The following is a 115,343-nucleotide window of genomic DNA, read 5'->3' on the forward strand; positions in this document are numbered from 1 at the left end:
ACAGGTTGTTGAAACCCTGATAGAGATAGCCGCCATCGCCCTTCGATGCGCCATAGCCGAAGTGCTGATACGCCAGCGCGTTGCTGTACAGGGACACGACGGCCGTGCTGCGTACGGTGTTGAAGAACGGCGTGCCCGCGAGCGCGGCGACGTCCTGCGCCTTGTCGTTCGCGCCGCGCCTCGTCCAGTCGGAGCCGGCTTTGGCGTCGAGCTGCGCGACGCCGTCGGCGAGTTGCTGGCGCACGGCGGGATCGGCTTTCGCCTTGGCGTCGAGATCCTTGACGACGAGCGCGTAGACGGCGTCATCGAGTGTTGCGTGCGGATAGATCTGTCGCGTGACTTGCAGCAGCACTTCGCCCTGATGCGTGTCGAGCCCCTGCATTTCGAGCGCCCAGACGCGGCTCGGCGCGAGGCTCGCGAAGATCGAGGTCGCCGCGATGGTGCCGACCAGCACGCCGGTGCCGCGCAGAAATTCGCGTCGCGTCAGTGCGATGTTCGGTGGCGCGGCGATGTCGTCGTGGTCGTGATGCTCTTCACCGTCGTGCGCGCGCCGCTGCGCGACGATCGGGATGATCGTGTCTCGCATGTCTCTCTCCTTGTGGGGCACTGCAACAGCTTATTTATGTGTGTGGTCCCGCGTGATGCCGCTGACTATCTGACTATTCGTAATGTCCATGCCGTTCGAGAACTTCGATCTTGTAGCCGTCCGGATCCTGAATGAAGAAGTAACGCGCGATGAGCGAGCCGTCGTCGTTCTTGAATTCGCGCACGTCGTTGGGTGAGAGACCGAGGCCGATCAGACGCTCGCGCTCCGCCTTCGCATCCGGCACGCTCACCGCGACGTGGCCGTAGCCGTCGCCATGTGTGTATGGCTCGGCGCGTCCCTTGTTCCAGGTGAGTTCGAGCTCGGCGTTGGTTTCGTCGTTGCGCAGATAGGCGAGCGTGAAGTCCGGAAAGTCCAGCCGGTGCGCGACGCCGAGATCGAAAGCCTTCTCGTAGAAATCGAGCGAGCGTTGCAGGTCCTGCACGCGAATCATCGTGTGAATGAGCTTTGACATGAGCGCCTCCCCTTTTTAGTGAAGTTTAGGAAGCCGCGCGCGCAAAGGGTAATGGCCGGTTAAATCGGGCGTAGGCGTTTGCCCGGGGCTTGCGCATTGGCTCGACGCCACATGATCGCAAACGAACATTCGATCGATGAAACGAAACTATTTGTCGCAATTGAGATAAATTTCGGTCGCCGACAGTACGATTGAACGGGCTTTTCGATGTCGAACGTTCGAATTCGATCATCGCGATAGCCGAACAGAAAGGGCACGGCGCGCCGCCGCTCATCGCCCGTCGAGAACAACGGAGACTCAATCTTGAAAACAGTCATCGGCTTGCGCTGGTGGATCATCGCGCTCGTCTGCGCGGGCACGATCGTCAACTATCTTTCGCGCAACGCGCTCGGCGTCATGGCCGCCGAGCTGAAAACGCTCATGAACATGAGCACGCAGCAGTATTCCTATGTCGTCGCCGCGTTTCAGGTCGGCTATACGATCATGCAGCCGGTGTGCGGACTCATCATCGATGTAATCGGGCTGCGGCTCGGCTTCGCGCTGTTCGCGTGCCTCTGGTCCGCGACCGGCATGGCGCACGCGCTCGCCGGCGGCTGGGTGTCGCTCGCGGCGCTGCGCGGACTCATGGGCCTCTCGGAAGCCGTCGCGATTCCGGCGGGGATGAAGGTCGTCGCAGAATGGTTTCCGAATCGCGAGAAGTCGGTCGCGGTCGGCTACTTCAACGCCGGCACGTCGCTCGGCTCGCTGTTCGCGCCGCCGCTCGTCGTCTTTCTTTCGCTGCGCTACGGATGGCAAAGCGCGTTCGTCGTGACCGGCGCGATGGGCTTCGTTTGGGCCGCGTTCTGGTACTGGCTGTATCGCGGGCCGCGCGAGCATCCGAAGATCGGCGAGCAGGAGAAGAACGCGATCATCGAAGGGCAAACGCCCGTGACGAACCGCCCGGGCGAGCAACGCCGCATCCGCGAAGTGCTCGGCACGCGCCGCTTCTGGGCAATCGCGCAGGCGCGCTTTTTCGCCGAACCCGCATGGCAAACCTTCAGCTTCTGGATTCCGCTCTATCTCGCGACCGAGCGTCACATGGACCTCAAGCAGATCGCCATGTTCGCGTGGCTGCCGTTTCTCGCCGCCGATCTCGGCGGGCTGTTCGGCGGCTATCTTTCGCCGTTTCTGATGAAGCGTTTCCGCGTGCCGCTCATCGCGTCGCGCATCGCGGGCGTCGTGCTCGGCGCGTTCATGATGATCGGGCCCGCGTGCATCGGGCTCGTCGCGTCGCCGTATGAAGCCATCGCGCTGTTCTGCGTCGGCGGCTTCGCGCATCAGATGATCTCGGCGCTCGTCAACACGCTCGCCGCCGATGTCTTCGAGCCCGGCGAAGTCGGCACCGCCGCGGGCTTCGCGGGCATGGCGGCGTGGATCGGCGGACTGGGCTTTTCGCTCGTCGTCGGCGCGCTCGCGGATTCGGTGGGCTTCACGCCGCTCTTCGCCGCGCTCGGCGCGTTCGACCTGATCGGCGCGGCGCTGCTCGTCGTGCTGATGCGCGGCGTGACGAGCGACGCGAATCCGCCCGGCGCGGCGCATCGGGCCGCCTGAGATCGAATGAACGGGAGACACATCATGGCCAACTTGAAGAATCGTCCGCGTTTCGCGATTTCGGAGCGAACGGACAACCGCGTCGCGCTGAGTTCCGCCGATGGCGCGGGCATCGAACTGTTCGTCCTCGCCGATGACATCATCCGCGTGCTGGTCTTGCCGCACGGCGAGCTGCGCGGGCCGCGCACCTGGGCAATCGCGCCCGGACAGGACGACGTGCCGCTCGAAGGACGCGACCGCTACGATACGAGCGGCTTCGCGAGCGCACCGTTCACGATGTCGGACGATGAGCAACACGTCGTCATCGAGACAGCGATGATCCGCTTGACGATTGCGCTCGACGGCGGCTTCTGCTCGTGGCAAATCGTGCGCGACCGCCAGTGGCATCACGTCATGAACGATCGCAAGACGCAGGCGTACAACTTCGGCTGGTGGGACGAGCGCGTGTATCACTACATCGCGCGCAAGCCGGGCGAAATGTACGTGGGACTCGGCGAACGCGCGGGTTCGCTCGACCGCGCGAATCAAAGCTACGAGATGCGCAACGTCGATGCGATGGGCTACAACGCCCGCACGACCGATCCGCTCTACAAGCACATTCCGTTCTACGTGACGTGGCAGCCGGAGACATCGACGGGCTTCGGTCTCTTCTACGACACGCTCGCCGATTGCCGCTTCGACATGGGCCGCGAGCTCGACAACTATCACGGGCACTATCGGCACTTCATCGCGGAGCACGGCGATCTCGACTATTACTTCATCGCGTCGCCCGACACGCCGCTTCACGCCGTGCGCCGCTTTACATGGCTGACGGGTCGTCCCGCGTGGATGCCGAAGTGGGGCCTCGGCTACTCCGGCTCGACGATGAGCTACACCGACGCCCCCGACGCGCAAAAGCGCATGGCCGAATTCATCGACCGATGCCGCGAGCACGACATCCTGTGCGATTCGTTCCATCTTTCGTCGGGCTATACGTCGATTGGCGGCAAGCGCTACGTGTTCAACTGGAATCGCGACAAGTTTCCCGATATCGACGGTTTCGTGACGAGCTATCTGCGCGAAGGCGTGCGGCTGTGTCCGAACATCAAGCCGTGTCTGCTGCGGGATCACCCGCTGTTCGATTCCGTCGCCGATGCCGGTCTCCTGATCGAAACGCGCTACGGCGAACCGGCGTGGGTGCAGTTCTGGGACGAAGTCGGCGCGTATCTCGACTTCACGAATCCGCGGACCATCGACTGGTGGAAAGCGCGCGTGAAGGAAAGCCTGCTCGCGCACGGCATCGCCGCGACGTGGAACGACAACAACGAGTTCGAAATCTGGAGCGCGGATGCAATCGCGCGCGGCTTCGGCGAGCCGTTTCCGGCGCGCGAGGCCAAGGTCCTGCAGACGCAACTGATGATGCGCGCCTCGCGCGACGCGCAGCGCGAACATGCGCCCGGCGTGCGGCCGTTTCTCGTATCGCGCTCGGGCGGCGTCGGCATGCATCGATATGTGCAGACGTGGTCGGGCGACAACTACACGTCGTGGGACACGCTGCGCTTCAATCTCAAGATGGGCCTCGGTCTCGCGATGTCGGGCGTGTCGAACAGCGGACATGACATCGGCGGCTTCGCGGGGCCCGCGCCGGATCCTGAACTGCTGTCGCGCTGGGTCGCGTTCGGCATCTTTCTGCCGCGCTTTTCCATCCACTCATGGAACGACGACGGCACCGTCAACGAGCCTTGGATGTATCCGCAAACTACCAATCTCATCGCCGGTCTCATCAAGCTGCGTTACCGGCTGATTCCGTACCTGTACCAACTGCTGTGGCGATCGCATCGCGCGTACGAACCGGTGCTCCGTCCGATGTTCGCCGAATTCCCCGACGATCCGCTCTGCCTCGAAGACGGCGACGACATGATGCTCGGCTCGTCGCTGCTCGTCGCGCCGGTCGTCGAGGCGGCGCAAAGCGAGCGACGCATCCATCTGCCGAAGGGCGCGCGCTGGTCGTCCTACTGGAGCGGCGAAGTCTTCGACGGCGGCCAAACGGTCACGCTGCCCGCGCCGCACGATCGCCCCGTCATGCTGATCCGCGAAGGCCATGTGATTCCGCTGAACATCGCGGAGCAGCACTTCGCGCGTCCCGCCGATGAACGCGCGTTCATCGCGTTGCCTTGCGCGGGCGCCGGCGTCGCGCGCGGCGATTGCATCGAAGACGACGGCGAATCCGAAGCGTGGCGCGACGGCGTGCACGGGCGCTGGCGCGTCGTCATCGAAAGCGATGCGCGAAGCCTGCGCATCGCGATAGAACGCCACGGCGCGATGCCGCGCGTGCAGAACGAAGTCCGCGTGAGCGTGCCCGCATCGGATACGCGCGTCGCGACCTGCGCGACGGGCGAGCTGGCCGGCGAGCGCATCGCGGACGGCTGGCGTCATATCACGCTGCGTCTTGCAGACTGAGCCTCAACACTTCACGGGAAAGTAATCAGCAATGAAGTCCTTGAATCGCGCACGGACGCGCGCAGGCGTCCTCACGTCCATTTCTCTCGCCGTCGCCCTGTTCAGCGGCACGGCGACGGCCCAAAGCAGCGTCACGCTCTACGGCGTCGTCGATAACGCGTTCGCGTATGTCAGCAACCAGCGCGGGCAGTCCAACGTCTACATGAGCCAGGGCAATCTGCAGGCGAGCAAGTTCGGGCTTCTCGGCGCGGAAGACCTCGGCGGCGGCACGAAGGCGATCTTCCGGCTCGAAAGCGGCTTCAATTCGCTGACGGGCGCGCAAGCCAGCGCAAACGCGATGTTCAATCGTCAAGCCTATGCGGGCTTGAGCCACGAGCGTTACGGCACGCTGACGCTCGGCCGCCAGTACACGCCTTACTTCAGCATGGTCGGCGCGCTCGGACCGACGGGCGTGCTGACCGGCGCGACCGGCGCGCATCCCGGCGACGTCGATGCCCTCGACACCACGCTGCGCTTCAACAACGCGGTCACGTATGCGTCGCCGGTGATCGCGGGTCTCGCGTTCAGCGTTCAATACGCGCTCGGCGGCGCGCCGGGCAGCATCGCGAGCGGCAGCAACTTCAGTGCCGCGCTTCGCTACGACTACAAGCCTTTCGCGATCGCGGCGGGCTACGTGAAGCTGAAAGACATCGCGACCAGCCCGGCGCTCGGGAGCTTCGCGATCAACTCGCCGGTGAACAACGGCTACGCGAGCGCACAAAGCGCGCAACTGATCGCGGCGGCGGCGCGCTACACGTACAACGATCTGATGCTCGGCCTCAACTATTCCAACGTGCACTATGCGCCGGGCTCGCGCTCGCTTTTCGCCGATGAAGCCGTGTTCAACAGCTACGGCGCCATCGCCACTTACCGGTTCACGCCCGCGGTGAATGTCGCGGCGGGCTACAGCTACACGCGCGCGAGCAGGGCCAACGGCATCGGCGATGCGGCGCAGTATCACCAGATTTCGTTCGAGGAAACGTACAGCCTGTCGGCGCGCACTACGTTCTATGCGCTGCAGGCGTATCAGCACGCGCGGGGTCAGTCGCTCATCGCGTCGGGCGGAACGGGCGGCGTGGCGATTGCGAATGCCGTGGCGGTCGTCGGCGATTCGCAGAACGCGTCGCCTTCGTCGGGACCGTCGCAGTTCGTCGCGATGGTCGGCATCCGGCACGCGTTCTGATCGACGCGCCGCTACGACAGCATCCAGGTTCGCGCGAACGCATCGAAACGCGCGATTTCTTCCGCTTGCCATTGCGCGCCGTGCCCGAGTTCTTCGGCCATGATTCTGGCGACTTCGGGCGCGGCATCGCGGGCGGCGGCGGCATCGAGAAACAACGCGCGATTGCGCCGCGCGAGCACATCCTCGACACAGCGCGCGAGTTCGGCCCGCGCCGCGAAGCGCGTCTGCGCCTCGGTCAGGCCGCTCGCCTTCACCAGAACGTTTTGCGCGCCCGGCAGACGATCGATGATTGCCCCATCGGAACCGTAGTAGCCGTGTTGCTCCGCCGTCGATCCATGCAGCGGCAACGACGCCGTTCGGCACGGCGCAGCGCTCAGCAGGTGCTTCGAGACGGCGAGATCGATCACCTGCTGCGCCATCAGACGGTACGTGGTCCACTTGCCGCCCGTCACGGTGATCATGCCGGTCGCGTTCATTTCGATGGTATGTTCGCGCGACAACGACGCGGTCGATGCCGCGCCGTCACTCTTCACGAGCGGACGCAGCCCCGCCCATACGCTCAGGACATCGTCGCGCGTCGGCTTGACGGACAGATAATCGGCAGCCGTCGCGAGAATGAAATCGATGTCCTCGTCGCTCGCGCGCGGATCGAGCGGCAAGTCGTGACGCGGCGTGTCGGTCGTACCGACTATCGCGTGACCGTGCCACGGCACGATGAACAGCACGCGCCCGTCCTGCGTCTTGGGCACGAGGATCGCGCTATCGCTGCGCAGGAAGCGGCCGGGCAAGGTCAGATGCACGCCCTGGCTCGGCGCGACGATCGGGCGCGCGCCGGGCTCGGCCATCGCGCGGATCGAATCGACCCAGACGCCCGTCGCATTGACGACGCAGCGCGCGCTCACCGCGAACCGGTCGCCGCTTTCGACGTCCTCCACCTCCAGCCGATGACGCCCCGCCGCGCGATCGAACTGCACGCCGCGCACCGCCGCATTGTTCAGCGCGACGCCACCGAGATCGAAGAGCGTGCGCGTCAGCGTGATGGCGAGACGCGCGTCGTCGAACTGGCCGTCGAAATAAAGCGTGCCGCCGCGCAGCGCGTGACCGTGCAGCGATTCGGCGAGCATCGGCGATTTCGCGCGGGTTTCGGCGAGATCGAGGCTGCGGCTCGCGCGCAGGTTGAGCGAGCCCGCGAGCCAGTCGTAGATCTTGAGGCCCGCGCCGTACGTCAGCTTGTCGCCGAGCCGGTACGCGGGAACGATGAAACCGAGCGCGTGCACGAGATGCGACGCATTGCGCGCGAGCAGTCCGCGCTCTCGCAACGCTTCGCGAACGAGCGGGATGTTGCCCTGCGCGAGATAGCGCACGCCGCCGTGCACGAGCTTGGTGGCCTTGCTCGATGTGCCCTTCGCGAAGTCGCGCGCTTCGAGCAGCAAGGTCCGATAACCGCGCGACGCCGCATCGACGGCCGTGCCGAGACCGCTCGCGCCGCCGCCGATCACGACGACATCGAAGAACGGCGTCTGATCTGTTTCGCGCAAGAGCGCCGCGCGTCCGGATGGCATGTTCGTTTTCATGTCAGACCGTGGAAAGCGGTTCTTCGGCGGGATGTTCCCAGGCGCGGGCGCGATCGATCGCGCGATGCCAGCGCTCGATGTGCATCGCGCGTTCCGCCGACGCCATCGCGGGTTCGAACCGGCGCGCGGGCGGCCACGCGCTCGCGATTTCGTCGCGGCTCGACCAGAAGCCCGATCCGAGTCCGGCGAGGCAGGCCGCGCCGAGCGCGGTCGATTCCGTGACGCTCGGGCGCACGACGGGACGGCCGAGCAGATCGGCCTGAATCTGCATCAGCAGGTCGCTCTGCGACGCGCCGCCGTCCGCGCGCAGCTCGCTCACGGCGATGCCGGCATCGGCTTCAATCGCGTCGAGGACATCGACCGTCTGGAACGCGATGGCTTCGAGCGCGGCCCGCGCGATATGCGCGCGATTCGTCCCGCGCGTCATGCCGAGCAGCGTGCCGCGCGCGTAGGGATCCCAATACGGCGCGCCCAGACCCGCGAATGCGGGCGCGAGCACGACGCCTTCGCTCGACGAACATTGCGCGGCGAGCGCGCTGATTTCCGCCGCGCTTTCGATGAACCCGAGACCGTCGCGCAGCCACTGGACGATCGCGCCGCCCATGAAAACCGCGCCTTCCAGCGCGTAGGTGCGCTGCCCGCCGAATTCCCAGCCGATCGTGGTCAACAGCCGATGCCGCGATGCGACCGGCTGCGCGCCTGTGTTCATCAGCATGAAAAGGCCGGTGCCGTAGGTATTCTTGACGAGGCCCGGCTCGACGCAGCCCTGCCCGAAGGTCGCGGCCTGCTGGTCGCCGGCGACGCCTGTGATCGGAATCGGCGCGCCGAACAACGCGGCGTCGGTATGGGCGATCGCTCCGCTCGATGCCACGACTTCGGGAAGCACGGCGCGCGGGATATCGAAGAGCGCCAGCAGCTCGTCGTCCCATGCGCCTGCGCGGATGTCGAAGAGCGCGGTGCGCGCGGCATTCGATACATCGGTTACGTGGCGGCGGCCTGCGCTCAGTTGCCAGAGGAGCCAGCTATCGACGGTGCCGAACGCCAATTCGCCGCGGCACGCGCGCGCGCGCAGGCCGGGCGCGCTGTCGAGCAGCCACGCGAGCTTGGTCGCGGAAAAGTATGGATCGATGCGCAAGCCCGTCTTTTCTTCGATGAGCGATTCCGCGCCGGATTCGATCAGACGGGCGCAATGCGCGGCGGTGCGGCGGTCCTGCCAGACGATCGCGGGTCCGACGGGCGCGCCCGTTTGCCGGTCCCAGAGCAGCGTGGTTTCGCGCTGATTGGCGATGCCGATGGCGGCGATATCCGAAGCCCGCGCGCCGGCCTTCTGCATCGCTTCGTGCGCGACGGCGAGTTGCGACTGCCAGATGTCGGCGGGATCGTGCTCGACCCGCCCCGGCTGCGGATAATGCTGCGCGAACTCCCGCTGCGCGCTCGCTATCACGCTGCCCGAATGGGCGAACAGCATCGCGCGGGAACTGGTCGTGCCCTGGTCGAGGGCAAGGATAAAACGTCGCTGGCTCATGCGGCCACTCCAGACAGCCGGTTCGGAGAATGTTCGAATACGAATCTGAATATTCGTTTTCAACCATCGTAGCATCGCGTGGCGTCGACGGAAAGATGGCGGACGCACTGTTCGAGCGCATGTGAACCGGCAATTTCAGAGCCGGCGTTGGTCGGCGGCGGCTTTCGTCGTACACTGCGCGCATCCGATAATTTTCATTTTTTTGCGATTCCGAGCAGCTTTCGATGACATCCGACCAAGCACTGAACGGCAGGCAGCGCGCGCTGCTGGATCGCGTCGCCCGAGACGGCTTCGCGACCATCGAAGACCTCGCGGCGCAATTCGACGTCACACCGCAGACGATCCGGCGCGACGTCAACTGGCTGTCCGATCGGAACCTGCTGCGCCGATATCACGGCGGCGCGAGCGCGCTGACGAGCTCCGAGAACGCCGCGTACACGGCGCGTCAGGAGATGTTTCTCGACGAGAAGCGTCGCATCGCGAGGCGGGTCGCGGCGGAGATTCCGAATCACGCGACGCTCTTCATCAATCTCGGCACGACGACCGAGGAAGTGGCGCGCGCGCTGCGCCAGCATACGGGCCTGCGCGTCATCACGAATAACCTGAACGTGGCGAACATTCTCGCGGACGAGTCCGACGCGGACCTGATGGTCGCGGGCGGCAAAGTGCGCGCGCGCGACAAGGGCGTCGTGGGCGAGCAGGCCGTCGACTTCATCCGGATGTTCAAGGTGGACTTCGGGATCATCGGCATTTCGAGCATCGAGGAAGACGGCACGCTTCGGGACTTCGACATCGCGGAAGTGCGCGTGGCGCAGGCGATCATCGAGCAGTCGCGCACGGTGTTTCTCGTTGCGGATCATTCGAAGTTCGGCCGCGCCGCGCTCGTGAAACTCGGGCATCTCAGCCAGATCGACGCGCTCTTCACCGACGCCCCGCCGCCCGAATGGATCGCGGAAAGTCTCGCCGATGTCGCCGTGCATGTCGCGGATTAAGGCGACGCGATCGGCGAACCGTCCTTGTCGTCCGCAGCGTCGCGGACACTACAATCGGGTACTTTGACAGCATCCGCTTACAAGCACGGGGACGCGAACATGGCGCAAGCGCCGCACATCGGCCGGAAGGAAGACCGCAGCACGCACAACGAACGCCGCTGGCTCACGACCGGCGGTCCGATTCTCTTTTTGCTGCTCTGGTCCGCCGGCTTTCCGATTGCGAAAACCGGCCTGCATTACGCGTCGCCGCTGACGTTTCTCGCAATACGTTTCGCATTGAGCGTCGGCGTGCTGCTCGCGGTATGCGCCGTGAAGCGTCCGCAATGGCCGCGCAACGCGCGCGCGTGGCTGCATCTCGGCGTCGTCGGCTTTCTCGTGCAGGTGATGTACTTCGGACTGAGTTATCTGTCGATGACCGCGGGCATCGCGACGTCCGTGCTCGCGCTGATCGTGTCGTTGCAGCCGATTCTCGTCGGCGTGCTCGCGCCGAAGTTCGTCGGCGAACGCATCGGCGTGCGCAGATGGATCGGCTTGCTGCTCGGGCTCGCGGGCGCGGCCGGCGTGATCGTCGCGCGCGGGCCGCTGCATGCGGAATCGCTCGGTCCGGTGCTGATGGCGATCGGCGCGCTCGTCGGAATCACGGCCGCGATGCTCTATGAAAAGCGCCTGGGGACCGCGCAAGATCCGGTGACATCGAATCTCGTGCAATACAGCGTCGGCTTCGTGTTTTGCGCGCCGATGGCCTTGCTCTTCGAGCACACGCAAGTGCAATGGATGCCGACATTCATCGCGACGCTCGCGTATCTCGTCGTCGGCAATTCGCTGATCGCGATCACGCTGCTGCTTGCGATGACGCGTGCGGGCAAGGTCTCGCAAGTCGCGTCGCTGTTCTTCTTCGTGCCGCCGGCAGCCGCCGTGCTGTCGTACTTCTTTCTCGGCGAAGTGCTGCCGAGGACCGCATGGTATGCGATGGGCGTCGCCGTGCTCGGCGTCGCCATCGCCACATGGAAGCCGCGCAGATAGCGGCTAGTGCGAATGCTTCGGCACTTCCGCGCCACGGCATCCGACGAGAAAGTCGAAGTCGCAACCTTCATCGGCCTGAAGAACGTGCTCGACGTACAGCTTGCGATAACCCGTTTTATCCTCGGGAATCTCGCTCTTCGCCGCGTTCCACGCATCGAGGCGCGCGCGGATTTCATCGTCGCCGATGTCGATGCGTAGCACGCCGTTGTCGCAATCGAGCTCGATCCAGTCACCATCGCGCACGATCGCAAGCGGCCCGCCCGCGCGTGCCTCGGGCGCGACGTGCAGCACGACGGTGCCATACGCGGTGCCGCTCATGCGCGCATCCGACACGCGCACCATGTCCGTCACGCCTTGCGCGAGCAGCTTCGGCGGCAAGCCCATGTTGCCGACTTCCGCCATGCCCGGATAACCCTTCGGCCCGCAATTCTTCATGACGAGCACGGAGTCCGCCGTGACATCGAGATCGGGATCGGCGATACGGTGCTTGTAGTCGTCGAAGTTCTCGAACACGACCGCGCGCCCGCGATGCTTCAGCAACGCAGCCGTCGCCGCCGACGGCTTCAGCACCGCGCCATTCGGCGCGAGATTGCCGCGCAGCACGCACAATCCGCCATCGGCGACGAGCGGCTTGTCGAGCGGGCGAATCACTTCGTCGTTGTAGAGCGGCGCTTCCTTCACGTTCTCCCACAGCGTGTGGCCGTTCGCGGTGAGCGCATCCGGATGCGGAATCAGGTTCGCTTCGCCGAGACGCCGCAAGACGGCGGGCAAGCCCCCGGCGTAGTAGAACTCTTCCATCAGGAAGCGGCCCGAAGGCTGCAAATCGACGAGCGTGGGCGTGCCGCGACCGATGCGCGTCCAGTCGTCGAGTTCGAGCTTCACGCCGATGCGCCCCGCGATCGCCTTCAAATGAATCGCCGCATTCGTCGATCCGCCGATCGCCGCGTTCGCACGAATTGCGTTTTCGAAGGCCTCGCGCGTGAGCAGCTTGGACAGACGCAAATCCTCGAGCGCCATTTCGACGATACGCATGCCCGACAGATGCGCGAGCACATAGCGACGCGAATCGACCGCCGGAATCGCGGCGTTGTGCGGCAGCGTGACGCCGAGCGCTTCGGCCATGCACGCCATCGTCGATGCAGTGCCCATCGTGTTGCAGGTGCCCGTCGAGCGCGACATGCCCGCTTCCGCCGACATGAACTCGTGAATCGAAATCTTGCCCGCCTTCACCTGCTCGCTGAGTTGCCATACGACCGTGCCCGAGCCGATGTCGCGTCCTTCGTGCTTGCCGTTCAACATCGGTCCGCCCGAGACGACGATCGCGGGCACGTCGCAGCTCGCCGCGCCCATCAGCAACGCGGGCGTCGTCTTGTCACAGCCGACGAGCAGCACGACCGCATCGACGGGATTGCCGCGTATCGCTTCCTCGACGTCCATGCTCGCGAGATTGCGCGTGAACATCGCGGTGGGACGCAAATTCGATTCGCCGTTGGAGAACACCGGAAACTCGACGGGGAACCCGCCCGCTTCGAACACGCCGCGCTTCACGTGCTCGGCGAGCTTGCGGAAGTGCGAATTGCACGGCGTTAGTTCGGACCACGTATTACATATGCCGATGATCGGCTTGCCCGCGAACTCGTGGTCCGGAATGCCCTGGTTTTTCATCCAGCTCCGGTACATGAACCCGTTCTTGTCGGCGGTGCCGAACCACGCGGCCGAACGGAGCTTGGCTTTTGGGGCGCTCATGGCTTTGATCACTTGATGGGAAAGACCTATAAATAGCATGACTATATCGATGGGGCGTACCGGGAAAACGCTAATCGCCACGTCAAAACACTCTGCATATAGTTTGTCTATTGAAGTCAGCGCGCGGGCTTCGTCGTCCCAATTACTAGTTCAAAACGCCGCGCTCTCGAATCGCCCTCTCGCACTGTTCGCATGGTCATCCGCAACGCTTCGTTCTTTCATCCATGAAAGCCGCGTGTGTATGACGTGCCGTGAGACCCAGTATCTGACAGCGATCGACGATGAGTCGACCCATCGACCAACGAAGAAGAGACCGGAGGAACACATGGCGCAGAATCGGGATGACGACGCAAACGACAGCAAGCTCATCAGCGCGGGCCGGCGCGGCATCATGCAGGGCGCGGGACTCGGCGCGGCGCTGTCGCTCCTGGGCGGCGTGACCGGTGGCGGCGGTTTGATCTCGTCCGCGCAGGCGGCCGAAGCGGCGTTTCCGCAGCACAAGAAATGGAAGATCGTGTTCGTCAATCATGTGACGACGAACCCGTTCTTCGTGCCGACGCAATACGGCATTCAGGATGCGTGCTCCATGTTCGGCATGGACTATCAGTGGACCGGCTCGGCCACGTCCGACGCGGGCGAAATGGTGCGCGCGGTGAATTCTGCGATCGCTGCGAAAGCCGATGCGATCGCCGTGCCGATCGTCGATCCGAACGCATTCGACAAGCCCATTCAGGCCGCGCTCGACGCCGGCATTCCCGTATTCGCTTACAACGCCGATGCACCGCGCGGCAAGACGAATCCGCGGCTCGCATACATCGGACAGGATCTGTATCTGTCGGGTTATCAGATGGGCGAGCGAATCGCCAGCATGATCGACAGCGGCATGGTCGCGCTTTTCATCGCGACGCCGGGACAGTTGAACATTCAGCCGCGTCTCGACGGCGCGAGCGATGCGATCAAGAAATCCGGCAAGAAGATCGACATTCAGACCGTTGCGACGGGCGCGACCGTCAACGAAGAACTGTCGAAGATCAAGTCGTTCTATCTCGGCCATCAGGACCTGAAAGGCATGTTCGCAGTCGATGCCGGCAGCACGCAAGGCGTCGCGCAAGTGATGAAGGAATCGAACCTGCCTTCGAAGGGCGTGCATGGCGGCGGCTTCGATCTGTTGCCGCAGACGATCCAGCTCATCCACGAAGGCTTCCTCGATTTCACCATCGACCAGCAGCCGTATGTGCAGGGCTTCTACACGGTGATGGAAGCGTTCGTGTTCCTCGCGTCGGGCGGGCTCGTCGGGCCGGCGAACATCAATACCGGTCTCAAGTTCGTGACGAAGGATACGGTGGAGCCGTATCTCAACACGTCGACGCGTTATGAAGGCAAGACCACCAAGCCGCAAATCGTGCCGATGAAAGGGGCCATCAAGTCCTGATGAACACAGTGAACGAACCCCGTAAAGCAACGACGCCCGCGCGGATCGCCAGTCCGCGCGGTGCGTGGGCGTCGCATTGGGCGCCGGAGTTGCGCATCCTCCTCGTGGCCGTGCTGCTCGCGGCTTACTTCCAGTTCATCAACCACGACTTCCTGTTCAGCAACGCGAGCCTCGTCAACCTTTCGCAGTATGTCGCGCCGGTCGCGATCATCGCGTTCGGCGAGATCATGCTGATGATCGGCGGCGACATCGATCTGTCGGCGGGCATGGTCTTCGCATTCGCGCCGTTCATGATGGTGTTCGCGAACGAAGCGGGCGCGCCGATGTGGCTCGCGGTGATCGCGGGGCTCATCGCCGCGGCGATCATCGGCTTCGTGAACGGCGCGGTGACGGTCTTTCTGCGCCTGCCTTCGTTCGTGACGACGCTCGGCACGCTCTTTCTCATCAACGGCATCACGCTGACCGTCTCGCGGGGCACGCCCGCCGCGACGCCGGGCTCGCCGGAATTCGCCGCCGTGATGGGCGCGTGGGGCTATAGCGAGATCATCTGGACCGTTGCGATCGCGTTCGTCATGCATGTGCTGTTGCGGCATACGCGCTGGGGTCTGCACACGCAGGCGGCGGGCGCGAATCCGCTCGGCGCGAGCGAAGCGGGCATTCATGTGAACCGGCTGCGGCTCGGCAATTTCGTGCTCGCGGCGGTGCTCGCCGGATTCACGGGCATTCTCGAAAGCTTTCGCATCACGTCGATCGATCCGCAAGCGGGCGGCAATCAGATCATGTTCCTCGCCGTGGCCGCTGCCGTGATCGGCGGGACGCCCTTGACGGGCGGCTCGGGCACGATTGTCGGCGGACTGCTCGGCGCGGCGGTGCTCGGCATTCTGAGCGATGGCTTCACGCTCATCGGCATCAACGCGTTCACGTTCAACATCATTCTCGGCGCCGCGATTCTCGCCGCGATGATCTTCAATATCCACATCGGCCGCATTCGCCGCAAGGGAGCACGGTGATGGCAGACCCGCAAGCAGCAGCCGCCACCGATCTCGCGCTGCGCGGCGACAAGCTCGTCAAACGCTTCGGCGCGGTGACGGCGCTCGACGGCGTGTCGCTTACGCTCGGCCGTGGCGAGATTCTCGGCATTCTCGGCGACAACGGCGCGGGCAAGTCGACGCTCGTGAAGATTCTCACGGGCTTTCATCAGCAGACGAGCGGCACGCTGCATGTGCACGGCGAGGAAACGCTGCTGAAGTCCGTCGATCATGCGCGCGCGCTCGGCATCGAATGCGTGTATCAGGACCTTGCGCTCGCGAATTCGCTGTCGATTTATCACAACATGTTCCTCAATCGCGAGATCGTGCGGCGCGGTCCGTTCAGGCTCGTCGACCACAAGCAGATGCGCGAGCGCGCGGCGCAATGTCTCGAGGATATCGGCGTACATGTGCCTTCGGTCGATCTGCCGGTCGAGCGTCTGTCGGGCGGTCAGCGTCAGGCGATCGCGGTCGCGCGCGCGGTGCATTCGAACGCGAAAATCCTGTTGCTCGACGAGCCGCTCGCCGCGATGGGCGCGCGCGAGGCCGCGCTCATCATCGATCTCGTGATGCGTTTGAAGGAAAAGGGCGGCCTCTCGATCATCATGATCATGCACAACTATGCGCAGACGCTGGACATCGCGGATCGCATCATGTTGATGCAGCGCGGCCGCGTGACTTACGAGCAGCGCAGCGCGAACACATCGGTCGCGGAACTGATGGACATCGTGAGACGGGAATATCGGGCGATGCGCGCGACGACCGCTCAATAGCCGTTTCGAGCTGCGCGTCATGGATTACCGCAACCCCAAGCAACGCAAGAGCATGCACGGACGCATCGTGCAGGAGCTCGGCATGCAGATCGTCAGCGGGCGCATTGCGCCGGGCGAGCGTCTGCCCGCCGAGCCCACGCTCTGCGAAAGCTACGGCGTGAGCCGTCCCGTGCTGCGCGAAGCGACGCGCGTGCTCGTCGCGAAGGGGCTCGTAGTATCGAAGCCGCGCGTGGGCAGCGTCGTGCGCGCGCGCGACGAATGGCACATGCTCGACCCGGACGTGCTCGTCTGGACCATCAGCCATCTTCCCGAAGGCGAGTTCTTCCGCTCGCTGATGACAGTCCGCCAGATCATCGAACCGGCCGCCGCCGCGCTCGCGGCCATCTCCGCGACGGATGACGACATCGCGCGCATCGGCGCTGCGTATGAGCGCATGGAAGGTGCGCAGACCGCCGCCGATCTGCTCGTTCCGGACCTCGAGTTTCATCGCTCGATCATGGCGGCGACACACAACGACATGCTCGCGTATATCGGCAACATGCTGTCGCTCGCGCTCAGCGAGTCGATCAAGCTCACGAGCCGCCACCCGAATACGCACGCGCTGTCACTACCGCGTCACAAGGCGATCTTCACCGCGATCGCGAACCGCGATGCGCTCGCGGCGCGTCAGGCGAGCGTCGTGCAGCTCGACAACGCACGCGCCGACGCCACGTCCATCCTCGGCGGCGCGGCGCTCGAACCGGACCGTCCCCTCTCCGGGTAAGTTTTCCCGATCTTTCGCGTCGTAACGTTTGCATCGGACGAAATTCATTCAAGTCCCGTTCATCCCTGCCGTAAACCCTATTGAGACCGGCTTCGACGCGGTCTCCTCTTCGCCCCACGTGTCCGGCAGCGCCCTCTTCCGGACGGCTCACCGGGGTTAATCGACAAGCATTCCACCGTTCCTGCGTCCGACGCGGGACGAAGGTCCGTTACCGGTCCGTCCGCGTTCGTCCGGACGACTCGCGCAACGTACGCCTACTTCGTGGAGATGGATGTCAGCCACTTAGTAATCCGTATTGAAATGACGAACTTCGCTCCGGCCTTCCGCTTCATCCGATTCAAGTCTATTGCGCTCGTTGCAGCGGTGAGCGTGTTGGTCACCGCATGCGGCGGCGGCGGTGGCGGCGGCAGCGACAACGCGTCATCGAGTAGCGCCGCGCAGAGCGGCAGCGCGTCGGCTTCTTCCGCGAGCGTGACGGGATCGGATACATCGCCATCGGGCACGGGGACGACCAAGCTCACGACGAGCCCGCCCGCCACCGCGAGCGACACCTCCGACGACACCGCGTCGAGCGGCACATCTTCGCCCACGGTCAGCGCGCCCGCTCCGGCGTCGAGCACGGATAGCACGAGCACCGATAACGCGAGCACCGGCAACACAGGCACCACGACGCCGACGCCGACGCCGTCCGCGCGACTCTTCTACGGCGTGAACGGTCACAACAATGAAGGCGGCGCCTACGATATCTCCAGCCCCGCGCTGCAGCTTTCGCAATTGCAGGATCTCGGCGCGAAGCTGTATCGCAACGAGGTCTATAGCCAGGGCACCGCGAACAAGCTCGCGGGCATCGCCGACATCATGGCGGCAGGCGGCGTCACCGTGTATCCGGTGATCCTGATGGATATCGCCACGTTCATCAACGAAACCGACGGCTACAACGCCGGTTTCGCGCTCGGCCAACAGACGGCGAGTTCGCGCCGCTATGCGTACTACGAGGTCACGAACGAGATGGAATCGGCGCTGCTGCTCGGCAATGTCGATGGCGTGCTTCCGTCGCAATACGATGCCGTCAAGTTCAGGATCCTGCGCGGCGTCATTCGCGGGATGATCGCGGGCATCAAGTCGGTCGATACGTCGGGGAAGATCATTCTGGGCGGCGGCACCTGGCTGCACTACGGCTTCGCGCAAATGCTCGCGGCCGGCACGGAGCCGGATGGCAGCACGGGGCATGAGGTCGTGAATTGGGACATCACCGCGTGGCACTGGTACTCGGACATGAACGACATCACCAACGCGTGCGGCGGCACGGGCTGTCACAACGTGCTCGCGGCGCTTCAGGCGCTCGGCAAGCCGATCTGGATCAACGAGGCCGGCGTGCGCCCGAACTTCGGCACCGATCAGCAGATCGCGGCATATCTCGTCGGCAACAAGATGTTGGCGCAGTTCGTCGCGCTCGCATCGACCTACGGCATCGAATCGGTTCAGACGTACCAACTCTATGACGATCCGGCGGGTCTTCCGGGCGGCGGCGCATACGGCTTGCTCGAGAACGACGGCCACACGCAGAAGGACGCCTATGCCGCGTACAAGAACTTCGTCGCGGCGCATCCTATGTGATGCTTTCGCCTTCGATCAGCACGCGGCCATTGTCGATGCAGATGGGTATGTGCCTGAGACTCGCGCCAAGGCATGGACCATCGACGCACAAGCCGTCTTCGAAGCGAAACATCGCGCTGTGATGCGCGCACATCAGCAGCGCGCCTTCATAGGTCCAGAACGCGTCGGGCTCGTAGTTGAGCGGTATCGAGAAATGCGGGCAAACGTTGCGATACGCCCACGCATCGCCGCCGCGTCGCAGAACGAGAACCGATGGCGCGGCTTCGAAGCCGCCGCCATCGGGAATGTCGTCGAGCGCGCAAAGAACGTTCACGCGGGCTCCTTCACGAGCAGCGTGAAATCGCGCGCCACCTCGTAACCGCCCTCCTTCGCCACATACTCGATGACGAGCGAGCGCTTCACGCCGAACACTGCATCGGAGTTCACATACGGATCGTCGGACGAGTAGAGCGCGGTTGTCAGCGGCTCGTAGCCGGGTGCGTCGATACGAAAATGGATGTGCGCGGGACGCATCGGATGACGTCCCGTAGCGACGAGCATCTGGCCGACGGGACCATCGGTCGGAATCGGATAGCTCGTCGGCTTGATCGAATGGAACGCGTACGCGCCGTCGGCATTCGTGCGAAAGCGCCCGCGCAGATTGCCTTCCGGCTGATCCGGGTCTTGGCCTTCGTACATGCCGTTCGGCGCGGTTTGCCAGACTTCGATCAGCGCATCGGCGACGGGCTTGCCGTTCACGTCGCCGACCGTGCCATGAAAGAACACCGGCTCGCCATCGCTTTGCGCGATGTTCGCGCCGAACGCCGATTCCTTCACGCCATCGCGATAGAACGGGCCGAGCAGACTGCTTTCGGTCGCGGCTTCATCGAGATGCTGATTGATGTCGTCGAGCACGATGGAAAGCCCCAGCGTATCCGACAGCAGAATGAACTCCTGCCGGATGCCGTCGCACTTCTTGCCCGTCGCCGTGAGGAACTCGATGCCGCGTCGCCATTCGTCGTGCGTGAGGTTCACTTCGCGCGCGAACGCATGCAGATGACGCACCAGCGCGACGACGATCTCCTTCGTGCGCGCATCGGCGCATTGGCCGAAGGCGTCGGCGACGGATTGCGTGAGGTGTTCGTTCATGGTCGTCGTCCTTCGTAGGCCGCTTCGATCAGCGCACGCAGCGGCGCGCGTTCGACCGGACGCGGATTCCAGTACGGGCTTTTCAACGCGATATCGACGGCGATGTCGATATCGCTCTCCTTCATGCCGATGTCCTTGAGCGCGGTCGGCGCGCCGTTCGCCCGTGCGAGTTCGAATGTGCCTTGCGCGGCATCGTCGGCGTCCAATGCGCGAGCGATGCGCTTCATCGCGCCGGGCGCGGCATCGCGGTTATAGGCGAGCGCGTGCGGCAGCACGATGGTATGCGTTTCCGCGTGCGGCAGATTGAACGTACCGCCGAGCGTATGACACAGCTTGTGATGCAACGACATGCCTACGCTTCCGAGCACCGCGCCGCACAGCCAAGCGCCGTAGAGACAATCGCTGCGCGCATTCATATCCTCAGGATTCCGGACGACCTTGCCGATGCCTTGCGCGAGCGCGCGAATGCCTTCTTCGGCCATCAGGCTCACGATGGGATTCGCGTCCTGCGCGTACAGTCCTTCGGCAGCGTGCGCGATCGCGTTGATGCCGCTCGTCACCGAAAGCGACGCGGGCAGCGAGACCGTGAGTTGCGGATCGTAGATCACGGTCTTCGGCAGCACGCGCATGTCGCGGCCGGTCCTCTTCGAGCCGGCTTCGGTGAGGCCGTAGATCGGCGTCATTTCCGAGCCTGCGTAAGTGGTCGGCACGGCGAGTATCGGCAATGACGATGTCAACGCGATCGCCTTGCCGAGACCGGTCGTCGAGCCGCCGCCGATGGCGATCGCGCAATCCGCGCCGATGCGCTCCGCATACTCCCGCGCCGCGCGCGCCGTTTCGACGGGAACGTGCATCACCGCTTCGGCGAACACGCCCGCCGCGCGATGTCCGATGCGTTCGGCGAGCGCTTCGGCCTGATCGCGTTGCGGCGGCGTCGAGAGAATGAGCGCGCGCCTTGCGCCCAGAAGTTCGATTTCGCGTTCGACGTGTTCGATGCTTCCCGCACCGAACACGACGCGCGACGGCATGCCCTGATAAACGAACGATTGCATGATTTCGGGTGCGCTCAACGTGGATAGTAAGGCGGAATATTGGCGTCGACATTCACCCACACCGACTTTGCCTGAGTATATTCGCGCATCACTTCGAAGCCCATCTCGCGTCCGTATCCGCTCGCGCCGACGCCACCGAAAGGCGATCCCGGACTCACGCGCTTGTAGCAGTTGATCCACACCATGCCGCTCTTCAGTTGCCGCGCGAAGAGATGCGCGCGTTGCAGATCGCGCGTCCAGAGTCCCGCGCCCAGGCCGTATTCGGTGCCGTTGGCAATCGCCAGTCCTTCTTCATCCGATCTGAACGTGCTGACGGTGACGAACGGGCCGAACACTTCCTCCTGCGCGACGCGATCGGTCGGCTTCGCCTGCACGATGGTCGGTTCGACATAGCAGCCTTTCGCGAGCCCCGCGGCGTCCGGCGACTTGCCGCCCGCGAGCACGCGACCGCCCTGCTCCCGCGCGACATCGACATACGAAAGCACGCGATCGCGATGCATCTGCGATGTGAGCGGACCCATTTCCGTAGACGGATCGAGCGGATCGCCGATGCGGATCGAGCGCGCGAGCGACGTGAAGCGTTCGAGCAAGTCATCGGCGATGGATTCGTGCACGATCAGCCGCGACGCCGCAATGCACGCCTGCCCTTGATTATGAAAGATGCCGAACGCGGAACCTTGCACGACAGCATCGAGATTCGCGTCGCCGAACACGACGTTCGCCCCTTTGCCGCCGAGTTCGAGCTGCACTTTCTTCAGATTGCCGCTCGATGCCTGCACGATCTTGCGGCCCACCGCCGTCGATCCGGTGAACGCCACCTTGCCGATCTCGGGATGCTCCGCGATGTATTGACCCGCGACGTGACCGAGACCCGGCAGCACGTTCACGACGCCCGCCGGAAAGCCGACCTCGGCCATCAACTGCGCGATCGCGAGGCTCGACAAGGGCGTGAGTTCGGCGGGCTTCATCACGACGCAATTGCCCGCCGCGAGCGCGGGCGCCATCTTCCAGCTCGTGAACATCAGCGGAAAATTCCACGGCACCACTTGTCCGACGATGCCGACCGGTTCGCGCGTCAGATAGTTGAGAAAGCCGGCTTCGACAGGAATCACCGAGCCTTCGAACTTGTCGGCCATGCCGCCGAAATAGCGGAACGTCGCGGCCGTGCGCGGCACATCGAGATTGCGCGTATCGCGAATCGGATGGCCGGTGTCAATCGATTCGAGGCGCGCGAGTTCATCGGCGTTCGCTTCGATAGCGTCGGCGAGTTTCAGGAGCAGGCGTCCGCGATCCGCCGCCGCCATCGCGCTCCACGCCGGGAATGCCTTTTTTGCGGCTTGAACCGCGCGATCGACATCCTCGCGGCCGGCCATCGAGACTTGCGCGATCTCGCTGTTGTCGTGCGGATTCAGTGTCGCGAGCGTTTCGCCGGACAGGGCGGCCACGAAGCGGCCGTCGATGAAGAGTTGCGTTTGCATGTCTTGCTCGTGTCGAAGATTGAAGACGAAGCGTTCCCCGCGACGCCTTTTTCAAGGCATCGTTCTTGTCGAAGGGAAACCGTAGGCGGCTTAGAACGCGACCGGATACGGCGGCAGTTCGCCGCTTTCGTAGCGCCTCGGCAGATCGGGCGTCGCGTTCTCCCAGACGAGAAGCATCGAGCGTTTCTGCGAATAACCCTTGTGGCGGATGTCGGCGGGCATCGCGGCGATATCGCCGGCGTTCATCGTGATGCGCGCGCGCGGCTCGCCGGTGTCCTTGTCGGCCACATCCCAGATGATCTGATCCGACAGTTGCAGGAACCACTCGACGCGATCGTTGCCGTGAAAAACCGGCAGCACGAATTCCTCGGTCGTCGGGCAAAAGAGGCTTTGCTTGCACACGGACGTGACCGATGGATTCCACGTCACGTCCGAACGCGACAGATACTTGAAGAGGCTGAACGCGTGCAATTGCCCTTCGAATTCAGGCTCCGCATGAATCTCCGGCTCGTCTTGCGATACATCCGCGAACTGGCGATTCACCGGGAAGTCGTCGCGCAACGGCGAATCGCCTTCGAGGCCCGGCATGCGCTTCGTCGCGATGCGCGTGCGGTCGATCGCCGCGATGTTGTCGCCGTGCTTGGCGCCGAATGCCGAGCCGGTTTCCTCGGGTGCCGCGAACGGATCGAAGCCTTCGTTCACCCAGTCCTTCAGGATTGCCTTGAACGTCGCCATGATGATCGGCGTTTCGAATTGCTGCGTGTAATCGACGCCCGCTTCGCGGAAGCTCGCGTTGTACGCGCCGGCATACATGTCGACCTTGCCGTAGTGATTGCGCGTGCCGATCACTTCATCGAAATTGACCCAGCCGTAGAAGAAACCCCACGCGACGTCGCGCATCATCGCGCGCAGGAAGTCGTCGGCGTGCATCTGATGCGAGCGCGTCTGTCCTTCTGCCGGCCACTTCACGGTGACGAAATACGCGTCGCGGCTGAACTCGAACTCGCCGAGCTTGAACGTGCGATAGCCGGTGGACGCATCGGGGTCGGTGGCGACGACGCTTTGCAGAAAAATGGCTTGATCCATGATGTTTTTGCTCCGAAAGATGAGAGTTCGCGGCGGCGTTACTGGATGCAGATGTCGGCCCATTTCTCGACCGATTCCGCGCCGGCAATCGTCTGCACGAGCAGCACGCCGGTCTTTCTCGCTTCGAAGCGATACGCCGCGCCCGCAGGCAGCAGCGCCTGATGTCCGCGACGCAAGCGCACGAAGCCCATCTTCTGGCCTGAGGGCTCGCCTTCGAGTTTCACCGAGCCTTCGATATCGGCGCTTACGAGCGCGCCATCTGAAGGCTTGATGAAGTGCACGTCGATCTCGCCATCGAGCGCGACGACGAATTCATCGTGCGATGCCGTGAACCACGCCGACACGCCTTCCGCGCGCAGCGTTTCGATCACGTACTTGAGGTTCTTGCCGACGACCACTTTTTCGTACGGCGCGGACTGGCTCGCCACGTCGAACACGTTGGACATCACGTAATGCGATGCCTGTCCCTTGATGATTTCGATATTGCCTTTGCGATAGTTATCGAGGCTGCCGAGTCGGGTCTGTTGCATGTGTGTCTCCATGTCCGCGGTCACGTTCGCGGTGTCGCGCTGGAATCAAGATTAGGGCGGCGAGCGCTGCGAGGCAATGAATCGAGGTTCGCGTTTGCCGAACGATGCGTGCTCGATCGCAGCCCTAGGGAAAGTACTTACTTTTGCGCGTTTTTATCCGCGAGCCACGGATAGCGCTGCGTGTCCGCGCTTTCGTAATCCGGGTCGAGATAGATGAAGCAGCGCTGGATCTTGAAGTCGCGGATCTCGAAGACATCGATCCAGCGGCCCGCGTGCGTGACGCCCGCGCGCCAGTCGACGCCGCTTTGCGTCGTGCCGTAACTCGTGCCTTCGATGACCACCGTATCGCCCTGCTGGATCCCGTTCAGATACGCGAGGTCGTGCTTGAACTTCGCGACGATCGAGCCGAGGTCCGCGAAGAGTTGTTCAAAGGCCGCGCGGCCTGTCGCGATGCCCCATTTGGGGAAATAGACTTCGGCGTGATCGTCGAAGAGATCGAAGAATGCTGCGCCGCGATCGAGCCTGCGCAGATATTCGAGCGCGATGGTCTTGCGCTGTTCGTCGCTCATGGTGATGGGGTTCATGCTTTAGTCTCCTGATGTCGGATTCAATGCAGCGTGCGCAGATACGCGATGATTTTTTGCCGCCGTGCTTCGTCGCCTTCGAAATAGGTCATCGCGTTGCCGGGCGCGACGGCTTGCGTGTCGGTGAGCCACGCGTCGAGCAGCTTGTCGTCCCAGACCTTGCCCGACGCGGCCGCCTTCATGCCCGCCGAATACTTGAATCCGGGCTCCGATGCCATCGGCTTGCCGACGATGCTGAAGAGATTCGGCCCTTGTCCGTTGGGTTCGCCCTTGCCGAAGGTGTGGCACACGGCGCAGTTGTTCGTCGTGAGTTTCTTGCCGATCGCGACGCTGTCCTGCTGCGCATGTGCCGCAGAACTGGCGAGCGCGAATATCGCAATTACGTTAGCCATCCGAATCATGATTGACCTCCATTGGCTGATTGCGCCGCGCGATACGCGAACGCGATGATCGGTCCGAGCGTGCCGCCGCCCGCCCAGTAAGCACGCGCGGACGCCGACGCCACGCAATTGCCCACGCCGTACAAACCCTTGATCGGCTCGCCGCGCGTATCGAGCACTTGCCCATGCGAATTGGTCTTCGGACCGCCTTTGGTATCGAGATTGCCTGCGACGATGAGCGCCGCGTAATACGGTCCTTTGGCCGAGAGCGGATACATCGTCTCGTTCTTCTGATCGGCTTTCTTCGATACGGGTCCGTTGAAAAGCTTCTCGACGATGCGCTCGCCGCGATGGAAGTCCTGATCCACGCCCGTCTTCGCGAAGCCGTTGAAACGCTTGATCGTCGCGTCGAGACTGCGCACGAAGTCGTCGCTCAACGTGGCGCTACCGAGCGCGCTCTGGTACTTCGCCATGCGTTCGCGAATCGCGCCCGCCAGTTCCGCAAGCGTGTTGCCGCGCAGTACGTGCCGGTCGTTCGATCCCTTGGGAACGATGAGGCTGCCGTAGTCATCGCTTGCGCAATGCTCCTGCGCCTGCTGATCCCAGATGGAAACGAGCGTGAGATTCGGATACTCGCCCTTCGCGCCGTCCCATTCGGAGAACGCCGCACACACCTCGTTGTATGCGAGCTTCTCGTTCACGACGCGCTTGCCGTACTTGTTCACGTAGAGCATCGAATCGCCCGTGGGCGTGAAGATGCCGGACAGCGAGCCATCCTTCGCGATGGCCTTGTCGAGCGAGATCGGCGCCATCCACGAGTAGTTCATGTTGCGCAACTGCACGTCGAGCGCGCTGGAAATCCGCACGAAATCGCCTTCGTTGGTTGGCGCTGCACAACCGCCATACACCGCGCCGTGCAGGAAGTTCTTGCGCAACTCGGGATCGTGCGTGAAGCCGCCGGTCGCGAAGATCACCGCCTTCTTTGCGCGCACGCGAAAGAGCGTGCCCTCTTCCGTCAGCGATTCGACGCCGATCACCGCGCCCGTTTCATCGACGAGCACTTTCTGCACGCGATAACCCGTCTTGATGTCGATGCCGTCTCGGCGTGCTGCCGCGCTCATCGTGCGGATCGCGACGCGGCCGCCGTCCGACATGCTCGGCAAACCGTCTTTAGGAAACAGCACGCGGCCGCGCGGCGCCTTGTCTTCGGGCAACTCGGCCCAGTAATCCGGCACCGCGCCTTCATGCCGATACGGCAGCGCGCCCTTGCTCGCGAGCAACTCCGCCGCCGGCGATGCGCTGTCGTAGATCGCCTCGCACATCTCGTACTCCCAGTCGGACAGACCGAGCTTCGGCAATGACGGATCGTATTGCTCGGGCCGAGACAGACGCGCGACATAGCGCATGTAATCAGGCTTCGGATCGGCGATGCCCGCGCGGCGCATCGGCTCGTTGTTCGGCACCCAGTACCAGAACGCGGCCTTCGCGGCCGTGCCGCCGACGCTGCCTGCCTTCTCGAGAATCACGACGCGGTTTCCCAGCCAGCGCGAGAACAGCGCGCACGGCAATCCGCCGCCACCGCCGCCGCACACGACCACGTCATACTCCGCGTCGAACTTGACATCGCTCGCCGCGCGCGCCGTGAGCGACACCGCGCCGAACGCCGCCGCCGCCGTTCCTGCGCCAGCGGCCTTGATGAAGCTGCGCCGCGATGCGGCAGAAAGCTTGTTCGTCTCACTCATGTTTGTCTCCATCGTTTGAATGTGCTCACCAGTAGTGCCACGCCTGCACGAGAATTCCGTTGGTGAGCGTGGTGTTGCGGCCCGAAACCGAGTGTTGGTATTGGATCGAAAGCTGGTCGTACATCTTCTGGTGCAGGAACGGCAGGCTATTCGGCTTGAACTGGAACAGCACGCCGAGTCCCACGGTCGTTTCGCGGCTCGCGCTATTGGAAAGCGGCATCCCCGCCGTCTGATTGAAGGTGCCCCCGCTCGTCTGATAGTCGAGGCCGACGAAAGGAATCGCGAAGGGGTTGTCGGGCGGCGAGATGCTGTAGCCGACACGCAAATTCAGATGGAACGTGTTGCCCGGGCTCAGATCGTCCTGACCCGAGCGCAGCGTGCGTCCGCGCAGAATGCCGCCGAGCAGGAGGTCTACGTTCAGGTGTCCGTACCAGTCGTCATAGAAGACTGACGGCCAGAACGACCACGTATTCGTCGATACCGCGTTCTGCCCGACGGGCACTTGTACATAGGTCTGAAAGCCGAGCGTCGTCGCGGGCGCGGGGTTGTACCAGACGAGCCCGCCGACGAGCGGATCGCCAATGCCGCTTGCCGAGAATTGCGAGCCCTGCGTGCGGATCGCGGGCACCGTGATGCTCGCGTTGAAGCCGACATGCGGCAGCGACGGCACTTTCCAGTAGTGGATGAACGTCGATAGCCCGACGAAGGTGTTCGTGCCCGGACCCGCGAGCTGATTGCCGTGTGAATCGAATGCGCGGCTGTCGTGATTCCATTCGAGGTTCTGGCCGAAGGAATCATAAGTGCCTTCGAAGTCGCTGCTGAACTGCCACGTTTGCGGACGGTCCGTCGCGAAGGGAATGCCCGACGCGTGGGCCATCGTGCAGGTTGCGCCAAGCATGGCGAGCGCGCATGCGTGACGTCGTCGTATCTTTGATTTCGGGTGCCGCATTTGCATCGTCGTCTCCGGTCGTTGGTGTCGTATGAGCGAACGTTACGAAGGCGCGGCGTATCGGTCTTTCAGGTTTCGGAAATTACAGATTCCGGCGGATGCGGGTTTACACCACGCACAAAGCACGCACGCGGCGTTCGCAAACGGCGACCCATCGCGCGTGCAAGAGCTTTGCGCTCGCATCTATACTCGCGTGGACAGCGGCATCGAAAGCCGCGAGAAAAGGAGACGTAACGATGAGCGCCATTGCAGCGCCCGCTCGTATCGACCGCTTCAGCAAGCTCGCGGGCGTTCCGGGACTCGAATACTGCATCTCGGGCCCGCGACCTTATTCGCTGGAATTGAGCAATTCGTCAGACATGATCTGCCTGCTGCTCGGCACGATCGTCTCCGATACGCGCTACGACGACGGCCCCGCCGCGCCCTTCACGTTTCGCGCGGAAACGGCCGCGTATCATCCGCGCGGCGGCAGCATGCGTATCGACGCGCACGATGTGCGGCATGGCTTCATCGCGTTTCGATATGCCGATGCGTTCGTGGACCGCATCGCCGATCGCAACGCGGAACCGTTGCGTCGCGCGGGCAGCCGCAGCAATCTCGACGCCGATCCGATCCGTCATCTCGTGCGCTATGCGCGTCAGAAAGCGCATGACGGATCGGGCAAGATCGATCCGTGGGAACTGCAGTGCGTCGCTACGCTCGCGTGGATCGAGACGACGCGTCATCTCGAACGCGCCGCGCGCGAACGTAAATCGGCGCTGACGGACGCTACATTCGCAACGCTCGCAGCTTATGTCGCCGACAACATCGATCAGAACCTGTCCTGCGCGGATATCGCCGCCGAGCTCGATCTGCCCGTGCGCGCGGTCTTCGATGGCGTGAAGGCGCGTACCGGTTATTCGCTCTATCGCTATGTGCTGGAGAAGCGCATCGGCGCCGCTGCGCGCATGTTGCGCGCGGACGATGCGCCGCTTGTCGATATCGCCGCCGCGTGCGGATTTTCGTCGCAGCAACACATGACGGCGCTCTTTTCGAAACGGCTCGGAACCACGCCACTGCGCTATAGAAAAGCCGCGGGATAAGCCAGGAGGAAGCATGGACCTCTTCATGTCGATGGAGGCCTTCGTTCGCGCAGCCGAAGCGCAGAGTTTCGCGAGCGCGGCGCGGCAGCTCGGCGTGGCGAAATCGGTTGTCACGTCGCGTGTGAAGCAACTCGAGGAGCACTTCGGCGTCGCGCTGTTTCATCGCTCGACGCGTGCCGTGCGGCTTTCGGAAGTCGGCGAATCCTACTATCAGGATTGCCTGCTGCTCGTGTCGAAAGTGAACGAGCTGTCGGGACGCGCGATTCCCGAAACGCAATCGCTCTGTGGCACGCTCAACGTTCATGTCTTGCCCGGCTTCGCGCTCGGACACTTTTCGCAGGCGCTGATCGCGTTTCGCGAGGCGCATCCGCGCATCGAGTTCGTCGTGACGGTGAACGATCGCGTGATCGATCCCGTGCAGGAAGGCTTCGATCTCGCTCTGCAGATTTATCCGCCCGCGTCGAATCTGCTCGTCGAGCGCAAGCTCTTTCCGGTGCGCGGCGTATTGTGCGCGACGCCCGCGTATCTCAAGGAAGAGCCTGCGATCGAGACGCCGCTCGATTTGCTGCGTCACGATTTCGCGCGTTACGCGCACTATCCGTGGGGCGACAACTGGCCGCTCATGAAGGGCAACGAGTGCTATGAGATCGCGCTCAACGCGGTGCTTAAAACCAATAGCGTGCATCTGCTGCTCGAGTTCGCGCGCGCGGGCGCGGGCGTCGTCTATCTGCCGACGATGGTCGCCGCGAGCGATCTGCTCGAACGCCGTCTCGTGCGCGTGCTGCCCGATTACGCGGCGCCGCCGTTGTGGCTGTCCGCGGTGTATCCGACTTCGCATCGTTCGACGACCAAGGTGAAAGCGTTCGTCGACTTCCTGCGCGAGCGCTATCTGAGCGAGCCGCAATGGGACAAGGCACTCGGCATTTCGCCGCCCGATGACGAAGAGCGCAACGTCGACGAAGAACTCGGCGACGTGTGATCGCAACTAGAGCACGTAGAGCCACGCGAGCAAGGTGACGATCGAAAAGAGCGTGGTCATCGAGATGACCGCGCCGACCACGCCCTTCTCGACGTCGTATTCCGAAGCAAGCACGTATGCGCTTTTCGCGGTCGGCACGGCGGCGCACACGACCGCGGCGATGGTCGCGTCGTGACCGAGTCTTGTCGCGAGGCACAGCGCGTACACGACGAGCGGCACGATCGCGAGCTTGAGCGCGGTCAACAGCGCGTAGAGATTGACGCGTCCGCGCAACTCGTCGAGCGTGAGATCGAGACCGATCGCGAAGAGCGCGCATGGCGTCAGTGCTTCGCCGAGTATCGTGAGAAACGATGCGACAGGAACCGGCAGCGTCAGTCCGACGACGGACCACAGCAGTCCGCAAATCGTCGCGAGAATGACGGGATTGGTCGCGATCTGCCGAACGAGCGCGGTGACATCGATCTTGCGCGATGCATCCATCCGGCCGATCTCGACCAGCACGACAAGCACAGGAAACATGATCGCGCCGACGAACACCGTCGCGACCGCCGCCGCGAGCACGCCGGGCTTGCCGTAGAGCGTCTTCAGGATCGGCAGCGCGACGAAGCCGGTGTTGGTCATCGCGACGGCAGCGGCGAGCATCGCAGCGGATGCGAGACTCGCGCCGCGCACGATGCGCGCGACGAGCAACACGGCGGCGAAGCAGATCATCGAGCCGCCGCCGAACGCCGCGAGAAAGCGCCATTCGAGCAGCGAGCGAAGCGACTCGTCGGCGATGGTCAGAAAGACCAGCGCGGGCATCGCGACGTAATAAGCGAAGCGCATCAGGGAAGGCGCGAGCGCATGCGGCATGTAGCCCGACACGCGCGCCACCCATCCGGTGAGAATGATGGCAAAGATCGGAAGGATCATGCCGGCAAGATGCATGGCGGACTCCGATATCGATGCAGCGCCCGGCGCGAGCGCTCGCTGCTGAAATGGGCATCATTATCGGAGAAAAACGACGCGCGACGTGCGATCTTGCGCAGCCGCGCGACGCTCGTCCGCTAGCGTGCGGCCAGCAACGCTCTCGCTTCCTCGCTCGACAGCACACCTCGCTCCTCGCGATTCGCGGCGCTCGCCGCGTAGACATCCTTGCGTGCGTGCGTGATGCCGAGCGGCGCGAAGCCGTTGGCCGGATTGAACGCGAGCCGTTCGATACGCGCTTCGTCGTCGACGGATGGCGGTGCATCGATTTCGAGTTCGCCGATGGTCACTACATCCGACTTCCACGCGATGGATGCATCGTTGACGGGCGTCGTTTCTTCATCGACGAAGAATTGCACGCCGAGTTGCCACTTGACCGGACCTTGCTCCAGACGATTGCAGATATCGGCGCGCAGATAGTTGTCGCCATGACGCTCGGCGTTCGTCCCCGAGGACGTCGACGGATGCGGATGCAGCGAATACTTGATCGCCGCCTGCCCCAGTTGCACGACCGATCCCCAGTAATGCTCCGTCGCCAGGCTGTCGACGTGATGCACTCTGGTTTCCTTGAAAAGGATCGCCAGAATGCGCGCGCCCTCGACGGGCCCGAGTCTTGCCATCATCATCTCGCGCAAGCCCTGCGCGATCCCGCTCACCGTGCCTTCCGCAAGCAACGCGACGATGATATCGGCGACCGCCATGAACTGAGCGGCGTCGCGCGCATGTGAGCGACCGCCTTCGTTGGTCATCAGCAGATCGGTTTCGGCGCCCTCTTCCGTGAAGAACTTGAGCGCGATGCCGCGAACGTCCGGCGACGTGTCCGGCTGCGGACACGGCTGTCCGTTGGAGATGCGGCATGCGGCGCGATACGTCGCCGGGTGCTTCGCGAAGGGGCCGAATCGCGCGGCATCCGGAATATCATCAGCTATCCGAAGCAATCCGAAAGCGCCGAGCAATGACTTCTGATGTTGCGCTCGATCGACCTGTCCGTTCAGCCCCGTGTGTTTGCTCGCGGCCAGCTTCGTCTGCTGCGCGCCGATCGCCGTGACGAGCATCGCGAGCGTGGCGGCGTCATCGAGCTTGTCGGTCCAGCCGGCGCCGTCGCCGGCGGATTGAGGGGAGTTCACGATCAACCTCCGTTCGCGCCTGGAGTGATAGCGCGCTGTTTAAGTGTAGGTGCGTCAGCTGACTCGTCTGACTCACGCGCCGGCACCGCGCCTGCCGCAATGCTGCCGTCGGCGCGCGCCGCGAAGTAGCGATAGATCGCGTCGATGTGATTCTCGATCAGCGCGTTGCCGCGATAGGCCGGCATACCCAACGGCGGATTGCCGTCGAGAATCGCGGCGATGAAGCGCTCGCGGCTCTGCGTGCGCGCAAAGCCGACGATCGACGGCGCGGCGAGTCCTTCATGATCCTTGCCATGGCAGCGCGCGCAGTCGGCGACGCGCACGGCCCGCCATGCATCGATCAGCGAGTTGTCGGCTGCGGCCGCTGCGTGAGCATGGGCGACCAGCCAAACGCCGACGATGCCGGCAAGCGCTGCGCGAATCAATGATTGCGTCCTGAGATTCGGCCGACGTACTTCCATCCCTGATCGCGTATCCATACGTAAGTGAAGCCCGTTGGACCGTCGATGAACACGGTCATCGGCCGCTCGCCCGCCGACGCTTCCTTTTGCGGTTCCGTCGACGCCTGCGTGATGCGCGCTTCCGTCGGCTTCAGGTTCGCATCGCGATCGTCGAGGCGCCAGCCGTCGTCATCGGCGTAAATGAGGCGTGACGTTCCGCCCGTTGGCGTCTGAACCGTGAACGCGAGCGGATCGGCGTCGGTCGCGGCAGTCGCGGCGAAGGTGCTGGCGCACGTGAGCATCGTGATCGCGAGGAACGTCGCACGCTTTGTCTGTTGGGATCTCATTTCGGGTACCTCCTTACGGGCCGCGCGGTCGCGGCTGTCCAGATGGGCTTATGCATAGAGAACGAACGTGGCCTCGACGAATGTGAAGCCCGGAGATCCGCGTGGCTGACTATTTGATTTCGCTGCGGACAAGAGTCTGTCGTGTGGAAGCATCGCCACGCGGGGCCGATGAGCGGCCGTCTTTTGATGGGCTCAACTATCGACCGAACGATCGTCTGGAAAAACCATGCATCGGGAGGGATTCAGCCCCGCCATTGGGGGACTGCGAAATGGAACGAGGATCGAATTCGTCGAAGGCGTCCCCGCCGCCTTCGCACATTGCTACTGGCCGCTATAGATGTTGCAGCTCAGGCCCGGCGTGCAGAGTTGCATCGTGCTGCCCGTCCAGGCATCGTGCGATGCGCTGCCGGACTTGCTCGTCGACATCGCTCCGCCATAGCTGGAATCGTTCGTTGCCGTGCTGCCGTCTTGCGCATTCGGCTGCGCGGTGCTGCCTTGGGCCGGCGCCATCTGCATGTTCTGCGTTTGCGCGACGGCGCTCATCGCGAAGACGCTTGCGGCCGATGCGGCCAATAGAAGAGTTGCTCTCATCGCCATCACCTTCTTGAGTCAAGAAACCGATTGAGGACTGCAAGCCTGCGACGAACTCGCGGGCACGCATGCTGGGACCCGGTTTCGAGCGCGAAACGCCGCGCCTTCCGGGCTTCTGATCGAACTTGAGGATGGGGCTTGTAAGCCCCGAAAGCGCGTGGCGGGTAGCACGCACTCCTACCCTATACCGCGGATCGGAAAAGTAAATTCCCGATCCGCAGTTTCCTTGGCCGGCGCGCATGGCAGCATCTGCGCGAACGCGCTTGCTTAAGCAGATTGCGATATCGCGGCACGCATCGAGCTTTCAATCGCGTGGTGTTTCGAAGACGATGCACGGTTTTGCTATATTGGATTTCCCGCCCGGGATTTTCGACGATGCGTGTCGGCCGACCTGTCAAACCTCTGCCTCATCCGAATTGCGATTACTGCGGCGCGCCCGCGACCCTGACGCGCGCGGGCGACGAGGCCTATCCGTATCGCGAAGACCACGGCCCGCTCTGGTTGTGCGCCGATTGTCAGGCGTGGATCGGCATCTTTCCACGCAGCACGCGTAACGTCCCGCTCGGCCGTCTCGCCGATGCCCGCCTGCGCGATCTCAAAGTGAAACTGCACGCCGTTCTCGAACCGCTCGTGCAGGCGAAGGTCCGGCGCGACGGCTGCAATGTTTTCGAGGCGCGCTCCAAGGGCATGAAGTGGCTCGCGCAGGCGATCGGCGTCGAGCCGGAGAAATGCAGCATCCACACGCTGGACGCCGATCAATGCGAGCGCGCGATCGCCGTCGTCGAACATTTTGAACAGGAACGCGCCCGGCACCCTTCAGATTCGACGATCGATGAACGTTAACCTGAAAAGGTCAACGTTCATCGGTCCTCGCATGTCACGCACTATTCCTTTTCAGCGCTCGCCGCAAGCGACGCGCGCGCGGCTCAGCAAAGCGCAGCTGCTTCCCATCCCGCGCGCAGTGGCGGACGAGCTCGCACTCGTGGCGCATATGTCGCTGACGGCGTTGCGCTCGGGTTCGTCGGACGTCGCGCCGGCGCAGCATGTCACCGAGGCGATTTATCTCGCCAAGTTCCTCGCCGAAGCGGGACACGGCGATTTCTCGCACGAAGAACTGCTGCTCGCGGATCAGTCGATGGCCGCCGTCTTCGACATTGGACGCACGTCCGGTTCGTGGATCCTCGCGCCCGAGGACTTCGAGCGGATCGCGGCGATCGTGTCGCTCTACGATCATCAGTTGCGGCGCGCGTCGCTCGCGGCCTTGTCGGTTGCGAGCGAACGGCTCGAACGCTTCAAGGCCGGCGAGCCGTATCAGTCGACGCAAGCCCGCAAGTCGGCGCGCGTTTGACGCTCGCGTTCGCCGTCAAAAGGCGGTACGCAAGCCGATCATCACGCTGCGGCCGCCTTCCGGCGCGATGTCCCGCACGACCGAGCTCGCGTAGCGCACTTCCTGATTAGTCAGGTTCTGGCCGCGCAGAAAGGCGAGCCAGTTCGTCGCGCCGACGCGAAATTTGTACGTCAGGATGACGCCGAGCGTGGTGTAGCTCGCGGTCGGCAGTTCGTTTTCCGGCACGCGATGCTGCGCCCACGCGTGAACCAGTTCGGTTCTCGCGCCGTACGGCCCGTACGCGTAGTCGAGCGCGAGCGTCGCGCGCAGCGGCGAGATGCGTGGCAATGCCTCGCCGGTATCGATGTTGCGCGCGTGCGTGTAGTCCGCGACGATTTCGACATCGAGACGTTGCGCGCCCTTGTCGAAGACGCGCCAGGTTCCGTCCAGTTCGACGCCGTAGAACTCCGCGCGCACGCCGCGATAGACGGCTTCGTTGAGCGCATCGTCGGTGCCGGGCGCGACGGGTTCATCGTCGTCGTTGACGAGCCGGCCGGTGTTGAATTCCGTCAGATAGTTGCGAAAGCGGCTGTAGAAGACGCCCGCGCTCGCCTTGTTCGCGCCGCTCGCGAAGCGCATCGACAAATCGGTCGAGATCGCTTTTTCTTTTTGCGCGTCAGGGTTGCCGATCAGATATTGGCCGGTCGCATCGTGCGGACCGTTCGAGTAAAGCTCGTAGTACGTGGGCGCGCGTTCCGTGTACGCGACATTGCCGGCGAGGCTCCACGCCGAGTTCAGCTTGAACAGCGCGCCGGCCGAGACGCTGCCCGCGTTGAAATCGCGCTTCGGGGAATCGGCGAATTTTTCGTTTCCACCCGACGTCGGATCGATGTTCACGTGTTCGTAGCGTGCGCCGATGCTCAACTTCAGCGCATCCGTGACCGTCCACTCTTCCAGACCGAAAAGCGCCGCGTTCGTCGTCTGCGATGTCGGCACGAGCGCTTCATCGCCGAGCGCGGAGAACGTGTTCTGGCCGAGTTGCACGCCGATCGCGCCATCGAGCGGACCGATCTTCCGGTGCCGGGCCTCGATGCGCGCCTCGTATCCGTGATTGCGGAAAATCGTGCCGGTCTCGCCGTCGTCGATCTCCTTGTGCTCGTAGTCGGTGTAGGCGAAGTCGAGCTTCAACCGGCTGAAGGGGCCTTGCAGATTGCGTATCTCCGACGACGCCGCGATGTGATCCTGATGCATGCGAAGACGCACATCGTCCTCGGCGACCGAGCCATAGTTCGCCTCGTATCCGTTGTAGCTGATGCCCGCGTAACCGTCCGTCCACGTGTAGGACGAGCCGACGGCGCCGCCGTGCCAGCGGCCGTCACTGTTCGGGATGCTGCCGTAGGGTTGCGCGAAATCGGGGCCGTCGAGCGCGCGTTGACCATCCGAGTGCGCGAATCCGGGGATGCGCTCGTTACTCGTCTCGCGATCGAAGGCATCGACGTGGAAAGCGAATCGGCCATTTCCGCCTTCGACTTGCGCGGCGCCGGCGCGGGCATCGTTGGCGCCGCCGTAGCTGGCATCGACTTGTCCCGACACGCCTTTGATCGGGTCGCGCGGGATGCGGTTGTCGATCGTATTCACTACTCCGCCGATCGCGTTCCCGCCGTAGAGCAACGCCGCCGGCCCACGCACGATTTCCACCCGTTCCACTGAGAGCGATTCTTGGGGCACGGCGTGGTCGTAGGACAGCGACGAAGCGTCGTAAGCCGCGACGCCGTTCTGCAGCAAGCGGATTCGGTCCCCGTCCATGCCGCGGACGATCGGCCTTCCGACCATCGGACCGTAGGTTGTCGTCGAGACTCCGGGCAGTCCGTTCAGGGTTTCGCCGAGGGAGTCGGCGCGTCGCAGTGTGAGGGCAGTGCCGTCGAGGACGCTTGTCGGGGATGCCAAGGCGTTTGAGCCTAGCGGGTTCGCGGTTACGAAGATCGGTTGGAGCGATGTGTCGTTTATCGGTTGAGATTGGGCGCTGGCCGCAGTTGTGATTAGGAGCGCCGTCCAAGGCAGGACGTTGAGGGCGCGGGCGGGCATTGATGTTGGGTTTGGACTGAACACTGTCGCTCGATGTGATGTTATAACGTTTCCGCTGCGAACGGCGAGATGATATAACGTATCGCGTGATTTGGCTCGGTCGGATTATGGCGATTTTCAATGGCCGATGACTTGAACTTTACGGATTATGTAGTGTTTGATACAGACGGCGAGTTGCGGGTGTCTTTCGGGCGTTCAGATCTGGCGACCGGGCTGCTTCGCGATGATCCCGACTGTTCGGTGGACCTCTTTTCGTGAAACAAGTTGAGTTTGCTTATCTAACCAATTGATTTTTAATTGGTTTTTTGAATGCTATTGTGGTTTGCTTTGTTCCACGCACGAGTAGAGGTTTCGATACCCGTCACGTTGGCGCATTCGTCTTTGGCTAGCCACGAGTGATCGGCCGGCCGCACCCGAGCACCGATTTTGTTCGCCTTGCGATGGTCCTGAGCCACCGTTGAGTCAGTCCGCGGACATTCGTTATCCATGCACGCTAAATACAAGGTATGGCGTGGCGAATGGACCAGTTTGGATAGCGTCGCATGGTCCGCTCTTGTCTCTGGCGGCAACGATAAAGAATCACCACTCCTCCTCGACCTTCGCCATTCACTTCAGCTAATGGCAATCAGGCGCCAAGGCGGGTTGCAGGTTTAACAGCGGTAACGGCGTCGGCGCGCCTCATTGGGCGTGACAGGGACGTACTCGGCGTTTTTCATTTTCGAGTGCCGTCGAGCACTTTCGCTTTCCGCGGTCGCAAGCAGAAGGTCGCGGTCCGTCGGCTTGGGTGTGAATGAAGATGGCGATGTTCGCGAATAGACGCGAGGAGCACAGGCGCGGGCAGAGCATTCCTCCACGCGTACCGATTGCCGGAGATTCGTCGTCGCATGCTGTCCAATCGATGTGCTCAGTGTATGCGTTTTATGTTCTCGTCTGCCACTGAGTGTCCGAATTCGGACAGTCCGCGTGCAACCGCTTCCGCTGGTGAGAAGCGAAGTGATCGGTGGCCTCGAGTCCCGAACACTGCTGAGCAGCGTCGCGCCTTCCCGGATTCGGATTGCTCGTTACGGTCGCGCTGTCGGAGCGGAAGACATTTTTCGGCTGGTGCGCTCCGTCATGCGATCGAGGCCCGTTAGCGAAAGCCTCGCCTGCAGCCCACGGCGGGCAGGCCGGCCATACATGTCCGAATTCGGACACTAGGTCGCTGGCAACGATGGTCTCGCATCCTGCCTACGCCGTCGAACCGGGGCATGTGTCCGAATTCGGCAACAATGGTCGCGCATCGTGCCTACGCGCTCGAACCAGGGCATGTGTCCGAATTCGGACACATGCCACTCTCGCCCTTGATCTTTCGTCACGCGAAACTTGGTTTGTCGCCCATAAAGAAACCCGCCGAGGCGGGTTCAAAAAAAATCACTCAGACCGAATCGAGAACATCTTCCCTATGTGTTCTCTAAGTTGACTCTCCTGCTCCTCTGTCATCACTCCGGCTTTGAACTTGAAGGTCAGTCCCTTGACATCCTTCGTGATGCTCCCGGCTTGGACCTTTCCGGCGAAGATCTTCAGGATGCTCCGCCCACCGGCATCCGTCGCCGATTCTCCACGGCTGGCCTGTGCATTCAAACTCGGCGCAACCTTCGTCTGAACGAGGTCGCCCGACAGCACCATCGGCCATAATTCTTGCAGCACCTTGAGTCCATGTTCGCCCGTCTTCTTCAGTGCGTTCGCGATATCCTGAGCCGACGATGCTCCGAGCACGGACGGGTTCAAATCCAGATCCCGCTTCACGAAGTCCGGGAGCGCATCATATGCAAGAAACCGATACAGGTCGCTACGAGTAATGCCCATAGCTTCCGCGAGCCGCGTTCGGTTCGGAAATTCCGCTTCCGCACGACGAATCGCGATGGCGATTTCATAGTCAGACAGATCATCGCGCGTCACGTTTTCCATCAACGCCAAAGCCGCCATGTCCTGATCGGTGCAGTCGATCACAACTGCGCGAACAGTCGCCTTGTTGATCAGCTTATGTGCGCGCCAGCGTCGTTCGCCCGCAACGAGTTGGAACGATTCTCCGACTCGTCGAACCGTTACCGCCTGCAACAGCCCAACCTCACCGATCGACCGCGCCAACTCGGAAAGCTTGCCTTCGTTGAATTGACGACGCGGTTGCCATGGATTCGGCACGATCGCATCGACCGAGATTTCTGTGTCGACACCTCGGGCTTCGAGTTCCTGGATCCGAAGCTGTGCAGCAGCTAGCGCACTCGTGATTCCCGGCATCGTCTGCGGGCCACGAGTGGTCTTATCCTTTTTGTTCTCGCCTTTGAAATCCGCGGGCTTCGGCAGGTTGGCCGTCTTGGCCATGAGTTGTTCTCGGATGTTATTACTCATGCCGACTCCCTCCACGATTTGACGAACATATCATCCAGCCATTTGGCATATTGCATCATGGGCTGCCGCACTCGCTGAAGCGACTTCGCCGTTGAATGCGTGCTGACCACGTCGAGTGCCGTCGAGAAGGAAAGCGCGCCTCCGCTCATGACCGAGCTGGCCGGAATCTCGAACGGGTCGAGCCAGCGCCCGTATGCGCTTTGCGCCCATTGCCGAACAACCGGCGCGGACGACGTCTTGCCGTAATCCACCTTCGACAACAAAATAGAGATGAAGTCGTAGACCTTATCCTCCTCGTAAGGAAGGAAGTCTTCGGCAACATCCGAGAAGAGTCGCCAGAACGCGAGCGAACTAATGAAGTCGAGATTCTCGGGAATCATCGGCATGACGAGCGCGTCGGCGGCGAGCAGCGCGTTCAAATTCATATACGACAGCGACGGTGACGTATCGATCAGGATGTAGTCGTACTGCGAGCGCAATGGCTCGAGACCCTCGCGCAAGACTGCCCAGAATCGATAGCCCTGAATGGTCTTCTGGCGAGCCGGCAGCAAGAACTCCGCTCCATATAAGAATGTATGGCCGGGGATGATGTCGAGCCCATCCCAATACGTCGATTGCACGCTCGCGCCGAGACCGCCCTCTACGTTTTGATCGTAGATATAAGGCAGCACGGTGTCGTCGCCGGAGATTTCCTTTTCGGCATAGAGACCGCACAGCTCCGAAGCCGAAGCTTGCGGATCGAGGTCGATGAGCAATACTTTGCGGCCAAGAAGCGTCAGCGCCTGTGCGAGGCAAACCGTCGTTGTGGTTTTCGCGGAGCCGCCCTTCAACTGAGCCGTTGTCAGCACCTTGCCTCTGAACGTGCCGTTGCTGTCGTCGAGCCGGGTCTGGTAGATATCGGAAGCCATCTTCACCCAGACGCGCACTTCAGGCAGAGTAAATGTCCGGCTGCGGCCGCTGCCGTTCAGCGTGCCTGTCGGAAGCCCGCCTTCGCCTTTCGTGACCAGATATTGAATTTGCTGCCGAGTCAGATTGCACATCTCGGCCAGTTCGCTAATCGTATAGAACGGCGCGAGCTTACGCGGACGCGGCGCCAGAATCTGTTCACGAAGGTTATCCGAGAAGGGTTCCAGGTTGTCCGCGAACTCAGCAACTTCGCGGAGCGTAACCTTCCGGTCTTCCATAGGTAGCGTGCCTACGTTCGCCATTCTGCGCTTTCTCCAAGTATTGACGTCGAAGCGCAGAATACACGAATACGCGTAAACAAGGTTGTATTGCGTCGAGTTTTAACCGATCGGCCAGCGGTGTATATCCAACCCCTTGATTTTTCGTTCTTTTTTCTAAATAGCCGCTCGGTGCCCTGAATTGAGTAGACGGCGAAGAACGAGTTGAATCCTTAGCATCGCGAAATCACTGCCGCGTCCGCACAAAAACCACCCCGGGGGCGGTTTTTGTGCGGTTCCTCTCATCCGCTTTTCTATATTAGATTCAACGACTTAACGAAATTCATTCGCCGCAGCGAGCGTAAACTCAGTCGATGTCAGTTCAGTCTTTTTGTAAACCTAGACCCACCCACCAACAAACAGCGCCACCCATTTCCCTTAAAAATCAACACGCAACCCTGTGGATAGAGGTGCTTTTTGTGACGCCTAGGGCGTTTTTTGTGCGGACGGCGCCGCAAATTGGGCCGCACGAGGCGGAAATTGTGGCGACCGGGGTGGAAATTGTGATCCGCCTCAGCGAGCGGGGCGATTTTTGTGCGGATAACGTGAAGCAGCAGCGGGGTGGTTTTTGTGTTGACACCCCTCGCTCGCCTGATAGAGTGCCGGGGATCGAAGCCGAATCGGAAGCATGGAAAACCAAGACCTCACTGTCACACCGCAGCAGTTGGCGCTGGACATCTACGAAGACATGTCCGCGCAGGGATCGGCGATCTGCGAGTCGACGAGGGACATCGGTTTCCTGCGCAACAACATCTTCACGCGGGTCGGCGGATTGGGCATCGCCGCGCGGCGCGTGCTCGATGCGGCGTACTTCATCGTTGCGACGAAGGCGCCCGAAGAACTCATCGACGACAAGGTCTATACGTTCACGGCCGACGTCAACTACTTCAAGTGGTTGATGCGCTACGACAGCCGCAACCACAGTCATCTGATCGCGCAGATGCGAGCCGCGGCCCGGGCGCGCGTCGAGATCATGACCGCGCCGTCGATCGAGGAACTGACCGAGAAGGACTCGTGGGGCACCATCAGTTTGCTGGGTGACTGCTACATCGAGCGCAACGTCGTGTGCGTCCTGCTTGCCGGGCGGGTCATCAAATATCTGATCAGCCCGTACAAGGCGCATTGGCTGAGCCTGCGCGCATCGACGGCTTTTTCGCTTTCGCTCGCCCGCGCGATTTACGACCGCCTCATTCCGTGCGAAGGCCACGGCGTGACCGAGTGGTTCGCATTCGAAGACGTGCTCGAATGGCCCGGCAAGGTCGGCGAATCGCGCAAGGAAGTGAAGGAATTCAAGAAGCGGTTCCTCGAGCCCGCCATCGACCAGCTCAACGAAGTCTCCGATTTCGATGTCAGCTGGGAGCCCAATGCCGATCGCGTTCCGGCGGACAAGCTGAAAATCCGTTTCCGCTTCACGAAGAAGCAGGGCGCCGACGCGGCGCGCGCCGGCATTCAGGATTCGATGTATCTGCTTCTGCACAACGAATTCGCTTTCGATACCCCCGACTTCGAGCGCCTCGCGAAGCGGCGCGACGTGTGGACCGACGAGCGGCTCGAACAGGCGATCGAATACACGCGATACAAGCTCAACGAAGGCAAGGTGACGGTCAGCCCGCGCGGCTATCTGTTCAAGGCGCTGGAAGGAAATTACCGCATCGGCGAAGCGGACCGGAAGATGGCGTCGATCAAGGCGAAGCAACTCGAGGACGACAAGAAGGACCGCCGTTCGCGCGATACGGCGCAGGCGCATCTTGAAGCCAGCATTCAGGTTCAGAACGATACGGCCAAAGCCAAGATGAGCGAGGAGATCCGCGCCGGCCGCGAGTACTTCGAATCCGTCGATGCGCCGGCACGCAAGGAACTGTGTCACTCGTTCGTGAGCCAGCTGATTCCGCAGCGGCTCATCGAGAAGCAGGGCGTTTCACGCGAGAGCCTGAGCGCCGACAACATTCTCACCGTCAATCGCGTGGTCGCCGACGCCTTCTGCTCGCATGTCTACGCGAAGATGAAGAAGGCGCGTGCGGGCAACCGAATCTGATCTGCGCGAAGGGTCGAGAATTTCTCAGGCATCCTGTCTATTCAGCAAGGTTTTCTGACAGCCCGCGAGCACCGCGCCGGCAGCCAGCACGAGCGCCGAATAAACGAGTCCGCGAGTGAGCCCGGCGCTGTCCGACACCCGTCCGATCACGACCGGACCGACGATCTGGCCCAGCGCGAACACGATCGTGAACGCGTTGATCCCACGCGGCCACTGATTCGCCGGCAGATTGTGCCGCACGAAAGCCGTCGTCGATGCCACCGCCGATAAAAACGTCGCGCCGAACAACGTACCCGAGACGAACGCCGCCAGCGGATGCGCGAACATCGCGGGAATGAGCGTTGCGGCGGCGAGCAGTCCGTTGAGGATCGCGAGCGCCTGACCGCCGCGCATGCGATCGAGCAGCCCGGACCACATCCGCGCCGATACGACCGTCGCCACGCCCAGCAGGATATAAAAGCCGATCACGACCGCCGCGCTCATGCCTGCGTTGCGAAGCAGGGCGACGATGAACGTCATGTAGCCGATATAGCCGATACCGAAGCACCCGTATCCGGCGAGCGCGAGCGCGAAACGCCGCCGCCGAACCGGCGCGCCCGCGGCGCTGTCCGTACCTTGACGCGTCGCCGAAACAGGCTGCGCGGATTCGATACGCCGCGCGGCCCAGACGGCGGCGCCGGAACACGCCGCGCAACCCGCGGCGAGCGCGAACCACGCGACGCGCCAGCCGTGCGCGACCGGCAGGACCGTCAGCGGAACGAGTATCGACGAGATCACGATGCCCCAGCCCGTGCCGCCGTAATACAAGCCGATGACGAGTCCGGCGTCGCGCGGCGACATCGATGCGAGCCGTGCCGCCAGCACGCCGCCGCTCACGAAGACGAGCGCGCTGCCGATTCCCGTCGCGACGCGTAACGTGAGCAGGGCGTCGGTATCGGTCGTCGTGCCGCTCGCCGCCATCAGGACGACGGTGAGCGCGCAGCCCGCGACGAACAGCGTGCGCGACGGCGCGCGCATCGACAATCGTGAGAACGCGAGTGCGCCGAGCAGGTAGCCGAACGCATTCGCCGTATTCATCGCGCCAGCCTGGGCGAAGTTCCACGCGAGGTCGAGCCGCATCGGCGGAAGCAGCAGCGCGTAGGAGAAGCGCCCGAGCCCGAGCGCGATGGCGCTGCCGAGCGATAGCGCCATCGCGAGCAGAAGCGCCTGTCTGCGAAGTTCCCCGTTTGCATCGTCACGCTGTATCACGCTCTTTTCGTCCTGTTGTCGATACGCGGCCTATGGTATCGCGGACCGGTCATATTGCTTACACAAGCCGTGGCTAAGCTTCGCAGCGCTGTATCGATCTGCGACCGAAGCCGGAGAACCCGATGTCCACTGTTGCATGCCGTCACGCGCTCGTGGCGTGTCTCGTCGTTTGCGCCAGTGCAATCGTTTGCGGTTGCGGCGAGCGGGACACGGAATCATCGGCCTCCGCCGGGCTCACGCGCGACGTATCGTCCGAAACATCCGCGACATCCGGCCCATCCGCGACGAGCGAGCTTCAGAATTGGGCGAAACAGGCCACAGGAGGCGCATCCGATGAAGCGGCGCAGCCCGCGATAGCGCGAGCCGCGTCGGAACCGCTCGCGACACCGGTGATTCACACGGTTGACTGACCCATCCATTTACTTCCCCGCAAAACGAATGAAAAACACGAACCGTCGTGACATTCTGCGCGCGGCCGCCCAGGCGGCAGGCGCGACCGCCGCACTGAACGTGATGCCGCTCGGCATTCGCCAGGCGCTCGCGATTCCCGCGAACAACCGTCATGGATCGATCGAGGACATCGAGCACATCGTCGTGCTGATGCAGGAGAACCGCTCGTTCGATCACTACTTCGGCACCATGCGCGGCGTGCGCGGCTTCGGCGACAAGACCGCCGTGACGCTGCCCAACGGCAAGCCGGTGTTCAATCAGCCGATCGCGTCCGGTGCGGGCGAAGTGCTGCCGTTCCACCCGGACGCCGCGAATCTCGGCCTGCAGTTCCTGCAGGATTTGCCGCACGGATGGACGGACGGGAAGGGCGCGTTCCACGACGGCCGCTATGACCAATGGGTGCCGTTCAAGGGCACGACGACGATGGCGTATCTGCAGCGCGACGACATCCCGTTCCACTATCAGCTCGCCGACGCCTTCACGATCTGCGACGCGTATCACTGCTCGACGAACACATCGACCGATCCGAACCGCTACTACATGTGGACGGGCTATGTCGGCAACGACGGCACCGGCGGCGGCCCGGTCGTCGATAACGCGGAAGCCGGCTACGGCTGGTCCACGTTCCCCGAAGTGCTGGAGCGCGCGGGCATCTCGTGGAAGATCTATCAGGACATCGGCACGGGGCTCGACGCGAAGAATTCGTGGGGCTGGACCGACGACGCGTACATCGGCAACTATGGCGACAATTCGCTGCTGTATTTCAAGCAGTATCAGAATGCGCAGCCCGGCAGTCCGCTGTATGAAAAGGCGCGTCGCGGCACGAACGCGGTCGCCGGCGACGACTACTTTTCGATCCTGAAGCGCGATGTGGCGGCGGGCACGCTGCCGCAAGTCTCGTGGATCGTCGCGCCCGAGGCGTTTTCCGAGCACCCGAACTGGCCCGCGAACTACGGCGCCTGGTATATCGATCAGGTGTTGCAGGTGCTGACGTCGAATCCGGATTTGTGGAGCAAAACGGCGCTGCTCATCAACTACGACGAAAACGACGGCTTCTTCGATCACCTCGTCCCGCCGTTTCCGCCGACGTCGAGCGCGAACGGTCTTTCGACGGTCGATACCAGCGCGGAGATCTTTCCGGGCAGCGCGAAATACGCGAGCGGCCCCTACGGCCTGGGCGCGCGCGTGCCGATGCTCGTCGTGTCGCCTTGGTCCAAAGGCGGCTGGGTATGCTCCGAAACCTTCGACCATACCTCGGTGATCCGCTTCATCCAGAAACGCTTCGGGCGCGCGCACAACCTCGCCGAGCCGAACATCTCGCCGTGGCGTCGCGCGATTTGCGGCGATCTGACGTCCGCGTTCGACTTCCGCAATCCGAATAGCGCGATGCCGACGCTGCCGGCGACGAGCGGCTACGTTCCGCCCGACAAGCAGCGCCATCCCGACTATGTGCCTGTCCCGCCCGCCGCGCAGGCGCTGCCGAAGCAGGAGTCCGGCGTGCGCGCCGCGCGCGCGTTGCCGTACGAGCTTTTCGTGCGCGCGCGCCCGGATGCGTCGAAGGACGCCGTCTCGTTCGACTTCGTCAACACCGGACGCGCGGGCGCGGTCTTTCTGCTGTATCGCAATGCGAGCGCGGATGCGCCTCGCACCTATACGGTCGAAGCGCGCAAGCGTCTCGCGGACAGCGTCGCGGCGAACGCGGACGGCAGTTTCGATTTCGTCGTGCACGGCCCGAACGGCTTTCTGCGGCGGATCGCGGGCAAGGCGAGCGCGCAGTCGCACTGGTGGTCGCGCGAGCAGGCCGCGCCGGATGTCGCCGAAGGCTACGACGTCGCCAACGGCAACCTGCAACTGCGGCTCGCGAACCGCGGAACCGCGGCATGCACCTTCAGCGTGAAGAATGCCTACGATCCGTCGAAGACGATCACGCGGCGCGTGCGGGGCGGCGACACGGAGCAGCTCTACGTCGATCTGCGCGACGCGCACGGCTGGTATGACATCGAAGTCACGGTCGACACCGATTCCGCGTTCCTGCGCCGTCTCGCGGGTCACGTCGAAACCGGGCGCGACAGCATGAGCGATCCGGCGTTCGGCGCCTGACGCGATCGCGTCGGGCATTGCCGGCCGCGCGCATCGACCCGCGCGGCCGCGTCGACTTTTCCTCCGCCATCCGCCAGTCCAGCGGAACTCCGCAGCTCGAGTCCACTCCCAAAGTCTCGCAAAGGCGGGCATTTTTTGCCGGCCAGCCTCGTCGTGCAGCGCACATACGTGGGACATCACGCATTGCGAAGCGCGACAAAGCCTGTGAAGATCGAACGTGCACGTCAATTCACGCTCAGGTTCGACGCGACGGTGAAATCAAAATGGCACGCCGCGCGCCGTATCGCAGCATCGATCCAAATAACGAATTGGGGTGCAACACGGAGACGGGGATGAGAGAACGAGCAACCGTGCTGCTGGTTCGTCGCCAGTCAGTGCTGCTGGTCCGGGAGCGTGGCGGACCGTGGCTTCTGCCGGGCGCAGCGGTGGCATACGACGAATTGACGATTGTTGCAGCGATCCGAGCGCTGCACGAAGACACCGGCGTCGAGGCGAGCGCTGCGGCGTTTCTGTTTCAGCAGGCGTCGGCGCATCATCTGCATCATGTTTTTCGCATTGCGATACCGGACGAGGTGCATCTGCGGCCGAAAGCCGGCGCGCGATTCCATGAGTTGCTGTGGATCGATGCGCCTCAACTCGCGCAAGTCAGTGCGACGCCTGGCACACGCGCGATCCTGACCCGCGCGATGGGCGGCAGCCGGGAGCCGGCGCGGCACGCGTGGAAAAACGGCGACGCCGATGCGGCCATGACGGCCGGCGCCGGCAGGCGCGGGCGCTGAATCGGGTCGCCGATCGGTCGCATCGAGGCTTTTTTCGTCTGCGCAAATCGCGAAGGCACCTGTTTCGCCACGAAATGAATACTTTTCCGGCGAACTTATGCCTATGCTAGCGTTGGGACGGTTGCCAGGCGCACCGGCGAGTATCGTCGGACGCGACCGGCAGCTTGAGCAACGGAAGCATTCGCCCTTTGACTGGCGGAGGAAACCATGAAGCTCGTCAGCCTATTCGCCGGAACCGTCGGGTTCGTGGCGGTGGTCGGCCTTTCCTTATTGGCGGTAGCGGACATTCTCTTGACAACGTCCGACAAACCCGCGGAAAAAGAGGGGCTCGCGTGAAACGCGCTTTCTTACTTGCTGAAATGATCGGTTAATCGTCGGTCAAATAGGCGAGACGACTGGCGGCAAATCGGGAATATCGACGCGCGCATTCGAATGACGCGCCGTTGTCTTTCGAAATCCGCATCTCGACGTGTAATACGCTCTGCATCGGTCTCCGAATAAATCGCGCCGGCCTTCGCGTCGCAGCGGTCGATGCGCGTCCCCGGCCCGCGCCGCACTATGCCGTTCGACCGCCCGCGCGGCCGCGCTGCCCGGCGAGCGGTCCACGGAAAAGATGCGCTTTCACCCTTTTGTTCAGGGATTTGCGCGGGCCGCATCCGTCCGAAAATCATCCACATAGGTCCGTCACGCGGAAATTGGCCGATTTCCGATGTGATATAATCCGCGAATAAATCAAAATTTCATTCGGCCAAAACTTTCAGCGGCAGGTTTTATCTAATGCTTGATTCAACGCGTACGAGCGCGGAGGAAGCATGTCTGTAGGCGGTGTTATAGGCGCAATTGTTTTTTTCGCAATAATCGGCCTCGCTTTGCTGGCCGTGTTCGAAATTATCTTTTCGCCTTCTTCCAAACATAAGGCAGATGAAATGAGCAAGCCGGCTCATAAGCGGCCTACGTGGTATCGCAGGCGCGAGGTCGCCGTGCGCCGCGACGAGCCTTGATCCGCGACAAAATTTCCTGATCCGCCAACAAGTTAGGTCTCCCTCCGTATCGGCCCGTGGCCAGCGCCAGGCGTGCCGGCCATCGCACTGCGCAGCCATTCCGGCACAGCCGTTCAAAATCCCTCGCATTATTTAGCTGTCGCAACTGTGTGCGATAGCGCACCGCAGTCACGTGCCCCAGACTCTAGTCTTTCTTCGCCGGCATCATCATGGAATGTAGGTTCATCATTTCGAAAGCGCCGGAACACAACACTTATAAAAGACAGTTAAGCGCTTAGCTAAAGATTTCAATTCTATCGACTGGCGAATCCGCTGCTGTCTGAGGGAAAAGAAAATGGCGCAACCCGCATATCCTTCCGTGCTTGAATGGTGGACGCGCATCGAGAAGCGGCTCTACGGCGACCCCGAAGAGACACCGCGACGCGCTCACGTTCGTGCTCCAATCACCGTCCTGTACGACGGCCACGAGAACATCGAGGCGCTGTGGAAAGCGCTGCTTCAGTGCCGAACGCCACATATCCAGGCCGTCTGGAAGTCCCCCGACTCCGGCGAAATGCGACTGCTCGCCGAGTCGTATGTCGCGATACCGGAGAAGCTTTTCTTCCTGAAGTCGTTGCAGACGAGCCTGCAGCGCGTCGCCGTTCTCGTCGACCGGGCGCAGAAGCGGCTCGACGCGAACCCGCCGCTGCGCGATCTTCCGCTCGTCAAGCCGAAGGCTCGGCCCGCGCGTCTGTCGGGTTTCACTTCGGCGTGCTTCGCGCTGCGCCATCTCGGCCGCAAAGTGCTGAATCAGCCGCTCAAGCTGCTGGTTCAGCGCGGACACTGGGTCCTGGCGTATCGGCGCACCGATGCCCCGTCCGCGGACGGCGACGAAAGCCGCAACTGGGTGACGCTTCCCGGCATGACGTCGCAGTTCCATGCCGATCCGTTCCTCTGGCGCGGCAAGAACGGCGACTATCACCTGTTCTTCGAAAGCCTGCCCTACGACACGAATCGCGGCACGATCAGCCATATCGCGTTCGATCCGGCCACGCAGACTTGGCAAGAGACGCCGCGCGTCGTGCTCGACAAGAACTATCACCTGTCGTATCCGTTCCTCTTCGAGCATGAGGGCGAGGTCTTCATGATTCCGGAGACCTGTGGCAACCGCACGATCGAGATGTACCGCGCGGCGTCGTTCCCGACGGAATGGGTGCTGCACAAGGTGATCATGCGCGATGTCGTCGCCGCCGATACGACGCTCCATCACGACGGCAAGACATGGTGGATGTTCACGAGCATGACGGAGGACGGCGGATCGAACTGGGACGAACTGTCGATTTTCTATTCCGACAGCCCGTTCGGCGAATGGACCGCGCATCCGATGAACCCGGTCGTTTCCGACTGCCGCCTCGCGCGCATGGCGGGCAACCTGTTCAAGGACGGCCAGAACCGCCTGATTCGCCCCGCGCAGAATTGCGAGCGCGAATACGGCGCGGCGCTGACGTTCCGCGAGATCACCGAGCTCACGACGACGACCTATGCCGAGCGCACGGTGTCGGTTCGCACGCCGCCGCGCGGTCATCAGGGGTTGCATACGTGGAATGCGGTCGGCGGGATCACGGTCATCGATCTCAAGACGCAGCTTCGCAAATGGAATCCGTGGCGCGGTGCGATGAGGCGCGCCTGACGCCCGCAGGACGCGCGCGGACAGGAGAACCGGCGTGTGGCACGTCGCACAGTGCGTGCCACCGCGCCGGCTTACATTGATGACTCGCCGGAGCGTGCCCCGGCGAGGCAGCCCATCGTCATAAAACACACCCGTCAGTACAAGCATTGCCGCCAGCGACGCGCGCGTCGGTTGCCTGGAGACGGGCCCATCGTAGAAAAACGGCAGCCGGGACCATGAAGCTTCTCCATGTCATCGTTGCGCTCAATGCGGACGGCGCTGAACGTATGCTTCAGCGCCTCATCGAGTCGCACATCGAAGATCCGCGATTTCGTCACGTCGTCTGCTCGCTGACGACCACCGGCAAGATCGGCGAAGAACTCGCCGCGCGCGGCATCGACGTTCATAGCCTCGGCATGAAATCCCCGCTCGGCTTTCCGCGCGCGTTGATGCGCCTCGTGAAACTGATCCGCGAAGAACGCCCCGACATCATTCAGACGTGGATGTATCACGCCGACTTTCTCGGCGGGCTCGCCGGACGGATCGCGGCGCACAAGCGCATCGTCTGGGGCGTGCGCACCACCGATGTCCGATCGGGCGGCTCGCGCGTGACCGTGCTGCTGCGCAAGATTTGCGCGTGGCTGTCGTACTACGTGCCGCAGACGATCGTCTGCGCGGCCGAGGCGTCGCGCCGCGCGCATGTGTCGGTCGGCTACGACGCGAGCCGCATGATGGTCGTGCCGAACGGCTTCGACGTCGCGCGCCTGTGCGCCACGCCGGAGCAACGCAGCGCGATCCGCGAGCAATGCGGATTCGGCGAGCGCGACGTCGTCGTCGGCGTGCTCGGACGCTTTCATCCGGTGAAGGATCACCAGAATTTCGTGCGCGCGGCGGGCATGCTGGCCGCGCGTCATCCCGATGTGCGCTTCATGCTCGTCGGCCGCGATCTCGACGCGAACAATCGCGAGCTCGCGGACTGGATCGCGCAGACGGGATTCGCATCGCGCTTCGTGCTGCTCGGCGAGCGGCGCGACGTGCCCGCGTGCCTGTCGGCGATGGATGTGTTCTGCCTGTCGTCGCGCACCGAAGGATTTCCGAATGTCGTCGGCGAAGCGATGGCGATGGCGCTTCCGTGCGTCGTCACCGACGTGGGCGACGCGGCCATGCTCGTCGCGAATACGGGCGTGGTCGTCGAGAAGGAAAACAGCGACGCGCTCGCGGCGGGACTCGATCGCATCGTCGACATGAAACCCGACGAGCGCCTTCGTCTCGGTCAGATGGCGAAAGCGCGCATCCACGCCGAATTCACGATGATGCGCGCGCGCGAGCGTTTCGAAGATATCTACCTGCGGCTCGTCGAAGAGAAATGAGCATCGCATAAGCGCGGCCTATGGCCGGATCGTAAGGAGAACCAATATGTGCGGTATCGTCGGCTTTCTGGGTGGACGCGGCTTCGGCGCGGGCGACTCGAAGACAACGGTGCGGAAGATGGCGCTCGCCATCGCCTATCGCGGCCCCGACGACGCGGGCGACTGGACCGATGATTTGCGCGGCATCGCGCTGGGTCATCGGCGGCTGGCGATCATCGATCTGTCGTCGGCGGGACATCAGCCGATGGCGTCGGGCAGCGGGCGATATGTCATCGCGTTCAATGGCGAGATCTACAACCATCTCGATCTGCGCGACGAGCTCGAAGACACGCAACGCGCGCCGGCGTGGCGCGGCAGCTCCGACACCGAGACGCTCGTCGCGGGCTTCGATGCGTGGGGCATCCAGGCGACGATAGAGCGCGCGGTCGGCATGTTCGCGTTCGCGGTGTGGGACCGGCAGGAATGCCAGCTCACGCTCGCGCGCGACCGGCTCGGCGAAAAGCCGCTCTACTACGGCTGGCAAGGGCAGGGCGAGGAAGCCGCGTTCCTGTTCGGCTCCGAGCTCAAAGGGCTGCGCGAGCATCCCGCGTTCGAGAACAACGTCGATCGCGGCGCGTTGACACTGCAAATCCGCCACGGCTGCGTGCCGTCGCCGTATTCCATTTTCGAGGGCATCCGCAAGCTCGAACCGGGCAAGATGCTCACCGTCTCGCTCGAACGGCGCGAGCCGCGCGTGTGGTCGTACTGGTCGGGCGTCGATGCGGCGGTTAACGGATCCGCACGCGGTTTCGCGGGCAGCGCCGAAGACGCCGTCGATGAACTCGAGCATCTGCTCACGGACGCGATCCGTCAGCAGATGCTTTCCGACGTGCCCCTCGGCGCGTTTCTGTCGGGCGGCGTGGATTCGTCCACGATCGTCGCGCTGATGCAGAAGCAGTCGTCGCGTCCGGTGAAGACCTTCACCATCGGCTTCAACGAAAGCGATTTCGACGAAGCCAAGCTCGCGAAGGCCGTCTCCAGGCATCTCGGCACGGAGCACACCGAGATGTACGTGACGGCGCGCCAGGCGCTCGATGTGATCCCGCGTCTGCCGGAGCTATACGACGAACCGTTCGCTGATTCGTCGCAGGTGCCGACGTTCCTCGTCTCGCAACTCGCGCGGCAGCACGTCACGGTCTCGCTGTCCGGCGATGCCGGCGACGAGCTTTTCTGCGGCTATCAGCGTTACAAGACCGCGCCGGGCATGTGGGACAAGATGACGATGATGCCGGCGCCGTTGCGCAAGCTGGCGGCATCGGGTATAGCCGGAATCTCGCCGAAGCGCTGGAACAGCATGGCGGGCCTGATGGAGCCGATTCTGCCGTCGTCGCTGCGCGGCGTGAAGGTCGGCGACAAGCTGCACAAGGGCGCGGAACTGCTGTCGTGCCAGTCGCGCGACGAGGTGTATCTGCATCTCATGTCGCAATGGAACGACCCCGCCGCGCTCGTGATCGGCGGATACCAGCCGCCCACGCTGATGACCGGCAATGCGCCGGCCTTCACCGGCCTCGACGACGTGCAGCGCATGATGGCGCTCGACATGATTACCTATCTACCCGACGACATTCTCACGAAAGTCGATCGCGCCGCGATGGGCGTGTCGCTCGAAACGCGCGTGCCGTTCCTCGATCATCGCGTCGTGGAGTTCGCGTGGCGTCTGCCGCAATCGATGAAAGTGCGCGACGGACAGACCAAATGGGCGCTGCGCCAGGTGCTCTATCGCCATGTGCCGCGCGCGATGATCGAGCGGCCCAAGCAGGGCTTCGGCGTGCCGATCACGCACTGGCTGCGCGGCGAGCTGCGCGACTGGGCGGAGGCCTTGCTCGATGCGTCGCGGCTGCGTCGCGAGGGCTTCTTCGACGCCGCCACGGTGCGCGCGAAATGGCAGCAGCATCTGTCGGGCGAGCAGAACTGGCATCGTCAGTTGTGGAACGTGCTGATGTTCCAGCAGTGGCTCGAGCACCAGCAGGCATCGTCGATCCCGCTCTTCGCGTCGCACACGGCGGATCTCGCGAGCGTCGCAAGCTGATATCGAATGCGCCGCGCTCGACGCGGTTCGAATGACGAAGGCCTTGATCGGAAGCGATCAAGGCCTTTTTTTATGCGTCGATTGCACGCGCCTCACTGCTCAGGCTTCAGTGCATCGCTGCTTCACCGCTTGACTGCATCGCTAAAACTAAAAAGCCCCGGTCGATTCGACCGGGGCCTTTCGTGATTACGTTCCTACGAACTGCTCAGGATCACTTGTGATGAGTCGTCTGCTCGGCAACCGCGCTGGCAACGACGCTGCGCCGCTGACTGCCGAGGAGCCATCGCGGCGTCTTGAACCGCACGATCGCCGTGTAGAGCCAGACGTACGCCACCGCGAACACGACCGCCGTCACCGCGAGCACCACCGGGTTGTGCCAGAAGAGCGACGCGGGCACGATGCCGATCATGCTCAGCACCCACAGATACGGCGACGTGCGCGCGTTTCTGCGCTGACGCTGACGCGGGTCCGTTCCTTTGCGCACGACTCGCTTGAAGATGAGCGTGTGCAGATGGATGCCGTCGGGCGCGCCGACCGGACGCCCGCGCACGATCCGGCGGCGGTAGATCGAGAAGAGCGTTTCGAAAAGCGGATAAATCGCGACGACCATTGCATACCACGCACAGACGTTCGGATGCCGCGCGACCAGCAGCACGAGCAATTCGGCGATCGTGAAGCCGATGAAATACGCACCGCCGTCACCGAGAAAAATCGACGCAGCCGGATAGTTCCAGATCGCGAAGCCGCCGATCGCGCCGATCATCGTGAGCGCGGTGCTCATCACGAGCAGATCGCCGACTTCATGCGCGACATAGCCGATCGAACCGAAGATCAGAATCGCCACGACGGCGGCGAGTCCGTTGAAACCGTCGATGATATTGACCGCGTTGGTGAGGCCGGCGACCGCGAGCACGGTGAGTCCGATCGCAATGGGCGTGACGGCGAGGATCGGATCGACGAGCGGCAGATCCACACGGCCGACGACGCCGTTGAGAATGAACGCGCCGAGCAGCGCGGCCAGCATCGCGCTCAGGAGCCGCGCCCGCACGCTCACGCGCTTGGTCAGGTCTTCGATCACGCCGCTTCCGAATGCGGGCGCTGCGCAAAGCAGCAGCAAAAGGGACTCGTCGCGCGGATTGCCGCCGAAGATCGCGGCGATGGGAAACGTCACGCAGGCCGCGACCATCAATGCGATGCCGCCGACCCGCGGAACCGGATGAGAATGGTTCTTTTGAACCCCGTTCAAATCATGATCCAGGGAAAGCGCCCCGTAGCGTCCCGCGAATCGAACTATAAGTAGCGTCATGCAGAAAGAACTGATGAAGCCAAGCGCAAGGTTTAACATTTTTTTCACTCACGAAGAGGGCGCATCTCTTTTCGAATATCAATACCCGAAAGCCTATGGTAGGTACAACCCCTGCCATTGTCCACGCATTTATGGCGCTTTAATGTGTGAAACCGAGCCTACTGCGATTTTATTGGGGCTTCCCCCGATTATTCATACAAACCCGAAATTAATAGCGCGTTAAAACACGGATTTCATATAAAGGACTTAATGCGCGCTTTTGAAATTCGCGCCTTGTCCGTACGCAAGCCCACCTTCGCGCGCATATTCTTGTGAGGGCCGGTACGTTTTTCCCTGCGTTAGAGCCCAGCGGGCCGGCGCTGCCGGCACAACAGGCCCGACGAGCCCGTCCCGGCGGGCGAAAAAATGTCCGCAAATCGAACCCAGGCTAAACCGGTTTTCTTCATAGAATTAGCAGTTCGATTAATAGCGATTATATGTGCGGTGCCGCGCATACAACAAGGCGGCCTATGCTACTTTTCGATTTGCTCAAATGGCCCGCATACTCGTTAAATTCTTAAAAGCGGGAAAGCGAACACTCGGTCGCTCTGAAAGGTTCGATAAACAACAAAAATCGTCTGTGGGAATTTCTCTTTTTTTGGGTCGTGTGTTTCAATACGACTGCAATGCCGGGGCGGGATTTTAACGGCCCTGAATGCAGGCCTGAATTCAAGAATAAGGAAATGATGTTTGCGCCCTTAGGGGTGCGCCGCAGGTGTTTCGATCCGCATCCGGTGCGCTTGCCGCGCCGGTCCCATAAGAGCCTGTAACGAGACGTTCTATGAAAGTTAAAAATCAGGCGTCAGCCGTAATGGCCGAGAGCGAGAAAGAGATCGAGCTGACGTCGATTCTCGAAACGCTGGGCCGTCACTGGAAGATGATCGCGGCGACCGTGGCGGTCGTCTTCAGCATCGGGGTGGTGTACGCGTATTTCTCGGCCCCGATTTATCAGGCCGGCATGCTCGTCAGAGTCGACGACTCGAGCAATGGACAGCCGGCCGACTCACGCGACATGGTTCGGACCGCGGCCACGCTGTTCGATCAGCGTGCGACGGCCGAAGGCGAGATCCAGGTCATCGGATCGAAGTTCGTGCTCGGTCCCGTCGTCGATGCGCTCAAGCTGTACATCCAGGCAGCGCCGCATCGCTTCCCGATCATCGGGGGCATGGTCGCCCGCATGAACGATGAAACGTCGACTCCCGGTCTCTTCGGCCGCGGCGGTTACGCATGGGGCGCCGAATCGATCGACGTGTCCGCGTTCGACGTGCCGAAGAAATACGAAGGCAAGGAATACACGCTGCGCTATCTCGGCAACGGCCAGTATCAGGTGCGCGGCCCGGGCGTCGAAACGGGCGTCGGCGGCCAGGTCGGCAGCGTGCAGCGTTTCGACACCGACGCCGGTCCCATCTCGCTGCTCGTGGGCTTCATCCACGGCGAGAAGGGCGTCGAATTCGATCTGACGCGTAACTCGCGCGTGTCCGCTATCGATCGTCTGCAGAATTCGCTGGCGATCGCCGAGCAGGGCAACAAGTCGGGCGTCATCAGCACGACACTGGAAGGCAAGGACCCGGTGCTCGTGGCGGCGACGATCAACGAACTGTCGCGCATGTACGTGAAGCAGAACGCCGATCGTCGCGGGATCAACGCCGAGAAGTCGCTCGAATATCTCGAGCAGCAGCTTCCCGACGCCAAGCGTCAGATGGAAACGGCCGAAGACAACTACAACGCGTATCGCAACAGCCGCACGCTGTTCAATCCGGACGAAGAAGGCCGCATCGTGATGCAGCAGGCTTCGCAAGCGGATGCGCAGTTGCTCGACCTGAAGCGCCGTCGCGCCGACCTGGCCGTGCACTTCTCGCCCTCGCACCCGAGCGTGGTGGTGATCGACCAGCAGATCGCGGCGACCGAGAAGTACATCAACGACCTGGCAGCGCGCGTCAAGGCGATGCCGCAGGCCGAGCAGGGCGCGCTTCGTTTGCAACGCGACGTGCGCATGAGCACCGACGTCTATTCGGCATTGCGCAACAACATTGAAACGATGCGCCTCATCAAAGCCGGCCGCACGCCGACGGTGGAGCTGCTCGACCACGCCGAAGTGCCCGAGCGTCCCGTCAAGCCGGTCAAGGCGCTGGTGCTCGTGATCGCGGCTGGTATCGGTCTGTTCCTCGGCATCGTGATGGCGTTCGCTCGCGACTTCCTGTTCAAGGGCGTGCTCGATCCGAAGGAACTGGAATCGAAGACGGGTCTTTCGGTATTCGCGACGATTCCGGACAGCGAGCGTCAGAAGGAACTCGCGAAGCGCATCGCCGAGAAGAAGCCGGAACAGCTCGCGCTCGCCTCGCGTTACCCGACCGATCCGGCTGTGGAAGGCCTGCGCATGATGCGCTCGTCCCTGCAGTACGCGTTGATGGATGCGCCGAACAACGTCGTGATGCTCGCGGGTCCGCTGCCCGGCATCGGCAAGTCGTTCGTCTCCGCGAACCTGGCGACGCTGCTCGCCGCCGGCGGCAAGCGCGTACTGCTCGTCGACTGCGACCTGCGCCGTGGCCACCTGAACCAGTACTTCGGCCTGCCGCGCGGCAAGGGTCTCGTGGATGTCGTGAACGGTTCGGCCACGCTCGAAGAGACCGTGCATCGCTCGGTGCTGAACAATCTCGACTTCGTCCAGTGCGGCTTCTATCCGCCGGACCCGGCCGAGCTGCTTTTGTCGGACGCATTCACGGAATCGGTGAATCGCGCATCGGCGGAATACGACATCGTGCTGCTCGACGCACCGGCCATTCTGGCGGTGTCCGACACGGCGATCATGGCGCCCGTCGCGGGCTCGATCTTCCTGGTTGCGCGTTATGGGGATACGCGTTCCGGGGAAATCTCGGAGTCCGTGAAGCGGCTCGAACAATCGGGCGCAAGCGTCACCGGCGTGTTGCTCAACGGCTTCAAGGTGCACTACGGCAACTATGCCCAGGCGCGCCAGTACGGCGGCTACGCCTACGCTGCCTACAAGGCCGACAAGGAAGACTAGAGACTGACTCATCCGGCATTTGCTTCAGCTGGACCCCGAATCGAACAGCAGTACTAAATAAACGTCCTGAGTTGCATAACGAGGAGAAGTGAATATGTTCTCGCCGCAAGAGTTGAAACTCGGCATTGTCGGATTGGGCTACGTTGGCCTGCCGCTCGCCGTCGAATTTGGCAAGCGCCATCCCGTCGTGGGCTTCGATATCAATCGCGCGCGCATCAACGCGCTGCGCGAAGGGCGCGATGTCACGCTCGAAGTCGACGATGCCGAGCTGGCTTCCGCGACCTTCATGCAGTACAGCGCCGATGTAGAAGACCTGCGCAGCTGCACCGTGTTCATCGCGACCGTGCCGACACCGATCGATCACTACAAGCGTCCGGACCTGTCGCCGCTGATCGGCGCATCGACGACCATCGGCAGCGTGCTCAAGAAGGGCGACGTCGTCATCTATGAATCGACGGTTTATCCCGGCGCGACCGAAGAAGAGTGCGTCCCGGTGCTCGAAAAGATGTCGGGCCTGAAGTTCAACGAAGACTTCTTCGTCGGCTACAGCCCCGAGCGCATCAACCCGGGCGACAAGTCGCACCGCCTGCCGGACATCAAGAAGGTCACGTCCGGCTCGACGCCCGAAGTGGCCGATTTCGTCGACGAGCTCTATCGCGGCATCATCACGGCCGGCACGCACAAGGCGAGCAGCATCCGCGTCGCCGAAGCGGCCAAGGTGATCGAGAACACGCAGCGCGACGTGAACATTGCGCTGATCAATGAACTGTCGATCATCTTCAACAAGATGAACATCGACACCGAATCCGTGCTGCTCGCGGCCGGCACGAAATGGAACTTCATCCCGTTCCGCCCGGGCCTCGTCGGCGGCCACTGCATCGGCGTGGATCCGTATTACCTGACGCACAAGGCGCAGGCGATCGGCTATCACCCGGAGATCATCCTCGCCGGGCGCCGCCTGAACGACAGCATGGGCAACTATGTCGTCTCGCAGCTCGTGAAGACGATGACCAAGCGCGACATCGCCATTTCGGGTGCGCGCGTGCTCATCATGGGTCTCACGTTCAAGGAGAACTGCCCGGACCTGCGCAACACGCGCGTGGTCGACATCATCGCCGATCTCAAGGAGTACGGCGTCCAGGTCGACGTGTACGACCCGTGGGTCTCGAAGGAAGAGGCGCATCACGAGTACGGCATCGATCCGATCGATCAGCCGGCCAAGGGCGTCTACGATGCGGTCGTGCTCGCGGTGGCGCACAAGCAGTTCGCCGATGAAGGCGCGGAAGGCATTCACGCCTACGGCAAGTCGCAGCACGTGCTGTGCGACCTCAAGTACGTTCTGCCGCCCGAGGCGAGCGACATGCGTCTCTGAGGTTCGGTGGCATCGGCATTGACCGGTGCAGGCCGTCGCACAACATCGCCGCGGTTCGGCTCCCGGAATTTCGGGGGTTGCCCGCGGCGATGTCAACCGGACGTTCGGAGTTCGCAATGAAGATGCCCAAGGTAGTTCTGTACGCCAACACCGATTGGTATCTGTTTAATTTCCGGCTTTCGTTCGCTCGCAAACTGCGCGACGCGGGTTTCGAAGTCATTCTGTTGTCACCCGACGGCGAATACGGCCCGAAGCTGCGCGATCAGGGTTTTCGCTGGCATGCGGTGCCGATGAACCGGCGCAGTCTGAATCCGCTGCGCGAACTGGCGCTCGTGCTCTGGCTCGCGCGCTTCTTCCAGCGCGAAAAGCCGCAACTGGTGCACGGCTTCACGATCAAGAGCGCGGTGTACGGCTCGTTCGCGAGCAAGCTCGCAGGCGTGCCGGCGCGCGTGAACGCGGTCGCGGGGATGGGCTACGTCTTCACGAGCCGCGATCTGAAAGCGCGTATCTTGAAGCCGGTCGTGCGCACGGTGATGCGCTCGGCGCTGAACGGCCGCGACAGCATTCTCGTCCTGCAGAATCCGGACGACATCAAGCTGTTCGAAGCCGCGCGCATCGTCGAGAAGCAGTCGATTCGTCTGATCAAGGGATCGGGCGTCGATCTGACGCGCTTCAAGGTGCGCGAGGCGTCGCCGGACGATGTGGCCAAGCCGCTGCGCATTCTGCTGGCGGCGCGGCTCGTGTGGGACAAGGGCATCGAAGAATATGTGGAGGCGGCGCGCATGCTGCGCCGCGAGAATCGCACCGTGCGCTTCCTGCTCGCGGGTTCGCCCGACGACGGCAACCCGGCATCGGTGAGCACGGCGATGGTGCAGGGCTGGGTGAAGGAAGGGCTCGTCGAATGGCTCGGTCATGTGAGCGACATGCCGAAGCTCTTCACGGAAGTGGATGTGATGGTGCTGCCGAGCTATCGCGAAGGCTTGCCGAAAGCGCTGATCGAAGCCGCGGGCTGCGCGCTGCCGCTCATCACGACGGACGCGCCGGGCTGCCGCGAAGTGGTCAGCGAGTCGGGCGTGGATGGTTTGCAAGTGCCGGTGCGCGATGCACGCGCGCTCGCCGATGCGATCCGCCAGCTCGACGACGACCGCGCGCTCGCGAGAAAGCTGGGCCTCGCCGCGCGCGAGAAGGCACTGAAGAATTTCGACGAACGCATCGTCATCGAGAAGACGCTCGCCGTGTATCGCGAGCTGGTTCCCTCGATCGCGATCGAAGACGAGCGCCGCGAACACGCCGCGCCCGTCGGCAAATTTGGAGACTTTCATGTCTGATCGTTACGAATCGATCCGTCAACAACTGACGCGCACGCCGCAGAAGTGGCTCATTACCGGCGTCGCCGGGTTCATCGGCTCGAATCTGCTCGAAGCGCTGCTGAAACTCGACCAGGACGTCGTCGGGCTCGACAACTTCGCGACCGGGCATCAACGCAATCTCGATGAAGTGCGCTCGCTCGTGACGCCCGCGCAATGGGCGCGCTTTCGCTTCATCGAAGGCGATATCCGTAATCTCGACGATTGCCGCACCGCGGTGACAGGCGTCGCGCACGTTCTGCACGAAGCGGCGCTCGGCTCGGTGCCGCGCTCCGTGAACGATCCGATCACGACGCACGAAGTCAACATCAGCGGCTTTCTGAACATGCTCGTCGCCGCGCGCGACGCGAAAGTCGAGAGCTTCACTTACGCCGCGTCGAGCTCGACGTATGGCGACCATCCGGGCCTGCCGAAAGTCGAGGATCGCATCGGCCAGCCGCTTTCGCCGTATGCGGTGACGAAGTACGCCAACGAGCTGTACGCTTCGGTCTTTGCGCGCACGTACGGGTTGAACGCCATCGGTCTGCGTTACTTCAACGTGTTCGGCAAGCGCCAGGATCCGGACGGCGCGTATGCGGCCGTGATCCCGAAGTGGACGGCCGCGCTCATCGACGACGAACAGGTGACGATCAACGGTGACGGCGAAACGAGCCGCGATTTCTGCTTCATCGACAACGTGGTGCAGATGAACATCCTCGCTGCGCTCTCCGAGCCGCAAGCGCGCAATCAGGTCTACAACGTCGCGGTCGGCGATCGCACGACGCTCAATCAGCTCTATGACGGCTTGAAGCGCGTGCTCGCGGATAACGGCGTCATCAACGAAGGCAGCCCGGTGTATGCGCCGTTCCGCGCGGGCGATGTGCGTCATTCGCAAGCGAACGTCGATAAGGCCGCGCAACTGCTCGGCTATGCGAGCGCCATTCCGCTCGCCGACGGACTCGCGATCGCGATGCCGTGGTACATCCGCTTTCTGTCGCAGCGCCGCGTGCCGGTCGAAGCCGAACTCGCGACGAGGCCCGCATGAAAATAGTCGTTTTCATCTACTCGATGCACGGCGGCGGCGCTGAACGCGTCACTGCCAATCTCGCGAACGAGTGGGCGGCGCTCGGCTGGGAAGTGACCGTCGTCACGCTGACAGCCGGTGAAGGCGATGTCTATCCGTTTCATCCGGGCGTGAAGCGCATCGAGCTGGGGCTCGCGGGCGGCGTCGAGGGCGGCGGCTTCGTGCGTACGCTGCTGTCGAACGCGAAGCGCGTGCGCGCGTTCCGCAAGGTGTTGCGCGAGACGAAGCCTACTGTCGCGCTCGGCGTCATGGCGACGGCCAACGTGCTCGCCGTGCTTGCGGGCATCGGGCTGCCGTACAAGATCATCGCGAGCGAGCACACGCATCCGCCGCGCGCGCCGCTCACGCCGTTCTGGGAGCGTCTGCGGCTCTTGACGTATCGCTTCGCGGACAAGGTCGTCGCGCTCACCGACGAAACCCGCGACTGGATCGAAACGCATTGCCGCGCGACAGACGTCAAGGTGATTCCGCCGCCGTTCACGCTGCCTATCGCGCGAACGAATCCGATCATCGAGCCGAAAAGCGTCGTGAAGGACGGGCGCAAGTTGTTGCTCGCGGTCGGACGGCTCTCACCCGAAAAAGGTTTCGACAGTCTCATCGATGCGTTCAGGAAGATTGCCGGCGCGCTCCCGCAATGGGATCTGGTGATCGTCGGCGAAGGGCTTGCGCGTGCGAGTCTCGAACGCCGTGTCGAAGAGGCGAAGCTGCGCAGCCGCGTGTTTCTGCCTGGCCGCGCGGGCAACGTCGCGGACTGGTACGAGCGCGCCGATCTCTACGTGCTGAGTTCGCACTTCGAGGGCTTCTCGATGACGCTCGTCGAAGCGATGGCGAGCGGCTGCGCGGCCGTGAGCTACGACTGCGATTCGGGTCCGCGCGTGATCGTCACGCACGGCATGAACGGCCTGCTCGTGAACCCGGTCGGCGATGCGAGCGCGCTCGCGAAGTCGCTCGAATCGCTGATGAAGGACGACGCAGAACGTCATCGCATGGCGCTGTGCGCGACGTCGGTCAACGACACGTTCGCGTTGTCGAAGACCATCGCGCTGTGGCAGGAAGTGTTCGAAGAGTCGGGCGTGAAGGTGCCGCGTCGCGCGGAACTCCACGTACCCGCAGCCGGACGATGAGGAGCCACGACCGATGAAGATCATGCTCGTGGTCAGTTCGATGGGAAGCGGCGGCGCGGAGCGCGTCGCGGCCTCGCTCGTCAATGCGTGGGCGCAACGCGGCGATACGGTGACGCTCGTCATCACGTATAGCGGCCGTGGCGCGTGCTTTTATCCGCTCGCGCCGAACGTGCGCTGCGTCTTCCTCGCCGATCGCGTGAAGGCCGGCGCGCGCATGCTGCAATATCCCGCGCGCTTTCGCGCGCTGCGTGCGCTGATCCGCGAAAGCGCGCCCGATGTGGTCGTGTCGTTCCTCTCGAACGTGAACATCACGACGATTCTCGCGACGCGCGGCCTCGGCATTCCGGTGATCGCGAGCGAGCACATCGATCCGTCCGCCGACGGCCGTTCGCAGCTCATGAGCCAGATGTGCCGCTTCGTTTATCCGAGCGCGGACCTGCTCACGCTGCTCACGGACAACATGGAGGCATCGTTCAGGAAGATGGTGCCGCGCGTGAAGCGCATCGAAGTGGTGCCCAATCCGCTGCCGGACGAGTTGTTGCTGTTGCAGCCCGAAACCATCGAGAAGAGCGCGCGCAAGCGGCTCGTCGCGGTCGGGCGTCTCAACACGCAAAAACAGTTCGATCTGCTGATCGATGTATTCGCGACGCTCGCGCCCGAGTTTCCGGACTGGGATCTGTGGATCTGGGGCGAAGGCCCGGAGCGCGCGGTGCTCGAAGCGCAGGTCGCGCAACTGAAGATGAACGAGCGCGTGCTGATGCCCGGCAAGACGACGACGCCTTGGGAAGAGATGGCGCGCTCGGATGCGTTCGTGCTGTCGTCGCGCTACGAAGGTCTGCCGATGGCGATGCTCGAAGGCATGGCGCTCGGCCTCGCGACGGTCGCGTTCGACTGCAAGAGCGGCCCGCGCGAACTCACGCGCGACGGCCAGGACGGTCTGCTCGTGCCTGCCGGCGACAAGGCCGCTCTGATCGATGCGCTGCGCCGCGTGATGTCGGACGAAGCGTTGCGCGCCGAGCTCGGACGCAAGGCGGCGGCATCGGTACGGCAGCGTTATTCGTCGCCGGCGATCCTGCGTCAGTGGGACGCGATCTTCGCGCAACTCGGCGCACGCTCGCGCGGCGGCGAAGGCAAGAGCACGGCTTATGCGCGTGCGGTGACGGGAGAGAAAGCGTAATGGTCGACCGGCGACAAGTGATCCGCTCGCTGCTGATGGGCGCCGTCGCCAGTGGAGCGGGCGTCGCCGGCTTCGACGCGCGCGCGGCGCAGAAACGCGATGTCGTCACCGACAAGTCGTTCGGCGTGAAGGGCGACGGCAAGACGAACGATCGCATCGCGCTGCAGCGGGCCATCGATCAATCCGTCGATTCGACCTTGCTCATCACGGGCAAGTGCCGTATCGACGACAAAGGGCTCGACCTGCGGCGCGATAGTCACCTGCGCTTCGCACCGGGCGCGTCGATCAAGCTGCTGCCGCACGATACGTCGTTCTATTCGATCTTCCGCATCTGGGACGTGAGCAACGTGCTCGTCGAGAACGCGGTGCTCGACGGTAGCAAGGAGCTTAACGCCGCGAAACCGGCGCTGCGTGAAAACGGTCACGGCATGGGCTTTTCGATTGCGGGAAGCACGGAGGTGACGCTCATCTCGCCGAAGACGATCGGCTGCTGGGGCGATGGCATCTATATCGCCAACAGCTACAACGTCGCGTTTAAGTACAGCAGCGGTATTCGCGTGGTGAATCATCATGCGGACCGCTGCCGCAGACAAGGCGTGTCGATCATCAGCGGACGCAACATCGTGTTCGAGAATCCGCTGTGGGAGAACATCGGCGGCACGCAGCCGGAAGCGGGGCTCGACGCGGAGCCGAACAGCAACGCCGATATTCTCGAGAACATTCGCATCGTCAATCCGACGACGCGCAATTGCCGGTACGGGATCATCGTCTGGCTGGAGGAGATCGTCGGGCCGATGCCCAAGCATGTCGATATCGGCATCACGAATCATCGCGACGAAGGCGCGAGCGATGCCGCGTTCGCCGTGTCATCGCTCAAGCTGAATGGGCGCAAGGTGTCCGGGCAGATCGCGAGTCATTCGCCGACATGGGTGAGTCCGAAGATGTCGACAGTGGAAAGCATCGATTACGACAAGGCGGGACCGAAGATCATCGTCACCAACCTGAGGCTCGTGCCATGAAAGCCGCGCCCACACACAATAACTAAAGCGGAAAAAAGGCCAATACGATGCAAGCAACGACAATGAACAATACGGCGCAGCAAAGCGCACAGAGCGCGCAGAGCGAACCGATACGACGCATGACCGGATTCGCGTACTTCATGACGCCATCCGGCTGGGCGTTCCTTGTGCTCGCGGCCACGGCGCTCTCGATCGTCGCGTTCCGCGAGCGCAGCGTCGGCCTAATCTTCGACCAGGAAGCGTACATCCAGTACTTCCGCTCGACCGACTGGCACTGGCTCGTGCAGTTCTATCAGAACCGCGAGTCGGATATGGGCTTTCTCATCAGCCTTATCACGGAAGAGCTGGGCTGGCGCTCGTGGGTCATCCTCCTCAATGCGTTCGGCGTGTCGCCCGAAGGCGGCATCCGCATTACGGTGGTGCTGCTTAACCTGGTCGTGATGTATTCGCTGTTGCAGACGCGCAGGCCGCTCATCGGTCTCGTTCTGTGGCTCGTGATTCCGTATGCGCTCGCTACGGTCGGTCTGTTCCAGATCCGCCAGGGCTTCGGTCTTGCCATCGCGATGCTCTTCGCGCTGCGCTTCAACAAGCCGACCATCGGCATGGGGCTCGCGAGCTTCGTGCACACGACCTTCGCGGTGCCTACAGCGTTCCTGATGACCGCCGGTTTCATCGGCGAGCAAAGGAAAGCGCGCGCGCTCGTCGCGGTGAGCGTGGTGGCGATCGTGCTTGCGTCGGCGGCGAAGTTTCTGTTTGCGACCTACGGCGGCCGTCGTATCGACGAGTACTCGGGCTATCAGGAAAACTTCACGATCAAGCTGCTGTCGCTGCTGCTGTTCTACACGATGGCATCGGTCATGGTGCTCTACTCGACGTGGCGCGCGCAGGATACGCAGCGTCAGCGCGCATTCACGCGGCTGTCGATCATGCATGTCGGACTCTTCGTGTATCTCGTCGTTGCGTTCTTCGTGTTTCCGTTCGCGAAGGGCCGCGTCTGGTATTGCGTGCCGCTGCTGCTGCCGTTCCTCGCGCCCGAGATCAAGTTCAAGAACGCGATGGTTCTGGTCATCACCTTCGGCGTGTTCGTGGCCGTCGCAGCCGACGCCACGAAGAGTTATTTCGAAGGCGTCTATCACTACTTCCTGATGCCCTGACGACGATGTCCTACTTCCTGATTTCGCTCGATTTCGAACTGATGTGGGGCGTGCGCGACCATCGCTCGATCGCCACATACGGAAAGAACATTCTCGGCGTGCGCGAGGCGATTCCGGCGATGCTCGACATGTTCACGAAGTATCGCGTGAAGGCGACGTGGGCGACGGTCGGCATGCTGCTGTTCGATAACAAAAAGGACCTGCTCGCGAATCTGCCCGACGTCCGGCCGACTTATACCGATACGAAGCTGAGTCCATACGCCAACGGTTATCTCGATTCGATCGGCGATAACGAAAAGAGCGATCCGTACCACTATGGTCTGTCGCTCGCGCGTCGGATCGTCGATACCGAAGGCAGCGAGCTCGCGAGCCATACGTTCTGCCATTACTACGCACTCGAAGCAGGGCAGAACAGGGCGCAGTTCGCCGCCGACATGGAAGCATCGGTCGCATCGATCCGGCGTCTCGCCGATCCGCCCGCGAGCATCGTGTTTCCGCGCAATCAGGTGAACAACGCGTATCTGTCGGTGTGCGCGGAGCAAGGGCTCGTCGCGTATCGCGGCACGGAGCGCAGCTGGATGTATCGCGAAACCTCGCGCGCCGATGAAGCGGCGATGCGCCGCGCGGCGCGTCTCGTCGATACGTACATCAATATCTCAGGCGATCACGCGTTCGATCCGCGCCCGGCTCGCGGACTCATCGACGTGCGTTCGAGCCGCTTCCTGCGTCCATATGCGCGCAACAAGCGCGCGCTCGAATGGCTGCGCATCCATCGGATCAAGCAGTCGATGACGTCGGCGGCGCGCACGGGGCGTTCGTTCCACTTGTGGTGGCATCCGCATAACTTCGGTGCGAATCTGGCCGAGAACCTCGGCGTCCTCGAAGCGGTGCTGAACCATCACGTGTACTTGAGAGAGACCTACGGCATGCAGCCCGCGACCATGGCGGAAGTCGCGCGGGCGACGCAATCGGAAGAAAACCGGCTTGCGGAGATGGAATTCGGTTTGTTCGTATGACGAAGTAATCAGGAAAGACAAGACGCTAGAAAATAACCCGCACCGCGGGCGCGATGCAATGGCGATGTCCATTGCATCGCGCTGGCGCGTGCGCGGCAAAAAAGAAGTTCTTGGGGGAAGCGCGATGAACTTTCGTAACGACATCAACGGCCTGCGCGCGTTCGCGGTTCTCGCGGTCGTCCTTTTCCACTTCGATGTGCCCGGCTTCAAAGGCGGCTTTCTCGGCGTCGACGTGTTCTTCGTGATCTCCGGTTATCTGATGACGAGCATCATCTTCAGACGCCTTTCGAAGGACAGGTTCTCGGTGCTCGAATTCTATGGCGATCGAGCGCGGCGCATCATTCCGGCGCTCGCGTTTCTTTGCTTCGCGCTCGGTGTGTTCGGCTGGCTGATATTCCTGCCTTCCGAGTTTCGCGCGTTCGGCAAGGCGGCGGGATCGAGCCTCGGCTTCTTTTCGAACATCGTTTACTGGCGCGAAGCGGGTTACTTCGATACGCGCTCGCATCTGAAATGGCTGCTGCATACGTGGTCGCTTTCCGTCGAGTGGCAGTTCTATCTGCTGTATCCGCTCGGCATTCTGCTCGTGCGCAAGCTCTTCGGGCGACGCGGGACGAAGATCGCGCTCGTCGGCGCCGCGCTCGTTTCGTTCGCGGCGTGCGTCTATCTCTCCGATCCGACGAAATGGCCGACGGCCGCGTTCTTCCTGCTGCCGACGCGCGCATGGGAAATGATCGCGGGCGGGCTCGTCTATCTGTTCCCGTTGACGGCGGGCAGGCCCGTGCGCCGCACGCTGGAATGCATCGGCCTCGCGATGATCGCGTACGGCGCGGTCATGTTCAACGAGAACAACGAATGGCCGGGCTACCTCGCGCTCGTGCCGGTGCTCGGCACGGCGTTCGTGATTCTCGCGGCGCGCAGGCATTCGATCTTCACGGGCAATCCGCTCGCGCAGTTCATCGGCAAGATTTCGTACTCGGTCTATCTCTGGCACTGGCCGTTCGTCGTCGCGCTCACGTACTTCGACAGGGAAGGTTCGCTGCGCTGGCGCGCGGCCGCGATCGCGGGCGGCTTCGTCATGGGCTATCTGTCGTATGCGCTCGTCGAGTCGAAGACCAGGAAGCCGCCGGCGCGAGACGAGGCGCGCGCCTTTCCGCGCTTCATCACGCTGCGTCCGATTCTCGCGTTCACGCTGCTGCTGGCAATCGGCGGCGGCAGCATCTATGCGAGCCAGGGCGTGCCGAATCGCTTCGACCGTTCGGTGTTCATCGCCGATAGCGAGACCTACGACACGAATCCGCATCGCACGAAGTGTCACATGATGATCGATCCGTGCGATGTCGCCAACAAGCAGAAGGAGAGCCGCGTCGTGGTGCTCGGCGACAGTCACGCGGAAGCGATCGCCGAAGCGGTCGTCGACGCCGTGCCGAACGGCAAGCCCGATGATGTGCTGCTCATCACGATAGAAGGTTGCCCGACGATCTACGGCATTCGCCGCGGCAATGGCGATTGCTTCGATCAGGACCGCAAGTACATCGATATCCTGAGCCGCGATCAGAGCGCGAAGACGCCGGTCATCATCGCGAATCACTGGTCGCAGTACTGGTCCGGTCCGACGATGGACGACTTCGCGTTCGTCAATCCGGAGCAGCCGGCGCAGACATCGACGCCGTTCACGACGGAGTTGTATCGCGAGCACTTGCTATCGACCGTTTGCCGCATCTCGAAGATTCGCCCGGTCTATCTCGTCGAACCGATTCCCGAGTTCGACTTCAACGTGCCGCTGACGCTCGCGCGCGAGAAGATGCGGGATCCGAAGGCGCCCGATCTGTCGATCACCATGTCGGATTACGTTCAGCGCAATGGCGCGTTGCTGCAGGCGATGCATCAGGCACACGATCAATGCGGCATCCATCTGCTCGACCCGCGTCCGTTCCTGTGCCCGGACGGCAAGTGCATGGGCTCGCACGATGGCCGGCCGCTTTATTCCGACTTCCATCACATGAGCGAATACGGCAACCGCTTCCTCGTGCCGATGTTCCGGCGCGTCTTCGAACAAGGTTGAAAGCAGGTGCTTATTGCGGCGTGCCGGTATCGTGCTGCGCGTCGTTGCCGGTGAACGGCGGCGCATAGCGCGTCCAGAAGATATAGCTCGCGAGCACCGCGATCGCGCCGATGCCGGTCGCGAGCAGCACGCCCTGCGCGCCGTAGTAGCGCACGAGAATGACGTTGCCGATGATCTTCGTCGCGAAGCCGATCAGCGAAATGACGGAGATCGCGCGATAGCGCGTCTCGCTCGCGAACAGCTGCACGAGCACGCACATGCCGAAGTAGAACGGCACTTGCAGCAGCCCGTAGCGAAAGAGCGTGGTGACGGCGATGGTGTCGTCGGCGGTGAACGCGCCTTTCTGAAACAGCAGCTTCACGACGTACGGCGCGAGCGCATACGCGAGGATGCTGCCGGTCAGGCCCAGTACGGTCATGATGCCGGACCACTTCAGCGCGGTGCTGCGTGCGCGCGCATGATCGCCGCGATGAAGAATCTCCGCGAGAATCGGCAAGGTCGCGCGCGTGATCGCAAGCGCGCCCATGCTGAGCACGAGCGAGAGCAGCCGGTTCGCGTAGCCGAGCGTCGCGATGGCGCCGTCGCCTTGCTGCGCCATGAAGTACTGATCGATCGGAAGCCACAGACTCGCGACGACCGCGCCGATCGTGAGCATGCCCATCGAGCGGATCGTCGATGGCCACTGCTTCGCGCGCATCGAAACGCGCGGCCGGGCGGGCATCGTGTCGGCGCGCCTGGCGAGCACGCGCAGCCACGCGGCCTGCACGACGAAGCCGAGCGACGTCCCCATGACGAGCGGAAAAATCGATTCGTTGTTGCGCGCGGCAAGCACGAAGACCAGCAGGCCGATGGCCGGCACGCATTCGAGCAAGGTGTTGATGTGCTTGCCCGACGCCTGCAGCCGCGACGACGAAATGCAGATCGTGAAGGTCAGCACGCCGACCGGCGTCATGCTGATGATCATCGCGCGGCACATGTCGCGTGTGGACTCGGCGAGACTGCCCGCGATGACATCGGCGAGATGAGGCCAGAAAAGCCATAGCAGAAGCGACGAGCCGAGGCCGAGCACGAGGCCCACGCCTTCCAGCTCGCCGAGAAAACCGTTGCGCTGCGACCTGTCTTCCTGAAGCGAGACGAGCGCGGGAACGAGCAGCACGGCGAGCACGTTCGTGAGCATCGTCGGCAGCCAGGTGACGAGCGTGAGCGCGAACTGATAGGCGTCGACCGTGCCGCTGATCCCGTAGCGATACGCGATCGCCATTTCCTTCGACGCGCCGATGCACTTCCCGGCGATCACGAAGATCAGCAGGACGACCGCGCTTCTTGCGATTCTCTTGTGATCCTGATGTACGCCGCCGAGACGTCGTCTCACCGATTGCACTGCTGCGCTCAGCACGGGTCCTCCTGCGTGGGAGCCTTTCGCCGCATGGCCTGACGTCGAAACGAAAGCGCCATGCGACAGAAATCACGCGAAGGCCCGCGGCTTTCGCGTGAAAGAGGAGAGCGTGCACCAAAACGGGCGGCGTGACTGTTCGCTAAGGCACCTCGCCATGCCGAAGCCGGTCCTTCATACCGCGCCTGTCTGCCACGGACGCATGATGTAGCGCGCCGCCCGCTCGGGCGTGGCGTCGTCGGTCAGAATGCGCGCCGGGCAGCCGGCCACCGTGACGTTCGGCGGAATATCCTTCGTCACGACGCTGCCCGCGCCGATCGTCACGTTGTCGCCGATGGTCACGTCTTCGATGATGCAGACGTTCGGCCCGATATACACGTTGTTGCCGATGGTCGCCGCCTTGCCGTGATTCGATCCGATGGTCACGCCCTGCGAGATGTTGCAGTTCGCGCCGATGACCGCCGTCGGGTTTACCGCGATCGTGCCGATATGACTGATATAGAAGCCCGGCCCGATGCGCGTGCGCGGACTGATGACGAATCCGAAGCGGCGCTGCTTCAGACGCACGATGTGGTTGAGCACGAGGCGCATGGGCCGCGACGACGCGGCGCTCGCGAGGCGCAGCCAGAACATGTAGTTGAACCCTTCGTTCAGCATCAGTTGCTCGAGAAGGAGCATGACGCTGTACTCGCCCGTATAGCGATAGAGATCGCTTTTGATCAGATCAAAGGTTTTCATCGCGGTGTATCCGCTGGTCGTGTGATTTCTTGTAATACCTCCGGCCGGAATCGGCCGTTCCCCCAACTGTGCTGAGCGCACCAAATCCGAGACTAGTCTTTCTGTCCAACCGGATCAGTGCGAAACGGAACATATGACCGGCTGGCAATCGAAACGATTCCAACTTTCGCCTGTTTTGTCTGTTGAATAAACCCGTTTCTTTAATCAGATCATTAGGGTTTCGGTCGAATCCCAGGCTGCGCGCGGGATTCAGCGGAAAATGATCCGATTCGTAAAAACCCGATAAGGGTATGCCCTGTAGGGTCTTTCGTCTTTTGAATGAAAAAAGTTTTTGGACCGCACTTACAAAATCCGATTCGTCGGATGAAATCGTTTAAAACGGTGCTTACTTGAATGTAATGTTGGGACTGCAACCGTGCAGAAGCGGCAATTTTGGTGCGCGTCTCGATAATCGTCGGCGGATTGACCGGTCAATAAGGCGAAATAATCGGCGGATTGTTGCTCGTTTCGGCATACGAAAGGCGCTCTGCAAGCCCCACCGGGCCTTCCGAGGCGATAGCTCGCGCTCTCGGCGGGTGAACGTTCGTGTCGTTATAATCGATTCTTCAGACGATTATTAGTCATCGTACCTCAACTGGTTTGAAGTGGTGTTATTCATCTACGGTATTAACATTAAAAAAGCGGTAGATTAATTTACTCGCCGTCGATTAAAAGCGGAAATACACAGCAATAAAGACGCGGAAAAGCAAAATAATAAGTTACAAGCGTACATTTTGTAACAAGTGCCGGGTAGAAACGCCTCGTAACAATCTGTAGGATTTAAAAAAGACGGTAATTACTGCCGTCAGACTTCAGCGCTTCATCAGCCCGTTCGCGGGCCAATCAAGCGCGGGGTTGAGTGGGTACTTCCGGATTATCTGGCTCTTCCGACTCTGGTTCGTCCAATCCCGAAGTCGTCATGTTTTTCGCCGAGATGCCTTTCGGAGTCGCCGTGTGCGGCTGTCGAGCGCTGAGCGGCGCAATCGTTTGCGCCTGCTGAATTTGCGTTGGTCATCTCACGCCCATAAAGAAACGTTGCGTGCGGCCGTAGTCGCATGAACGGGTCCGCCCGTCGACAACGCACAACCAACTCGGAAAGACAATGCTTTCGAACAACACTCAGGCAGACACCCAGGCAGACAACACCGTCGTCGACACGCGTATCGCAACCCGTCGCAAACTCCTGACCTCGCTTATCGCGGGTAGCGGCGCGTTTGTGCTCGCCGCATGCGGCGGCGGCAGCGACAGCGCGGCCCCCGATTCGGTCGCCGATCGCTGGAGACGCCGTAACACCGGCAGCGGCGCCTCGACGGCGACGCCCGCGAGCTCGGCTTCGTCGGCAAGCGCCACGACGACCGCCAGCGCGCCGGCCGCGGCAAGCTCGACGAACGCCGCCAGCACGAACACCGCAGGCACCATCAACGCATCGTCGTTCGGCGTGAAGGCCGACGGCTCGACCAACGACCGCGCCGCGCTGCAAGCCGCCATCGACGGTTCCGTCGGTCAGATTCTCCTGATCTCGGGCCAGGTCCGCATCGACACGACGGGTCTCAAGCTGCGCACGAACACGCACATCCGCTTTGCGTCGGGCGCTTCGATCAAGCTGCTCCCGCACAACGCCGACATCTACCAGATGATGCTCATCGAAGACGTGAGCAACGTCATCGTCGAAAACGCGTACCTCGACGGCAGCAAGGAGCTGAACTCGGCTTCGGGCGGCGAGCACGGCATGGGCTTCTCGATCATCGGCGCACAGAACGTGCACCTGATCGCGCCGACCACGATCAATACGTGGGGCGACGGCATCTACATCAACGACAGCCAGAGCAAGAAGAACACGCCGACGTACAACCTCGTCGTCGACAACCACAAGGCCGACGGCTGCCGCCGTCAGGGTGTGTCGATCATCTCGGGCGACACGATCACGTTCAACAGCCCGATTTGGCAGAACATCACCGGCACGGCGCCGGCTTGCGGTCTCGACTTCGAACCGAACGACAACTCGGCCGTGTTCAAGAGCATCACGATCAACAGCCCGACGACGGCGAACTGCAAGGGCGGCGGCATCAACGTGTGGTTCGGCTCGCTGCCGGGTCCGATCAGCAAGACGGTCACGATCGCGATCAACAACCACGTCGACACGACCAGCCCCGGCGGTTCGTTCGCGGTTCAGGGTCTGTCGCTCGACGGCTACATCGTCAACGGCCAGATCAGCAGCACGAATCCGAAGTGGAAGTACCCGCTGATCGTCGAGCAGTGGGACAACGCGGGTCCGCGCATCAACGTGCAGAACCCGACGATCGTCAAGTCGTAATCGGCGATGAAATGAAAAACGCCATGCGGATGAATTTTCCGCATGGCGTTTTTTGCTTTTCCGCGCCGCCTACTTGAGCCAGTTGAGATTCACGGAATTGGCGATCGCCTGCAGCCCCGCCTGATTCGGATGCAGATGGTCGCCGCTGTCGTACGCACCAAGCATGACAGGCGGATTGGCCGGATCGCCGAGCGCGGCGGCCTGATCGAGCACGGCGTCGCAGCCGCTGTCGGGCGTCGCGACGAACGCGTTCACCGCTTGCCGCGTCGCTTCGATGTCGGCCGTCCACGGCGACACGCCCTCGAACGGCGTGAGCGTCGAGCATATCGCCTTGACGCCCGCCGCGTGCGCGCTCTGCGTCAGTTGCGCGAACGCGCTGTTCAGGCGCGCGGCCGTCGGCGGCGATCCGCCGATCAGGTTGTTGACGGCATCGTCGGAAATGATGACCCACTTGACGTTGTACTTGTCGAGCACGTCGCGCTGGAAGCGCGTGAGGCCGGCATCGCCCGCGTCGTTCGTGAAGAAATCGTTGCCGGCGATACCCTGATTCAGCACGCCGACCGTCATGCCCGCCTGCTGCAGACGCGCGGCGAGCAGGTTGGGCCAGCGGCCGTTCGTGTTCGGCGGCGAATCGATGCCGTCCGTGATCGACGCGCCGAACGCGACCACCGCGCCCGTCGCACTGGCGTTCTGCACGACGACGTCGGTGAGGAAGTAATACGACTGCGCGCCGAGCGCGTTGACCACGCCGCCCGCGAATTCGGTGTCGGCGCTGACATCGCCGGGCGCGACGTACACGTCCTGCAGGCCTTCGGCGTGACCGGTGGTTTCCGATGGCGTCTGCTGCGGGAGATAGGCGCTGACGACGATGTCCGACATCGCCGGCACCGCGATCGCGATCGGATCGCTCATCTCCGTCTTGCCGGGCGGAATCGTCACGAAGGGCTGACCGTTGAAGGTGACGGCCCGGTCGCTGCCCGGCACGGTGCGTTTGCCGTCGGCGCGCAACGCGACGCGCACGTCGCCGATCACGAGCGGCTCGCTGCCGTACTGATTGGAAAACTGGACGCCGGCGGCCGTCCCGCCGATGCTCGTGTGCACGATCTGCCGGATCGTCTGATTATTGAAGCCGCCGCCGCCGACGATCATCGGCGCGGTGCTCCAGGTGCCGGTCCACGGCAGGGTAGCGCTGATGTTCTGCGCAAAACTCGACGACGTAAGCGGCAAGGCGAGCGCGGTGGCCACGAGGGCTCGCTTGAGGCGAGGAAATCGCTTGTTCAACTTGTTCTCCGAAACCAGCCTGGAATGAGATAGACGTCTCGCAGTGCGCGAGACTTTTGGCGGGCGCATGTGGCCACAGCGCGCCGGGGTGCGCGGCGAAATCTTTGAATGCGTTTGTTTCGCCTTGGTGAATCGGAGCACCATTTGTGCGCGTGCTCTGTGCGCGCGCGCTCATTTCGGCCGATAGGCAAGTCTTTCGTCGCTAGCTCGCAACTAACTGTCTACGCAAGCCCCCGCCTTTGTTCGCGGGCGGCGTAAGCGTTTACGGTTGCACGTCGGAAGCGGGCGCCGGAGAGCTTGCAGTTTCGCCGGGCGTGGGCAGGATCGGCGGCATCGTCGCAAACACTGGCGGTTGCGGCGGCTCTTCGGTCACTTCGGCGGCGGGCTCCGAAGGCGGCCGCTTCGGACGCACCGGATGCTGCGCCGCCGTCTGCGCGGTTTTCGGCTTGCCCGGCTTCGGCGCTTTCGAGAACGTCTCGTCGAACCAGGTTTTTGCGTTCGTGAGCATCGTTTGCCACATGCCCGGCGCTTCCTGCGTATCGAAGCGCGCGCGGGCATCGATCAGATGCGAACGCAGCGAACGCTGCATGAAGTCGCCGACGATCGGCAACGCGCTGTGCGCGCCTTGGCCCCAGTAATCGCTGCGCAGCGTGACGCGGCTGTCGTTGAAGCCGACCCACGCGCCCGCGACGAGTTGCGGATGCATCAGGATGAACCAGCCGTCGGCGTTGTCCTGCGTAGTGCCGGTCTTGCCCGCGACATCCGCGCGAATGCCGAAGCGCGTGCGGATCGTCGTGCCGGTGCCGCGGTTGATGACGTCGCGCATCACATCGACGAGCTTGCGCGTCGCATCGACGGACAGCGCGCGCTCGGGCGTGCTCTCGAACTGCGCGAGGACTTCGCCGTCCTTGTTCTCGATGCGCGTGACGAGCAGCGGCTCCATATAACTGCCGTCGTTCGCGATCGTGCCGTACGCCGACACCATTTCCCTCAGCGTCACCGGGCTCGTGCCAAGCGCGAGCGACGGCACCACGTCGAGATGACTGTCGCGCACGCCCATGTCACGCGCGAGCCGCGCGACGCGTCCCGGACCGACTTGTTCCATCAACTGCGCGGTGATGCGGTTCTTCGAATACGCGATGCCGTCGCGCAGGCTCACGGGACGGCCCGACGGCGGCGAGTCGTCGGTCGGGCGCCAGATTTCGTCGCCGCGAATCGGGATTTCGACGGTCTGATCGACGATCGTATCGGCCGGCTTCGCGCCGCGCTCGAACGCCGCGCCGTAGACGAAAGGCTTGAAGGTCGAGCCGGGCTGGCGGCGCGCCTGCGCGACGTGATCGAACGGATCCTGCGTGAAATCGCGGCTGCCGACCCACGCCTTGATCTGCCCGTTGCGCGGATCGAGCGCGACGAACGCGGCCTGCACGCGCGTCTTGTCCTCGCACAGCGCCTGCATGAAGGCGCGGTCCGAGCCGAGTTTCTTTATGGCGTCGGCGTCGTTCGCGCCGCCCGTGCGCAGCGCGCGGTATGCGTCCGTCTCGCGGATGAACGCGTGCCCGAGATCGGCGTTCGCGTTCGCGCAAGCGGCGCGGCCGCCCCACGCCGCGTTGGCGATCGATTGCAACTGGTTGCCCTGCAGCGCGAGCGCGTTCGTCGCCATCGCCTGCAGACGCGAATCGATGGTCGTGCGCACGACGAGGCCATCGGAATAGATGTTGTAGTCGTTGTCGTCGGCCCAGCCGATCAGCCATTTGCGCAACTGCTGCGCGAAGTGCGGCGCGCGGCCGGGCTCTTCCGTCTGCCGCTCGAAGTCGATGCGCAGCGGACGTTTCTTCAGCGCGTCGAGTTTGGTCGCCGGCAAGTGGCCGAACTTGACCATCTGCCCGAGGACGATGTTGCGCCGGTCGAGCGCGCGCTCCGGATTGATCACCGGGTTGTAGTAACTGTTGCCCTTCAACATGCCGATGAGCGTCGCGCTTTCGAGCACGTCGAGCTGGCCGGCGGATTTGTCGAAGTAAGTGCGCGCGGCCATTTCGATGCCGTACGCGTTGTACAGGAACGGCACCGTGTTCAGATACGTTTCGAGAATCTCGTCCTTCGAATAGAGCGCTTCGATCTTGAACGCCGTGATCGCTTCCTTCAGCTTGCGCGTGAGCGTCTGCGAGCGGCCGATTTCCTCGGGATACAGATTGCGCGCGAGCTGCTGCGTGAGCGTCGAGCCGCCTTGCCGGTCGCCCGAGAACGTGCGCAGCGCCGCGCCCGCCGTGCGCCGGAAGTCGATGCCGTGATGCTGATAGAACCGCCGGTCTTCGGTCGAGATGAGCGCGTCGATCACCTGCGGCGAAATCTGCTTGAGACTCACCCATTCGCGATGCGTCGGCTTGAATTCGGCGAGGAGCTTGCCGTCGGCGGAATAGATCTGCGCGGGCTGATCGACTTTTGCACGGCGGATATCGCGGATACCGGGCGTGAACGGAATCAGCACCAGCACATAGATAAGAAAGAGCGCCGGCAGAAGGAGCAGCGAACGCGCACGCAGATGCGGACGCAGCCGCGATGCGAGGCGAGCCAGAATCGCCTTGGCCCAGGCTTTGAAATCAGACGCGGTCACAACGAAACGGGATGCCCGGACATGGAAAACCCTGAATCGTAGCGTAATTTTTCAGCAGGTCTTTCGCAGAAGTGTCGCCGACGCTACACCGCCCGCGTTCCCGCCGATTCGCCGATTGGAAACGCCGTCGTCGAAAGCACCTCACGCAACACGACGAACGTGCGGATCTGCCGCACGCCCGGCAGATAGAGCAGCTTTTCGGCGTGGAGCCGGTTGAAGCTTTCGCTGTCGCGCGTGCGGATCAGCATGAAGAAGTCGAATTCGCCGGTCACGACGTGGCATTCCATGCAGCCGGGCACTTTCTGCGCGGCTTTCTCGAAGGCGTCGAAGGAATCGGGCGTCGAGCGGTCGAGGATCACGCCGATCAAGACGAGCATGCCGGCATCGAGCGCTTTCGGATCGAGCAGCGCGACGGTCGCGCGGATCAGCCCCGCTTCGCGCAGCCGCTCGACGCGCCGCAGACACGCGGGCGGACTCAGATTGACCTTCTCCGCGAGCGCGACGTTCGAGATCGACGCATCGCGCTGCAACTGACGCAGGATCGCGCGATCGACGCGATCGGTCTGGACGCTTGCCGGATGCGGGTTTGGAGCGGATGCGGTTTTTTTCATTGCTTCAACAGGCTCTTGTGCGAAATAAAAGTTAGCGAACAGCGTCTCGCGTCCAAAAACGTTAGGCCGAACGGCATTTTTTCGCAACCCGATCCGTCGCGAGAATCTCTACGATTCTGTCATGCAGTCCCACCATCACGAGGATGCCGACATGAATCTGCAACGTTTTCCCCGCTATCCGCTCACGTTCGGACCGACGCCCATTCAGCCGCTCAAGCGCCTGTCCGCGCATCTCGGCGGCAAGGTCGAGTTGTATGCGAAGCGCGAGGACTGCAACAGCGGCCTCGCGTTTGGCGGCAACAAGACGCGCAAGCTCGAATATCTGATTCCCGAGGCGATCGCCGAAGGCTGCGACACGCTGGTTTCCATCGGCGGCGTGCAGTCGAATCAGACGCGCCAGGTCGCGGCGGTCGCGGCGCATCTCGGCATGAAGTGCGTGCTCGTGCAGGAAAACTGGGTCAATTACTCCGATGCCGTCTATGACCGCGTCGGCAATATCCAGATGTCGCGGATGATGGGCGCGGACGTGCGCCTCGTCGCCGATGGCTTCGATATCGGCATCCGCAAAAGCTGGCAGGACGCGATGGAAAGCGTGCGCGCGGCGGGCGGCAAGCCGTTTCCGGTGCCGGCGGGTTGCTCGGAGCATCCGCTGGGCGGCCTCGGTTTCGTCGGCTTCGCGGAGGAAGTGCGCGCGCAGGAAGCGGAGCTGGGCTTCAAGTTCGACTACCTCGTCGTGTGCTCGGTGACGGGCAGCACGCAGGCGGGCATGGTGGTCGGCTTCGCGGCGGATGGGCGCGCGCGGCGCGTGATCGGCATCGATGCATCGGCGAAACCGGAGCAGACGCACGAGCAGATTCTGCGGATCGCGAAGCACACAGCGGAACTCGTCGATCTCGGCCAGGACATCACGCGCGACGACGTGATTCTCGATACGCGCTTCGGCGGCCCCGAATACGGCCTGCCGAACGAAGGCACGCTCGAGGCGATCCGTCTGTGCGCGCGGCTCGAAGGCGTGCTGACCGATCCCGTCTACGAAGGCAAATCGATGGACGGCATGATCCAGATGGTGCGCAACGGCGAATTCCCCGAAGGCTCGAAAGTGCTCTACGCGCATCTCGGCGGGGTGCCCGCGCTCAACGCGTACAGCTATCTGTTTCGCAACGGCTAGAACGCGCTGCGGAATGCGTCGAACAATGCGGCGACGCGTTCCGACGTATCCGCTTCGAAGACTGGCATGCGCGAGCCGAGCATGTGCGTGAGGATCGGCGGCGCGGGATCGCCGGGGCGCAGGATCGCGAGAATCTGCGCGCGGAGGTTTTCATCGACGAGCGCGGCCGTGTCGCGGCCGAGAAGCGCCGCGCCCGCGATATCCGGATCGTATCCGTGGCGCTCGACGAGATCGAAGGCATCGGCATAAAGACGATCGAGGTTGCCGGCTTGGGCGTAACGCGCCATCAGAAAGAGCAGGTCGATCGCGTCCTTGCGGTCGGCGGCGTGCCGGTCCTGCCACGCGATGATCTTCAGCATCGCCTGCGCGGGCAGCGAAGCGACCGGCACGACGAGATCGCGCGTGACGCGCACGGCGAGCGCCGCATCGAGCGCCTGGCGAAAACCCGCGACGTTCATTCGCACCGAACCATCCGGCGGCCACGCGATTTCGCCGTGCGCGTCCTGCACGCCGCCGAAGGGCACGATATCGAGCCACGTGCGTTCGCCGGTCTGCGGCGCGTTGAAATTCAGCCGATGCGCCGAGCCTTTCGGCGCGGTGAAATGCCCCGACGCGACGAGCGCTTGCCGCAGCGCGTCGTGGCCGGTCCAGCTTTGAATCGAGATGCCGATATCGACGTCGGCGGTGGCGCGCGTCGCCTCGATGTCGTGGACGTGCGTGAGCAGGATGTCGCGCGCGCTCGCGCCGCCGACGAACCACGCGATGTTCGTCGCGTGCGACGCGGCGACGACTTCGCGCAGCATCGCGGAAAAGACGCCGGCGAGCGGGCGATGCGGCAGCAGTTCAAGCGGCAAGATAGCGTTCACGCAGCATCCTGGCGGTTTCGAGATTGCGCGGGTCGCCGCTCGCGACGAGATCCGCATAGACGATGAGCGGCGCGACGACGTTCGGCGGAAGACCATCGACCGGCGCGAGCGCCACGGGCGCGCGCAGGAATTCGACGTTTCCGGCGGGATCGGGCCGCAACCGCGCCGCCTTGATCCATTCGCGCGGCGCGGCGTCGGCGCAATACGCGGTGACGGTCGCGGGCTTCAGGTATTCCGTGAGTATCGCTGCGGCCGGCTCGCCGCCGAACTGGCATTGACCCGGCAGGCCGGGCACGTCGCGCCACCAGTCGTTCGACTCCGCGCGATAACGCCCGATCAGCAGCGATTCGCGCAATTGCCGCGGATACAGCGTCACCCATTCGTCGATGAGCCGTTCCTTGTCGGCGAATTGCAGGCCGGCGCCGTCGGGCCGCTCGAATACATCGCGATGATCGATGAGCGCGCGCACCGCGTTTTGCACCGTGCCGTGGCTCACGCCCGCGTGTTGCGCGATATCGCGATAGCCCCGTTGCAGCAGCGCGGGCGTGATGAGCAGGGCGGCCGTGACGCGCAACGTCGACTTCGTCCAGGTTTTCGAGCGGCGCGCCTTGCCGTGCGCGACGCGCGGACGGCCCGACACGATCACGACGACGCCATCGCCTTCGATGACGCTCGCGTTGCCGGCGAGATCGAGGGCATCGACGTTCAGATCGCGGCAGGCGCGGACCATGTCGGGTGAGAGATGCGCGGTAACGAGCGCGGGTTTCGCGCCGCCGTTCTGCGCGACCGAGGCGCTGAACGCGGATAACGCGCTGAACCGGTCGATGTTTTCCCGCACGATGACAGGGCGCTTGAAGCGCGCGCCGCCGACGCGGAATTCGATGGCGGCGTCGTAGCCGCCGCGCGCGGGTGGTTTGACGCTGCGTGCGGCGAAGCCGGTCGCCTCCGTGAAGGCGGCTGCGGCGGCTTCGGCGAGTTGGTCGGTGGGTGGCATCGGCGGGTTGGGCGTCCAATTTTGGTCAGTGTACACGAAACGTGGACAGAGATAAAAGTTGGACGGAGTTCGTCTTGCCGAAATCCACTCTAAGAATCATGAGGTGCGGATCCCTACCCGACACCGCATTTCCCCTTCACGCCAATCAAAGATAACTACAAACGTAATCCAGCGTTTCCGTCACGTCGATATCGAATCGGCTTTTGCCCGGCACCGAGAACGATTCGCCCGCCTTATACGTCTTCCACTCATCGCTGCCGTCGAGCCGAATACGGCACTGGCCTGCCTGCACCTCCATGAGTTCGGGCGCGTCGGTGCCGAAGTTGAGCGTGCCCGGCAGGATCACGCCGAGCGTTTTCCTGGTGCCATCGGCGAAGAGAACCGTGTGCGACACGCACTTGCCGTCGAAGTAGACATTGGCGCGTTTGATGACGGAAACCTGATCGAATTGCGTTGCGGCGGTCATGATGATGGTCCTTTGGACGGTTGCGAGGGATGGTCCGCCATCATACAAAAAAGGCGATGCGACTCACATCGCATCGCCTGTTTCGAGCCAGCAAGAAGAATCAGCGATTCACGAGCCGTTTCGGCATCAGGACCGAATGCAACCGCATGTGGAGGCAAGACAGTCGCGAGAGCGTTTCAGGGATAAACCGCGATTGTCAGAGTTCCAAAACCGATACGATAGAATCGCGAACCAACTTCTGCTCGCGTTGGCAACGTTAGCGATCTTTCGCTTCATCTATTTATTCGCCGATCAATAGCTAGTTCGGACAGACCCATGGCAATAGCGATTCGAGGCGCTGGCATGCCCTTCAAGACATGCTGACGCTGTCGGCATACGGAGGATTGTTTCTTGCCGCATTCGGCGCAGCCACCCTTCTGCCTCTTCAATCGGAGGCTGTGCTTGTGGGCTTGCTGCTGAGTAAAAGCTATTCAACTGCAACGTTGATACTGGTCGCGACCATCGGCAACGTGTTGGGTTCACTGGTCAATTGGGTTTTGGGGCGATACATCGAGCGCTTCAAGAGCCGCCGCTGGTTTCCAGTGTCAGATGAGAAATTGGACCGCGCGCAGCGCATGTATCAACGTTTAGGGAAATGGTCGCTCTTGCTTAGTTGGGCGCCCGTCATTGGTGATCCTCTTACTCTCCTGGCTGGGGTGATGCGTGAGCCTCTTCTGCCATTCGTCGCGTTGGTCACGGTTGCGAAGCTCGGACGTTACCTTGTCTTGGCGGCTGTGACGATGCGATTGATCTAGATCGGTCGGCATCTTCAGATGTGTCCGCGCGCTGATACCCAGGCGACGCCGGGAACGCTTGTCTCGACGTAGTCATGGGGAATCGCCTCGCCTTTCTCCGAAGGCGAGGGGCTGCAACATAATGGAATCAGTCGAACATGTCGGGCTGCGTGGCGACGAGATCGTTCCAGATCGTCTGGAAGTGCAGCCAGCCGATGTAGTCGCTGCCCACATGCTCCCGGCTATAGCGCGCGCGGTCTTCGGGCACGAGCTTCGGCGTGATGCCGGTCGCTTCGATCATCAGTTGTTGCTGGCAGCAACGCTCGAGCGCGATGAACCAGAACGCCGCCGAATCGATGCTGTGACGGCTCGCCGTGAGTAGGCCATGATTCTGATGGATCGCGGCCTTCACGCCCTTGAACGCATTCGCGACCTTGTTGCCGCCCTTCACTTCGACGGCGACCTTGCCGGCTTCATCGCCGATCACGACGTGGTCTTCGAAGAACGCGCACGCGTCCTGCGACATCGGAATGAGCGGCTTGCCGAGCGCCGCGAAGGCGGTGCCGTAGACGGTATGCGCGTGGCACATCGCGACGATGTCCTGATGCTGCTCATGCACGGCCGCGTGCAGCACGAAGCCCGCGCGATTGACCGCGTAATCGCCTTCGACCACGTTGCCCTGATGATCCGCGCAGATCAGGTTAGACACCTTCACTTGCGCGAAGTGGACGGCCATCGGATTGGTCCAGTAAAGCGACGGATGCTCCGGATCGCGCACGGTGAGATGGCCCGCGAACCCGTAATCGAAGCCCTGCAGCGCGAAGGCGCGGCACGCGGCGACGAGGCGCTCCTTCAGGTACTGACGATGTTCGGCGTGGCTCGCAAACGTGGGCAGCTCGGGGAAGATCAAGCCTTGCTGCTCCGGCTGATAGATCGATACGCGGCCCTTGAGATCGATGGCCTGATCGGCGGTCTTTGCGGGGGTCTCCATGACGTCGCTCATCTTTTCGCTCCATGCGGATAGAAGTGGGTATGTCACGCATGGTGCCGGTAGCGATGCTTGCGCACAAACGAAGGTTGTTCAACGTGGCATGAGTCACATTCATGCGCCAAAGGTTTGAAGCGGCTGCCGAATTCGAAATTCACCGAGGTTTAGGCGATGCAACATTTTTCGCCGCGCCGCGAAACCGCGGCGGTTCACGTCCGCATCCTGTGCCAAGCCTCTGAGAATCCCGCGGACGCGCGTCGCATAAGGCTTTCGCGCGACTCGGCATCGGGGCTTTAAAAACGACGCGCATCGCCGTTAACCACCTTTGCAACATTTTTCGCGTGCGGGCTGTTTCTGCTACGACAAGGCTTTCGAGCCTCCGATCGGCTTCGTTTCGCTAGATGAGCGCATCGGCGGAGCCTGCTCTGACAAGACATTCGCCAGACGAAAACGTTTGGCGTTCTGCCGCCATCGCCCGCGATCCGTCTGAAGGTCGCTTTTCACGGGTGAATCAATTTTCTTCGTACTTGAGCGCACGTTCTCGGCGCTTTGCGTGGGGAATCGCGCAAAGTCCTGTTGGTATAAGGATTGGCGTTCGCTGGCACACCTCTCGCTAATGTATGACCACGCACGAACATCGCTGCGGTATCAAACAAGAAGAAGCAGCGGGTTCGTACTACGGGGCTGGACGCAACAGGTTCGATGTATGCCATCAGATGCATGCGCGAATCCTGTTGCGAGCCAGAAGAAATCAAAAGCGCGAAGCGCAAACGCACGAGACTAAGAAAAATGTTGACACTTCAATCCGATCTGCACGGCAATCATCTGTTGGGCGCGCTTCCGGCGCAGGAATGGCAGGCTATCGCACCGCATCTCGAGCTGGTCCAGTTGCGCACGGAGCAGTTGTTGTGCGATTCCGGGCAGCGCATTCATCACGTGTATTTCCCGACCACGGCGATCATTTCGCTGCTGCATACGATGGAAGACGGCGGTTCCGTTGAAGTCGCGGCGGTGGGACGTGAGGGAATGTCGGGGGTTCCGGTGCTGACGGGCGGCGACACGATGCCGACGCGCGTGCAGGTGCAATGTGCGGGCTTTGCGTATCGCATGAGCGCGGGTGCGTTGCGTGAGCACTTCGGCCGTTCCGACTTTCTGCGCCGCGTGATGTTGCTGTACATGCAAGCCCTGCTGACGCAAGTGGCGCAGACGGCCGCGTGTAATCGTCATCACTCGCTGTCGAAGCAACTGTGCCGTTGGTTGCTGATTCAGACGGATCGCACGCCGTCGGATCAACTGCGTGTGACGCAGCAGATGATCGCCGATATGCTCGGCGTGCGCCGTGAAGGTGTGACGGAGGCGGCTGGCAAGCTGCACGATGCGGGGCTGATTCATCACAGCCGTGGGTGTATCAAGATTCTCGATCGTGCGGGACTCGAGGAGCGGGCTTGTGAGTGCTATGGCATCGTTAAGCGCGAGTTTGATCGGATGTTGCCGCGGCGTGCGGCCGAGGCGTTGGCTTAAGCTGTTTTTGGTTCTGTCGCTGGATCCCGCTTTCTTAGTGATCTATTGGCACTGCCCCTGTGCGGGGCGGCAGTCACCTTCTTTGCCGTCGACCAGAGTTAGCGCTTTAGTGCTTACTCTGGTCCTGTGCAAAGAAAGCAACCAAAGAAAGCAGCTTTTCAGGCCCGCGGTCACACGCACGTTGGGCAATTCTCTCGTCGCGGATGGCACTCGCCTAAAGAGTGCCCTCATCACAATAACGGGGCTTGGATCGAGCACGGTCTGACGAGCTAGTTTTCCAAGGGACACTGGTTCAGCCCGAAAGAGCTTCGGCACAGCGCTACGCGCTGCCGCCGGGTATGCAAGGGGGAAACCAAGGGGGCGGCGATTGCAGTGAGATGGAGACGTTAGTAGAGAAGCACGCGCGGACCCGATTGACCGGTCGGCCGCGAAGCGGGCCGGAGCTATTTGGTGCTGAACCCGTTTGTTATGTGGTGCGATGTGGCAGACCGTGCGCGAGCCAATCCCGGTTGGGCCTATGAGGGCACTCTTTAGGCGGCCCACGATGGACGAGAGAACTACCCAAATTGCGTGTGACCGCGGGCATCAGTAGCTGCTTTCTTTGCTTACTTTCTTTGCAGCAGCAAAGAAAGTGAGTGCCGCCCCGCACAGGGGCAGTGCCAATAGACCGACGCGAAAGCGGGATCCGGCGAAAGCGAAAGCACGGCGAACAAAGGGCGATTCAAACTTCAAACAAGAGCCCGACTAGCCCGCCCCCGCAACCAATTGATGCTGGCAAAGAGCAAAACAGCAAACACGATCAGCATCGTAGCAACAGCAAGAATGGAAGGATCGATGGAATCGCGAATACCGCTCCACATCTGCCGCGGCACGGTTCGCTGATCCGGCCCGCCGATAAAGAGAATGACGATAACTTCATCGAACGAAGTAGCAAACGCGAACACGCTGCCGGTAGCCACAGCCGGCGTAATGAGCGGCAAGGTCACGCGCCGGAAGGCGATCCACGGCGTCGCCCCGAGCCCCGACGCAGCACGCAAGAGACTTTGATCGAAGGACAACAACGACGCCGTCACGGTAATCACGACAAAGGGCGTGCCAAGCGCCGCATGCGCGAAGATCACACCGGGATAAGAGTTGACGAGCCCGAGCGGCGCAAAGATCAGATAGAAGCCGGCCGCGACAACGACAATCGGCACGATCATCGGCGAAATGATGATCGGCATGATGACCGAGCGCAGCGGAAACTGCGAACGCGAAAGGCCGAGCGCTGCAAGCGTGCCGAGACACGTCGCGATCAACGTCGACGCCGCACCAATGCCGATGCTGTTCAAAAGCGAGCGCTGCCAGTCGGGACTCGTGAGCGCCTGCTCATACCAGCGCAACGAAAACCCCTGCAACGGATAAGAAAAGTAGGATCCCGAATTGAACGACAAAGGGATGATCGCCAGAATCGGCGCGACGAGAAAGAACAGCACGAGCGCGGTATGCACGCGCACCCATCGGGAAGCGATGCGTTCGGTCAGCACCCTGTTGCGTGATTCCGTCATGGAAGAATGGCCCCTTAACCGAAGCGCAACCGGTCGATGCCGACGATGCGGTTGAACAGGAAATAGAAGATCGCGGTGAAGATCACGAGGTACGCCGAGAGCGCGCCCGCAAGCCCCCAATTGAGCTGCGTATTCGTCTGCAGCGCGATGAGCTGACTGATCATTTCATCGCCAGCGCCGCCGAGCAGCGCGGGCGTGATGTAGTAGCCGAGCGCGAGCACGAAAACGAGAAAGCATCCCGCGCCGACACCCGGCAACGTCTGCGGTATGTACACGCGCACGAACGCGGTGAACGGATGCGCGCCGAGCGATTGCGCCGCGCGCAGATAGACCGGCGACACGCCTTTCATCACCGAGAAGATCGCCAGAATCATGTACGGCAGCAACACATGCGTCATGCCGATCAACACGCCCGTGCGATTGAAGATGAGCGGCAGCGGATGCGTCGCGAGACCGAGTCCCATCAAGAGGCCATTGATGACACCGCCCGGCTGCAGCAACACATACCACGCAGTCGTGCGTACGAGCAGCGACGTCCAGAACGGCACGATCACGAAAAGCATTAGGCGGTTGCTGCTTTGCGTCGGCAGATTCGCGAGCAGCCATGCGACCGGATAACCGAGCACGAGGCACAGCAGCGTGACGGACGCGCTGATCGATATCGTGCGCAGAAACGCCTGTCGATACACCGACGAGTTATCCGCCACGAACGCGACGTTGCCTTGCGGCGTCACTTGCGCATCGACGGCGGCAAGCAGATAGTCCGGCGTCGGCGACGTGGCCGCGCGTTTCAACAGACGCCAGATCTCCGGCGAATTCCAACGTTCATCCATGTCGATCAAAACCGGCTTCCACGCGGGCGGCGTCTCCTCGCGCACGCTGCGCGCGGTCCGCATCAGCAAGCTGCGAAACTCGGGCTGCGCGAAGTTGAGCCTGCGCGCGACGGTGCCGAGTTGCCCGTTCTGTTGCGCATCCTTCAGGCCCGAGGCGAGCAGCGCGAACAGATGTTCATCGGGCACGCCGCGGCCGTCCCAGGCATCGAGAGCACGAGTGAGCGCCGGCATGCTGTCCGGCACCTCCTTGTTCTCGACACTGCGCGCAAGCAGCATCGCGATTGGCGCGATGAACGTCGACAGCAAAAACACGATCAGCGGCAAGGCAAGCAACAACGCCTGCACCGATGCGCGGCGGCGCGCTCTTTGATACGAGGCGCGGCCATCGGCTCTCGTCGGAGAACCGGCGGCGTGCGCGTGAATCGATGCAGGCATGTCGTTACTCTCATCAATGAACAGCGTTATTGCGTGAGCCAGACCTGGAAGCGCTTGTTGATCTGATCTGCGTTGTCGGCCCAAAAGTTCGCGTTGATCTGCACCGCGCGCTTGAAGTTATCCGGCGCGGTCGGCATGTCGGCGAGTCGCTGCTTGTCGACGAGCGCGACCGCATCCTTACGCGGCGGCGCATACGCGATGTACTTCGAGAGATCCGCCGATGCCTTCGGCTGCGCTTGCGACACGATGAACTTCGCCGCGGTATCGGCGTGCTTCGCGCCCGTCGGAATAGCCCACCACTCGAAGTCGTAGACTTGCGCGTCCCACACGGCCTTGAACGGCTTGTTGTCTTTCTTCGCGGCGTCGTCGATGCGGCCGTTGTAGGCCTGCACCATCACGACCGCGCCATCGGCGAGCAGTTGCGGCGCCTGCGCGCCCGACTCCCACCACACGATGTTCTTCTTGATCGTGTCGAGCTTCTTGAACGCGCGATCGACGCCGGCGGGCGTGCCGAGCACCTTGTAGACATCTTTCGGGTCGACGCCATCGGCGATCAGCGCCCATTCCATCGACACCTTCGGCGACTTGCGCAGGCCGCGCTTGCCGGGGTATTTCTGCAAATCGAAGAAGTCGTTGACAGTGGTCGGCGCGGTCTTCAGCTTGCTCGCGTCGTAGGCATAGACCGTGGACCACACCATGCTCGCAACCGCGCAATCGCTGATCGAGCCGGGGATGAAGTCGCTCGTCTTGCCGAGCATCTTCTTGTCGAACTTCTGCAGCAGGCCTTCATCGCATGCGGTGATCGCGTCGTTGGTTTCCAGATCGATGAGATCCCACGTCGTGTTCTTCGCCTGCTCCATCGCGGAGAGCTTGGCGAGGCCGCCGTCATACGATTCGGTCGAGAAGTTCACGCCCGTTGCCTGCGTGAACGGTTCGAACCAGGCTTTCTTGGCGGCGGCTTCGAACGCGCCGCCGAACGTCACGACGGAGAGTGTCTCCGCCGCCTGTGTCGAGATAGTTGCAAACGCAAATACTGCGAGTGCGGCGCATTGTGCTTTGATGTGATTGCGCATGTCAGTTGGCTCCTGCGGGTGCGGTCGGGATGAGAGAAGGTGAGGGCGGTGTGCTCGGGGCAATCGCGGGCGCGTTTTTTGGCGCCATCATCGCGAGAATCTTGCAGTCGTCGTGACGCCACGCGATATCGATCGTGCTGCCTGCGCAGGGCAATGCGTGACGCTGGGTATTGGGCACTTTGACGACGATGGAATCGCGCGAGCCGAGCTTCAGATGCACGCGATGATGATCGCCGCAGTACACGAGCTCCTCGACGCGTGCGCGCACGACGTTGCTGTGCTCGTCCGCGTGCGCGTCTTCCGTGCCGGGAATGTGCGCGCGTTCGGGGCGCAGCGCGAGCATCGCTTCATCGCCGGCGCGCAGGCCGTGCTCGCAACGTCCGCGAATGACGCTGCCGTCCGATAACGCCAGCGTCGCCCATTCGCCGTTCGCACTGGCGACGCGCCCCGTGAGCCCGTTGTTCTCGCCGACGAAGTTCGCAACGAACGCGTTCTGCGCGTTCTCGTAAAGCTCGCTCGGCGTCGCGGCCTGCTGGATGCGGCCATCGGAAAAGACGGCGACCCGGTCCGACATCGTCAGCGCTTCGGCCTGATCGTGCGTCACGTAGACGATCGTCAGCGAAAGCTCGCGGTGCAGCCGCATGATTTCGTATTGCATCGTTTCGCGCAGGCGCTTGTCGAGTGCGCCGAGCGGCTCGTCCATCAGCACGACGCTCGGTTCGAACACGAGCGCGCGTGCGAGCGCGACGCGCTGCTGCTGCCCGCCGGAAAGCTGTGAGGGTCGCCGGCTCGCGAGATGGGGCAACTCGATCATCTCCAGCGCGCGCTTCACGCGCGTCTTCTGCTCGGCGCGGCTCACGCGTCGCACGGAAAGCGGAAAGGCGACGTTCTCCGCAATCGTCAGATGCGGAAAGAGCGCGTAGTTCTGAAAGACCATGCCGATGTCGCGCTGATGCGGCGGCTTGTCGTCGAGACGCCTGCCATCGAGACGAATCTCGCCTTGCGTCGGCGTTTCGAAGCCCGCGAGCATCATCAGCGTCGTCGTTTTACCCGAGCCGGACGGACCGAGCAGCGAAAGAAATTCTCCCTTGCGCACGTCGAGGTTCAAATCCTCCACGACGTAATGCGCGCCGTCATACGATTTGCTCACGCCGGAGAAGGAGATGAAGGAAGGGGCTGACATCGTGTTCGTGTCCTGTCTTTCAGTGCTGTGCGAGCTTCGTCGCGATATAGCGCGCAAAGTCGAAATTGGGCCGTTCAAGGTGGCTCAGATTTCCGGGCTTCGCGAGCGGCGCATGCACGCCGCGAAACACCGCTTCCACGCCGCGCCTGTCTTCCGCGTTCACTTCGTCGAGCAGCTTCTTCAATGTCGACATATGCGCGTTCGCTTCCGCGTCGGCGATGAATTCAGGCGCGAGACCGCCGCCGAAGCGGATATGCACTTGCCCGACGCCGCGCGGCTGCAACACGAGATACCAGAAATAGCCGGGCGTAAGCGTGACGAGATGCGTCGGATAGATCGCGAGCAGTGCGGTCGTCTTGCGCCAATGACCCGTTAAACGCGTGTTATCCGGATGAGCATTGCCAATGGGCAAGCTCGCTTCCTTCGTGATCCAGTGATAGTTGAACGCGGGATAACCCGGTGGACATTCCATCTCTTCGAGCTTCGAATGCGGCCCTACGGTCGCGCGATGCAGCATTGGCAAGTGATAACTTTCCATGAAGTTTTCGGCGAGGATCTTCCAGTTGGTATCCCACACATGCTCTTCATAGAAAGTTTCGATGTAGTCCGTCATGCCATACGCGCCGATCAATTCGCTCAGTTCGGCTAGCTGCGTTGCGACGGGCGGCGCGCTTTCATCGAGCGTCACATAGATCCAGCCTTGCCATTCCTCGCAGCGCACGGCGGGCAGCCTATAACTTTCCTTGCAGAAGCCTTCTTGCCGGTCCATGAGCGGCGCGCCCTTCAATTCGCCGTCGAGTCCATAACTCCACGCGTGATACGGGCACACGATGCGCCGCTTGTTGCCGCGCCCTTCGAGCAGCACCGACATGCGATGCAGGCACACATTCGACATCGCCTTGAGCTGCATCTGCTCGTCGCGCAATACGACGATCGGCTGCGCGCCGATCTGCGCCGTCAGGTAATCGCCGGGTTCCTTCAACGCGCTCGCGCGGCCGACGCATTGCCATTCATGCGCGAAGATCTCGCGCTCCTCGAGTGACAGGAAGTCGGGCGATGTATAGACGCCAGGCGGCATGGCGTGCGCATCGCTGAATGGTCGTTCGCAATTCGACCGTAACTGGTCGATGAGCGTGTCCACTGCGATCATGAAGCCCTCCTTGTCTCAACTCGTGAGAGCGCGCTGGCGCGGGCTTTGACCGCATTGCGCTCGACATGGACATCAATCTATCAAGCCAAATTGCCAGCCAAAATATTGTTTTCGGATACAAAGCAAAGCTTTTATCTATGCAGCGCCGATAACTTCACGTATCGATATGCAGTCGCCTAATATAGTTCTCGCAGAACGACGAGAAGCGATGCACCACTTGCCGCGGACGCATCGTGCGAGATTGCGCGATGCCTAACGTAGTCGCGTTGACGTTGTCCTTGAAGCGCTTAATCACGAAGTCCTCGCCATCCACCGTGCGATTCGACTTCAGCGGAAAGTTGAGGATGCTATAGCCGAGGCCGTTCGCCACCATGCCGCGCACGACTTCCGGTTGCGATGACCGGAACGCGGGCACGGGACGGCTGCCGACCGCATCGAAGAGCGCGGCGAAATACTCGCGGCTATGCGGCAGATCGAGCATCACGTAAGGCTCCGATTGCAAATCGGCGAGCGATACCTTGCGCGCTCGCGCAAGCCGATGCGTCTTCGGCAAGATCGCATAAGGCGGCAACGAAAGCAGCGGCGTGAACGCGATGTCCTCGGTCAAGTCCAGACTATAGGTGAGGGCGATATCGAGCGAACCGTCATGCAGGCCGCGCAACAAGCCGTCCTGATGCGCTTCGACCGTGCGAAACGAAATGCCCGCGTGCCCCGCCGTGAAGCGGCTGATGAGTCCCGGCATCAACGGCGGTGCGAGCGACACGAGACAGCCGAGCGCGATGGAGCCGGTCATGCCGCCATCCATTTCTTTCGCGGCCATTTGCAGTTCTTCCGCGATCTTCAGCAGATTGCGCGCTTGCCCGAGCAGATCGCGGCCGGCCTGCGTGAGCGACAGACCGCTCGCATGATGGCGAATGAATAGCTGCACGCCGAACGATGCTTCGAGATCGGCGAGGGCGGTCGATATCGACGGCTGCGAAATATGCAGTTTTTTCGCGGCGGCGGTGAAGGACAAGGCTTCGGCAGCGACCACGAAGTAGCGCAATTGCCGCAGCGAATAGCGCAAGGGATGGCTTTCCATCGATGACATTCCGGAAATGGAGCTTCGATGAGCCGCATTGTGAAGTGCTCAAAATTCATTGCATAGCCAAATCCGATGCCGTGCATTTTTTAAATATATTTTTCGGATTCGATCGGGACGCGTAGATTTTCACGAAGACATCACGGATACAACGGCCTTTCAGAAGGACATAGCCATGACAGTGGAAACAACGTCTATCGACACGCTCGTGGTCGGCGCGGGCCAGGCAGGCGTCGCGATGAGCGAACACCTGAGCAAGCTCGGCGTGCCGCATCTCGTGCTGGAACGCGATCGCATCGCCGAACGCTGGCGCACGGGCAGGTGGGATTCGCTCGTCGCCAATGGTCCCGCATGGCACGATCGTTTCCCTAATCTCGAGTTCGCGGATTTCGACCCCGATGGTTTCGCATCGAAAGATCAGGTCGCGGAATACTTCGTCGAGTACGCGAAGAAATTCGATGCGCCCATTCGCACCGGCGTCGAAGTGAAGAAGGTCGTGCGCAATGCGGGGCGGCCGGGCTTTACCGTCGATACATCCGACGGAACCATCGAAGCGAATCGCGTGGTCGTCGCGACGGGTCCGTTTCAGCGCCCCGTGATTCCGCCGATCGCGCCGTCGTCCGCAAAGCTCACGCAGATCCATTCCGCCGACTATCGCAATCCGCAGCAACTGCCCGAAGGCGGCGTGCTCGTCGTGGGCGCGGGATCGTCGGGCGTGCAGATCGCCGATGAATTGCGGCGCGCGGGCCGGCGCGTGTATCTGTCGGTCGGCGCGCACGATCGTCCGCCGCGCGGATATCGCGGACGCGATTTCTGCTGGTGGCTCGGCGTGCTCGGCGAATGGGACGCGGAAGTGATGAAGCCGGGCCGCGAGCATGTGACCATTGCCGTGAGCGGCGCGCGCGGCGGCCATACGGTGGACTTCAGGCGCCTCGCGCATCAGGGCATCACGCTCGTCGGTCTGACGAAATCGTTCGACGATACGCGCGTGAGCTTCGAAGCCGATCTCGCGGATAACATCCGTCGCGGCGACGAGAACTATTTGTCATTGCTCGATGCCGCCGATGCCTATGCGCAACGCAACGGCCTCGATCTGCCCGAGGAGCCCGAAGCGCGCCATATTCCCGCCGACCCGGAATGCATGACGCATCCGCTTCTCGAACTCGATCTCGCGCAAGCGGGTGTTACGTCGATCATCTGGGCGACCGGTTATGCCGTCGATTTCAACTGGCTGCAAGTCGATGCATTCGATGACAAAGGCAAGCCGAAACATCAACGTGGCGTCGCCAAAGAACCGGGCATCTATTTTCTCGGCTTGCCGTGGCTTTCGCGGCGCGGCTCCGCGTTCATCTGGGGCGTGTGGCACGACGCGAAACATATCGCCGATCACATCGTCACGCAGCGCAAATACCTCGCTTATTACGACGCGCCGCAACGTGCTGTCGAGACGAAGCGCGAAGAAGGCGTGGCCGATGCATCGCGCGTCCACAAGGTCAGCGAGATGGGCGTCAACTGATCAGAAACTATCCGGAATCAAGGTGCATTCGATGAGCCAACCTACGCATACCCGTATCCGCATGTTCAACACGAAGGATACGTACCCGAATCAGACCCTCGATAACGACCTCTGCCAGGCCGTTCGCGCGGGCAATACCGTTTATGTGCGCGGTCAGATCGGCACGGACTTCGACGGCAATCTCGTCGGTCTCGGCGATCCGCGCGCGCAGGCCGAGCAGGCGATGAAGAACGTGAAGCAGTTGCTCGAAGAAGCGGGCAGCGATCTCTCGCATATCGTCAAGACGACGACTTATCTCACCGATGTGCGCTTTCGCGAGCCGGTGTATCGCGAAGTCGGCAAATGGCTGAAGGGCGTGTTTCCGATTTCGACGGGCCTTACCGTCGTCGCGCTCGGACAACCCGAATGGCTGATGGAGATCGACGTGATCGCCGTCATCCCCGATGGATGGACGCGGCCTCAGGAGCGCGCATGACATTCTCGATCGTCGGACGATGTGAAGAGACCGGGCAGCTCGGCATCGCGATCAGTTCGTCGAGCATCGCGGTGGGCGCGCGCTGTCCGTGGGTGCGCGCGGGCGTGGGCGTCGTCGCGACGCAGAACGTCACGCTGCCCGCGCTCGGTCCGCAAATTCTCGATTACATCGAAAGCGCCAAGCTCGATGCGAACGCCGCACTCGAACGCGCGTTGAGTGCGAACGAATGGAGCGAGTATCGGCAGGTGACGGTCGTCGATGCGCAAGGCCACACCGCGTTCTTCAGCGGCAAGCAAGCGCTCGGCACGTATCACGCGGTCGCGGGCAGGCAATGCGTCGCGGCGGGCAACATGCTCGCGGGCGTGCATGTCATCGAAGCGATGATTCCCGCATTCGAGAACGCATCGGGCCAGCTTGCGGATCGTCTGCTTGCCGCGATGCATGCGGCGATCGCGGCGGGCGGCGAAGCGGGGCCGGTGCATTCGGCTGCGCTGAAGATCGCGGGCGAGCAAAGCTGGCCGCTCGTCGATCTGCGCGTCGACTGGGCCGATGACGATCCCATCGGCAAGCTCGATGACCTGTGGCATGCGTACGAGCCGCAGATGCAGGACTACGTGACGCGCGCATTGAACCCGACCGCTGCGCCGAGCTACGGAGTGCCGGGCGATGAGTGACACGACGAGCCGCGATCTGCTCGACAAGCTGATTAGTTTCGCGACCGTCAGCCGCGATTCGAATCTGGCGCTGATCGAGTTCGTTCGCGATTACCTCGCGCAGTTCGACATCGAAAGCGAGCTGTTCTACAACGCGGAGCGCACGAAGGCGAATCTGTTCGCGACGATCGGACCGCGCGATCGCGGCGGCATCGTGCTCTCGGGGCATACGGATGTCGTGCCGGTCGATGGCCAGCCGTGGACCGTCGATCCATTCCGTCTCACGGAAAAAGATGGACGGCTCTATGGCCGCGGCACAGCCGACATGAAGGGCTTTCTCGCGTCGGTGCTGGCCGCCGTGCCGATGTTGATCGAGCGCGAACTGAGATTGCCCGTGCATCTGGCGTTTTCATACGACGAGGAAGTCGGATGCCTCGGCGTGCGGCCGATGCTCGCGCAACTGGAGAAGCGCGCGCACAAGCCCGTTCTGTGTCTGATCGGCGAGCCGACATCGTTGAAGCCGGTGCTCGGTCACAAGGGCAAGCTCGCGATGCGTTGTCAGGTGAAAGGCGCGCCTTGTCATTCCGCCTATGCGCCGTATGGCGTGAACGCGATTCAATATGCAGCGCGCCTCATCAATCGGCTTGAAGAAATCGGCGAACGGCTGGCGCAGCCCGAGCATCACGACGAGCGCTTCGATCCGCCGTATTCGACCGTGCAGACGGGCGTCATCAAGGGCGGTCGTGCGCTCAACATCGTGCCGGCCGAATGCGAATTCGACTTCGAAGTGCGCGCGCTTCCCGGCTTCGAAGCGAGCACGGTCGCCAAGGATTTGCAGGCGTACGCACAAGCCGAACTGCTGCCGAAGATGCGCGCCATTGAACCCGAGACGGACGTTCGCCTCGAAGCGCTATCCGCGTATCCCGGACTCGCGACATCGCCCGAAAGCGAAGCGGCGCGTCTCGTCGCGCTCTTGAGCGGATCGTCGGAATTCGGCACGGTGGCGTTCGGCACGGAAGGCGGACTCTTCGATCAGGCAGGCATTCCGACTGTCGTATGCGGTCCCGGCAGCATGGATCAGGGACACAAGCCCGATGAGTACGTAACCCTCGAACAACTCCACGATTGCGACGCGATGCTGATACGCCTCGCCGATCATCTTTCGACCACAGCCTGATTTCTCATACGCCGCAGGCGATACGGGCGCGATGCGCGTCAGGGCATCGCTTTGCCGCGCACAAACTGGAGACGACTTTGACTAGTGCATCACGCAACGCTTCTCCGTTGATCGAGAAGCACACCATCGGCTATGTGCCGCCCGAGGATCGTCACGGCAAAGTGCGCGACCTGTTCACGCTATGGTTCGGCGGCAATATCGCGCCCTTGCCGATCGTGACGGGCGCGCTCGGCGTGCAGATCTTTCATCTGAACCTGCTGTGGGGCATCGTTGCGATCGTCGTCGGACAGGCGGTCGGCGGCGTGCTGATGGCGTTGCATTCCGCGCAAGGGCCGCAAATGGGCATTCCGCAGATGATCCAGAGCCGCGCGCAGTTCGGATCGTGGGGCGCGTTGCTCGTGACCGTCATCGCGGGCGTGATGTACGTGGGCTTCTTCGCATCGAACATCGTGCTCGCGGGGAAGTCGCTGCATGGCATCAAGACGTCGGTGTCGGTGCCCGTGGGCATCGTGATCGGCGCGCTGGGATCGGGACTGATCGGCATCATCGGATACAAGTTCATTCATATCCTGAACCGCATCGGGACGTGGGTCCTCGGCATCGGCATTTGCGTGGGCTTCGGCTACATCCTCACGCATGTCTCGACGGACGATTTCCTCACGCGCGGCGGCTTCAACTTCGCCGGCTGGCTCGCGACCGTATCGCTTTCCGCGCTGTGGCAGATCGCGTTCGCGCCTTACGTGTCCGACTATTCGCGCTATTTGCCGGCGACCGTGCGCGTCTCGTCGACGTTCTGGGCGACGTATCTCGGCTGCACGATCGGCTCGACGCTCGCCTTCGTGTTCGGCGCGGTCGCGGTGCTCGCGGTGCCGCCCGGCGCCGACGCGATGGATGCCGTGAAGCTCGCCACCGGACCGCTCGGCCTGCCGATGCTCGTGTTGTTCCTGTTGAGCGTCATCAGCCACAACGCGTTGAACCTGTATGGCGCGGTGCTCGCGGTGATCACGTCATTGCAGACGTTCGCGTATCGCTGGATTCCGACGGCGAAAGCGCGCGCCGTGTTGTCGGTCGCGATTCTCGTCGCGTGCTGCTATGGCGCGATCGGCGCATCGACGAACTTCGTCGCGAATCTCGTCGATCTCGTGCTTGCGCTGCTCGTCGTGCTGGTGCCGTGGACCGCGATCAATCTCATCGACTTCTATGTGATCCACAAAGGCAAGTACGACATCCAGTCGATCTTTCAGGTAGACGGCGGCATCTATGGACGATTCAATCCGCAGGCGTTGATCGCTTATGCGATCGGTATCGTCGTGCAGATTCCGTTCATGAACACGCCGATGTATGCGGGCGCGGTGCCCAAGTATCTCGACGGCGCGGATCTGTCGTGGATCGTTGGATTGCTGCTGACGTCGCCGGTTTATTACTGGCTTGCATCGCGCGATACGAGTTATCGGCGCAGACAGAACGGTGCGCGTGTGGCGTCGAACGTGGCGCGGTGATTCATAAGCGATGTCGGGCGGGACTCTTTCCCGCCCGACAATTCTGTTGTAACCCCGGCTGCATTTACGTCGAGTGTGTACCTTCACATAATCGCGTCACCTGCTGCGAAAACCCTTCGCGGCGCATCGAGGCGGTGACGATCCCAGGCTTGCCGAACGGCGGCCTGCAAGTGCGGTTCAGTGATTCTGATTCGTTGCGGCACACATCGCTCCTCCTCGCACACGCATTCAGGAGCTTGTCATGTCGAACGATCTTCCTCTCCGGACGGCTTCGCGCCGTCATTTCATCGGCGTCGCGGCGGCGAGCATCGCGGCGAGCGCATTGAGCCGCGTCGCATTCGCCGATTCGATCCAGAGCACGGCGGACATCGTGCAAGTGAAGAGCGGCGACAAGACCGCGATTCGCCCGCTTCGCGTCCACGCAACGGATGCGCAACTCGCCGATCTGAAGCGGCGCGTGCAGTCGACGCGCTGGCCCGAACGCGAAACCGTCGCCGATGCCTCGCAAGGCGTGCAACTCGCGACGATGCAGCAACTCGCGCGCCATTGGTCGACCGCTTACGACTGGCGCAAGGTCGAAGCGCGGATCAACGCGGTGCCGAACTTCGTCACCGAGATCGACGGACTCGACATCCACTTCATCCACGTTCGCTCGAAACATGCGAACGCGTTGCCGATGATCGTCACGCACGGCTGGCCCGGCTCGATCATCGAGCAACTGAAGATCATCGATCCGCTGACGAATCCGACCGCGCATGGCGGCAATGCATCGGATGCGTTCGATGTCGTGATTCCGTCGCTGCCCGGCTACGGATTTTCCGGCAAGCCGGCGACGACCGGCTGGGACCCGCAGCGCATCGCGCGCGCATGGATCGCGCTGATGCAGCGGCTCGGCTACACGCGCTATGTCGCGCAGGGCGGCGACTGGGGCAACGCGGTGACCGAGCAGATGGCGCTTATCGCGCCGCCGGAACTGATCGGCATGCACACGAACATGCCGGCGACGGTGCCGGACGATATCGCCAACGCGCTGAAGTACGGCAATCCCGCGCCCGCGGGTTTGGCCGGCGATGAAAAGCACGCGTTCGATCAACTCGATTACTTCTACAAACACGGCCTCGGCTACGCGCAGGAAATGGCGAATCGGCCGCAGACGCTGTATGGCATCGAGGATTCGCCGATCGGTCTCGCGGCATGGATGATCGATCACGACGCGGCGAGCCAGGCGCTTATCGCGCGTGTGTTCGACGGACAGGCGGAGGGTCTCACGCGCGACGACATCCTCGACAACATCACGCTTTATTGGCTGACGAACACGGGCGTTTCATCGGCGCGGCTGTACTGGGAAAACAAGCTCAACTTCTTCGCGCCGAAGCATGTTGCGATTCCGGTGGCGGTGAGCGTTTTTCCGGACGAGATCTATGCCGCGCCGCAAAGCTGGACGGAGAAGGCGTATCCGAAGCTGATTCACTACAACCGTCTGGCGAAAGGCGGGCATTTCGCGGCATGGGAGCAGCCGCAAGCCTTCACGGATGAAGTTCGCGCGAGCTTCCGTCCGCTGCGTTCGGCGTAAAGGCGGCGCATCGCGGTCAGCGCGCGCATGGACGCGCGGCCGATGCATCTGGCGGAACCCTGTCACAATCGCAATCTCCGACGTTTCTCGACGATGCGCTCGGGAGTGCGATTGACCGGGCCGTCTCATCCGATTGCGGCGCGCGAGGTGCGCCGCGCGTGTTTCTCCATGACAAGGAGCAAGCGATGCCAACGATGCAGGCAGTGCAGGTAACGAAAGCGAATGGTCCGCTGGAAGTCGTCGAGCGCGATGTGCCGGAACCGCCCGCCGGACACGTGCTCATCAAGGTGCAGGCGTGCGGGATCTGCCACAGCGATTCGCTGACCGTCGAAGGACTCTGGCCGGGTCTGCAGTTTCCGCGCGTGCCGGGACACGAGATCGCAGGCGTGATCGAGAAGCTCGGCGCGGACGTCGAAGGATGGGAAAAGGGTCAGCGCGTCGGCGTGGGCTGGCACGGCGGGCATTGCGGCCATTGCGAGCATTGCCGGCACGGCGACTTCGTGCTTTGCCAGCGCGCGCTGGTGCCGGGCATCAGCTATGACGGCGGCTACGCGGAATACATGGTGGCGCCGCAGGAAGCGCTCGCGCGTATGCCCGACGATCTCTCCGACGTCGATGCCGCGCCGCTTCTTTGCGCGGGCATCACCACGTTCAATGCGCTGCGCAACAGCGGCGCGCGAGCGGGCGATGTGGTCGCGGTGCTCGGCATCGGCGGGCTCGGTCATCTGGGCGTGCAGTTCGCGCGCAAGATGGGCTTCCAGACGGTGGCCATCGCGCGCGGACAGGACAAGGCGCCGCTCGCGAAGCAACTCGGCGCGCATCATTACATCGACAGCGAATCGCAGAACGTGGCCGACGCGCTCAAGGCGCTCGGCGGCGCGCGCGTGATACTCGCGACGGCGACGAGCGGCAAGGCGATGAGCGCGACCATCGGCGGGCTGGGGCTGAACGGCAAGCTCATCATGGTCGGGATATCGGAAGAGCCGGTCGAGGTGCCGATCACGCAGTTCATCATGGGGCGCAACTCGGTGCAGGGCTGGCCGTCGGGCACGGCGGCGGACTCGCAGGAAACGCTCGCGTTCAGCGCGCTGTCGGGCGTGAAGCCGATGATCGAGGAATATCCGCTGTCGCGCGCGGGCGAGGCGTATGAACGGATGATGAGCGGCAAGGCGCGGTTCAGGGTTGTGTTGACGCCGGGGAAGTGAGGTGAGCGAAGCCCCGCTGGGCGGGGCTTCGAAAGCCGCCTAATCCCCCTCCCTCGTCAACAGACACCAGATCGCAAAAAACGGCACATCACCCGACCGCATCGCGTGCGGATTATTCCGCACGTTATGAATCCCGCCGCCGATGCCCGGATCGCGCCATTCTCCGCCGTTCTGCCGAAACTCACCCGGCGTGAACAGCACATAAGCTTCCTCGGGCGGATGACTGTGATCCGGATAACGCGTATGCGGCAGCATCAGCGAAAAGCCCAATTGCACGTCATAACGGCTCTCCGCGCCGCCGGGACCGCTGATCATGCCGTGCACGTGTGCATCGATATAGCCGTCGCTACCGTTCACGCCCGATGATCGGCGCGACCAGCCGAGATCGGGTTCGAGCGCCTTGATCGCGCGCGCGGCGGTGCCGAAGCCGGTGTCATCGTCGATGAAAGGCGCGAGCGTCGCGTCGAGCCATTCGCATGCGGGATAGCGCGTGCGATGCCGCGCGCCATCGTCGGATGGCGTCTGCAATCGCTCGAACACGCGCGCCGCGACGCGACGTCCCGCTTCCGGCAGCTTCTCCGATTGAAACAGCTTCTCCGCGATGGCGATGTAAGCCGCCACGTTCTGCGCACGACGATTCATGAAGCGCTCTCCGTCACAACCAGTCGGTCTCGAAGCTGCATGCCGTGAGCGGCACGCAGCCGTGCTCCGTAAGCACCACTTGTTCCTCCAGTTTCACGCCCTGACATCCGCCTTCCGCGCCGATATAGCTTTCGATGCACAGCGTCATCCCCGTTTCGAAGACGCCGTCATAGCCCGCGCTGTCCCAATCGACCTGATACGCGATGGCCGGCGCTTCATCGACCATGCCGATGCCATGCGCGATGCAGCTATACCGGTTCTTCACGTACGGCGCGGGAATCTTCCACGCCTTCTCGGAGAGCTCGCGATAGGTCATGCCCGGACGCAGCAGGTCCATGTTGAAATGCACCTGAGAATAAGCCAGTTCGTACAGCTTGCGTTGCTCGTCGGATGGACGCGTGTCGCCCACCGTCCAGGTGCGCGAAATGTCGGAGCAGTAGCCGTGCGGGCCGACCATGTCGGTATCGAAGGCAAGCAGTTCGCCGTTTTGCAGCACGCGCGACGAACATTCGCGCATCCACGGATTGGTGCGCTCGCCGGACGCGAGCAGTCGCGTCTCGATCCATTCGCCGCCGTGACGGATGTTCTCGAAGTGAAGATGCGCCCATAGCTCCTGCTCGGTCATGCCGGGCCGAAGCTCGCGACGCATCCGTTCGATACCGGCCTCGCACGCGCGCAGCGATTCGCCGATCAGCACGAGTTCGCCCGCCGACTTGATCGCGCGGGCGTCTTCCATCATCGCCTGACCGTCGAGCAAGGTAAGGCCGCGATTGACGAGCAGCGCCGAGCCGATCGGATCGAGCCGGTCGACCGCGAGCCGGCTGTCGCCGCGCGCGTGCGCGCGAAACACATCGACGATTTCGTTCGCCCACACTTCGGCGCGGCTTTCCGCTTCGTGGCCCGCGCTGAAATAAATCCAGCTCACCGCGCCGCGCATTTCGACGTTCAACTCGATGCCGTCCCAAACGTGCTCGCAGCTATGAAACTCCCACGCGACGATGCGGCCATCCGCGAACACCATGATGTAGCGCGACGGATTGCGCGCGGTCCATATCTGCATGTTGGACGTGTCCGTCGCATAGCGGATATTGACGGGGTCGTACAGCAGGATCGCGGGACATTCGTGTCGCTTCAATTGCGCAAGCACGCGCGCGAGCCGATAGGTTCTGACATCGCGCATCGTCCGCACCGGGTCTTCGACCGCCATGTGCGCGTCTCCTCACAGTTCGAGTACGAGGTCCGAAGTCGGACGGCTGCAGCACAACAGGCGAAACCCCTTCTGGACTTCCCTTTCGCGAATGCCGCCGTTGTGATTCATGTCGACGGTGCCTTCGAGCACCTTGGTCTTGCACGTCCCGCACATGCCCTGACTGCACGATGACGCCACCGCGACGCCCGCCTTCTTCGCCGCCGACAGCACCGTTTGCGATGCGTTCATCGTGAACGATTTCGACGAGCGCGACAGCTTCACGGTGAAGGTTTCCTGCGCAACGCCGGCTTCGTTCGGCGAAGGCGCGGGCGCGACGCCCGCACCGATATCGAAGCTTTCCTGGTGATAGCGCGCCGGATCGTGACCGCCTTCGCGAAGCAACGTCCGCACCGCGCTCATGTAGCCGGCCGGGCCGCACGTGAAGACCTCGCGCTCCAGATAGTCGGGCGCCCATTGCGACAGCAATTGCAGGCTGAGACGGCCGATCGGACCTTGCCACTGCGTCTCGTCGCCGATGCCTTCGCACACGAAGAACACGCGCAGGCGCGGCGAGAGCTTCGCGAATCGCGCGAGTTCATCGCGGAACACGATATCCGCAGGCGTACGCGCGCTGTGGATGAACACGATGTCGCGATCCAGCCCAAGGTCGATGCTCGCGCGCGTCATCGACATGAGCGGCGTGACGCCCGATCCCGCCGACAGAAACAGCGATTTCGTCGCGGGCGCGACGCTCGGCGTGAAAGCGCCGGAAGGACCGTATGCACGCAGTTCGCTGCCGGGCTTCATGTTGTCGTGCAGCCAGTTGGACATCGTTCCGCCCGGCACGCGCTTCACCGTGATCGAGAGCAAAAACGGGCGCGTCGGTGCGGAGGAGATCGTGTAGCAACGCTCGACCGATTGCCCTTGCACCTTCGCCGACACCGTCATGAACTGGCCCGGTTCGAACCGCACGGGCAGGCCGTCGGCGGTGCGGAATTCGAAGCTCTTGATATCGTGCGTTTCGTCGACGACGCGGCAGCACGTCAGCGTCTGTTGCTCGCCGCTCGGCCATAGCTTGCCGCCATGTTCCCAGGTGGCGGCATCGGCGAGGCGATCGTCGAGATCGACCGCGGGAGCAAAAATTCTGTCGACGGAATCCATGGCGCGAAAAAGAGTGCGTTGGCGATGAGCGAAGTATTGGATCGCCCATAAACACCGTCAACGCGCTTTATTTTCCGCGTTCCATTACTTGATGTTATGCGTCAGCCGTCGACCGGCGCGACGGGCGTTTCGAGCTTGAGCTGATAGAACGCCGCATCCAGCCAGCGGCCGAATTTAAACCCGGCTTCGGTGATCGTTCCCGAATGCGTGAAGCCGAGCCGCGTATGCAGGCGGATGCTGCCCGCATTCGTCGCATCGACGCAGCCGACGAGCACATGCACTTGCGCTTCGCGCGCGCGCCGGATCAGTTCGCGCAGCAGCCGCTCGCCGAGCCCGAGGCCACGGCAATCGCGATGCACATAGACGCTGTGCTCCACGGTGTACTTGTAGGCGGGAAACGCGCGGAACGTGCCCCAGCTCGCAAAGCCCATGAGCTTGCCCGACGCATCGACGGCGCCGACAACCGGAAACCCGCCCGCGCGTTTCGCGGCGAACCACATCGACATGGCTTCGGCTGGGCGCGGCACGTAGTCGTACAGCGCGGTAGAGTTGACGATGGCTTCGTTCAGTATCTCGAGGATGGCCGGCGCGTGTTCGGCCTCGTTGCAATCGATGAGGCGCACGTCGTCGTCCGGATCGGTGGTGTTCATTCGATATCCGTTCAGGCTGAAGATGAATCAGGTCGCGGACGCGTCGCCGATGGCGAGAATGTAGCGCGCCGCTTTCGAAGCCGGGTTGCTGAAGATGAGCGGGCGGTCGAGGCGCATCGCGAGGCAGTCGCCTTGCTGAAGCGCGTGAAGCTCGTCGCCGATCACGATGTCGATGCGTCCGCTCATCACCCAGACTTGCTGGTGCATGTTCGATTCGCGTCCGCCGGTTTCATACGCGACGCGCGCGCCCGGCGGAAAGTCCACTTCGACGAGCTGAAACGGCGACGGCCAGCCCGCAGGCGATAGATTGCGGCGCGTATAGCCGGATTCGGGATCGCGCCATTTCAATTGCTGGCGGCGCCGCGCGAGCGGTTGCGCGGGCGCGCCTTCCGCTTCCCCGCCGAAAAGGCTCGCGAGCGATACGCCCAGGCCCGCCGCGAGCTTGTCGAGCACGACGGCGGTCGGGCTGGCCGCGCCGCGCTCGATCATCGAGATCATCGAGCGGCTCACGCCGCAGCGCGCCGCGAGCGCGTCCAGCGTGTAGCCGCGCGCGGCACGCAACTCGCGCACGCGATCCGCGATGCGCTGGTTGATGTCGGCTTCAGCGGAAGGCTTGACGGTATCTAGCATAGTGGACGGAGTGTCCAATAAACTAGACGTCGATGTCAAGCGAAAGCGGGCTTCGCTGCACGAAGACAGCGAAGCCCGCCGATCACGCCTATAACCGGTTCAGATCAGCCGTACACGGGGAAGCGCTTGGTCAATTCCGCGACCTGCTGACGAACGCGTTCGAGGTTGCCCGCGTCTTCCGGGCTTTCGAGCACATCGGCGATCAGGTTGCCGACGATCTCCGCTTCCTTCGTGCCGAAGCCGCGCGTGGTCATCGCGGGCGAGCCGAGGCGCACGCCACTCGTGACGAACGGCTTCTCCGGATCGTTCGGAATCGCGTTCTTGTTGACCGTGATGTGCGCGGCGCCCAATGCGGCTTCCGCGGCCTTGCCGGTGATTTTTTTCGCGCGCAGATCGACAAGCATCACATGGCTTTCCGTGCGGCCCGAGACGATACGCAGACCGCGCTTCACGAGCGTTTCGGCCAGCACGCGCGCGTTGTCGACCACGCGCTGCTGATATTCCTTGAACTCCGGCGACAGCGCTTCCTTGAACGCGACGGCCTTCGCGGCGATCACATGCATCAGCGGACCGCCTTGAATGCCCGGGAAAATGGCCGAGTTGATCTGCTTCTCGAACTCGGCCTTCATCAGAATGACGCCGCCGCGCGGGCCGCGCAGGCTCTTGTGCGTGGTCGTCGTGACGAAATCGGCGTGCGGCACCGGATTGGGATACACGCCCGCCGCGATCAGGCCGGCATAGTGCGCCATGTCGACCATCAGATACGCGCCGACGCTCTTCGCGATCTTCGAAAGACGCTCGAAATCGATCTTCAGCGCAAACGCCGACGCGCCCGCGACGATCAGCTTCGGCTTGTGTTCGTTCGCGAGTTGCTCGGCCGCTTCGTAGTCGATGTCTTCGGCTTCGTTGAGACCGTAGCTCACGACGTTGAACCATTTGCCCGACATGTTGACCGGCGAGCCGTGCGTGAGGTGGCCGCCGTGCGCGAGGCTCAGGCCCATGATGGTGTCGCCGGGCTTGAGCATCGCGAAGAACACGCCCTGATTGGCCTGCGAGCCGGAATTCGGCTGCACGTTCGCGGCTTCGGCGCCGAAAAGCTCCTTCACGCGATCGATCGCGAGCTGCTCCACCACGTCGACATATTCGCAACCGCCGTAATAGCGCTTGCCCGGATAGCCTTCCGCGTACTTGTTGGTGAGCTGCGAGCCTTGCGCGGCCATGACGGCCGGGCTCGTGTAGTTCTCCGACGCGATCAGCTCGATGTGATCTTCCTGGCGTCGGTTTTCATTCGTGATGGCCGCCCAGAGTTCCGGATCGACGTTTTCAACGGTGCTGGCTGCGCGATTGAACATGATGGTACCCATGTAAGAGAGAAGCGGGTTGCTGCGGGAACGCGTGACTGTCCCGTATTCCATCGAAAGCCGGCTCGCGCGGATAGAAGAATTACGACATTGCGCTGGAATGCGGGCACCTGCGCATTCGCCGCAAGTGAATGCTTATTTCATCGGGCGGCTGATTCGCATCAACGTGAACGCGTGACGCAGCTCGAAGCCGAGCCGTTCATACAGCGCGATGGCGCTTTCGTTGTGACTGAAGACATGCAGAAACGGCGTGTCGCCGCGCTCGCCGATTTCCTTGCGCAGGATGTTCATGAGCCGTCCGGCCAGGCCGCGTCCGCGGCAACGTTCATCGACGCACACCGCGCTGATCTCCACATGACCGTCGATGGCCATGCGCTCGCCCGCCATCGCGATGAGTTCGCCTTGCTCGCGAATCCCGATGTAGCGGCCCATTTCGCGCGTGCGCCTGCCGAACGGACCGGGTTTCGTGCGTTGCACGAGCGCGAGCATGGCGTCGATATCGGCAGCGCCGAGCGCGATCACGTCGCGGTCGTCGATGCTTCGCGTGAAACGCGACGTCGCGATCATCTGATGGATGGCGCCGACGCGCTCCGCGTGCAATGCGCCGATGTCCGCGAGCGCATCCGCCGACAGCATCGCGACGTGTTCGCCGGGTTGCAGCAGCGCGTGCAGCGCGCGCCAGGCATCGGGTGTATCGGAGGCGATGGCCCCGAACGGCGCGACATCCGGATGGAAACGCCGCGCGAGTGTGTCGCCGAGGCCGAGATGCGCCTGCTTCGTGGTCAGCGCGGTCCAGATCGGGCGGTCGAGTGCGGCGTGGGTCGGGCGGATCATATCGGCTCCGGTTGCGAAAGGTGATCGAATGCCGATCACTTTAGGCGAGTCGGAGCGTTCCGGCTATTGTCGGAAATGACAGTTTCGGGGGCATTTGCGCCAAACGAAACGCGTCAGGGGTAGCGCGCTTCGTCCAGATCGGCGATGAGCGTCGGGCCTGTCGGTTTCCATCCGAGGCGCGCCTGCGTCAGCGCGCTCGACGCGGGCATGTCCAGGCCGACGAACATCGCCATCCAGCCGAAATGCGCGGCTGCATCGTCCGGAGAAATCGACGTGACCGGCAGCTTCAGCCCGCGTCCGAGCGCTTCGGCAATCGCGCGGCTCGCGATGCCTTCCTCGCCGACCGCGTGATAACGCGCGCCGCTTTCCGCCTTCTCGACGGCGAGCCGGTAGAGCCGCGCGGCATCGGAGACATGGCCCGCCGGCCAGCGATTGCCGCCATCGCCCACATAAGCGACGACGCCCTTGTCGCGCGCAATGCCGATGAGCGGCGTGATGAGACCCTGCTTCAACGGATCGTGAACCTGCGGCAGTCTCACCACCGACACGTTGATGCCGGAATCGAGCAGCGCGTTCCCCGCCAGTTCGGACGCGATGCGCGGATTCGGATGACGCGTGTTGAAGACGTCCTCGCGCGCCGGTTCGCCGTGCTCGCCGCTGCCCATGCCGGTGCCCGACGTGATGACGAGCGGACGATTCGTGCCCGCGAGCGCCGATCCGAGCGCGGCGATCGCGCGCTTGTCCTTTTCGCAGTTCTCGACGAAGCGCGAGAAGTCGTGATCGAAGGCCGTGTGGATGACCGCATCCGCCAGCGCTGCGCCGCGCGCGAGGCTTTCCGGATCTTCCAGCGTGCCGCGATGCACTTCGGCGCCGGCATCTTCGAGCGCCCGCGCGCCCGCATCCGAGCGCGTCATGCCGATCACCCGATGACCCGCGTTGATCAATTCGTGCACCAAGGCCGAGCCGATGAAGCCGGTCGCGCCCGTCAGAAAAATTCGCATGGTGAAGCTCCCTGGTCGAATGGCGCTCACTATCCGACGTTTTTTTATCCCGTTAAAGTAGTGACGTCATCCTATTAAATCGACTAACAGGGTTTCATATCCGTGGATACGGCCAGATCGCTCGGCGATTTTCTGCGCAGCCGGCGCACGCGTCTCGATCCGGCGAGCTTCGGTTTCGCCGGACGCCGCCGCACGCCCGGCCTGCGCCGCGAAGAGGTCGCCCAGCGCGCGAACATCAGTCCGACCTGGTACACGTGGCTCGAGCAGGGACGCGGCGGCGCGCCGTCGGCCGATGTGCTGGAGCGCATCTGCGGCGCGCTGTTGCTCACCGATGCCGAGCGCGAGCATCTCTTCATGCTCGGGCTGGGACGGCCGCCGGAAGTCCGTTACCGGTCCGCCGATGGCGTCAGTCCGCGGCTTCAGCGTCTGCTCGATTCGCTGCAGACCAGCCCGGCCATCGTCAAGACGCCGACGTGGGATGTCGTCGCGTGGAATCGCGCCGCGGCCGTCGTGCTGACCGATTACGGCACGCTGCCGCCCGGCGGGCGCAATATCCTGCGATTCCTGTTCCGCAATCCCGAAGTCCGCGCGCGGCAGCACGACTGGGACAGCGTCGCGCGCTTCGTCGTCGGCGCGTTCCGGGCGGATGTGGCGCGCGCGGGGCTGGTGTCGGAAGTCGGCGAGCTCGTCGAAGAGCTTCGGCACGCGAGTCCCGAATTCGACGCGCTCTGGCGCGACAACGACGTCCACAGCCACGAAGAAGGCGGCGGCATCAAGCGCCTGATGCATCCGGCGCTCGGATCGGTCGAGCTGGAATATTCGGCGTTTTCCGTCGATGGCCGGCCGGATCTCGGCATGATCGTCTACACGCCCGTCGACCGCGCGATGGCCGAGCGGATCGGCCAGCTCGCCGCGAGCGCGTGACGCTTCAGAACTTCTCCACCCACGGCCGCAGCTCGATTTCCCACGTCCACGCGCTGCGATGCTGGCGCAGCACATCGAGATAGGTTTGCGCGATGGCGCCGGGATCGAGCGTGCTGTCCGGCGCGTCGGGCGGATCGGCGCGATGTTCGGCGCGCACGCCGCCGTCGATCACGAAATGCGCGACGTGAATGCCCTTCGGCGCCAGTTCGCGCGCGGCGCTTTGTGCGAGGCCGCGCAACGCGAACTTGCCCATCGCGAAGGGCGCGGACAGCGCGAAACCCTTGACGCCCGCCGTCGCGCCCGTCAGCAGGATCGCGCCTTTGCCGGCGGGAATCATGCGGCGCGCGGCCTGCTGGACGGCGTGAAACGCGCCGAGCGCCGAGACGGCGACAGCCTGCGCGACTTCTTCGGCATCGAGTTCCGCGATGGGTCCGCGCACGCGCCCGCTCGCGTTGTAGATGACGATTTCCGGCGCGCCGATGCGGGCTTCGGTCTGGGCGAAGAGCGTTTCGATCTGACCGGCATCGGATGCATCGACGGGTAGCGCGATGGCGCCGGTTTCATCGACGAGCGCCGCGAGCTTTTCGACATTGCGCGCCGCGATGACAACCGGAATGTTTTCGGCGCGCAGACGCCGCGTAAGAGAGCCGCTGATGCCTGGCCCGGCACCGACGATGAGGGCGCTGCGGTAGGGAAGTGTGCTCATGGTTTCACGCTCGGACGAGAGGTGGAACCGATGATAACTGGGGTGGGAAATCGGCGCGCGGACCGGCTGCTGCGGGGCTGTTTTTGATGAAAGTCGATGGGTTTCTCAGCGCGACGTGATCGTCGCTACATCCGGCGCGCTGACGAACGGTGGCACGCTCGCGGCGCAGCGGAATACGAGCGTCAATGCGGGCAGCGCAAGACCGATGCAGGTCATTGGCGCATCAGCAAAAAAGGGATTCTGGCTCGGCAACGCGGCGCGTGTCGGACGTTGGTGATCTGAACATCGTCAGCGTGCAGGATGTGACCACGAGCAGCGCGCATCGGAGCAGCGCGGGCGGCGGGTTCACGATTCGTCAAGCGGAGGCAGCGCGAGCTTCGGCGCGCAGAACGCGTGTTGTATGCGCTTGATCGTGATCACGTAGATCCGTGATCACGGCCCTCGATGTCGCTGTACGTCAGCGTGCCAGTGTACTCAAGCTGTTCTGCGGTGCGTCCGCGGCACTTGCAATCACCGCGCCTTTCAGATCGATGTTGCCCTTCACATCGACGTTAAAGCCGCCTTCGCCGGCCAGAATCTCGGCCCGCTGATTGACCTACGCATAGTCGCCGTCGGCGTGACGCGCGAGGCCGAACCGCAGCCGACAGCACGACGGAATGACTCTCAACGTCTGACCCGTATTGAAATGGTCCAACGATAGTCACAATCTTTTTCTGATTGAATGGAAAGATCAGGAAAGGATTATTTACGGCCACGACGGAGACGGCGATAGTAAGAAGTTTCCGTCGGTCGTCCGAGAAGGCGAAGAAAAAGTAAAAGGACGGATCGTAGTTAATCAGAGCACGGCTCATTCACCGGGCCGGGTTCAGGCGCTCATGAGCGTCGTTCATGGTGATGACGACGCTCTCTCCACGTCCGACACACGCATAAGCAGCGGCGTTCTGCTCGGCCTTGGTCGGGTAAGTCGCTCGGGTTTGGCGTATGAATGTTGTCGCCGCCCGCGACGGTTTTTTTGTTCCATTCAGACCTAGAAGTTAGTTGATGATTTACCGAAAAAGGCTTGCGGCTCTGTCGTTCACAGCCCTGATGTCGCTCGCAGCAAATGCGCAGCAAATTCCATTCACAGACGAAGCCGCCGCCGCGCGCGCGAATGCGATACAGGATCAGCAAATCCAGCAACAACGCGAGGCACAGCAACGCGAATCGGCGATTCGAGCGCCGGCCGTGCGCTCGGAAGTCCCTGACGAGAAGCGATATCCGTTGCTTCCTTCAGAGACGCCGTGCTTTCGCATCGACGCCTTCGAGCTCGATGTGCCGCAAACGCTGCCCGAGCCGATTCGGAAGCAGGGCGCATCATCGCTGCCGCTCGATCCGTTCGCGTTCGCCCGCGAGTGGCTCGACCACTACAAAGGTCAATGCATCGGCAAGGACGGCGTGAACGTACTGACCAAGGCGCTTCAGCAGGCAGTCCTGAGCCGCGGACTGATCACGACGCGTGTGCTGCTGCCCGAACAGGACCTGTCGACCGGCACGCTCAAGTTCGCTCTGATCCCCGGCGTGATCCGCGAATTGCGCTTTGCCGATCCCAACACGTCGGGCACATGGAAGACCGCTTTTCCGGCGCGTCCCGGCGACGTGCTGAACCTGCGCGATCTCGAGCAAGGCCTCGAGCAGATGAAGCGCGTCGCGAGCCAGGACGTCGACATGAAGGTCGATCCGACCAGCTCGCCCGGTGAGAGCGATGTCGTCATCACCGTCAAGCGCGCCAAGCCTTGGACGTTCGTCGCCTCTGTCGACAACTCCGGCAGCCGTGCAACCGGCAAGTGGCAAGGCAACGTCAGCCTGGGCATCGACAATCTTCTTGGACTGAACGACATCCTTAGCGTAGGCGCGAATCAGGACCTGTACTTCGACGACAAGACTTTGGGCTCGCACGGCTTCAACGGTTCCTACTCGATCCCATGGGGCTATTGGACCGCGACGCTGTATGGCAACACGAACACTTACTATCAGCAGATCGCCGGTGTGAATCAATCGTTCGTGTCGAGCGGCAATTCGCAGAGCGCGGGGCTCAAACTGCAGCGCGTGCTGCGCCGCAGCCAGAGCGACGTGCTCAGCAGCTATATGCAACTCTCGAAGCGCTTCGGTGCGAGCTTCATCGAAGACACGGAGATCGAGCTACAACGACGCAACAATACTTTCCTCGAACTGGGACTGACCGATCGACATTACTTCGGCGGTGCGCAGTTCGACGCGACATTGGCATATCGCCAAGGCATCGGTGGTCTGGGCGCGAGACCCGATCCGGAACCGGATCCTTACTCCATATCCACGCGCGCACCGACCTACCGCTTCAAGATGGCCGTGCTGGATATGAACCTGTCGATGCCGTTTGCCATTGCGAAGCAAAGCTTCCGCTACGTGACGACCGTACACGGGCAATACACCAACGATCAGCTTTACTACATCGACGACCTGACGATCGGCAGCCGCTACACCGTGCGCGGCTTCGACGGCGAACAAATGTTGGCCGCAGAAAAAGGCTTCTACTGGCGCAACGAATTGCAGATGCCGATCGGACAGACGCGCCAGTCGCTCTACGTCGGCGTGGATTACGGTCGCGTGTTCGGCCCGAATACCGAGTTTCTCGCGGGCACGCAGCTCGTCGGCGCGGTGATCGGCGTTCGCGGCGGCATTCCGTCGAAGTACGCTGGGTTCAGCTATGACTTCTTCGCGGGCACGCCGATTTACAAGCCGTCTTCACTCGAGACATCGCGCGTGACGGTCGGATTTCAGATGACCGCGCAATTCTGACGCGCGATCGACCTCGGGCTGCATTGCATGGTCAAGACACTGCGGCCCAAATAACAAAGGAGAAAACATGGCCAACGAGAAGAGTCTGACGCTCGCGTCGATTCATTCGACGGCGAAGGCGCTCACTGCCGGACTGCTGCTCGCGCTCGCCGCATGTGGAGGCGGAAGCGGCAGCGGACTCTCGGCTGTCGAGAACAACGGCAACGGGGCGACGGGAGGGACATCGTCGAATTCGGCGGATACGGCATCGACTTCATCGGACGCGCCCACATCATCCAGTGCGGCCGCGAGCTTCTTCAACAGCATCTTCTTGAAGGACAGCGGCAGCGGCTTCTATCAGTTCGATGCGAACTGTCCCGGCAGCGGAGGCTACACGCCCGTCGCTTCGGGCAGAACCCGGTTCTACGTCGACAGTGATAGCGACGACAACTTCATCGCAGAGACCACAACGATAGCGGGCGCATATACGCAAGACTATGAGACGCAGCTGTATATCACGGCGGAAGGTGCGTTCACGTCGCGATCGACCCCCTACATCCATTTCGGTTCGAACTCGAAGATCTTCCAGAAGCTATCGCAAGGTTATGAGCTCGGCATGCGGGGCATGTCGACGGCCTTGGAGCGAATCACGATCAAATTGGACGACGTATCGGGTCTGCCGATCTCGGATGCCATTCGCAAGGACGAGGGTCCGGCCATCAACGGACTGCCGTTTCTGCTTGCCGCCGACAAATCGCCGATGCCGAAGGGATCCATCATCTATCAGTTGCCGTACACGGTCGTGACCACGCACTTGTGGGCGAACCTGACAAAGGGGAAGGATCCGTTTGCGTCTCTGGAGGAGATCCAGGCCAGGACCGGAGGGGCCATCCAATCGTTGGGCGGCTATCGCTATCTGCAGCCCGCGCCGAACAGCATGATTCATATCGAGTACGACGGGGCTCTGTACCACGGTGAACTGGTGAAGGCCGGTGACATCCACGATGTCGTTCCGGCTGCGTATAACAGCATTGCCGCGGATTTCATCGCGCAGCGCGAGGCAGTTGCGCTCGCAAAGTAGTGAAGAAAGGAGAAGGAAGCACAATTGTTCCTTCTCCCGTCGACGGTGCGGCTTCAGTTCTTCACGCTTTCACGCCGTGCAGCAGGCTGCCGATGGCGTCGAGCGACTTCGTCACGTTGGTCAGATCGACCTTGGTGTACTGCGATGCATCGACCTGCGTCACCGGCGCCACGTTGATCTGCGGGCTCGCGAACGCGAAGCCCGTGATCGAGTTGGCGTTGATGCCGTTGTTCTGGAAGATGCTCGCGCCGCCGACGATGGCGCCCATTTCAGCGCGACCAAGTTCCTTGCTGACGGCGAGGTTTTCGATTCTCAACATGATGTCTCTCCTGATGACGTGAATGGCTGTGTGAGGGCTTACAGCTTCACGCCGCCGAGCACGCTGCCAACCGCATCGATCGACTTCGTGACGTTGGTCAGATCGACGTTCGTGTGCGTCGAGGCATCGACTTGCGTGACGGGCGCGACGGTGGTCTGCGGGCTGGCGAACGAGAAGCCGCCGTTGACATTGGCGTTGACGCCGTTGTTCTGGAAGATGCTGGAGCCGCCGACGATAGCGCCCATTTCTTCACGGTCGAGTTCTTTGCTGACTGCGAGGGATTCGATCTTCAACATGATGGTTCTCCGGATGCGTGGATGATTGCGATGAGATGGGGAATCAGAGTGCGACGCCGCCAAGCAGGCTGCCGACCGAAGCGAGCGACTTGGTGATGTTCTTCACGTCGACGTCGGTGTGTTGGGAGGCATCGACTTGCGTGACGGGCGCGACGTTCGTTTGCGGGCTGGCGAAGGAGAAGCCGCCGTTGACGTTGGCGTTGATGCCGTTGTTCTGGAAGATGCTGGAACCGCCGACGATGGCGCCCATTTCAGCACGGCCGAGTTCTTTGCTGACAGCGAGGTTGTCGATCTTCAACATGATGTAGCTCCTGACTTGGTTGGTTGGATGAGCACCAATCGTTGCGCTCGCAGCTACATATGCGAGGGCTGTGCCAGCGGCTACTAGAGGATCTGTTCGGTTAATGCAAGTCGTTGATCGACATACAAAATCGAGGTACTCAAAGCAGATCTCTACGCGCAGTCCAGGTCGCTAATGGTCGCCGGCTGTCGGCCGTCCAAAGACAGATACTCGAAACATGTCTGGAGCCGGCGAACACGCAAGGTAATCAGACACGCGACACGTTTCACGCCGCAAGAAGAGAGACGAAACTATGGAATACGAAGTATCGATGAAAAAGACGAACGGCGCTCGCATCGAGCGTTGGGTCGCAACTTGGGGAAGGAAGAACCGGCAGGAAGGGAGTACAGCGAAGAGAAGCAAGGAGAAGGAAGCAGCGTTGTCCCTTCTCCCCTTGTAGACGATGCCTTACAGCTTTCCGCCCACGATCAGGCTGCCGACGGAATCAAGCGTCTTCGTCACGTTCGTCAGGTCGACGTTGGTGTGCGTCGAAGCATCGACTTGCGTGACGGGCGCGACGTTGGTCTGCGGGCTGGCGAACGAGAAGCCGCCGTTGTAGTTGGCGTTGATGCCGTTGTTCTGAAAGATGCTCGCGCCGCCGACGATGGCGCCCATTTCAGCACGGCCGAGTTCTTTGCTAACGGCGAGGTTTTCGATCTTCAGCATGATGTGTCTCCTGGGACGGGTTGGGTTGGACGAGCACCAATCGTTGCGCTCGCATCTCCATATGCGAGAGCTGTGCCAGAAGCGTCCGGATGTTGTCCGGTTAGGCCGATCCATTGAATAGCAGAGCTCACCGGGCATCTACAGCATCATTCACGAACGAGCGGCGCATCGATTCGTCGGCTGCGCGATGACAGATCGCCGAACATGTCGGCGCACGACCGACGGTCCGCGTACGCGAATGCGACGGGCTCAGTGAAACAGCCCATATCACACGCACGCGCCGTACAACGCTGGTGACAAAGCCACTTGCAGGCGATTGCCTTAGCGGAAAAAAGCCAAAAGAGGAGCGGCCTGGTCAATCCGCGCATTGCGCGCGTGCGGCCTTCGGAACAATGACGAGAGGGAGAAGGAAACGTCGTCGGTTCCTTCTCCCTTCGAGGGATGATGCTTACAGCTTCGCGCCGAGAATTTCGCTGCCGACCGTGGTGAGCGACTTCGTGATGTTCTTCACGTCGACGTCGATATGTTGCGACGCATCGACTTGCGTGACGGGCGCGACGTTGGTCTGCGGGCTGGCGAACGAGAAGCCGCCGTTGACATTGGCGTTGACGCCGTTGTTCTGGAAGATGCTGGAGCCGCCGACGATAGCGCCCATTTCTTCACGGTCGAGTTCTTTGCTGACTGCGAGGGATTCGATCTTCAACATGATGGTTCTCCGGATGCGTGGATGATTGCGATGAGATGGGGAATCAGAGTGCGACGCCGCCAAGCAGGCTGCCGACCGAAGCGAGCGACTTGGTGATGTTCTTCACGTCGACGTCGGTGTGTTGGGAGGCATCGACTTGCGTGACGGGCGCGACGTTCGTTTGCGGGCTGGCGAAGGAGAAGCCGCCGTTGACGT

Annotated in this window: 102 protein-coding genes (2 of these 102 only partly in view); 46 read left to right on the forward strand and 56 right to left on the reverse strand. The window is 62.5% G+C overall.

The window, feature by feature from the left end:
* Both NCS02_RS27795 and NCS02_RS27800 read right to left on the reverse strand, forming a co-directional pair.
* Positions 1 to 586, reverse strand: the 5' portion of a protein-coding gene (locus NCS02_RS27795) for a twin-arginine translocation signal domain-containing protein (protein WP_008346083.1). Its footprint begins 56 nt before the window's first position; the window shows 586 of its 642 coding nt (coding positions 1-586); its start codon is at positions 584 to 586; the stop codon falls past the left edge of the window.
* 73 nt (positions 587 to 659) lie between these two features.
* Positions 660 to 1,058: a VOC family protein gene (locus NCS02_RS27800; protein ID WP_008346085.1), complete on the reverse strand. Its 399-nt coding sequence runs from the start codon at positions 1,056 to 1,058 to the stop codon at positions 660 to 662.
* 303 nt (positions 1,059 to 1,361) lie between these two features.
* On the opposite strand from NCS02_RS27800, the gene NCS02_RS27805 reads away from it, so the two are divergent.
* From NCS02_RS27805 to NCS02_RS27815, 3 genes are read left to right on the forward strand one after another with little or no spacing between them, the layout of a single operon-like run.
* Positions 1,362 to 2,648, forward strand: coding sequence for an MFS transporter (locus NCS02_RS27805; protein ID WP_008346087.1), 1,287 nt, complete (start codon positions 1,362 to 1,364; stop codon positions 2,646 to 2,648).
* A gap of 24 nt (positions 2,649 to 2,672) precedes the next feature.
* Positions 2,673 to 5,087, forward strand: a complete 2,415-nt coding sequence (locus tag NCS02_RS27810) for a glycoside hydrolase family 31 protein (RefSeq protein ID WP_250520196.1) — start codon at positions 2,673 to 2,675, stop codon at positions 5,085 to 5,087.
* 31 nt (positions 5,088 to 5,118) lie between these two features.
* Positions 5,119 to 6,309 carry a porin gene (locus NCS02_RS27815; protein WP_250520197.1) on the forward strand — a complete coding sequence of 397 codons (1,191 nt, stop codon included), beginning with the start codon at positions 5,119 to 5,121 and terminating at the stop codon, positions 6,307 to 6,309.
* A gap of 11 nt (positions 6,310 to 6,320) precedes the next feature.
* Here the strand turns inward: NCS02_RS27815 and NCS02_RS27820 are convergent, their stop codons facing one another.
* Together NCS02_RS27820 and glpK are read right to left on the reverse strand one after the other, a co-directional pair.
* On the reverse strand, positions 6,321 to 7,883 hold the full coding sequence (locus NCS02_RS27820) for a glycerol-3-phosphate dehydrogenase/oxidase (RefSeq protein ID WP_502800904.1): 1,563 nt from the start codon (positions 7,881 to 7,883) through the stop codon (positions 6,321 to 6,323).
* Between the two features lies 1 nt (position 7,884).
* Entirely contained in the window at positions 7,885 to 9,408 is a 1,524-nt protein-coding gene (glpK, locus tag NCS02_RS27825; RefSeq protein ID WP_250520199.1) for a glycerol kinase GlpK, read from the reverse strand.
* A 224-nt stretch (positions 9,409 to 9,632) separates the two neighbouring features.
* On the opposite strand from glpK, the gene NCS02_RS27830 reads away from it, so the two are divergent.
* Positions 9,633 to 10,400: a DeoR/GlpR family DNA-binding transcription regulator gene (locus NCS02_RS27830; RefSeq protein ID WP_250520200.1), complete on the forward strand. Its 768-nt coding sequence runs from the start codon at positions 9,633 to 9,635 to the stop codon at positions 10,398 to 10,400.
* Positions 10,401 to 10,499: 99 nt separating this feature from the next.
* Entirely contained in the window at positions 10,500 to 11,423 is a 924-nt protein-coding gene (locus NCS02_RS27835; protein WP_250520201.1) for a DMT family transporter, read from the forward strand.
* 3 nt (positions 11,424 to 11,426) lie between these two features.
* Here NCS02_RS27835 and NCS02_RS27840 read toward each other — a convergent pair whose 3' ends face one another.
* Positions 11,427 to 13,169 (reverse strand): IlvD/Edd family dehydratase, encoded by a 1,743-nt coding sequence (locus NCS02_RS27840; RefSeq protein WP_008346097.1) that lies wholly within the window; start codon positions 13,167 to 13,169, stop codon positions 11,427 to 11,429.
* Between the two features lie 325 nt (positions 13,170 to 13,494).
* Here NCS02_RS27840 and NCS02_RS27845 point away from each other — a divergent pair, with 325 nt between their 5' ends.
* From NCS02_RS27845 to NCS02_RS27860, 4 genes are read left to right on the forward strand one after another with little or no spacing between them, the layout of a single operon-like run.
* Complete coding sequence (locus NCS02_RS27845; RefSeq protein WP_008346098.1) at positions 13,495 to 14,601, forward strand: sugar ABC transporter substrate-binding protein; 1,107 nt, start codon at positions 13,495 to 13,497, stop codon at positions 14,599 to 14,601.
* Positions 14,601 to 15,611, forward strand: coding sequence for an ABC transporter permease (locus tag NCS02_RS27850; RefSeq protein WP_008346099.1), 1,011 nt, complete (start codon positions 14,601 to 14,603; stop codon positions 15,609 to 15,611). The genes NCS02_RS27845 and NCS02_RS27850 overlap by 1 nt, the downstream gene beginning before the upstream one ends.
* A complete protein-coding gene (locus NCS02_RS27855) occupies positions 15,611 to 16,402 on the forward strand; it encodes an ATP-binding cassette domain-containing protein (RefSeq protein WP_008346100.1) in 792 nt (263 codons plus the stop codon). The genes NCS02_RS27850 and NCS02_RS27855 overlap by 1 nt, the downstream gene beginning before the upstream one ends.
* Positions 16,403 to 16,421: 19 nt before the next feature.
* A complete protein-coding gene (locus tag NCS02_RS27860; protein ID WP_008346102.1) occupies positions 16,422 to 17,165 on the forward strand; it encodes a FadR/GntR family transcriptional regulator in 744 nt (247 codons plus the stop codon).
* A gap of 254 nt (positions 17,166 to 17,419) precedes the next feature.
* Here NCS02_RS27860 and NCS02_RS36495 read toward each other — a convergent pair whose 3' ends face one another.
* Positions 17,420 to 17,833 (reverse strand): hypothetical protein, encoded by a 414-nt coding sequence (locus tag NCS02_RS36495; protein WP_350029906.1) that lies wholly within the window; start codon positions 17,831 to 17,833, stop codon positions 17,420 to 17,422.
* 40 nt (positions 17,834 to 17,873) lie between these two features.
* On the opposite strand from NCS02_RS36495, the gene NCS02_RS27865 reads away from it, so the two are divergent.
* Positions 17,874 to 18,782 (forward strand): lipopolysaccharide biosynthesis protein, encoded by a 909-nt coding sequence (locus NCS02_RS27865; RefSeq protein WP_175980308.1) that lies wholly within the window; start codon positions 17,874 to 17,876, stop codon positions 18,780 to 18,782.
* Here the strand turns inward: NCS02_RS27865 and NCS02_RS27870 are convergent.
* The 10 genes from NCS02_RS27870 to NCS02_RS27915 all read right to left on the reverse strand — a co-directional run bounded on the left by NCS02_RS27870 (position 18,775) and on the right by NCS02_RS27915 (position 27,660).
* The gene (locus tag NCS02_RS27870) at positions 18,775 to 19,095 is read right to left on the reverse strand and encodes a Rieske (2Fe-2S) protein (RefSeq protein ID WP_250520203.1); all 321 of its coding nucleotides are present in this window, start codon (positions 19,093 to 19,095) and stop codon (positions 18,775 to 18,777) included. The two genes, NCS02_RS27865 and NCS02_RS27870, sit on opposite strands and share 8 nt — an antisense overlap.
* Positions 19,092 to 19,910 (reverse strand): intradiol ring-cleavage dioxygenase, encoded by an 819-nt coding sequence (locus NCS02_RS27875; protein WP_250520204.1) that lies wholly within the window; start codon positions 19,908 to 19,910, stop codon positions 19,092 to 19,094. The genes NCS02_RS27870 and NCS02_RS27875 overlap by 4 nt, the downstream gene beginning before the upstream one ends.
* Positions 19,907 to 20,962 carry a maleylacetate reductase gene (locus NCS02_RS27880; protein WP_250520205.1) on the reverse strand — a complete coding sequence of 352 codons (1,056 nt, stop codon included), beginning with the start codon at positions 20,960 to 20,962 and terminating at the stop codon, positions 19,907 to 19,909. Before NCS02_RS27880 ends, NCS02_RS27875 begins: the two co-directional genes overlap by 4 nt.
* Before the next feature lie 14 nt (positions 20,963 to 20,976).
* Complete coding sequence (locus NCS02_RS27885; protein ID WP_250479356.1) at positions 20,977 to 22,440, reverse strand: aldehyde dehydrogenase family protein; 1,464 nt, start codon at positions 22,438 to 22,440, stop codon at positions 20,977 to 20,979.
* Between the two features lie 90 nt (positions 22,441 to 22,530).
* On the reverse strand, positions 22,531 to 23,526 hold the full coding sequence (locus NCS02_RS27890; RefSeq protein ID WP_033536888.1) for a hypothetical protein: 996 nt from the start codon (positions 23,524 to 23,526) through the stop codon (positions 22,531 to 22,533).
* 38 nt (positions 23,527 to 23,564) lie between these two features.
* Positions 23,565 to 24,056, reverse strand: coding sequence for a cupin domain-containing protein (locus NCS02_RS27895; RefSeq protein WP_033536925.1), 492 nt, complete (start codon positions 24,054 to 24,056; stop codon positions 23,565 to 23,567).
* 137 nt (positions 24,057 to 24,193) lie between these two features.
* Positions 24,194 to 24,640, reverse strand: coding sequence for a nuclear transport factor 2 family protein (locus NCS02_RS27900; protein WP_250520206.1), 447 nt, complete (start codon positions 24,638 to 24,640; stop codon positions 24,194 to 24,196).
* Between the two features lie 23 nt (positions 24,641 to 24,663).
* Positions 24,664 to 25,041: a c-type cytochrome gene (locus NCS02_RS27905; RefSeq protein WP_250520207.1), complete on the reverse strand. Its 378-nt coding sequence runs from the start codon at positions 25,039 to 25,041 to the stop codon at positions 24,664 to 24,666.
* Positions 25,038 to 26,762: an FAD-dependent oxidoreductase gene (locus tag NCS02_RS27910; RefSeq protein WP_008346126.1), complete on the reverse strand. Its 1,725-nt coding sequence runs from the start codon at positions 26,760 to 26,762 to the stop codon at positions 25,038 to 25,040. The genes NCS02_RS27905 and NCS02_RS27910 overlap by 4 nt, the downstream gene beginning before the upstream one ends.
* Before the next feature lie 25 nt (positions 26,763 to 26,787).
* The gene (locus NCS02_RS27915) at positions 26,788 to 27,660 is read right to left on the reverse strand and encodes a transporter (protein WP_250520208.1); all 873 of its coding nucleotides are present in this window, start codon (positions 27,658 to 27,660) and stop codon (positions 26,788 to 26,790) included.
* A 287-nt stretch (positions 27,661 to 27,947) separates the two neighbouring features.
* Between NCS02_RS27915 and NCS02_RS27920 the strand changes: the two genes are divergently transcribed.
* Together NCS02_RS27920 and NCS02_RS27925 are read left to right on the forward strand one after the other, a co-directional pair.
* The gene (locus tag NCS02_RS27920; protein WP_250437530.1) at positions 27,948 to 28,793 is read left to right on the forward strand and encodes a helix-turn-helix domain-containing protein; all 846 of its coding nucleotides are present in this window, start codon (positions 27,948 to 27,950) and stop codon (positions 28,791 to 28,793) included.
* 13 nt (positions 28,794 to 28,806) lie between these two features.
* A complete protein-coding gene (locus tag NCS02_RS27925) occupies positions 28,807 to 29,772 on the forward strand; it encodes a LysR family transcriptional regulator (RefSeq protein WP_008346131.1) in 966 nt (321 codons plus the stop codon).
* A 6-nt stretch (positions 29,773 to 29,778) separates the two neighbouring features.
* Here the strand turns inward: NCS02_RS27925 and NCS02_RS27930 are convergent, their stop codons facing one another.
* The 5 genes from NCS02_RS27930 to NCS02_RS27950 form a co-directional block, all read right to left on the reverse strand.
* Positions 29,779 to 30,699, reverse strand: coding sequence for an AEC family transporter (locus NCS02_RS27930; RefSeq protein WP_008346134.1), 921 nt, complete (start codon positions 30,697 to 30,699; stop codon positions 29,779 to 29,781).
* 119 nt (positions 30,700 to 30,818) lie between these two features.
* Positions 30,819 to 31,865, reverse strand: coding sequence for a catalase (locus NCS02_RS27935; protein WP_250497473.1), 1,047 nt, complete (start codon positions 31,863 to 31,865; stop codon positions 30,819 to 30,821).
* A gap of 2 nt (positions 31,866 to 31,867) precedes the next feature.
* On the reverse strand, positions 31,868 to 32,290 hold the full coding sequence (locus NCS02_RS27940) for a c-type cytochrome (protein ID WP_008346138.1): 423 nt from the start codon (positions 32,288 to 32,290) through the stop codon (positions 31,868 to 31,870).
* Positions 32,287 to 32,652: a hypothetical protein gene (locus tag NCS02_RS27945; protein ID WP_250441626.1), complete on the reverse strand. Its 366-nt coding sequence runs from the start codon at positions 32,650 to 32,652 to the stop codon at positions 32,287 to 32,289. The genes NCS02_RS27940 and NCS02_RS27945 overlap by 4 nt, the downstream gene beginning before the upstream one ends.
* A 321-nt stretch (positions 32,653 to 32,973) precedes the next feature.
* A complete protein-coding gene (locus NCS02_RS27950; protein ID WP_250520209.1) occupies positions 32,974 to 33,243 on the reverse strand; it encodes a hypothetical protein in 270 nt (89 codons plus the stop codon).
* Positions 33,244 to 33,618: 375 nt separating this feature from the next.
* Here NCS02_RS27950 and NCS02_RS27955 point away from each other — a divergent pair, with 375 nt between their 5' ends.
* Together NCS02_RS27955 and NCS02_RS27960 are read left to right on the forward strand one after the other, a co-directional pair.
* Positions 33,619 to 34,086: a zinc-finger-containing protein gene (locus NCS02_RS27955; RefSeq protein WP_175980297.1), complete on the forward strand. Its 468-nt coding sequence runs from the start codon at positions 33,619 to 33,621 to the stop codon at positions 34,084 to 34,086.
* A 31-nt stretch (positions 34,087 to 34,117) separates the two neighbouring features.
* Positions 34,118 to 34,591 (forward strand): hypothetical protein, encoded by a 474-nt coding sequence (locus NCS02_RS27960; protein WP_008346145.1) that lies wholly within the window; start codon positions 34,118 to 34,120, stop codon positions 34,589 to 34,591.
* Positions 34,592 to 34,606: 15 nt separating this feature from the next.
* Here NCS02_RS27960 and NCS02_RS27965 read toward each other — a convergent pair whose 3' ends face one another.
* Positions 34,607 to 36,655: a TonB-dependent receptor gene (locus NCS02_RS27965; RefSeq protein WP_250520211.1), complete on the reverse strand. Its 2,049-nt coding sequence runs from the start codon at positions 36,653 to 36,655 to the stop codon at positions 34,607 to 34,609.
* Between the two features lie 120 nt (positions 36,656 to 36,775).
* Here NCS02_RS27965 and NCS02_RS27970 point away from each other — a divergent pair, with 120 nt between their 5' ends.
* The gene (locus NCS02_RS27970) at positions 36,776 to 36,913 is read left to right on the forward strand and encodes a hypothetical protein (RefSeq protein WP_250520212.1); all 138 of its coding nucleotides are present in this window, start codon (positions 36,776 to 36,778) and stop codon (positions 36,911 to 36,913) included.
* 1,152 nt (positions 36,914 to 38,065) lie between these two features.
* On the opposite strand, the gene NCS02_RS27975 is transcribed toward NCS02_RS27970, so the two are convergent.
* Positions 38,066 to 39,043 carry a ParB/RepB/Spo0J family partition protein gene (locus tag NCS02_RS27975; protein ID WP_034470099.1) on the reverse strand — a complete coding sequence of 326 codons (978 nt, stop codon included), beginning with the start codon at positions 39,041 to 39,043 and terminating at the stop codon, positions 38,066 to 38,068.
* Entirely contained in the window at positions 39,040 to 40,251 is a 1,212-nt protein-coding gene (locus NCS02_RS27980; RefSeq protein WP_033536892.1) for a ParA family protein, read from the reverse strand. Before NCS02_RS27980 ends, NCS02_RS27975 begins: the two co-directional genes overlap by 4 nt.
* Positions 40,252 to 40,894: 643 nt before the next feature.
* On the opposite strand from NCS02_RS27980, the gene NCS02_RS27985 reads away from it, so the two are divergent.
* Positions 40,895 to 42,301, forward strand: coding sequence for a replication initiation protein (locus NCS02_RS27985; RefSeq protein ID WP_008346150.1), 1,407 nt, complete (start codon positions 40,895 to 40,897; stop codon positions 42,299 to 42,301).
* Between the two features lie 24 nt (positions 42,302 to 42,325).
* On the opposite strand, the gene NCS02_RS27990 is transcribed toward NCS02_RS27985, so the two are convergent.
* Entirely contained in the window at positions 42,326 to 43,492 is a 1,167-nt protein-coding gene (locus NCS02_RS27990; protein WP_250520233.1) for a YbfB/YjiJ family MFS transporter, read from the reverse strand.
* 495 nt (positions 43,493 to 43,987) lie between these two features.
* On the opposite strand from NCS02_RS27990, the gene NCS02_RS27995 reads away from it, so the two are divergent.
* The 6 genes from NCS02_RS27995 (at position 43,988) to asnB (ending at position 52,965) form a co-directional block, all read left to right on the forward strand.
* Positions 43,988 to 46,099 carry a phosphocholine-specific phospholipase C gene (locus NCS02_RS27995; protein ID WP_250520213.1) on the forward strand — a complete coding sequence of 704 codons (2,112 nt, stop codon included), beginning with the start codon at positions 43,988 to 43,990 and terminating at the stop codon, positions 46,097 to 46,099.
* 17 nt (positions 46,100 to 46,116) lie between these two features.
* On the forward strand, positions 46,117 to 46,878 hold the full coding sequence (locus tag NCS02_RS28000) for an NUDIX domain-containing protein (RefSeq protein ID WP_250520214.1): 762 nt from the start codon (positions 46,117 to 46,119) through the stop codon (positions 46,876 to 46,878).
* 207 nt (positions 46,879 to 47,085) lie between these two features.
* Positions 47,086 to 47,214 (forward strand): hypothetical protein, encoded by a 129-nt coding sequence (locus NCS02_RS36355; RefSeq protein ID WP_275446092.1) that lies wholly within the window; start codon positions 47,086 to 47,088, stop codon positions 47,212 to 47,214.
* 999 nt (positions 47,215 to 48,213) lie between these two features.
* A complete protein-coding gene (locus NCS02_RS28005) occupies positions 48,214 to 49,548 on the forward strand; it encodes a glucosamine inositolphosphorylceramide transferase family protein (protein WP_175980294.1) in 1,335 nt (444 codons plus the stop codon).
* 215 nt (positions 49,549 to 49,763) lie between these two features.
* Positions 49,764 to 50,897 (forward strand): glycosyltransferase family 4 protein, encoded by a 1,134-nt coding sequence (locus NCS02_RS28010; protein WP_008346158.1) that lies wholly within the window; start codon positions 49,764 to 49,766, stop codon positions 50,895 to 50,897.
* A gap of 46 nt (positions 50,898 to 50,943) precedes the next feature.
* Entirely contained in the window at positions 50,944 to 52,965 is a 2,022-nt protein-coding gene (asnB, locus tag NCS02_RS28015) for an asparagine synthase (glutamine-hydrolyzing) (protein WP_008346159.1), read from the forward strand.
* Between the two features lie 211 nt (positions 52,966 to 53,176).
* On the opposite strand, the gene NCS02_RS28020 is transcribed toward asnB, so the two are convergent.
* A complete protein-coding gene (locus NCS02_RS28020; protein ID WP_033536894.1) occupies positions 53,177 to 54,310 on the reverse strand; it encodes an MraY family glycosyltransferase in 1,134 nt (377 codons plus the stop codon).
* A 781-nt stretch (positions 54,311 to 55,091) separates the two neighbouring features.
* On the opposite strand from NCS02_RS28020, the gene NCS02_RS28025 reads away from it, so the two are divergent.
* The 10 genes from NCS02_RS28025 (at position 55,092) to NCS02_RS28070 (ending at position 68,686) form a co-directional block, all read left to right on the forward strand.
* On the forward strand, positions 55,092 to 57,332 hold the full coding sequence (locus NCS02_RS28025) for a polysaccharide biosynthesis tyrosine autokinase (protein ID WP_033536895.1): 2,241 nt from the start codon (positions 55,092 to 55,094) through the stop codon (positions 57,330 to 57,332).
* A 94-nt stretch (positions 57,333 to 57,426) separates the two neighbouring features.
* Positions 57,427 to 58,704: a Vi polysaccharide biosynthesis UDP-N-acetylglucosamine C-6 dehydrogenase TviB gene (gene tviB / locus NCS02_RS28030; RefSeq protein WP_008346170.1), complete on the forward strand. Its 1,278-nt coding sequence runs from the start codon at positions 57,427 to 57,429 to the stop codon at positions 58,702 to 58,704.
* Positions 58,705 to 58,820: 116 nt separating this feature from the next.
* Entirely contained in the window at positions 58,821 to 60,032 is a 1,212-nt protein-coding gene (locus NCS02_RS28035; RefSeq protein WP_250523377.1) for a glycosyltransferase family 4 protein, read from the forward strand.
* The gene (locus NCS02_RS28040; protein ID WP_250441632.1) at positions 60,025 to 61,095 is read left to right on the forward strand and encodes an SDR family oxidoreductase; all 1,071 of its coding nucleotides are present in this window, start codon (positions 60,025 to 60,027) and stop codon (positions 61,093 to 61,095) included. Before NCS02_RS28035 ends, NCS02_RS28040 begins: the two co-directional genes overlap by 8 nt.
* Positions 61,092 to 62,258, forward strand: a complete 1,167-nt coding sequence (locus NCS02_RS28045) for a glycosyltransferase family 4 protein (protein ID WP_250520216.1) — start codon at positions 61,092 to 61,094, stop codon at positions 62,256 to 62,258. Before NCS02_RS28040 ends, NCS02_RS28045 begins: the two co-directional genes overlap by 4 nt.
* Before the next feature lie 13 nt (positions 62,259 to 62,271).
* On the forward strand, positions 62,272 to 63,435 hold the full coding sequence (locus NCS02_RS28050; RefSeq protein ID WP_008346177.1) for a glycosyltransferase family 4 protein: 1,164 nt from the start codon (positions 62,272 to 62,274) through the stop codon (positions 63,433 to 63,435).
* Positions 63,435 to 64,454 (forward strand): hypothetical protein, encoded by a 1,020-nt coding sequence (locus NCS02_RS28055; RefSeq protein WP_008346179.1) that lies wholly within the window; start codon positions 63,435 to 63,437, stop codon positions 64,452 to 64,454. The genes NCS02_RS28050 and NCS02_RS28055 overlap by 1 nt, the downstream gene beginning before the upstream one ends.
* Before the next feature lie 47 nt (positions 64,455 to 64,501).
* Complete coding sequence (locus NCS02_RS28060) at positions 64,502 to 65,608, forward strand: EpsG family protein (RefSeq protein WP_235366307.1); 1,107 nt, start codon at positions 64,502 to 64,504, stop codon at positions 65,606 to 65,608.
* Between the two features lie 5 nt (positions 65,609 to 65,613).
* Positions 65,614 to 66,624, forward strand: coding sequence for a polysaccharide deacetylase family protein (locus NCS02_RS28065; protein ID WP_250520217.1), 1,011 nt, complete (start codon positions 65,614 to 65,616; stop codon positions 66,622 to 66,624).
* 124 nt (positions 66,625 to 66,748) lie between these two features.
* Complete coding sequence (locus NCS02_RS28070) at positions 66,749 to 68,686, forward strand: acyltransferase family protein (RefSeq protein WP_250441634.1); 1,938 nt, start codon at positions 66,749 to 66,751, stop codon at positions 68,684 to 68,686.
* A 10-nt stretch (positions 68,687 to 68,696) separates the two neighbouring features.
* On the opposite strand, the gene murJ is transcribed toward NCS02_RS28070, so the two are convergent.
* Positions 68,697 to 70,082 (reverse strand): murein biosynthesis integral membrane protein MurJ, encoded by a 1,386-nt coding sequence (gene murJ / locus NCS02_RS28075; RefSeq protein WP_250520218.1) that lies wholly within the window; start codon positions 70,080 to 70,082, stop codon positions 68,697 to 68,699.
* 171 nt (positions 70,083 to 70,253) lie between these two features.
* Positions 70,254 to 70,817, reverse strand: coding sequence for a serine O-acetyltransferase (locus NCS02_RS28080; RefSeq protein WP_008346189.1), 564 nt, complete (start codon positions 70,815 to 70,817; stop codon positions 70,254 to 70,256).
* Between the two features lie 1,141 nt (positions 70,818 to 71,958).
* Here NCS02_RS28080 and NCS02_RS28085 point away from each other — a divergent pair.
* Positions 71,959 to 73,170: a glycoside hydrolase family protein gene (locus NCS02_RS28085; RefSeq protein ID WP_008346191.1), complete on the forward strand. Its 1,212-nt coding sequence runs from the start codon at positions 71,959 to 71,961 to the stop codon at positions 73,168 to 73,170.
* 69 nt (positions 73,171 to 73,239) lie between these two features.
* Here the strand turns inward: NCS02_RS28085 and NCS02_RS28090 are convergent, their stop codons facing one another.
* The 3 genes from NCS02_RS28090 to NCS02_RS28100 form a co-directional block, all read right to left on the reverse strand.
* Positions 73,240 to 74,451, reverse strand: coding sequence for a GDSL-type esterase/lipase family protein (locus NCS02_RS28090; protein WP_250457765.1), 1,212 nt, complete (start codon positions 74,449 to 74,451; stop codon positions 73,240 to 73,242).
* 262 nt (positions 74,452 to 74,713) lie between these two features.
* Positions 74,714 to 77,062 (reverse strand): transglycosylase domain-containing protein, encoded by a 2,349-nt coding sequence (locus tag NCS02_RS28095; RefSeq protein WP_502800905.1) that lies wholly within the window; start codon positions 77,060 to 77,062, stop codon positions 74,714 to 74,716.
* A gap of 83 nt (positions 77,063 to 77,145) precedes the next feature.
* Positions 77,146 to 77,673: an Lrp/AsnC family transcriptional regulator gene (locus NCS02_RS28100; protein WP_008346196.1), complete on the reverse strand. Its 528-nt coding sequence runs from the start codon at positions 77,671 to 77,673 to the stop codon at positions 77,146 to 77,148.
* Positions 77,674 to 77,824: 151 nt separating this feature from the next.
* On the opposite strand from NCS02_RS28100, the gene NCS02_RS28105 reads away from it, so the two are divergent.
* Complete coding sequence (locus NCS02_RS28105) at positions 77,825 to 78,841, forward strand: 1-aminocyclopropane-1-carboxylate deaminase (protein WP_250520219.1); 1,017 nt, start codon at positions 77,825 to 77,827, stop codon at positions 78,839 to 78,841.
* Here NCS02_RS28105 and NCS02_RS28110 read toward each other — a convergent pair.
* From NCS02_RS28110 to ppnP, 3 genes are all read right to left on the reverse strand, one after another.
* Entirely contained in the window at positions 78,838 to 79,707 is an 870-nt protein-coding gene (locus NCS02_RS28110) for a nucleotidyl transferase AbiEii/AbiGii toxin family protein (protein ID WP_250520220.1), read from the reverse strand. The genes NCS02_RS28105 and NCS02_RS28110 overlap by 4 nt on opposite strands.
* Positions 79,685 to 80,701, reverse strand: a complete 1,017-nt coding sequence (locus NCS02_RS28115) for a type IV toxin-antitoxin system AbiEi family antitoxin (RefSeq protein WP_250520221.1) — start codon at positions 80,699 to 80,701, stop codon at positions 79,685 to 79,687. Before NCS02_RS28115 ends, NCS02_RS28110 begins: the two co-directional genes overlap by 23 nt.
* Before the next feature lie 145 nt (positions 80,702 to 80,846).
* On the reverse strand, positions 80,847 to 81,167 hold the full coding sequence (gene ppnP / locus NCS02_RS28120) for a pyrimidine/purine nucleoside phosphorylase (RefSeq protein WP_008346204.1): 321 nt from the start codon (positions 81,165 to 81,167) through the stop codon (positions 80,847 to 80,849).
* Between the two features lie 356 nt (positions 81,168 to 81,523).
* On the opposite strand from ppnP, the gene NCS02_RS28125 reads away from it, so the two are divergent.
* Positions 81,524 to 81,961 (forward strand): YqaA family protein, encoded by a 438-nt coding sequence (locus NCS02_RS28125; protein WP_008346207.1) that lies wholly within the window; start codon positions 81,524 to 81,526, stop codon positions 81,959 to 81,961.
* 127 nt (positions 81,962 to 82,088) lie between these two features.
* On the opposite strand, the gene NCS02_RS28130 is transcribed toward NCS02_RS28125, so the two are convergent.
* A complete protein-coding gene (locus NCS02_RS28130; RefSeq protein WP_008346210.1) occupies positions 82,089 to 82,943 on the reverse strand; it encodes a class II aldolase/adducin family protein in 855 nt (284 codons plus the stop codon).
* A 774-nt stretch (positions 82,944 to 83,717) separates the two neighbouring features.
* On the opposite strand from NCS02_RS28130, the gene NCS02_RS28135 reads away from it, so the two are divergent.
* Positions 83,718 to 84,449, forward strand: coding sequence for a Crp/Fnr family transcriptional regulator (locus NCS02_RS28135; RefSeq protein WP_008346211.1), 732 nt, complete (start codon positions 83,718 to 83,720; stop codon positions 84,447 to 84,449).
* A 728-nt stretch (positions 84,450 to 85,177) separates the two neighbouring features.
* Here the strand turns inward: NCS02_RS28135 and NCS02_RS28140 are convergent.
* From NCS02_RS28140 to NCS02_RS28165, 6 genes are all read right to left on the reverse strand, one after another.
* A complete protein-coding gene (locus tag NCS02_RS28140; protein ID WP_008346213.1) occupies positions 85,178 to 85,996 on the reverse strand; it encodes an ABC transporter permease in 819 nt (272 codons plus the stop codon).
* A 14-nt stretch (positions 85,997 to 86,010) separates the two neighbouring features.
* Positions 86,011 to 87,264 (reverse strand): ABC transporter permease, encoded by a 1,254-nt coding sequence (locus NCS02_RS28145; RefSeq protein WP_175980279.1) that lies wholly within the window; start codon positions 87,262 to 87,264, stop codon positions 86,011 to 86,013.
* A gap of 26 nt (positions 87,265 to 87,290) precedes the next feature.
* The gene (locus NCS02_RS28150; RefSeq protein ID WP_250441637.1) at positions 87,291 to 88,337 is read right to left on the reverse strand and encodes an ABC transporter substrate-binding protein; all 1,047 of its coding nucleotides are present in this window, start codon (positions 88,335 to 88,337) and stop codon (positions 87,291 to 87,293) included.
* Position 88,338: 1 nt separating this feature from the next.
* Positions 88,339 to 89,520: an ABC transporter ATP-binding protein gene (locus NCS02_RS28155; RefSeq protein WP_250479372.1), complete on the reverse strand. Its 1,182-nt coding sequence runs from the start codon at positions 89,518 to 89,520 to the stop codon at positions 88,339 to 88,341.
* 19 nt (positions 89,521 to 89,539) lie between these two features.
* Positions 89,540 to 90,670, reverse strand: a complete 1,131-nt coding sequence (locus NCS02_RS28160; protein WP_250507891.1) for an aromatic ring-hydroxylating oxygenase subunit alpha — start codon at positions 90,668 to 90,670, stop codon at positions 89,540 to 89,542.
* Between the two features lie 154 nt (positions 90,671 to 90,824).
* Positions 90,825 to 91,751: a LysR family transcriptional regulator gene (locus NCS02_RS28165; RefSeq protein WP_008346221.1), complete on the reverse strand. Its 927-nt coding sequence runs from the start codon at positions 91,749 to 91,751 to the stop codon at positions 90,825 to 90,827.
* A gap of 175 nt (positions 91,752 to 91,926) precedes the next feature.
* On the opposite strand from NCS02_RS28165, the gene NCS02_RS28170 reads away from it, so the two are divergent.
* The 7 genes from NCS02_RS28170 to NCS02_RS28200 all read left to right on the forward strand — a co-directional run bounded on the left by NCS02_RS28170 (position 91,927) and on the right by NCS02_RS28200 (position 99,849).
* Complete coding sequence (locus NCS02_RS28170) at positions 91,927 to 93,267, forward strand: flavin-containing monooxygenase (RefSeq protein ID WP_250520222.1); 1,341 nt, start codon at positions 91,927 to 91,929, stop codon at positions 93,265 to 93,267.
* A gap of 31 nt (positions 93,268 to 93,298) precedes the next feature.
* Positions 93,299 to 93,742 (forward strand): RidA family protein, encoded by a 444-nt coding sequence (locus NCS02_RS28175; RefSeq protein WP_250507893.1) that lies wholly within the window; start codon positions 93,299 to 93,301, stop codon positions 93,740 to 93,742.
* On the forward strand, positions 93,739 to 94,416 hold the full coding sequence (locus NCS02_RS28180; protein WP_008346226.1) for a DUF1028 domain-containing protein: 678 nt from the start codon (positions 93,739 to 93,741) through the stop codon (positions 94,414 to 94,416). The genes NCS02_RS28175 and NCS02_RS28180 overlap by 4 nt, the downstream gene beginning before the upstream one ends.
* Positions 94,409 to 95,572 (forward strand): acetylornithine deacetylase, encoded by a 1,164-nt coding sequence (gene argE / locus NCS02_RS28185; RefSeq protein WP_008346228.1) that lies wholly within the window; start codon positions 94,409 to 94,411, stop codon positions 95,570 to 95,572. Before NCS02_RS28180 ends, argE begins: the two co-directional genes overlap by 8 nt.
* Before the next feature lie 77 nt (positions 95,573 to 95,649).
* Positions 95,650 to 97,071: a purine-cytosine permease family protein gene (locus NCS02_RS28190; protein ID WP_250520223.1), complete on the forward strand. Its 1,422-nt coding sequence runs from the start codon at positions 95,650 to 95,652 to the stop codon at positions 97,069 to 97,071.
* 241 nt (positions 97,072 to 97,312) lie between these two features.
* Complete coding sequence (locus NCS02_RS28195) at positions 97,313 to 98,644, forward strand: epoxide hydrolase family protein (RefSeq protein WP_250479376.1); 1,332 nt, start codon at positions 97,313 to 97,315, stop codon at positions 98,642 to 98,644.
* A gap of 185 nt (positions 98,645 to 98,829) precedes the next feature.
* On the forward strand, positions 98,830 to 99,849 hold the full coding sequence (locus NCS02_RS28200; protein WP_008346234.1) for an alcohol dehydrogenase: 1,020 nt from the start codon (positions 98,830 to 98,832) through the stop codon (positions 99,847 to 99,849).
* A gap of 39 nt (positions 99,850 to 99,888) precedes the next feature.
* Here the strand turns inward: NCS02_RS28200 and NCS02_RS28205 are convergent, their stop codons facing one another.
* From NCS02_RS28205 to NCS02_RS28240, 8 genes are all read right to left on the reverse strand, one after another.
* Positions 99,889 to 100,491, reverse strand: a complete 603-nt coding sequence (locus tag NCS02_RS28205; RefSeq protein ID WP_250520224.1) for a dimethylsulfoniopropionate lyase — start codon at positions 100,489 to 100,491, stop codon at positions 99,889 to 99,891.
* 13 nt (positions 100,492 to 100,504) lie between these two features.
* On the reverse strand, positions 100,505 to 101,698 hold the full coding sequence (locus NCS02_RS28210) for a M24 family metallopeptidase (protein ID WP_250520225.1): 1,194 nt from the start codon (positions 101,696 to 101,698) through the stop codon (positions 100,505 to 100,507).
* Positions 101,699 to 101,710: 12 nt separating this feature from the next.
* Positions 101,711 to 102,841, reverse strand: a complete 1,131-nt coding sequence (locus NCS02_RS28215) for an FAD-binding oxidoreductase (protein WP_250520226.1) — start codon at positions 102,839 to 102,841, stop codon at positions 101,711 to 101,713.
* Positions 102,842 to 102,942: 101 nt separating this feature from the next.
* Entirely contained in the window at positions 102,943 to 103,491 is a 549-nt protein-coding gene (locus NCS02_RS28220) for a GNAT family N-acetyltransferase (protein ID WP_250520227.1), read from the reverse strand.
* A 27-nt stretch (positions 103,492 to 103,518) separates the two neighbouring features.
* Positions 103,519 to 104,121: a helix-turn-helix domain-containing protein gene (locus tag NCS02_RS28225; protein ID WP_175980268.1), complete on the reverse strand. Its 603-nt coding sequence runs from the start codon at positions 104,119 to 104,121 to the stop codon at positions 103,519 to 103,521.
* A gap of 104 nt (positions 104,122 to 104,225) precedes the next feature.
* Positions 104,226 to 105,473: a serine hydroxymethyltransferase gene (gene glyA / locus NCS02_RS28230; protein WP_008346246.1), complete on the reverse strand. Its 1,248-nt coding sequence runs from the start codon at positions 105,471 to 105,473 to the stop codon at positions 104,226 to 104,228.
* Positions 105,474 to 105,617: 144 nt separating this feature from the next.
* A complete protein-coding gene (locus NCS02_RS28235; RefSeq protein WP_250520228.1) occupies positions 105,618 to 106,316 on the reverse strand; it encodes a GNAT family N-acetyltransferase in 699 nt (232 codons plus the stop codon).
* Positions 106,317 to 106,429: 113 nt separating this feature from the next.
* A complete protein-coding gene (locus NCS02_RS28240) occupies positions 106,430 to 107,317 on the reverse strand; it encodes an SDR family oxidoreductase (RefSeq protein ID WP_250503825.1) in 888 nt (295 codons plus the stop codon).
* A gap of 102 nt (positions 107,318 to 107,419) precedes the next feature.
* Here NCS02_RS28240 and NCS02_RS28245 point away from each other — a divergent pair, with 102 nt between their 5' ends.
* Complete coding sequence (locus NCS02_RS28245; protein ID WP_250520229.1) at positions 107,420 to 108,241, forward strand: helix-turn-helix transcriptional regulator; 822 nt, start codon at positions 107,420 to 107,422, stop codon at positions 108,239 to 108,241.
* A 4-nt stretch (positions 108,242 to 108,245) separates the two neighbouring features.
* Here NCS02_RS28245 and NCS02_RS28250 read toward each other — a convergent pair whose 3' ends face one another.
* On the reverse strand, positions 108,246 to 108,947 hold the full coding sequence (locus NCS02_RS28250; protein WP_250523378.1) for an SDR family NAD(P)-dependent oxidoreductase: 702 nt from the start codon (positions 108,945 to 108,947) through the stop codon (positions 108,246 to 108,248).
* Positions 108,948 to 109,988: 1,041 nt separating this feature from the next.
* Between NCS02_RS28250 and NCS02_RS28255 the strand changes: the two genes are divergently transcribed.
* Positions 109,989 to 111,761 (forward strand): ShlB/FhaC/HecB family hemolysin secretion/activation protein, encoded by a 1,773-nt coding sequence (locus NCS02_RS28255; protein ID WP_250520230.1) that lies wholly within the window; start codon positions 109,989 to 109,991, stop codon positions 111,759 to 111,761.
* Between the two features lie 67 nt (positions 111,762 to 111,828).
* On the forward strand, positions 111,829 to 112,821 hold the full coding sequence (locus NCS02_RS28260; RefSeq protein ID WP_250520231.1) for a hypothetical protein: 993 nt from the start codon (positions 111,829 to 111,831) through the stop codon (positions 112,819 to 112,821).
* A 61-nt stretch (positions 112,822 to 112,882) separates the two neighbouring features.
* On the opposite strand, the gene NCS02_RS28265 is transcribed toward NCS02_RS28260, so the two are convergent.
* From NCS02_RS28265 to NCS02_RS28290, 6 genes are all read right to left on the reverse strand, one after another.
* Positions 112,883 to 113,140 (reverse strand): hypothetical protein, encoded by a 258-nt coding sequence (locus tag NCS02_RS28265; RefSeq protein WP_008346261.1) that lies wholly within the window; start codon positions 113,138 to 113,140, stop codon positions 112,883 to 112,885.
* Between the two features lie 38 nt (positions 113,141 to 113,178).
* A complete protein-coding gene (locus tag NCS02_RS28270; RefSeq protein WP_250523379.1) occupies positions 113,179 to 113,436 on the reverse strand; it encodes a hypothetical protein in 258 nt (85 codons plus the stop codon).
* Positions 113,437 to 113,479: 43 nt separating this feature from the next.
* Complete coding sequence (locus NCS02_RS28275) at positions 113,480 to 113,737, reverse strand: hypothetical protein (RefSeq protein ID WP_008346270.1); 258 nt, start codon at positions 113,735 to 113,737, stop codon at positions 113,480 to 113,482.
* Positions 113,738 to 114,184: 447 nt separating this feature from the next.
* The gene (locus NCS02_RS28280) at positions 114,185 to 114,442 is read right to left on the reverse strand and encodes a hypothetical protein (protein WP_008346266.1); all 258 of its coding nucleotides are present in this window, start codon (positions 114,440 to 114,442) and stop codon (positions 114,185 to 114,187) included.
* Positions 114,443 to 114,890: 448 nt separating this feature from the next.
* The gene (locus NCS02_RS28285; RefSeq protein ID WP_008346268.1) at positions 114,891 to 115,148 is read right to left on the reverse strand and encodes a hypothetical protein; all 258 of its coding nucleotides are present in this window, start codon (positions 115,146 to 115,148) and stop codon (positions 114,891 to 114,893) included.
* 43 nt (positions 115,149 to 115,191) lie between these two features.
* Positions 115,192 to 115,343, reverse strand: the 3' portion of a protein-coding gene (locus tag NCS02_RS28290; protein WP_008346270.1) for a hypothetical protein. It continues 106 nt past the right edge of the window; 152 of the gene's 258 nt are visible here — the last part of the coding sequence; the start codon falls outside the window, past its right edge; it ends in the stop codon at positions 115,192 to 115,194.

Source organism: Caballeronia sp. NCF2 (assembly GCF_023631205.1).
Classification (GTDB): Bacteria; Pseudomonadota; Gammaproteobacteria; order Burkholderiales; family Burkholderiaceae; genus Caballeronia; species Caballeronia zhejiangensis.

Excerpts from the sequence above, each read along its gene's own strand:
- NCS02_RS27800 (WP_008346085.1), bottom strand. The coding sequence starts at position 1,058 with ATGTCAAAGCTCATTCACACGATGATTCGCGTGCAGGACCTGCAACGC.
- NCS02_RS27810 (WP_250520196.1), top strand. The coding sequence starts at position 2,673 with ATGGCCAACTTGAAGAATCGTCCGCGTTTCGCGATTTCGGAGCGAACG.
- NCS02_RS27815 (WP_250520197.1), top strand. The coding sequence starts at position 5,119 with ATGAAGTCCTTGAATCGCGCACGGACGCGCGCAGGCGTCCTCACGTCC.
- NCS02_RS27820 (WP_502800904.1), bottom strand. The coding sequence starts at position 7,883 with ATGAAAACGAACATGCCATCCGGACGCGCGGCGCTCTTGCGCGAAACA.
- glpK (WP_250520199.1), bottom strand. The coding sequence starts at position 9,408 with ATGAGCCAGCGACGTTTTATCCTTGCCCTCGACCAGGGCACGACCAGT.
- NCS02_RS27830 (WP_250520200.1), top strand. The coding sequence starts at position 9,633 with ATGACATCCGACCAAGCACTGAACGGCAGGCAGCGCGCGCTGCTGGAT.
- NCS02_RS27835 (WP_250520201.1), top strand. The coding sequence starts at position 10,500 with ATGGCGCAAGCGCCGCACATCGGCCGGAAGGAAGACCGCAGCACGCAC.
- NCS02_RS27840 (WP_008346097.1), bottom strand. The coding sequence starts at position 13,169 with ATGAGCGCCCCAAAAGCCAAGCTCCGTTCGGCCGCGTGGTTCGGCACC.
- NCS02_RS27845 (WP_008346098.1), top strand. The coding sequence starts at position 13,495 with ATGGCGCAGAATCGGGATGACGACGCAAACGACAGCAAGCTCATCAGC.
- NCS02_RS27850 (WP_008346099.1), top strand. The coding sequence starts at position 14,601 with ATGAACACAGTGAACGAACCCCGTAAAGCAACGACGCCCGCGCGGATC.
- NCS02_RS27855 (WP_008346100.1), top strand. The coding sequence starts at position 15,611 with ATGGCAGACCCGCAAGCAGCAGCCGCCACCGATCTCGCGCTGCGCGGC.
- NCS02_RS27860 (WP_008346102.1), top strand. The coding sequence starts at position 16,422 with ATGGATTACCGCAACCCCAAGCAACGCAAGAGCATGCACGGACGCATC.
- NCS02_RS27875 (WP_250520204.1), bottom strand. The coding sequence starts at position 19,910 with ATGAACGAACACCTCACGCAATCCGTCGCCGACGCCTTCGGCCAATGC.
- NCS02_RS27880 (WP_250520205.1), bottom strand. The coding sequence starts at position 20,962 with ATGCAATCGTTCGTTTATCAGGGCATGCCGTCGCGCGTCGTGTTCGGT.
- NCS02_RS27885 (WP_250479356.1), bottom strand. The coding sequence starts at position 22,440 with ATGCAAACGCAACTCTTCATCGACGGCCGCTTCGTGGCCGCCCTGTCC.
- NCS02_RS27890 (WP_033536888.1), bottom strand. The coding sequence starts at position 23,526 with ATGGATCAAGCCATTTTTCTGCAAAGCGTCGTCGCCACCGACCCCGAT.
- NCS02_RS27895 (WP_033536925.1), bottom strand. The coding sequence starts at position 24,056 with ATGCAACAGACCCGACTCGGCAGCCTCGATAACTATCGCAAAGGCAAT.
- NCS02_RS27900 (WP_250520206.1), bottom strand. The coding sequence starts at position 24,640 with ATGAACCCCATCACCATGAGCGACGAACAGCGCAAGACCATCGCGCTC.
- NCS02_RS27905 (WP_250520207.1), bottom strand. The coding sequence starts at position 25,041 with ATGATTCGGATGGCTAACGTAATTGCGATATTCGCGCTCGCCAGTTCT.
- NCS02_RS27910 (WP_008346126.1), bottom strand. The coding sequence starts at position 26,762 with ATGAGTGAGACGAACAAGCTTTCTGCCGCATCGCGGCGCAGCTTCATC.
- NCS02_RS27915 (WP_250520208.1), bottom strand. The coding sequence starts at position 27,660 with ATGCTTGGCGCAACCTGCACGATGGCCCACGCGTCGGGCATTCCCTTC.
- NCS02_RS27920 (WP_250437530.1), top strand. The coding sequence starts at position 27,948 with ATGAGCGCCATTGCAGCGCCCGCTCGTATCGACCGCTTCAGCAAGCTC.
- NCS02_RS27925 (WP_008346131.1), top strand. The coding sequence starts at position 28,807 with ATGGACCTCTTCATGTCGATGGAGGCCTTCGTTCGCGCAGCCGAAGCG.
- NCS02_RS27930 (WP_008346134.1), bottom strand. The coding sequence starts at position 30,699 with ATGCATCTTGCCGGCATGATCCTTCCGATCTTTGCCATCATTCTCACC.
- NCS02_RS27945 (WP_250441626.1), bottom strand. The coding sequence starts at position 32,652 with ATGAGATCCCAACAGACAAAGCGTGCGACGTTCCTCGCGATCACGATG.
- NCS02_RS27950 (WP_250520209.1), bottom strand. The coding sequence starts at position 33,243 with ATGAGAGCAACTCTTCTATTGGCCGCATCGGCCGCAAGCGTCTTCGCG.
- NCS02_RS27955 (WP_175980297.1), top strand. The coding sequence starts at position 33,619 with ATGCGTGTCGGCCGACCTGTCAAACCTCTGCCTCATCCGAATTGCGAT.
- NCS02_RS27960 (WP_008346145.1), top strand. The coding sequence starts at position 34,118 with ATGTCACGCACTATTCCTTTTCAGCGCTCGCCGCAAGCGACGCGCGCG.
- NCS02_RS27965 (WP_250520211.1), bottom strand. The coding sequence starts at position 36,655 with ATGCCCGCCCGCGCCCTCAACGTCCTGCCTTGGACGGCGCTCCTAATC.
- NCS02_RS27970 (WP_250520212.1), top strand. The coding sequence starts at position 36,776 with ATGGCCGATGACTTGAACTTTACGGATTATGTAGTGTTTGATACAGAC.
- NCS02_RS27975 (WP_034470099.1), bottom strand. The coding sequence starts at position 39,043 with ATGAGTAATAACATCCGAGAACAACTCATGGCCAAGACGGCCAACCTG.
- NCS02_RS27980 (WP_033536892.1), bottom strand. The coding sequence starts at position 40,251 with ATGGCGAACGTAGGCACGCTACCTATGGAAGACCGGAAGGTTACGCTC.
- NCS02_RS27985 (WP_008346150.1), top strand. The coding sequence starts at position 40,895 with ATGGAAAACCAAGACCTCACTGTCACACCGCAGCAGTTGGCGCTGGAC.
- NCS02_RS27990 (WP_250520233.1), bottom strand. The coding sequence starts at position 43,492 with ATGGCGCTATCGCTCGGCAGCGCCATCGCGCTCGGGCTCGGGCGCTTC.
- NCS02_RS27995 (WP_250520213.1), top strand. The coding sequence starts at position 43,988 with ATGAAAAACACGAACCGTCGTGACATTCTGCGCGCGGCCGCCCAGGCG.
- NCS02_RS36355 (WP_275446092.1), top strand. The coding sequence starts at position 47,086 with ATGAAGCTCGTCAGCCTATTCGCCGGAACCGTCGGGTTCGTGGCGGTG.
- NCS02_RS28005 (WP_175980294.1), top strand. The coding sequence starts at position 48,214 with ATGGCGCAACCCGCATATCCTTCCGTGCTTGAATGGTGGACGCGCATC.
- NCS02_RS28010 (WP_008346158.1), top strand. The coding sequence starts at position 49,764 with ATGAAGCTTCTCCATGTCATCGTTGCGCTCAATGCGGACGGCGCTGAA.
- asnB (WP_008346159.1), top strand. The coding sequence starts at position 50,944 with ATGTGCGGTATCGTCGGCTTTCTGGGTGGACGCGGCTTCGGCGCGGGC.
- NCS02_RS28020 (WP_033536894.1), bottom strand. The coding sequence starts at position 54,310 with ATGTTAAACCTTGCGCTTGGCTTCATCAGTTCTTTCTGCATGACGCTA.
- NCS02_RS28025 (WP_033536895.1), top strand. The coding sequence starts at position 55,092 with ATGAAAGTTAAAAATCAGGCGTCAGCCGTAATGGCCGAGAGCGAGAAA.
- tviB (WP_008346170.1), top strand. The coding sequence starts at position 57,427 with ATGTTCTCGCCGCAAGAGTTGAAACTCGGCATTGTCGGATTGGGCTAC.
- NCS02_RS28035 (WP_250523377.1), top strand. The coding sequence starts at position 58,821 with ATGAAGATGCCCAAGGTAGTTCTGTACGCCAACACCGATTGGTATCTG.
- NCS02_RS28040 (WP_250441632.1), top strand. The coding sequence starts at position 60,025 with ATGTCTGATCGTTACGAATCGATCCGTCAACAACTGACGCGCACGCCG.
- NCS02_RS28045 (WP_250520216.1), top strand. The coding sequence starts at position 61,092 with ATGAAAATAGTCGTTTTCATCTACTCGATGCACGGCGGCGGCGCTGAA.
- NCS02_RS28050 (WP_008346177.1), top strand. The coding sequence starts at position 62,272 with ATGAAGATCATGCTCGTGGTCAGTTCGATGGGAAGCGGCGGCGCGGAG.
- NCS02_RS28055 (WP_008346179.1), top strand. The coding sequence starts at position 63,435 with ATGGTCGACCGGCGACAAGTGATCCGCTCGCTGCTGATGGGCGCCGTC.
- NCS02_RS28060 (WP_235366307.1), top strand. The coding sequence starts at position 64,502 with ATGCAAGCAACGACAATGAACAATACGGCGCAGCAAAGCGCACAGAGC.
- NCS02_RS28065 (WP_250520217.1), top strand. The coding sequence starts at position 65,614 with ATGTCCTACTTCCTGATTTCGCTCGATTTCGAACTGATGTGGGGCGTG.
- NCS02_RS28070 (WP_250441634.1), top strand. The coding sequence starts at position 66,749 with ATGAACTTTCGTAACGACATCAACGGCCTGCGCGCGTTCGCGGTTCTC.
- NCS02_RS28080 (WP_008346189.1), bottom strand. The coding sequence starts at position 70,817 with ATGAAAACCTTTGATCTGATCAAAAGCGATCTCTATCGCTATACGGGC.
- NCS02_RS28085 (WP_008346191.1), top strand. The coding sequence starts at position 71,959 with ATGCTTTCGAACAACACTCAGGCAGACACCCAGGCAGACAACACCGTC.
- NCS02_RS28100 (WP_008346196.1), bottom strand. The coding sequence starts at position 77,673 with ATGAAAAAAACCGCATCCGCTCCAAACCCGCATCCGGCAAGCGTCCAG.
- NCS02_RS28105 (WP_250520219.1), top strand. The coding sequence starts at position 77,825 with ATGAATCTGCAACGTTTTCCCCGCTATCCGCTCACGTTCGGACCGACG.
- NCS02_RS28115 (WP_250520221.1), bottom strand. The coding sequence starts at position 80,701 with ATGCCACCCACCGACCAACTCGCCGAAGCCGCCGCAGCCGCCTTCACG.
- ppnP (WP_008346204.1), bottom strand. The coding sequence starts at position 81,167 with ATGACCGCCGCAACGCAATTCGATCAGGTTTCCGTCATCAAACGCGCC.
- NCS02_RS28125 (WP_008346207.1), top strand. The coding sequence starts at position 81,524 with ATGCTGACGCTGTCGGCATACGGAGGATTGTTTCTTGCCGCATTCGGC.
- NCS02_RS28130 (WP_008346210.1), bottom strand. The coding sequence starts at position 82,943 with ATGAGCGACGTCATGGAGACCCCCGCAAAGACCGCCGATCAGGCCATC.
- NCS02_RS28135 (WP_008346211.1), top strand. The coding sequence starts at position 83,718 with ATGTTGACACTTCAATCCGATCTGCACGGCAATCATCTGTTGGGCGCG.
- NCS02_RS28140 (WP_008346213.1), bottom strand. The coding sequence starts at position 85,996 with ATGACGGAATCACGCAACAGGGTGCTGACCGAACGCATCGCTTCCCGA.
- NCS02_RS28145 (WP_175980279.1), bottom strand. The coding sequence starts at position 87,264 with ATGCCTGCATCGATTCACGCGCACGCCGCCGGTTCTCCGACGAGAGCC.
- NCS02_RS28150 (WP_250441637.1), bottom strand. The coding sequence starts at position 88,337 with ATGCGCAATCACATCAAAGCACAATGCGCCGCACTCGCAGTATTTGCG.
- NCS02_RS28155 (WP_250479372.1), bottom strand. The coding sequence starts at position 89,520 with ATGTCAGCCCCTTCCTTCATCTCCTTCTCCGGCGTGAGCAAATCGTAT.
- NCS02_RS28160 (WP_250507891.1), bottom strand. The coding sequence starts at position 90,670 with ATGATCGCAGTGGACACGCTCATCGACCAGTTACGGTCGAATTGCGAA.
- NCS02_RS28165 (WP_008346221.1), bottom strand. The coding sequence starts at position 91,751 with ATGGAAAGCCATCCCTTGCGCTATTCGCTGCGGCAATTGCGCTACTTC.
- NCS02_RS28170 (WP_250520222.1), top strand. The coding sequence starts at position 91,927 with ATGACAGTGGAAACAACGTCTATCGACACGCTCGTGGTCGGCGCGGGC.
- NCS02_RS28175 (WP_250507893.1), top strand. The coding sequence starts at position 93,299 with ATGAGCCAACCTACGCATACCCGTATCCGCATGTTCAACACGAAGGAT.
- NCS02_RS28180 (WP_008346226.1), top strand. The coding sequence starts at position 93,739 with ATGACATTCTCGATCGTCGGACGATGTGAAGAGACCGGGCAGCTCGGC.
- argE (WP_008346228.1), top strand. The coding sequence starts at position 94,409 with ATGAGTGACACGACGAGCCGCGATCTGCTCGACAAGCTGATTAGTTTC.
- NCS02_RS28195 (WP_250479376.1), top strand. The coding sequence starts at position 97,313 with ATGTCGAACGATCTTCCTCTCCGGACGGCTTCGCGCCGTCATTTCATC.
- NCS02_RS28200 (WP_008346234.1), top strand. The coding sequence starts at position 98,830 with ATGCCAACGATGCAGGCAGTGCAGGTAACGAAAGCGAATGGTCCGCTG.
- NCS02_RS28205 (WP_250520224.1), bottom strand. The coding sequence starts at position 100,491 with ATGAATCGTCGTGCGCAGAACGTGGCGGCTTACATCGCCATCGCGGAG.
- NCS02_RS28210 (WP_250520225.1), bottom strand. The coding sequence starts at position 101,698 with ATGGCGGTCGAAGACCCGGTGCGGACGATGCGCGATGTCAGAACCTAT.
- NCS02_RS28215 (WP_250520226.1), bottom strand. The coding sequence starts at position 102,841 with ATGGATTCCGTCGACAGAATTTTTGCTCCCGCGGTCGATCTCGACGAT.
- NCS02_RS28220 (WP_250520227.1), bottom strand. The coding sequence starts at position 103,491 with ATGAACACCACCGATCCGGACGACGACGTGCGCCTCATCGATTGCAAC.
- NCS02_RS28225 (WP_175980268.1), bottom strand. The coding sequence starts at position 104,121 with ATGCTAGATACCGTCAAGCCTTCCGCTGAAGCCGACATCAACCAGCGC.
- glyA (WP_008346246.1), bottom strand. The coding sequence starts at position 105,473 with ATGTTCAATCGCGCAGCCAGCACCGTTGAAAACGTCGATCCGGAACTC.
- NCS02_RS28235 (WP_250520228.1), bottom strand. The coding sequence starts at position 106,316 with ATGATCCGCCCGACCCACGCCGCACTCGACCGCCCGATCTGGACCGCG.
- NCS02_RS28240 (WP_250503825.1), bottom strand. The coding sequence starts at position 107,317 with ATGCGAATTTTTCTGACGGGCGCGACCGGCTTCATCGGCTCGGCCTTG.
- NCS02_RS28250 (WP_250523378.1), bottom strand. The coding sequence starts at position 108,947 with ATGAGCACACTTCCCTACCGCAGCGCCCTCATCGTCGGTGCCGGGCCA.
- NCS02_RS28255 (WP_250520230.1), top strand. The coding sequence starts at position 109,989 with ATGATTTACCGAAAAAGGCTTGCGGCTCTGTCGTTCACAGCCCTGATG.
- NCS02_RS28260 (WP_250520231.1), top strand. The coding sequence starts at position 111,829 with ATGGCCAACGAGAAGAGTCTGACGCTCGCGTCGATTCATTCGACGGCG.
- NCS02_RS28265 (WP_008346261.1), bottom strand. The coding sequence starts at position 113,140 with ATGTTGAGAATCGAAAACCTCGCCGTCAGCAAGGAACTTGGTCGCGCT.
- NCS02_RS28270 (WP_250523379.1), bottom strand. The coding sequence starts at position 113,436 with ATGTTGAAGATCGAATCCCTCGCAGTCAGCAAAGAACTCGACCGTGAA.
- NCS02_RS28275 (WP_008346270.1), bottom strand. The coding sequence starts at position 113,737 with ATGTTGAAGATCGACAACCTCGCTGTCAGCAAAGAACTCGGCCGTGCT.
- NCS02_RS28280 (WP_008346266.1), bottom strand. The coding sequence starts at position 114,442 with ATGCTGAAGATCGAAAACCTCGCCGTTAGCAAAGAACTCGGCCGTGCT.
- NCS02_RS28285 (WP_008346268.1), bottom strand. The coding sequence starts at position 115,148 with ATGTTGAAGATCGAATCCCTCGCAGTCAGCAAAGAACTCGACCGTGAA.